The organism is Prochlorococcus sp. MIT2302, assembly GCF_059772385.1.
This window is the reverse complement of the sequence record NZ_CM186285.1, coordinates 1,693,467-1,803,766: the sequence shown is the minus strand read 5'-3', so window position 1 is coordinate 1,803,766 and position 110,300 is coordinate 1,693,467. Positions and strand designations below refer to the sequence as shown.

General features: G+C 36.6%; 132 protein-coding genes, 10 tRNA genes, 3 rRNA genes and 1 pseudogene (2 of these 146 cut by a window edge). 77 read left to right on the top strand and 69 right to left on the bottom strand.

Features of this window, described 5'->3' with window-relative positions; translation table 11 throughout:
- The 3 genes in view from AC6EI2_RS10415 to der are tightly spaced (at most 17 nt apart) and all read right to left on the bottom strand, a layout consistent with a single transcriptional unit that may run on beyond the window.
- Positions 1-244, bottom strand: the 5' portion of a protein-coding gene (locus AC6EI2_RS10415) for a PipX family protein (protein ID WP_498462245.1). Its footprint begins 23 nt before the window's first position; only the first 244 of its 267 coding nucleotides appear in the window; the start codon lies at positions 242-244; the stop codon falls past the left edge of the window.
- 17 nt (positions 245-261) lie between these two features.
- Positions 262-1,176 (bottom strand): CbiQ family ECF transporter T component, encoded by a 915-nt coding sequence (locus AC6EI2_RS10410; RefSeq protein ID WP_498462244.1) that lies wholly within the window; start codon positions 1,174-1,176, stop codon positions 262-264.
- Positions 1,177-1,190: 14 nt separating this feature from the next.
- Complete coding sequence (gene der / locus AC6EI2_RS10405) at positions 1,191-2,555, bottom strand: ribosome biogenesis GTPase Der (RefSeq protein ID WP_498462243.1); 1,365 nt, start codon at positions 2,553-2,555, stop codon at positions 1,191-1,193.
- Between the two features lie 315 nt (positions 2,556-2,870).
- On the opposite strand from der, the gene dusB reads away from it, so the two are divergent.
- The gene (gene dusB, locus AC6EI2_RS10400; protein ID WP_498463489.1) at positions 2,871-3,863 is read left to right on the top strand and encodes a tRNA dihydrouridine synthase DusB; all 993 of its coding nucleotides are present in this window, start codon (positions 2,871-2,873) and stop codon (positions 3,861-3,863) included.
- A gap of 6 nt (positions 3,864-3,869) precedes the next feature.
- Here dusB and cobI read toward each other — a convergent pair whose 3' ends face one another.
- Genes cobI through aroQ form a run of 3 tightly spaced genes read right to left on the bottom strand, consistent with a single transcriptional unit; the run spans position 3,870 to position 5,692 of the window.
- Positions 3,870-4,598: a precorrin-2 C(20)-methyltransferase gene (gene cobI, locus AC6EI2_RS10395; protein WP_498462242.1), complete on the bottom strand. Its 729-nt coding sequence runs from the start codon at positions 4,596-4,598 to the stop codon at positions 3,870-3,872.
- Between the two features lie 34 nt (positions 4,599-4,632).
- Complete coding sequence (locus AC6EI2_RS10390) at positions 4,633-5,247, bottom strand: MiaE family protein (RefSeq protein ID WP_498462241.1); 615 nt, start codon at positions 5,245-5,247, stop codon at positions 4,633-4,635.
- Between the two features lie 7 nt (positions 5,248-5,254).
- The gene (gene aroQ / locus AC6EI2_RS10385) at positions 5,255-5,692 is read right to left on the bottom strand and encodes a type II 3-dehydroquinate dehydratase (RefSeq protein WP_498462240.1); all 438 of its coding nucleotides are present in this window, start codon (positions 5,690-5,692) and stop codon (positions 5,255-5,257) included.
- Between the two features lie 108 nt (positions 5,693-5,800).
- Here aroQ and AC6EI2_RS10380 point away from each other — a divergent pair.
- The 10 genes and pseudogenes from AC6EI2_RS10380 (at position 5,801) to arfB (ending at position 9,338) form a co-directional block, all read left to right on the top strand.
- Positions 5,801-5,882 (top strand) — tRNA-Tyr (locus AC6EI2_RS10380).
- An 11-nt stretch (positions 5,883-5,893) separates the two neighbouring features.
- Positions 5,894-5,965 (top strand) — tRNA-Thr (locus AC6EI2_RS10375).
- 140 nt (positions 5,966-6,105) lie between these two features.
- Positions 6,106-7,086 (top strand): tyrosine-type recombinase/integrase, encoded by a 981-nt coding sequence (locus tag AC6EI2_RS10370; RefSeq protein ID WP_498462239.1) that lies wholly within the window; start codon positions 6,106-6,108, stop codon positions 7,084-7,086.
- A 114-nt stretch (positions 7,087-7,200) separates the two neighbouring features.
- A pseudogene (locus AC6EI2_RS10365) lies at positions 7,201-7,476 on the top strand (cupin domain-containing protein).
- A gap of 131 nt (positions 7,477-7,607) precedes the next feature.
- On the top strand, positions 7,608-7,781 hold the full coding sequence (locus AC6EI2_RS10360; RefSeq protein ID WP_413390928.1) for a hypothetical protein: 174 nt from the start codon (positions 7,608-7,610) through the stop codon (positions 7,779-7,781).
- Positions 7,778-7,918, top strand: a complete 141-nt coding sequence (locus AC6EI2_RS10355) for a hypothetical protein (RefSeq protein WP_498462238.1) — start codon at positions 7,778-7,780, stop codon at positions 7,916-7,918. The genes AC6EI2_RS10360 and AC6EI2_RS10355 overlap by 4 nt, the downstream gene beginning before the upstream one ends.
- Complete coding sequence (locus tag AC6EI2_RS10350; RefSeq protein WP_498462237.1) at positions 7,919-8,128, top strand: hypothetical protein; 210 nt, start codon at positions 7,919-7,921, stop codon at positions 8,126-8,128.
- A gap of 5 nt (positions 8,129-8,133) precedes the next feature.
- Positions 8,134-8,319, top strand: a complete 186-nt coding sequence (locus AC6EI2_RS10345; protein WP_498462236.1) for a hypothetical protein — start codon at positions 8,134-8,136, stop codon at positions 8,317-8,319.
- 382 nt (positions 8,320-8,701) lie between these two features.
- Positions 8,702-8,866, top strand: coding sequence for a hypothetical protein (locus AC6EI2_RS10340; RefSeq protein WP_498462235.1), 165 nt, complete (start codon positions 8,702-8,704; stop codon positions 8,864-8,866).
- 49 nt (positions 8,867-8,915) lie between these two features.
- Positions 8,916-9,338, top strand: coding sequence for an alternative ribosome rescue aminoacyl-tRNA hydrolase ArfB (arfB, locus tag AC6EI2_RS10335; RefSeq protein ID WP_498462234.1), 423 nt, complete (start codon positions 8,916-8,918; stop codon positions 9,336-9,338).
- Between the two features lie 63 nt (positions 9,339-9,401).
- Here the strand turns inward: arfB and AC6EI2_RS10330 are convergent, their stop codons facing one another.
- From AC6EI2_RS10330 to AC6EI2_RS10310, 5 genes are all read right to left on the bottom strand, one after another.
- Positions 9,402-9,569, bottom strand: a complete 168-nt coding sequence (locus tag AC6EI2_RS10330) for a galactose oxidase (RefSeq protein WP_498462233.1) — start codon at positions 9,567-9,569, stop codon at positions 9,402-9,404.
- A 282-nt stretch (positions 9,570-9,851) separates the two neighbouring features.
- Positions 9,852-10,355, bottom strand: a complete 504-nt coding sequence (locus AC6EI2_RS10325) for a hypothetical protein (RefSeq protein WP_498462232.1) — start codon at positions 10,353-10,355, stop codon at positions 9,852-9,854.
- Positions 10,356-10,477: 122 nt separating this feature from the next.
- The gene (locus AC6EI2_RS10320) at positions 10,478-10,645 is read right to left on the bottom strand and encodes a hypothetical protein (RefSeq protein ID WP_498462231.1); all 168 of its coding nucleotides are present in this window, start codon (positions 10,643-10,645) and stop codon (positions 10,478-10,480) included.
- A 241-nt stretch (positions 10,646-10,886) separates the two neighbouring features.
- Positions 10,887-11,171 carry a hypothetical protein gene (locus tag AC6EI2_RS10315; RefSeq protein ID WP_498462230.1) on the bottom strand — a complete coding sequence of 95 codons (285 nt, stop codon included), beginning with the start codon at positions 11,169-11,171 and terminating at the stop codon, positions 10,887-10,889.
- A complete protein-coding gene (locus tag AC6EI2_RS10310) occupies positions 11,168-11,302 on the bottom strand; it encodes a hypothetical protein (protein WP_498462229.1) in 135 nt (44 codons plus the stop codon). The genes AC6EI2_RS10315 and AC6EI2_RS10310 overlap by 4 nt, the downstream gene beginning before the upstream one ends.
- Positions 11,303-11,375: 73 nt before the next feature.
- Between AC6EI2_RS10310 and AC6EI2_RS10305 the strand changes: the two genes are divergently transcribed.
- The 4 genes from AC6EI2_RS10305 to AC6EI2_RS10290 are packed head-to-tail and all read left to right on the top strand — an operon-like array spanning position 11,376 to position 12,154.
- Entirely contained in the window at positions 11,376-11,609 is a 234-nt protein-coding gene (locus AC6EI2_RS10305; RefSeq protein WP_498463507.1) for a hypothetical protein, read from the top strand.
- Positions 11,610-11,624: 15 nt separating this feature from the next.
- A complete protein-coding gene (locus tag AC6EI2_RS10300) occupies positions 11,625-11,807 on the top strand; it encodes a hypothetical protein (protein WP_498462228.1) in 183 nt (60 codons plus the stop codon).
- A 60-nt stretch (positions 11,808-11,867) separates the two neighbouring features.
- The gene (locus AC6EI2_RS10295) at positions 11,868-12,014 is read left to right on the top strand and encodes a hypothetical protein (protein ID WP_498462227.1); all 147 of its coding nucleotides are present in this window, start codon (positions 11,868-11,870) and stop codon (positions 12,012-12,014) included.
- 2 nt (positions 12,015-12,016) lie between these two features.
- Positions 12,017-12,154 carry a hypothetical protein gene (locus AC6EI2_RS10290; protein WP_498462226.1) on the top strand — a complete coding sequence of 46 codons (138 nt, stop codon included), beginning with the start codon at positions 12,017-12,019 and terminating at the stop codon, positions 12,152-12,154.
- 211 nt (positions 12,155-12,365) lie between these two features.
- On the opposite strand, the gene AC6EI2_RS10285 is transcribed toward AC6EI2_RS10290, so the two are convergent.
- From AC6EI2_RS10285 to AC6EI2_RS10270, 4 genes are read right to left on the bottom strand one after another with little or no spacing between them, the layout of a single operon-like run.
- Positions 12,366-12,491: a high light inducible protein gene (locus AC6EI2_RS10285; protein ID WP_498462225.1), complete on the bottom strand. Its 126-nt coding sequence runs from the start codon at positions 12,489-12,491 to the stop codon at positions 12,366-12,368.
- Positions 12,491-12,640, bottom strand: a complete 150-nt coding sequence (locus tag AC6EI2_RS10280) for a high light inducible protein (protein WP_011823187.1) — start codon at positions 12,638-12,640, stop codon at positions 12,491-12,493. The genes AC6EI2_RS10285 and AC6EI2_RS10280 overlap by 1 nt, the downstream gene beginning before the upstream one ends.
- Positions 12,640-12,759, bottom strand: a complete 120-nt coding sequence (locus tag AC6EI2_RS10275; RefSeq protein WP_011294968.1) for a high light inducible protein — start codon at positions 12,757-12,759, stop codon at positions 12,640-12,642. The genes AC6EI2_RS10280 and AC6EI2_RS10275 overlap by 1 nt, the downstream gene beginning before the upstream one ends.
- Positions 12,760-12,779: 20 nt before the next feature.
- Entirely contained in the window at positions 12,780-12,986 is a 207-nt protein-coding gene (locus tag AC6EI2_RS10270) for a CAB/ELIP/HLIP family chlorophyll-binding protein (protein ID WP_498462224.1), read from the bottom strand.
- A gap of 193 nt (positions 12,987-13,179) precedes the next feature.
- On the opposite strand from AC6EI2_RS10270, the gene AC6EI2_RS10265 reads away from it, so the two are divergent.
- Positions 13,180-13,539 carry a hypothetical protein gene (locus AC6EI2_RS10265; RefSeq protein ID WP_498462223.1) on the top strand — a complete coding sequence of 120 codons (360 nt, stop codon included), beginning with the start codon at positions 13,180-13,182 and terminating at the stop codon, positions 13,537-13,539.
- A 34-nt stretch (positions 13,540-13,573) separates the two neighbouring features.
- Here the strand turns inward: AC6EI2_RS10265 and AC6EI2_RS10260 are convergent, their stop codons facing one another.
- Positions 13,574-13,963, bottom strand: coding sequence for a DUF3804 family protein (locus AC6EI2_RS10260; protein WP_498462222.1), 390 nt, complete (start codon positions 13,961-13,963; stop codon positions 13,574-13,576).
- 226 nt (positions 13,964-14,189) lie between these two features.
- Here AC6EI2_RS10260 and AC6EI2_RS10255 point away from each other — a divergent pair.
- From AC6EI2_RS10255 to AC6EI2_RS10240, 4 genes are all read left to right on the top strand, one after another.
- Positions 14,190-14,271 (top strand) — tRNA-Tyr (locus AC6EI2_RS10255).
- A gap of 11 nt (positions 14,272-14,282) precedes the next feature.
- Positions 14,283-14,354: transfer RNA gene (locus tag AC6EI2_RS10250), tRNA-Thr, on the top strand.
- Between the two features lie 507 nt (positions 14,355-14,861).
- A complete protein-coding gene (locus tag AC6EI2_RS10245) occupies positions 14,862-15,002 on the top strand; it encodes a hypothetical protein (protein ID WP_498462221.1) in 141 nt (46 codons plus the stop codon).
- Positions 14,999-15,259 carry a hypothetical protein gene (locus AC6EI2_RS10240; protein ID WP_498462220.1) on the top strand — a complete coding sequence of 87 codons (261 nt, stop codon included), beginning with the start codon at positions 14,999-15,001 and terminating at the stop codon, positions 15,257-15,259. Before AC6EI2_RS10245 ends, AC6EI2_RS10240 begins: the two co-directional genes overlap by 4 nt.
- Positions 15,260-15,282: 23 nt before the next feature.
- On the opposite strand, the gene AC6EI2_RS10235 is transcribed toward AC6EI2_RS10240, so the two are convergent.
- The 3 genes from AC6EI2_RS10235 to AC6EI2_RS10225 all read right to left on the bottom strand — a co-directional run bounded on the left by AC6EI2_RS10235 (position 15,283) and on the right by AC6EI2_RS10225 (position 16,990).
- Entirely contained in the window at positions 15,283-15,459 is a 177-nt protein-coding gene (locus tag AC6EI2_RS10235) for a hypothetical protein (protein ID WP_498462219.1), read from the bottom strand.
- Between the two features lie 821 nt (positions 15,460-16,280).
- The gene (locus AC6EI2_RS10230) at positions 16,281-16,562 is read right to left on the bottom strand and encodes a DUF1651 domain-containing protein (protein ID WP_498462218.1); all 282 of its coding nucleotides are present in this window, start codon (positions 16,560-16,562) and stop codon (positions 16,281-16,283) included.
- Between the two features lie 167 nt (positions 16,563-16,729).
- Positions 16,730-16,990, bottom strand: a complete 261-nt coding sequence (locus AC6EI2_RS10225) for a hypothetical protein (protein ID WP_498462217.1) — start codon at positions 16,988-16,990, stop codon at positions 16,730-16,732.
- 389 nt (positions 16,991-17,379) lie between these two features.
- Between AC6EI2_RS10225 and AC6EI2_RS10220 the strand changes: the two genes are divergently transcribed.
- Positions 17,380-17,487 (top strand): high light inducible protein, encoded by a 108-nt coding sequence (locus AC6EI2_RS10220; protein ID WP_011125327.1) that lies wholly within the window; start codon positions 17,380-17,382, stop codon positions 17,485-17,487.
- Positions 17,488-17,771: 284 nt separating this feature from the next.
- On the opposite strand, the gene AC6EI2_RS10215 is transcribed toward AC6EI2_RS10220, so the two are convergent.
- From AC6EI2_RS10215 to AC6EI2_RS10190, 6 genes are all read right to left on the bottom strand, one after another.
- A complete protein-coding gene (locus tag AC6EI2_RS10215; protein WP_498462216.1) occupies positions 17,772-17,876 on the bottom strand; it encodes a high light inducible protein in 105 nt (34 codons plus the stop codon).
- 20 nt (positions 17,877-17,896) lie between these two features.
- A complete protein-coding gene (locus AC6EI2_RS10210) occupies positions 17,897-18,043 on the bottom strand; it encodes a high light inducible protein (protein WP_498462215.1) in 147 nt (48 codons plus the stop codon).
- The gene (locus tag AC6EI2_RS10205) at positions 18,043-18,192 is read right to left on the bottom strand and encodes a high light inducible protein (RefSeq protein WP_011823187.1); all 150 of its coding nucleotides are present in this window, start codon (positions 18,190-18,192) and stop codon (positions 18,043-18,045) included. The genes AC6EI2_RS10210 and AC6EI2_RS10205 overlap by 1 nt, the downstream gene beginning before the upstream one ends.
- A complete protein-coding gene (locus AC6EI2_RS10200) occupies positions 18,192-18,311 on the bottom strand; it encodes a high light inducible protein (RefSeq protein WP_011294968.1) in 120 nt (39 codons plus the stop codon). Before AC6EI2_RS10200 ends, AC6EI2_RS10205 begins: the two co-directional genes overlap by 1 nt.
- A gap of 20 nt (positions 18,312-18,331) precedes the next feature.
- Positions 18,332-18,538, bottom strand: a complete 207-nt coding sequence (locus AC6EI2_RS10195) for a CAB/ELIP/HLIP family chlorophyll-binding protein (RefSeq protein WP_498462214.1) — start codon at positions 18,536-18,538, stop codon at positions 18,332-18,334.
- Between the two features lie 1,015 nt (positions 18,539-19,553).
- Positions 19,554-19,679: a hypothetical protein gene (locus tag AC6EI2_RS10190; protein ID WP_498462213.1), complete on the bottom strand. Its 126-nt coding sequence runs from the start codon at positions 19,677-19,679 to the stop codon at positions 19,554-19,556.
- Positions 19,680-19,873: 194 nt separating this feature from the next.
- Between AC6EI2_RS10190 and AC6EI2_RS10185 the strand changes: the two genes are divergently transcribed.
- The gene (locus tag AC6EI2_RS10185) at positions 19,874-20,035 is read left to right on the top strand and encodes a DUF4278 domain-containing protein (protein ID WP_498462212.1); all 162 of its coding nucleotides are present in this window, start codon (positions 19,874-19,876) and stop codon (positions 20,033-20,035) included.
- Between the two features lie 59 nt (positions 20,036-20,094).
- Here AC6EI2_RS10185 and AC6EI2_RS10180 read toward each other — a convergent pair whose 3' ends face one another.
- Together AC6EI2_RS10180 and AC6EI2_RS10175 are read right to left on the bottom strand one after the other, a co-directional pair.
- Positions 20,095-20,844, bottom strand: coding sequence for a TVP38/TMEM64 family protein (locus tag AC6EI2_RS10180; protein ID WP_498462211.1), 750 nt, complete (start codon positions 20,842-20,844; stop codon positions 20,095-20,097).
- A 78-nt stretch (positions 20,845-20,922) separates the two neighbouring features.
- Positions 20,923-21,246 carry a hypothetical protein gene (locus AC6EI2_RS10175; RefSeq protein WP_498462210.1) on the bottom strand — a complete coding sequence of 108 codons (324 nt, stop codon included), beginning with the start codon at positions 21,244-21,246 and terminating at the stop codon, positions 20,923-20,925.
- Between the two features lie 209 nt (positions 21,247-21,455).
- Here AC6EI2_RS10175 and AC6EI2_RS10170 point away from each other — a divergent pair, with 209 nt between their 5' ends.
- Both AC6EI2_RS10170 and AC6EI2_RS10165 read left to right on the top strand, forming a co-directional pair.
- Entirely contained in the window at positions 21,456-22,835 is a 1,380-nt protein-coding gene (locus AC6EI2_RS10170; protein WP_498462209.1) for an aldehyde dehydrogenase family protein, read from the top strand.
- Between the two features lie 43 nt (positions 22,836-22,878).
- Complete coding sequence (locus AC6EI2_RS10165) at positions 22,879-23,739, top strand: LysM peptidoglycan-binding domain-containing protein (protein WP_498462208.1); 861 nt, start codon at positions 22,879-22,881, stop codon at positions 23,737-23,739.
- A 1-nt stretch (position 23,740) separates the two neighbouring features.
- On the opposite strand, the gene AC6EI2_RS10160 is transcribed toward AC6EI2_RS10165, so the two are convergent.
- A complete protein-coding gene (locus AC6EI2_RS10160; RefSeq protein WP_498462207.1) occupies positions 23,741-24,790 on the bottom strand; it encodes a hypothetical protein in 1,050 nt (349 codons plus the stop codon).
- 203 nt (positions 24,791-24,993) lie between these two features.
- On the opposite strand from AC6EI2_RS10160, the gene AC6EI2_RS10155 reads away from it, so the two are divergent.
- Positions 24,994-25,212 carry a photosystem I reaction center subunit IV gene (locus AC6EI2_RS10155; RefSeq protein WP_498462206.1) on the top strand — a complete coding sequence of 73 codons (219 nt, stop codon included), beginning with the start codon at positions 24,994-24,996 and terminating at the stop codon, positions 25,210-25,212.
- A gap of 14 nt (positions 25,213-25,226) precedes the next feature.
- Positions 25,227-26,075 carry a DNA-formamidopyrimidine glycosylase gene (locus tag AC6EI2_RS10150; protein WP_498462205.1) on the top strand — a complete coding sequence of 283 codons (849 nt, stop codon included), beginning with the start codon at positions 25,227-25,229 and terminating at the stop codon, positions 26,073-26,075.
- A 48-nt stretch (positions 26,076-26,123) separates the two neighbouring features.
- Here AC6EI2_RS10150 and rrf read toward each other — a convergent pair.
- From rrf to AC6EI2_RS10125, 5 genes are all read right to left on the bottom strand, one after another.
- Positions 26,124-26,240, bottom strand: a 5S ribosomal RNA gene (gene rrf / locus AC6EI2_RS10145).
- A gap of 89 nt (positions 26,241-26,329) precedes the next feature.
- A 23S ribosomal RNA gene (locus AC6EI2_RS10140) occupies positions 26,330-29,205 on the bottom strand.
- 305 nt (positions 29,206-29,510) lie between these two features.
- Positions 29,511-29,583, bottom strand: a tRNA-Ala gene (locus tag AC6EI2_RS10135).
- Positions 29,584-29,592: 9 nt separating this feature from the next.
- Positions 29,593-29,666, bottom strand: a tRNA-Ile gene (locus tag AC6EI2_RS10130).
- 167 nt (positions 29,667-29,833) lie between these two features.
- Positions 29,834-31,318 (bottom strand): 16S ribosomal RNA (locus AC6EI2_RS10125).
- Together the 16S, 23S and 5S rRNA genes with 2 tRNA genes alongside form the textbook arrangement of a ribosomal RNA operon.
- Before the next feature lie 637 nt (positions 31,319-31,955).
- Here AC6EI2_RS10125 and AC6EI2_RS10120 point away from each other — a divergent pair.
- Entirely contained in the window at positions 31,956-33,398 is a 1,443-nt protein-coding gene (locus AC6EI2_RS10120) for a glycoside hydrolase 100 family protein (RefSeq protein ID WP_498462204.1), read from the top strand.
- Between the two features lie 5 nt (positions 33,399-33,403).
- On the opposite strand, the gene petD is transcribed toward AC6EI2_RS10120, so the two are convergent.
- The gene (gene petD, locus AC6EI2_RS10115) at positions 33,404-33,886 is read right to left on the bottom strand and encodes a cytochrome b6-f complex subunit IV (RefSeq protein WP_498462203.1); all 483 of its coding nucleotides are present in this window, start codon (positions 33,884-33,886) and stop codon (positions 33,404-33,406) included.
- Positions 33,887-33,934: 48 nt separating this feature from the next.
- Entirely contained in the window at positions 33,935-34,591 is a 657-nt protein-coding gene (gene petB / locus AC6EI2_RS10110) for a cytochrome b6 (RefSeq protein WP_413389834.1), read from the bottom strand.
- A 69-nt stretch (positions 34,592-34,660) separates the two neighbouring features.
- Between petB and ctpZ the strand changes: the two genes are divergently transcribed.
- From ctpZ to AC6EI2_RS10080, 6 genes are all read left to right on the top strand, one after another.
- Positions 34,661-35,962, top strand: a complete 1,302-nt coding sequence (gene ctpZ / locus AC6EI2_RS10105; protein ID WP_498463488.1) for a carboxyl-terminal processing protease CtpZ — start codon at positions 34,661-34,663, stop codon at positions 35,960-35,962.
- Positions 35,963-35,972: 10 nt separating this feature from the next.
- Positions 35,973-37,232 (top strand): HD domain-containing protein, encoded by a 1,260-nt coding sequence (locus AC6EI2_RS10100; protein ID WP_498462202.1) that lies wholly within the window; start codon positions 35,973-35,975, stop codon positions 37,230-37,232.
- Positions 37,233-37,234: 2 nt separating this feature from the next.
- A complete protein-coding gene (locus tag AC6EI2_RS10095; RefSeq protein WP_498462201.1) occupies positions 37,235-37,882 on the top strand; it encodes a septum site-determining protein MinC in 648 nt (215 codons plus the stop codon).
- A gap of 164 nt (positions 37,883-38,046) precedes the next feature.
- Positions 38,047-38,862: a septum site-determining protein MinD gene (minD, locus tag AC6EI2_RS10090; RefSeq protein WP_498462200.1), complete on the top strand. Its 816-nt coding sequence runs from the start codon at positions 38,047-38,049 to the stop codon at positions 38,860-38,862.
- 4 nt (positions 38,863-38,866) lie between these two features.
- On the top strand, positions 38,867-39,205 hold the full coding sequence (gene minE / locus AC6EI2_RS10085; protein WP_498462199.1) for a cell division topological specificity factor MinE: 339 nt from the start codon (positions 38,867-38,869) through the stop codon (positions 39,203-39,205).
- A 130-nt stretch (positions 39,206-39,335) separates the two neighbouring features.
- Positions 39,336-39,407 (top strand) — tRNA-Thr (locus AC6EI2_RS10080).
- Between the two features lie 185 nt (positions 39,408-39,592).
- On the opposite strand, the gene AC6EI2_RS10075 is transcribed toward AC6EI2_RS10080, so the two are convergent.
- The 4 genes from AC6EI2_RS10075 to psbM all read right to left on the bottom strand — a co-directional run bounded on the left by AC6EI2_RS10075 (position 39,593) and on the right by psbM (position 41,788).
- Positions 39,593-40,174, bottom strand: coding sequence for an L-threonylcarbamoyladenylate synthase (locus AC6EI2_RS10075; RefSeq protein ID WP_498462198.1), 582 nt, complete (start codon positions 40,172-40,174; stop codon positions 39,593-39,595).
- Between the two features lie 2 nt (positions 40,175-40,176).
- Positions 40,177-40,998 carry a peptide chain release factor N(5)-glutamine methyltransferase gene (gene prmC / locus AC6EI2_RS10070; RefSeq protein WP_498463487.1) on the bottom strand — a complete coding sequence of 274 codons (822 nt, stop codon included), beginning with the start codon at positions 40,996-40,998 and terminating at the stop codon, positions 40,177-40,179.
- A gap of 51 nt (positions 40,999-41,049) precedes the next feature.
- Complete coding sequence (locus AC6EI2_RS10065; protein ID WP_498462197.1) at positions 41,050-41,493, bottom strand: acyl-CoA thioesterase; 444 nt, start codon at positions 41,491-41,493, stop codon at positions 41,050-41,052.
- A 136-nt stretch (positions 41,494-41,629) separates the two neighbouring features.
- Positions 41,630-41,788 (bottom strand): photosystem II reaction center protein PsbM, encoded by a 159-nt coding sequence (psbM, locus tag AC6EI2_RS10060; protein WP_269609630.1) that lies wholly within the window; start codon positions 41,786-41,788, stop codon positions 41,630-41,632.
- 437 nt (positions 41,789-42,225) lie between these two features.
- Here psbM and psbB point away from each other — a divergent pair, with 437 nt between their 5' ends.
- The 11 genes from psbB (at position 42,226) to AC6EI2_RS10005 (ending at position 51,235) form a co-directional block, all read left to right on the top strand.
- Positions 42,226-43,749, top strand: coding sequence for a photosystem II chlorophyll-binding protein CP47 (gene psbB, locus AC6EI2_RS10055; protein WP_498462196.1), 1,524 nt, complete (start codon positions 42,226-42,228; stop codon positions 43,747-43,749).
- A gap of 36 nt (positions 43,750-43,785) precedes the next feature.
- The gene (locus tag AC6EI2_RS10050) at positions 43,786-43,881 is read left to right on the top strand and encodes a photosystem II reaction center protein T (protein ID WP_011294325.1); all 96 of its coding nucleotides are present in this window, start codon (positions 43,786-43,788) and stop codon (positions 43,879-43,881) included.
- 186 nt (positions 43,882-44,067) lie between these two features.
- Entirely contained in the window at positions 44,068-44,547 is a 480-nt protein-coding gene (nrdR, locus tag AC6EI2_RS10045; RefSeq protein WP_498462195.1) for a transcriptional regulator NrdR, read from the top strand.
- Positions 44,548-44,650: 103 nt separating this feature from the next.
- Positions 44,651-45,763: a 30S ribosomal protein S1 gene (locus tag AC6EI2_RS10040; protein WP_498462194.1), complete on the top strand. Its 1,113-nt coding sequence runs from the start codon at positions 44,651-44,653 to the stop codon at positions 45,761-45,763.
- Positions 45,764-45,781: 18 nt separating this feature from the next.
- The gene (locus tag AC6EI2_RS10035; RefSeq protein WP_498462193.1) at positions 45,782-46,570 is read left to right on the top strand and encodes an HAD family hydrolase; all 789 of its coding nucleotides are present in this window, start codon (positions 45,782-45,784) and stop codon (positions 46,568-46,570) included.
- Between the two features lie 23 nt (positions 46,571-46,593).
- Positions 46,594-47,823 (top strand): methionine adenosyltransferase, encoded by a 1,230-nt coding sequence (gene metK / locus AC6EI2_RS10030; protein ID WP_498462192.1) that lies wholly within the window; start codon positions 46,594-46,596, stop codon positions 47,821-47,823.
- 22 nt (positions 47,824-47,845) lie between these two features.
- Positions 47,846-49,102 (top strand): FGGY-family carbohydrate kinase, encoded by a 1,257-nt coding sequence (locus AC6EI2_RS10025; RefSeq protein WP_498462191.1) that lies wholly within the window; start codon positions 47,846-47,848, stop codon positions 49,100-49,102.
- A gap of 72 nt (positions 49,103-49,174) precedes the next feature.
- The gene (locus AC6EI2_RS10020) at positions 49,175-49,447 is read left to right on the top strand and encodes a DUF2470 domain-containing protein (protein ID WP_498462190.1); all 273 of its coding nucleotides are present in this window, start codon (positions 49,175-49,177) and stop codon (positions 49,445-49,447) included.
- A 134-nt stretch (positions 49,448-49,581) separates the two neighbouring features.
- Positions 49,582-49,657, top strand: a tRNA-Phe gene (locus tag AC6EI2_RS10015).
- Positions 49,658-50,423: 766 nt separating this feature from the next.
- A complete protein-coding gene (locus AC6EI2_RS10010) occupies positions 50,424-50,612 on the top strand; it encodes a photosystem I reaction center subunit XII (RefSeq protein WP_498462189.1) in 189 nt (62 codons plus the stop codon).
- Between the two features lie 392 nt (positions 50,613-51,004).
- Positions 51,005-51,235, top strand: a complete 231-nt coding sequence (locus tag AC6EI2_RS10005; RefSeq protein ID WP_498462188.1) for a hypothetical protein — start codon at positions 51,005-51,007, stop codon at positions 51,233-51,235.
- Between the two features lie 64 nt (positions 51,236-51,299).
- Here the strand turns inward: AC6EI2_RS10005 and AC6EI2_RS10000 are convergent, their stop codons facing one another.
- Complete coding sequence (locus AC6EI2_RS10000) at positions 51,300-52,244, bottom strand: UDP-glucuronic acid decarboxylase family protein (RefSeq protein WP_498462187.1); 945 nt, start codon at positions 52,242-52,244, stop codon at positions 51,300-51,302.
- Positions 52,245-52,442: 198 nt separating this feature from the next.
- On the opposite strand from AC6EI2_RS10000, the gene AC6EI2_RS09995 reads away from it, so the two are divergent.
- The 4 genes from AC6EI2_RS09995 to AC6EI2_RS09980 all read left to right on the top strand — a co-directional run bounded on the left by AC6EI2_RS09995 (position 52,443) and on the right by AC6EI2_RS09980 (position 55,150).
- Positions 52,443-53,087, top strand: a complete 645-nt coding sequence (locus tag AC6EI2_RS09995) for a TVP38/TMEM64 family protein (RefSeq protein ID WP_498463486.1) — start codon at positions 52,443-52,445, stop codon at positions 53,085-53,087.
- A 78-nt stretch (positions 53,088-53,165) separates the two neighbouring features.
- The gene (locus AC6EI2_RS09990; protein WP_498462186.1) at positions 53,166-53,975 is read left to right on the top strand and encodes a phycobilisome rod-core linker polypeptide; all 810 of its coding nucleotides are present in this window, start codon (positions 53,166-53,168) and stop codon (positions 53,973-53,975) included.
- Between the two features lie 20 nt (positions 53,976-53,995).
- Positions 53,996-54,529, top strand: a complete 534-nt coding sequence (locus tag AC6EI2_RS09985; RefSeq protein WP_498462185.1) for a phycobiliprotein lyase — start codon at positions 53,996-53,998, stop codon at positions 54,527-54,529.
- Between the two features lie 15 nt (positions 54,530-54,544).
- Positions 54,545-55,150 (top strand): chromophore lyase CpcT/CpeT, encoded by a 606-nt coding sequence (locus AC6EI2_RS09980; protein WP_498462184.1) that lies wholly within the window; start codon positions 54,545-54,547, stop codon positions 55,148-55,150.
- Between the two features lie 25 nt (positions 55,151-55,175).
- On the opposite strand, the gene AC6EI2_RS09975 is transcribed toward AC6EI2_RS09980, so the two are convergent.
- Complete coding sequence (locus tag AC6EI2_RS09975) at positions 55,176-56,480, bottom strand: HEAT repeat domain-containing protein (RefSeq protein ID WP_498462183.1); 1,305 nt, start codon at positions 56,478-56,480, stop codon at positions 55,176-55,178.
- Between the two features lie 168 nt (positions 56,481-56,648).
- Between AC6EI2_RS09975 and AC6EI2_RS09970 the strand changes: the two genes are divergently transcribed.
- On the top strand, positions 56,649-57,512 hold the full coding sequence (locus tag AC6EI2_RS09970; protein ID WP_498462182.1) for a HEAT repeat domain-containing protein: 864 nt from the start codon (positions 56,649-56,651) through the stop codon (positions 57,510-57,512).
- A 25-nt stretch (positions 57,513-57,537) separates the two neighbouring features.
- Here AC6EI2_RS09970 and AC6EI2_RS09965 read toward each other — a convergent pair whose 3' ends face one another.
- From AC6EI2_RS09965 to cpeB, 3 genes are all read right to left on the bottom strand, one after another.
- Positions 57,538-58,134, bottom strand: coding sequence for a glycosyltransferase (locus tag AC6EI2_RS09965; protein WP_498462181.1), 597 nt, complete (start codon positions 58,132-58,134; stop codon positions 57,538-57,540).
- Between the two features lie 59 nt (positions 58,135-58,193).
- On the bottom strand, positions 58,194-58,661 hold the full coding sequence (gene cpeA / locus AC6EI2_RS09960; RefSeq protein ID WP_498462180.1) for a C-phycoerythrin subunit alpha: 468 nt from the start codon (positions 58,659-58,661) through the stop codon (positions 58,194-58,196).
- A gap of 61 nt (positions 58,662-58,722) precedes the next feature.
- On the bottom strand, positions 58,723-59,271 hold the full coding sequence (cpeB, locus tag AC6EI2_RS09955; RefSeq protein ID WP_498462179.1) for a phycoerythrin subunit beta: 549 nt from the start codon (positions 59,269-59,271) through the stop codon (positions 58,723-58,725).
- A gap of 229 nt (positions 59,272-59,500) precedes the next feature.
- Between cpeB and AC6EI2_RS09950 the strand changes: the two genes are divergently transcribed.
- The 3 genes from AC6EI2_RS09950 to AC6EI2_RS09940 all read left to right on the top strand — a co-directional run bounded on the left by AC6EI2_RS09950 (position 59,501) and on the right by AC6EI2_RS09940 (position 63,527).
- Positions 59,501-59,725 carry a DUF8630 family protein gene (locus AC6EI2_RS09950; protein WP_498462178.1) on the top strand — a complete coding sequence of 75 codons (225 nt, stop codon included), beginning with the start codon at positions 59,501-59,503 and terminating at the stop codon, positions 59,723-59,725.
- Between the two features lie 87 nt (positions 59,726-59,812).
- Positions 59,813-62,230 carry a UvrD-helicase domain-containing protein gene (locus AC6EI2_RS09945; RefSeq protein WP_498462177.1) on the top strand — a complete coding sequence of 806 codons (2,418 nt, stop codon included), beginning with the start codon at positions 59,813-59,815 and terminating at the stop codon, positions 62,228-62,230.
- Positions 62,231-62,273: 43 nt separating this feature from the next.
- A complete protein-coding gene (locus AC6EI2_RS09940; RefSeq protein ID WP_498462176.1) occupies positions 62,274-63,527 on the top strand; it encodes a tRNA nucleotidyltransferase/poly(A) polymerase family protein in 1,254 nt (417 codons plus the stop codon).
- A 15-nt stretch (positions 63,528-63,542) separates the two neighbouring features.
- Here AC6EI2_RS09940 and selD read toward each other — a convergent pair whose 3' ends face one another.
- Positions 63,543-65,723 (bottom strand): selenide, water dikinase SelD, encoded by a 2,181-nt coding sequence (selD, locus tag AC6EI2_RS09935; RefSeq protein WP_498462175.1) that lies wholly within the window; start codon positions 65,721-65,723, stop codon positions 63,543-63,545.
- Here selD and mtnP point away from each other — a divergent pair.
- A complete protein-coding gene (mtnP, locus tag AC6EI2_RS09930; protein ID WP_498462174.1) occupies positions 65,709-66,641 on the top strand; it encodes an S-methyl-5'-thioadenosine phosphorylase in 933 nt (310 codons plus the stop codon). The genes selD and mtnP overlap by 15 nt on opposite strands.
- Positions 66,642-66,712: 71 nt before the next feature.
- Here the strand turns inward: mtnP and AC6EI2_RS09925 are convergent, their stop codons facing one another.
- The 5 genes from AC6EI2_RS09925 to AC6EI2_RS09905 form a co-directional block, all read right to left on the bottom strand.
- A complete protein-coding gene (locus AC6EI2_RS09925; protein ID WP_498462173.1) occupies positions 66,713-66,910 on the bottom strand; it encodes a photosystem II reaction center protein J in 198 nt (65 codons plus the stop codon).
- A gap of 11 nt (positions 66,911-66,921) precedes the next feature.
- On the bottom strand, positions 66,922-67,041 hold the full coding sequence (gene psbL, locus AC6EI2_RS09920) for a photosystem II reaction center protein PsbL (protein ID WP_011294297.1): 120 nt from the start codon (positions 67,039-67,041) through the stop codon (positions 66,922-66,924).
- Positions 67,042-67,070: 29 nt separating this feature from the next.
- Positions 67,071-67,319 carry a cytochrome b559 subunit alpha gene (gene psbE, locus AC6EI2_RS09915; protein WP_011294296.1) on the bottom strand — a complete coding sequence of 83 codons (249 nt, stop codon included), beginning with the start codon at positions 67,317-67,319 and terminating at the stop codon, positions 67,071-67,073.
- A gap of 107 nt (positions 67,320-67,426) precedes the next feature.
- Complete coding sequence (locus AC6EI2_RS09910) at positions 67,427-68,443, bottom strand: photosynthesis system II assembly factor Ycf48 (RefSeq protein WP_498462172.1); 1,017 nt, start codon at positions 68,441-68,443, stop codon at positions 67,427-67,429.
- The gene (locus AC6EI2_RS09905) at positions 68,440-68,796 is read right to left on the bottom strand and encodes a rubredoxin (protein ID WP_498463485.1); all 357 of its coding nucleotides are present in this window, start codon (positions 68,794-68,796) and stop codon (positions 68,440-68,442) included. Before AC6EI2_RS09905 ends, AC6EI2_RS09910 begins: the two co-directional genes overlap by 4 nt.
- A 153-nt stretch (positions 68,797-68,949) precedes the next feature.
- On the opposite strand from AC6EI2_RS09905, the gene AC6EI2_RS09900 reads away from it, so the two are divergent.
- Genes AC6EI2_RS09900 through AC6EI2_RS09890 form a run of 3 tightly spaced genes read left to right on the top strand, consistent with a single transcriptional unit; the run spans position 68,950 to position 70,591 of the window.
- A complete protein-coding gene (locus AC6EI2_RS09900) occupies positions 68,950-69,312 on the top strand; it encodes an NAD(P)H-quinone oxidoreductase subunit 3 (protein WP_011294293.1) in 363 nt (120 codons plus the stop codon).
- Positions 69,303-70,052 carry an NADH-quinone oxidoreductase subunit NuoB gene (nuoB, locus tag AC6EI2_RS09895; protein WP_498462171.1) on the top strand — a complete coding sequence of 250 codons (750 nt, stop codon included), beginning with the start codon at positions 69,303-69,305 and terminating at the stop codon, positions 70,050-70,052. The genes AC6EI2_RS09900 and nuoB overlap by 10 nt, the downstream gene beginning before the upstream one ends.
- Before the next feature lie 17 nt (positions 70,053-70,069).
- Complete coding sequence (locus AC6EI2_RS09890) at positions 70,070-70,591, top strand: NAD(P)H-quinone oxidoreductase subunit J (RefSeq protein ID WP_498462170.1); 522 nt, start codon at positions 70,070-70,072, stop codon at positions 70,589-70,591.
- Position 70,592: 1 nt separating this feature from the next.
- Here the strand turns inward: AC6EI2_RS09890 and AC6EI2_RS09885 are convergent, their stop codons facing one another.
- The gene (locus AC6EI2_RS09885) at positions 70,593-71,990 is read right to left on the bottom strand and encodes a gluconeogenesis factor YvcK family protein (protein WP_498462169.1); all 1,398 of its coding nucleotides are present in this window, start codon (positions 71,988-71,990) and stop codon (positions 70,593-70,595) included.
- A 127-nt stretch (positions 71,991-72,117) separates the two neighbouring features.
- Between AC6EI2_RS09885 and AC6EI2_RS09880 the strand changes: the two genes are divergently transcribed.
- Together AC6EI2_RS09880 and AC6EI2_RS09875 are read left to right on the top strand one after the other, a co-directional pair.
- Positions 72,118-72,903 (top strand): ABC transporter ATP-binding protein, encoded by a 786-nt coding sequence (locus tag AC6EI2_RS09880; RefSeq protein WP_498462168.1) that lies wholly within the window; start codon positions 72,118-72,120, stop codon positions 72,901-72,903.
- 4 nt (positions 72,904-72,907) lie between these two features.
- Positions 72,908-73,753 carry an MlaD family protein gene (locus AC6EI2_RS09875; RefSeq protein WP_498462167.1) on the top strand — a complete coding sequence of 282 codons (846 nt, stop codon included), beginning with the start codon at positions 72,908-72,910 and terminating at the stop codon, positions 73,751-73,753.
- A gap of 11 nt (positions 73,754-73,764) precedes the next feature.
- Here the strand turns inward: AC6EI2_RS09875 and bchD are convergent, their stop codons facing one another.
- A complete protein-coding gene (gene bchD / locus AC6EI2_RS09870) occupies positions 73,765-75,918 on the bottom strand; it encodes a magnesium chelatase ATPase subunit D (protein ID WP_498462166.1) in 2,154 nt (717 codons plus the stop codon).
- A 47-nt stretch (positions 75,919-75,965) separates the two neighbouring features.
- Between bchD and folK the strand changes: the two genes are divergently transcribed.
- The 3 genes from folK (at position 75,966) to AC6EI2_RS09855 (ending at position 78,654) form a co-directional block, all read left to right on the top strand.
- Positions 75,966-76,547 (top strand): 2-amino-4-hydroxy-6-hydroxymethyldihydropteridine diphosphokinase, encoded by a 582-nt coding sequence (gene folK / locus AC6EI2_RS09865; RefSeq protein ID WP_498462165.1) that lies wholly within the window; start codon positions 75,966-75,968, stop codon positions 76,545-76,547.
- A gap of 68 nt (positions 76,548-76,615) precedes the next feature.
- Positions 76,616-77,176, top strand: coding sequence for an NUDIX hydrolase (locus AC6EI2_RS09860; protein ID WP_498462164.1), 561 nt, complete (start codon positions 76,616-76,618; stop codon positions 77,174-77,176).
- A complete protein-coding gene (locus AC6EI2_RS09855; protein ID WP_498462163.1) occupies positions 77,173-78,654 on the top strand; it encodes a cryptochrome/photolyase family protein in 1,482 nt (493 codons plus the stop codon). The genes AC6EI2_RS09860 and AC6EI2_RS09855 overlap by 4 nt, the downstream gene beginning before the upstream one ends.
- Before the next feature lies 1 nt (position 78,655).
- Here the strand turns inward: AC6EI2_RS09855 and AC6EI2_RS09850 are convergent, their stop codons facing one another.
- Together AC6EI2_RS09850 and AC6EI2_RS09845 are read right to left on the bottom strand one after the other, a co-directional pair.
- Positions 78,656-79,825, bottom strand: a complete 1,170-nt coding sequence (locus AC6EI2_RS09850) for a DegT/DnrJ/EryC1/StrS family aminotransferase (RefSeq protein ID WP_498462162.1) — start codon at positions 79,823-79,825, stop codon at positions 78,656-78,658.
- A 52-nt stretch (positions 79,826-79,877) separates the two neighbouring features.
- On the bottom strand, positions 79,878-80,498 hold the full coding sequence (locus AC6EI2_RS09845; protein WP_498462161.1) for a thioredoxin family protein: 621 nt from the start codon (positions 80,496-80,498) through the stop codon (positions 79,878-79,880).
- 119 nt (positions 80,499-80,617) lie between these two features.
- Here AC6EI2_RS09845 and fabI point away from each other — a divergent pair, with 119 nt between their 5' ends.
- The 3 genes from fabI to AC6EI2_RS09830 all read left to right on the top strand — a co-directional run bounded on the left by fabI (position 80,618) and on the right by AC6EI2_RS09830 (position 83,621).
- The gene (gene fabI, locus AC6EI2_RS09840) at positions 80,618-81,400 is read left to right on the top strand and encodes an enoyl-ACP reductase FabI (RefSeq protein WP_498462160.1); all 783 of its coding nucleotides are present in this window, start codon (positions 80,618-80,620) and stop codon (positions 81,398-81,400) included.
- 30 nt (positions 81,401-81,430) lie between these two features.
- Positions 81,431-82,042 carry an imidazoleglycerol-phosphate dehydratase HisB gene (hisB, locus tag AC6EI2_RS09835; RefSeq protein ID WP_498462159.1) on the top strand — a complete coding sequence of 204 codons (612 nt, stop codon included), beginning with the start codon at positions 81,431-81,433 and terminating at the stop codon, positions 82,040-82,042.
- Between the two features lie 85 nt (positions 82,043-82,127).
- Positions 82,128-83,621, top strand: coding sequence for a carotenoid oxygenase family protein (locus AC6EI2_RS09830; protein ID WP_498462158.1), 1,494 nt, complete (start codon positions 82,128-82,130; stop codon positions 83,619-83,621).
- A 41-nt stretch (positions 83,622-83,662) separates the two neighbouring features.
- Here the strand turns inward: AC6EI2_RS09830 and rdgB are convergent, their stop codons facing one another.
- Positions 83,663-84,241: an RdgB/HAM1 family non-canonical purine NTP pyrophosphatase gene (rdgB, locus tag AC6EI2_RS09825; protein WP_498462157.1), complete on the bottom strand. Its 579-nt coding sequence runs from the start codon at positions 84,239-84,241 to the stop codon at positions 83,663-83,665.
- Entirely contained in the window at positions 84,234-85,694 is a 1,461-nt protein-coding gene (locus AC6EI2_RS09820) for a phosphoglucomutase/phosphomannomutase family protein (RefSeq protein ID WP_498462156.1), read from the bottom strand. Before AC6EI2_RS09820 ends, rdgB begins: the two co-directional genes overlap by 8 nt.
- Before the next feature lie 51 nt (positions 85,695-85,745).
- Here AC6EI2_RS09820 and AC6EI2_RS09815 point away from each other — a divergent pair, with 51 nt between their 5' ends.
- Positions 85,746-87,200 carry a TM0106 family RecB-like putative nuclease gene (locus AC6EI2_RS09815; protein WP_498462155.1) on the top strand — a complete coding sequence of 485 codons (1,455 nt, stop codon included), beginning with the start codon at positions 85,746-85,748 and terminating at the stop codon, positions 87,198-87,200.
- Between the two features lie 15 nt (positions 87,201-87,215).
- Here AC6EI2_RS09815 and ygfZ read toward each other — a convergent pair whose 3' ends face one another.
- Together ygfZ and pyrE are read right to left on the bottom strand one after the other, a co-directional pair.
- A complete protein-coding gene (ygfZ, locus tag AC6EI2_RS09810; RefSeq protein ID WP_498462154.1) occupies positions 87,216-88,064 on the bottom strand; it encodes a CAF17-like 4Fe-4S cluster assembly/insertion protein YgfZ in 849 nt (282 codons plus the stop codon).
- Positions 88,064-88,642, bottom strand: a complete 579-nt coding sequence (gene pyrE, locus AC6EI2_RS09805) for an orotate phosphoribosyltransferase (protein WP_498463484.1) — start codon at positions 88,640-88,642, stop codon at positions 88,064-88,066. The genes ygfZ and pyrE overlap by 1 nt, the downstream gene beginning before the upstream one ends.
- Positions 88,643-88,751: 109 nt before the next feature.
- Here pyrE and AC6EI2_RS09800 point away from each other — a divergent pair.
- The 3 genes from AC6EI2_RS09800 (at position 88,752) to AC6EI2_RS09790 (ending at position 91,149) form a co-directional block, all read left to right on the top strand.
- Positions 88,752-88,824, top strand: a tRNA-Ile gene (locus AC6EI2_RS09800).
- Between the two features lie 13 nt (positions 88,825-88,837).
- Positions 88,838-90,106, top strand: coding sequence for a hemolysin family protein (locus AC6EI2_RS09795; protein WP_498462153.1), 1,269 nt, complete (start codon positions 88,838-88,840; stop codon positions 90,104-90,106).
- A gap of 20 nt (positions 90,107-90,126) precedes the next feature.
- On the top strand, positions 90,127-91,149 hold the full coding sequence (locus tag AC6EI2_RS09790; RefSeq protein WP_498462152.1) for a Gfo/Idh/MocA family oxidoreductase: 1,023 nt from the start codon (positions 90,127-90,129) through the stop codon (positions 91,147-91,149).
- Positions 91,150-91,277: 128 nt separating this feature from the next.
- Here AC6EI2_RS09790 and AC6EI2_RS09785 read toward each other — a convergent pair whose 3' ends face one another.
- Together AC6EI2_RS09785 and tgt are read right to left on the bottom strand one after the other, a co-directional pair.
- On the bottom strand, positions 91,278-91,421 hold the full coding sequence (locus AC6EI2_RS09785) for a photosystem II reaction center protein K (protein ID WP_269604438.1): 144 nt from the start codon (positions 91,419-91,421) through the stop codon (positions 91,278-91,280).
- 33 nt (positions 91,422-91,454) lie between these two features.
- On the bottom strand, positions 91,455-92,585 hold the full coding sequence (gene tgt, locus AC6EI2_RS09780; protein ID WP_498462151.1) for a tRNA guanosine(34) transglycosylase Tgt: 1,131 nt from the start codon (positions 92,583-92,585) through the stop codon (positions 91,455-91,457).
- Between the two features lie 133 nt (positions 92,586-92,718).
- Between tgt and AC6EI2_RS09775 the strand changes: the two genes are divergently transcribed.
- Entirely contained in the window at positions 92,719-93,441 is a 723-nt protein-coding gene (locus AC6EI2_RS09775; protein ID WP_498462150.1) for an adenosylcobinamide-GDP ribazoletransferase, read from the top strand.
- On the opposite strand, the gene AC6EI2_RS09770 is transcribed toward AC6EI2_RS09775, so the two are convergent.
- Complete coding sequence (locus AC6EI2_RS09770; RefSeq protein ID WP_498462149.1) at positions 93,422-94,543, bottom strand: sensor histidine kinase; 1,122 nt, start codon at positions 94,541-94,543, stop codon at positions 93,422-93,424. The two genes, AC6EI2_RS09775 and AC6EI2_RS09770, sit on opposite strands and share 20 nt — an antisense overlap.
- 304 nt (positions 94,544-94,847) lie before the next feature.
- Here AC6EI2_RS09770 and AC6EI2_RS09765 point away from each other — a divergent pair, with 304 nt between their 5' ends.
- Positions 94,848-95,216: a DUF3155 domain-containing protein gene (locus AC6EI2_RS09765; protein ID WP_498462148.1), complete on the top strand. Its 369-nt coding sequence runs from the start codon at positions 94,848-94,850 to the stop codon at positions 95,214-95,216.
- On the opposite strand, the gene AC6EI2_RS09760 is transcribed toward AC6EI2_RS09765, so the two are convergent.
- Positions 95,213-95,818, bottom strand: coding sequence for an alpha/beta hydrolase (locus tag AC6EI2_RS09760; RefSeq protein WP_498462147.1), 606 nt, complete (start codon positions 95,816-95,818; stop codon positions 95,213-95,215). The genes AC6EI2_RS09765 and AC6EI2_RS09760 overlap by 4 nt on opposite strands.
- A gap of 64 nt (positions 95,819-95,882) precedes the next feature.
- Between AC6EI2_RS09760 and purH the strand changes: the two genes are divergently transcribed.
- Positions 95,883-97,439 carry a bifunctional phosphoribosylaminoimidazolecarboxamide formyltransferase/IMP cyclohydrolase gene (gene purH, locus AC6EI2_RS09755; RefSeq protein WP_498462146.1) on the top strand — a complete coding sequence of 519 codons (1,557 nt, stop codon included), beginning with the start codon at positions 95,883-95,885 and terminating at the stop codon, positions 97,437-97,439.
- A 61-nt stretch (positions 97,440-97,500) separates the two neighbouring features.
- Here the strand turns inward: purH and AC6EI2_RS09750 are convergent, their stop codons facing one another.
- The 4 genes from AC6EI2_RS09750 to sfsA form a co-directional block, all read right to left on the bottom strand.
- Positions 97,501-98,034: a DoxX family protein gene (locus tag AC6EI2_RS09750; RefSeq protein ID WP_498462145.1), complete on the bottom strand. Its 534-nt coding sequence runs from the start codon at positions 98,032-98,034 to the stop codon at positions 97,501-97,503.
- A gap of 61 nt (positions 98,035-98,095) precedes the next feature.
- Positions 98,096-99,301 carry a 4-hydroxy-3-methylbut-2-enyl diphosphate reductase gene (locus AC6EI2_RS09745; protein ID WP_498462144.1) on the bottom strand — a complete coding sequence of 402 codons (1,206 nt, stop codon included), beginning with the start codon at positions 99,299-99,301 and terminating at the stop codon, positions 98,096-98,098.
- Positions 99,302-99,420: 119 nt separating this feature from the next.
- Positions 99,421-100,917: an ammonium transporter gene (locus tag AC6EI2_RS09740; RefSeq protein WP_498462143.1), complete on the bottom strand. Its 1,497-nt coding sequence runs from the start codon at positions 100,915-100,917 to the stop codon at positions 99,421-99,423.
- A gap of 237 nt (positions 100,918-101,154) precedes the next feature.
- The gene (gene sfsA, locus AC6EI2_RS09735; RefSeq protein WP_498462142.1) at positions 101,155-101,916 is read right to left on the bottom strand and encodes a DNA/RNA nuclease SfsA; all 762 of its coding nucleotides are present in this window, start codon (positions 101,914-101,916) and stop codon (positions 101,155-101,157) included.
- 73 nt (positions 101,917-101,989) lie between these two features.
- Between sfsA and murJ the strand changes: the two genes are divergently transcribed.
- Positions 101,990-103,597, top strand: coding sequence for a murein biosynthesis integral membrane protein MurJ (murJ, locus tag AC6EI2_RS09730; RefSeq protein WP_498462141.1), 1,608 nt, complete (start codon positions 101,990-101,992; stop codon positions 103,595-103,597).
- On the opposite strand, the gene AC6EI2_RS09725 is transcribed toward murJ, so the two are convergent.
- Positions 103,584-103,832 (bottom strand): cytochrome-c oxidase, encoded by a 249-nt coding sequence (locus AC6EI2_RS09725; RefSeq protein ID WP_498462140.1) that lies wholly within the window; start codon positions 103,830-103,832, stop codon positions 103,584-103,586. The two genes, murJ and AC6EI2_RS09725, sit on opposite strands and share 14 nt — an antisense overlap.
- Before the next feature lie 40 nt (positions 103,833-103,872).
- Positions 103,873-104,169 carry a DUF3181 family protein gene (locus tag AC6EI2_RS09720; protein ID WP_498462139.1) on the bottom strand — a complete coding sequence of 99 codons (297 nt, stop codon included), beginning with the start codon at positions 104,167-104,169 and terminating at the stop codon, positions 103,873-103,875.
- Between the two features lie 185 nt (positions 104,170-104,354).
- Between AC6EI2_RS09720 and AC6EI2_RS09715 the strand changes: the two genes are divergently transcribed.
- From AC6EI2_RS09715 to AC6EI2_RS09695, 5 genes are all read left to right on the top strand, one after another.
- A tRNA-Arg gene (locus tag AC6EI2_RS09715) sits at positions 104,355-104,428 on the top strand.
- Between the two features lie 123 nt (positions 104,429-104,551).
- Positions 104,552-105,787 (top strand): serine hydroxymethyltransferase, encoded by a 1,236-nt coding sequence (gene glyA, locus AC6EI2_RS09710; protein ID WP_498463483.1) that lies wholly within the window; start codon positions 104,552-104,554, stop codon positions 105,785-105,787.
- Positions 105,774-107,066 (top strand): competence/damage-inducible protein A, encoded by a 1,293-nt coding sequence (locus AC6EI2_RS09705; protein WP_498462138.1) that lies wholly within the window; start codon positions 105,774-105,776, stop codon positions 107,064-107,066. Before glyA ends, AC6EI2_RS09705 begins: the two co-directional genes overlap by 14 nt.
- Positions 107,067-107,089: 23 nt before the next feature.
- Positions 107,090-108,493: a 3-isopropylmalate dehydratase large subunit gene (gene leuC, locus AC6EI2_RS09700; protein ID WP_498462137.1), complete on the top strand. Its 1,404-nt coding sequence runs from the start codon at positions 107,090-107,092 to the stop codon at positions 108,491-108,493.
- Positions 108,494-108,523: 30 nt separating this feature from the next.
- Positions 108,524-109,144 carry a 3-isopropylmalate dehydratase small subunit gene (locus AC6EI2_RS09695; protein WP_498462136.1) on the top strand — a complete coding sequence of 207 codons (621 nt, stop codon included), beginning with the start codon at positions 108,524-108,526 and terminating at the stop codon, positions 109,142-109,144.
- Here the strand turns inward: AC6EI2_RS09695 and AC6EI2_RS09690 are convergent.
- A protein-coding gene (locus tag AC6EI2_RS09690; RefSeq protein WP_498462135.1) for a DUF3769 domain-containing protein crosses the window boundary here: on the bottom strand, positions 109,141-110,300 show its 3' portion. 814 nt of this gene lie beyond the right edge of the window; the window shows 1,160 of its 1,974 coding nt (coding positions 815-1,974); the start codon falls outside the window, past its right edge; the stop codon is at positions 109,141-109,143. The two genes, AC6EI2_RS09695 and AC6EI2_RS09690, sit on opposite strands and share 4 nt — an antisense overlap.

Sequence of the window (110,300 nt, the reverse complement as noted above, 5' to 3'; positions counted from 1 at the left end):
ATTCCTTCCAAACGTCAATGTCTGATGATTTTTCTCTCTTACATTTAGACAAATGCATTTCTGAATAATGCCGAGCATCCATATATGGAATAACCTCAAAAGTTGCTCCTCTAGGTTGCAAAGTAACTAAAAAAAATATTTTTTGCGCATATAAAGTTGCATAAACATCTCTACCATTAGTTGCTGGTGAAACCAAATATAACATTCCAAAAGTTGGGTTATTCAGATAGCGTTCAGCGTTCAAATTTTAATTCTTTTTAATTAAGATGTACCATACATACAACGTAAGACAATAGCTATCAAAAGCACAAAAATCGAATTTAAATTAACCCACAAATATCTAGGATTAACAACAATACTAGGTCGTAGTTGCTGGGATGACAGCCAAAGCCCCTCTCTTGACATTAGAGAATCAGCTCCCTGTTCTGCTCTGAGCAAAATATTTGACAAAAGTCGTTCGCCTAAAGTTACAAGCAAATCTAATGAACTTTTTAATCCCAATTTTCTAAATTCAATTGCTCTCACACCGACGGAACGAAAGAGGTTTTGGAGCTCCTCTTGAACCAAGGGTAAAAATCGCAAAGCCAAAAGAAGTTGAAATGACAATTTTTCCATAGGGACTCCCAATGAAGCCAAAGGAGAAAAAAACCACTTGATTGCCCATACAAGATCTTCAGGAGGTGTTGTGATTAACATCAAATTCACACTATGAATTACAGTAAAAATTAAAGTCGAAGTTTTAATGCCTAATTCTGCAGAGCGACGATCAACAATTAATGGCCCTAATGAAATACCCCCAAAGTTAAATGGCCCCAGCTTAAAAATCTCCCATGATTGAGTCATAACAATTGCTCCTGGTATTTCATCAGGTGATCTTATGGTCAATTCACTTGATGCTTCACTCGCAGGTAAAACAATCGATAAGAATCCGATTATTAAAGAGAAAAACAATAGAAATATCAGAGACCTCCACCAAATGCGAGGAGGTAGGAAACTAAGAAACGTAATAAATAAAAGAAACAAAGCTATTGAAATTCTCCAGATGGAATTAGCTAAAATAGGAGATAACAAAAACACCAAGATCCAGGAAAGTTTGATTCGAGGATCAATACCACGAAGCCAGCTAGATTTGCCAGAGACATATTGACCAATTGGAATCTTTTTTAGCCAATCCATAAAAATTACTAATTTCAGCCCCCTTTCTGTTCGCGTGCCAAGTCTTTTTCGACATCACGTTTCTGCTTCCCTCTCCAAAACAATTTTATAGGAGTCCCTTCAAACCCAAGTCCCTCTCTAACTTGTCTCTCAATATATCTTCGATAGGTTTCCCCAAACAATCTAGCTTCATTCACAAAAAGAGTAAAGCTTGGAGGATTAATAGCTACTTGAGTACCGTAATAAAGACGCCCTTGTTTTCCTCCTCTTGTGGTAGGGGGACTTCTCCATTTCAAAGCTTCAGTTAGGACCTCATTAACAACTGATGTACTAACTCTTCTTCTACTCTGATCAACTGCCAAAGTAGCTAATGCAAAAATGCTTTCAACTCTTTGTCCCGTCAGCGCAGATGTAAAAATCATCTCGGCCCAATCGAGGAAATATAATTTCGAACGAATTTCTTTTTCCATTGCAGACATTGTGTGACTATCTTTTTCAATGGCATCCCATTTGTTTACGACAATTACACATGCTCTTCCTTTCTGCTCAATTTTACCTGCAAGTCTTTGATCTTGTTCTGTCACGCCATCCAAAGCATCAATAACCAATACACAAACGTCACTTCTTTCTATCGCCTTAAAACTCCGATTAATGCCGAAGAACTCTGGACCATAGTTAACACTTCTACGTCTACGGATTCCCGCCGTATCAACTAATTTCCATTGTTTACCCTGATGAGTTATTCGAGTATCAATCGTATCTCGAGTCGTGCCCCTAATCGAACTAACAATTGCTCTTGTTTCTCCACAAATAGAATTAAGAAGACTTGACTTTCCTACATTTGGTCGGCCAATGATTGCCAATTGAACAAGAGAATCATCGACTTCATCTAAATCTTTTGAGGGGAACAACGTAACCACATGATCAAGCAAATCTCCGGTCCCTACTCCATGTATAGCAGAAATTGGATATGGCTCACCGAGACCAAGCTTCCAAAATTCTGCTGCCATTGCTAACCCTTGCTCGGGTGATTCACATTTGTTAACCACAACGAGTGTTTTACAAGAATGAGACCTCAAAAATTCAGCAATCGATTCATCAGCTGTAGTAACCCCCTCTTGGCCATCAACAATTACTAATGCAACGACGGCTTCTTCAAGCGCAAGATTAGCTTGCTCTCTTATTTCAGGAAGAAACTCAGTATCGTCATCAAAAACTAAACCCCCAGTATCTACAACTTTAAAATCTCTATCCCTCCAAAATCCATCTTGATAAGTTCGATCTCTAGTTACCCCTGGTTCATCATGAACAATGGCTTCCCTGCTCTGACATAAGCGATTCACCAATGTAGATTTCCCAACATTTGGGCGTCCAATTATTGCGACTATTGGCAGCGGCAAAATTCTCTACCTTTCATAAGATTATTTAACCTTTATAGGCCAAAATCAAGATTAATTCTTCATACTACAAGTCTGAACAAAGAGTTATATTAGAAAATGAGGTTTAGAAATAAAACTGACCCAAAAAGATTAACAAAAAAAAGGATTCACGACCAAACTATCCTTAATATCAACACTTCTGGTTTTGATAGCATTTCTGAAAGTGCCGTTTCCTTAAGAGCATCATTTAGCATTTTTTGCTTATTTTTTGAAACCAAAAACAAATCAAACTTTTCTTTTTCTAATGACAAAGGAAAATTCAAACCTACTTTAGAGATGAAAGTGTTATCTCCGATTTTATTATCAGGGAATGGAACTTCTAGATCATTAAACTGTCCAGTTATTCAATCCCCACTGGCAGGTGTTAGCGATCAAATCTTCAGAAAGTTTGTTCGTAGATGGTCTCCAAAAGCTTTGCTTTTTACAGAAATGGTGAATGCTAAAAGTCTTGAGCTAGGTCATGGGGAAGAAAAAGTAATTGAGCTTTCAGAGGAGAGTGGTCCAATTGGTGTTCAACTGTTTGATCATCGGCCAGATTCAATGATAGACGCAGCTATCAAAGCCGAATCATCGGGTGCATTTCTCATAGATATAAATATGGGTTGCCCAGTAAAAAAAATTGCGCGGAAAGGGGGCGGAAGTGCTCTATTAAAAGAACCAGAACTTGCTCAATTGATCGTCAAAAAGGTTTCCAAGGCAATATCAATTCCATTAACAGTAAAGATTAGGTTGGGTTGGGATGAAACCACCAATGATCCTGTATCTTTTGCTTTAGGGCTACAGGACGCTGGGGCACAACTAATAACTGTTCATGGCCGAACGAGGAAGCAAGGATTTTCTGGGAATGCAAATTGGGAAGCTATTTCAAAAATAAAAAAATCATTAGATATCCCTGTCATTGCCAATGGTGACATTAAAAATTCTCGTGATGCCATCGAATGTTTAAAGATTACGAATGCCGATGGGGTAATGATAGGGAGGGCAAGCATGGGAGCTCCATGGCTGGTTGGACAAATTGATGCGGAAATCAAAAATCAAAAAACTTTCATACCACCTGACGCAAAGATGAAAATCAGCTTATCCCTCGAACATCTCAAATTACTTATTTTTAAAAAAGGTAATCATGGACTTTATATTGCCAGAAAACATATGAATTGGACTTGTAGAGGCTTTCAAGGCGCCTCTACGCTACGCCAAAAATTAGTTAGAGCAACTTCTCCAAATGAAGCTATAAAGCTACTCGAAGACGAGCTAGTTAAATTCAACTAAAACATTTCAGGGCATAATCAAAGGCCACCTTTGTCTAATCAATAGCATTGAAAAATATGGCCTAGCTGCTATGGAAAGATCAGATGCTCTAATAATTTGTTGATCTGAGTATCCTATTCGTTCTGCGAATACAGATCTTTCTATTAGATCAAGTTCTTCAAGCAAAGGTTTGACCCATTCCCATTTTTTACCAAGCTTGAGCAACACAACCACCCTTTTCATCAGAGCTGCATCAGAAAGAATAACCTTTAGCTCGTTATGCGAGTCCGGGACAGGTGCTACAAGTAACTGTTCCTCTTGAAAAGCAAGTGGTAATTTACTTTTCGCAGCAGCAGCCGAAAAAGATGTAACACCTGGAATTAATTTAACGAGACAATCTGGATGATATTTTTCTATCGCCTTTGCAAGATAAGAGCCTGTTGAAAAAAGCGAAATATCTCCTTGAGAAAGGAAAACGACTCTTTCACCCTTGTCAACCATCCTCATTAATTTATTCCCGGCAACTCTCCATGCATTTTTTAATATGCTCTGATCATTAACCATAGGAAAATGTAAAGGAATTTTTTTATGATCTTTGCTTATCCATTTTGAAGCAATTTTTTCCGCAAGACTTTCTCCTCCTTTACGAGAGACGGGATAAGAAACAACTGTTGAATGTCGAATAGCATCAACTGCTGCCAGAGTCAATAAAGAGGGATCTCCTGGGCCTACACCCGCAATAGTTAAAACTTTCATTTAATTGGGGGGACTTCTATCTACTTAAAAATAATTAACTATGCATTCTTGGCTCATGATACGTTTTAACTAAAGCATCAGATTCGACCTTAGCTAATTCTTTCAACCTCAAGTTAATAGTATTCCTCTCAAAACGTTCATCTGCCAACTTCCAATAAATCCCAAAATGCCTGGCTTCGCTCTTTAGTAAGTCGGCGTACAGATTGCTAAGTTCAATGTCAGGAGAATGTATAGACAACAATTTCATTCTTTCATGACTCCTTGCCTCGATAAGACCCGCCACCAGAAAGCTATCCAACATTCGCAAAGGTTCATCTTTGCGAATGTTTTTTGCCAAAATCGCAGCATATGGAGGAGATTTTAATTTTTGAAGTTTTTTCCCTCGCGCATTCAAAATTGACAAAACCCTCTCAAAATGTTCAAGTTCCTCTCGTGCTAATGGGCTTAGAACCTCTGAAAGACCAGGTTCACTTAAATAACGAAACATGAGTTGAAGAGCCACGCCAGCCGCCTTTCGCTCACAATGTGCATGATCCAAAAGTATTTCCAATGGGTTAGAAATTGCAAGATTTATCCAATCTTCATTAGTTTTATTTATTAGACAGCGAATGTTTGATTGCCCAACGACTTGGGATTTTGAATTATCCATAGGCCCCTCAGACTCTCTTTAAGTAAGAAACTATTCCTTTCAACGCAAGTTGATAACTATTTACTCCAAAGCCACATACTAAACCCAATGCTTTATCTGAAAGAAATGATTTGTGGCGAAATTCTTCCCTAGCATAAATGTTGCTTAGATGTATCTCCACATAGGGAATAGCAACTCCCAATAAAGCATCCCTTAAAGCTATGGAAGTATGAGTATAAGCACCTGCGTTAATCAATATTCCGTCAACAAAGCCAGCGCTGTTTTGAATGCAATCAATCATCTCGCCTTCTGAATTACTCTGAAAAAATTTAAGCTCTGCGCCAAGCTCGCTTGCTAAAGTTAATAATTCATCTTGAATATCTAAGAGCGTTTGCGTGCCATATATAGTTGGCTCCCTTTTCCCAACAAGATTCAAATTCGGTCCATTAATTAGTAAAAGCTTCATATTCCTGCCAAATTAAACATCTTTTATGATCGTATCGATTCCAACCTAATTGGACCAACAAATCCAAGAAAAGTGGAACCGTTTACTGTTAATCTTATTAAGTGGATCGGGTCGGTGCCCGAGTGGTTAATGGGGGCGGACTGTAAATCCGCTGGCTACGCCTACGTTGGTTCAAATCCAACCCGGCCCATCTTTCCACAAGCCCTTGTAGCTCAGCGGTAGAGCACTCCCTTGGTAAGGGAGAGGTCTCGGGTTCAAGTCCCGACGAGGGCATCGTCGGAAGCTTAACCAGGGCAAGTGATCTGAGGCACTAGGATCACAAATCTTTGAAAGTGGACGTCCAATTTGGGGTCCACTTTTGTTGTTTTAGACCATTTTTGCTTGATGCATCTGACCTGATGCAACCTTAAAAAATGGCAACGATTAGAAGAAGCGGGAGTGGCTGGCAAGCACTGATTCGGAAGAAGCAATATCAAGGCCAAACATCCAAAACTTTTAGCTCTAAGGCAGCTGCAAAACTGTGGGCAAATGCTGTTGAAAGTTCTCTTAAAACGCCTGCAAAACTTGATCTAAAACCACCTCAAATCTTCCAAGAAGCAATTGATTTGTATATCCAGGGACCAATGCAAGATCACCGCAGCGGTTCTAACGAGCAATATCCCTTAAAGGTGTTGGCCAAAAGCTGGATGGGTGGAGTTCTTTTAGAGGATCTGTCCATCAGGCATTTTGCACTCTGGCGAGACGAACGATTGATCAAGGTCAGGGCAAACACAGTGATGAGGGAGTTAAGGATCCTACGAGTGCTCTTGGATTGGGCCAAAAATGAACTGGGATGCCAACTGAACTCCAATCCAGCAAGGGAATTGAAAGTTAGAGGAGCAAGTGATGCCAGAGTTCCTTACATCACACCATTGCAAAAAAAGAAATTACTTACGGCTTTAGGGCAATCCAGAAACCCCAATCACAAAAGGCTGACGCAATTGGCTTTAACCACAGGCATCCGTCGCTCCGAGCTACTTAATCTGAAGTGGAGTGACTTGAATTTAGACAACAAATTGGTGCACCTGAGCCGCAAAGATTTTGCAGTAACAGGATTAGCAAAATCAAAACGGTTAGTCCCCTTACCTTCTAAATCAATTGAACTTCTCAAGAATTACCCTAAGACCACTAACACAGTGATTGACCTCAGTACTGGAGCTGCTCGTCATGGATTTAACAGGGCAAGGACAATTGCTGGTCTGCCTAATCTGAGGTTCCATGATTTACGCCACATTGCGATTAGCTCGATGTGGGCAGATGGAATGAATGCATTGGAAATTTCAGCAGCCAGCGGTCATAAAGATCTAAGGATGTTGATGCGATATAGCCACTATCAACCGGGGCACCGGGGGTAATCTTGTCCCCTCTCTATACGTAATTGGACTTCAGACATTTTTGTTAAAAATTTAATTAGCCATAGACAACTGTTTCCACAAGAAGCTAAAACAAGTTCACTAGATTTTCACCTCTTGCCTATATCAGTAACTTCTCCTTGTCCTGAGACCACTATTGAGGAACTAGGAATTAAAAACTGGCCAATCTGGACGTGTGAAGCAAGTTCTTTTGATTGGACATATGACGATCAAGAGACTTGCTTATTGCTTTAGGGTGAAGTCACAGTTACTCCTGAAGGAGGAGAACCTGTGAAATTTGGTGCAGGGGACTTAGTCGTTTTTCCAGCTGGTATGGACTGTAGATGGGATGTCCATAAGGCAGTCCGAAAGCATTATCAATTTGGTGGTTAAACTAGATAAGCACTATCAAATAAGATGAAAAACATATCTAAAGTTATTGCAATCGGTATCGTTGCAATTTTTGTCCTTTCTGCCTTTGCGGGATTGTTCGGAACTCTTTTATCAAGCTAACCAATCTCGTCATGATTTATAAAATCGTTCGGCATGATAAAGAATCTGATGATATTACCGACCAATCATTTAGCAGCTATGACGAGGCATACGATCTACTAGAAGAAATTTATTCTGATGTTTGTTGTTCTGATGCTGATTATGGAGACCGTCCCTATTATGAAATCATCGAGGTAGAAGAATGAAACTTATAGACAAGCATAAGCAACTAATTGCTTGGTATAAAAGAAAGCTTGGTCTGACTGATTATGGATTACTTTGGCTTGTCTTTTTTAAAGGAGTATTTGTAGCTCTATTACTAGAAAGATTGATTGTTCACTAAATGTTTAATCAAGAAGTCCTATTGGAATATCTAAGTTCACCTGAGGGGATTAATAAAATTATTGTAGGGATTATTATCGTTGGAGCCATCAATGCAATCTTTATAACTTTTAGCGTTAGGAGTACTTATGGAGCTGCAAAAATAGAAAGAGAAAAACTAAAAAATCAACAAGCTAAAATCGATAGATTATCCCCTACTAAACAGGAATAGAATATATGCCTTTTATAAAACTGTGGAGAAGAACATCAAGAGGTAGACGTCTAAATATTAAACGTGTAATGTTTTTTCCTTTAATTGTTTATTCAGTCTATTTACTACTCGATAGTTTTATGCCGTTGTTTATGGTTGGATTTGTGATTTGGTTGTTGTATAACTGGACTGGTAAAAGAAAATTTTGGTGATGAACCAATTAGATTCATAGAAATGAACAAGTGAAAATAATCTTTTTGATTGCTATTCTTTTTGGTCTTACTTTCCCTAGCGTGCGAATAACCATTGCAGCTTTATTGGAAGGGACATCTGACTATCTATATGATTCCGCGAAGAAGGAAAAGACTTTTATTCCCTATTGGCTGAAGAGGGTAAGAGATAACTAATCTTCCTTCTTCTTGTCGTAAACTTTTTGGTAATCCTTCTTACAGTAATCGAGCACATGCTCAAGGTACTTGTCAGTGCATTCTTCGCACTTGGCTCGTTCAAGGATATAGAACATGATCTGATCTAATATTTCTGATCTACTTTTCATTTAGTTTTAGGAGTTCAATTTCTTTTATTATCTCTTGTATGGAATCATCTGAGTGGAAACCTACAGAAGAAGAACGGGAAGTGATGGAAGCAGTTTGGATGCAAGTTAAAGGTGCATGTGAGAAATTAAAAGAAGAAACTAATGCCAAAGATAAGCACATCAGAAAAATGCTCAAAGAGATGGCTGATCGTTATTACTCATAAATAATGTTGAAGTCTCTAAAAGTTATGACGAGAAAAATCAAAAAGACATATGAATCTAACGGTTAATTCTAAACTTGAAATACCAGCCAACGAAATACAGTGGAGATTCTCTAGATCATCAGGAGCCGGTGGACAGAACGTAAACAAGACAGACAGTCGAGTTGAAATTGTATATGACGTATTTAAATCAAAAACATTAACTCCATATCAGAAGCATAGGATCTCAATTCAGGATGAGGTTAAGTTAACCAATGGATGTATTTGTATAGCTGTTCAGGATAAGAGAACTCAATATCAGAACAGACAACTTGCTTTAACCAGGCTTGCTTCAATCTTACGAGAGATATTAAAGCCGCCTCCAAAGAAGAGAAGGGAGACCAAACCAACACGCTCCTCTAAAAGGAAGAGAGTTGAGTCAAAGAAGAAAAGAGGTGAACTAAAGAAGAGCAGACAATCAAAAATAGATTACTGAAAAAAATAATAAGATCGAGGAAGAAACTTCTTCTATATTCTTTACTCCTTACATCTCAGAAGTCTAAGCAGCCTCTGGACACCATCCAATCTTTCTCTCGAGTCGCTGCATCCAACACTGACACTTTGAAGTTAGATGATCTCCATGAGGAATTAGACGTTGATGGAGATGACAAGTAAGAATTGTTCTGCAATGCCTGTCGGAGCAATAATTGAAATGTTGACATGTCATGCAAACGCTAGCTGAACGTATGTGCTTAAGAGTGTCTTCTTCGAGATAGTCCCAATCCTCTGCTGGGTTTTAACGCTTCTGGGGTAAAACTTTTTGGGTGCGATACGAGGACATTGCCTTAATCCAATAGGTTCTGCTACCACTGAATTCCAATCTGATGCACGAAAAACGGCATAGGGTGAGGACGATGGAGTCATGTGTTTGTAGCAGTACATCTGTACTAGCAATGGTAAGGAGGTGTTGTCAAGTAACTGCTGAATCCACCAATTAAATTGATCAAAATTATTTATCTAGAAAGGCGCGCAAATCTTTCTTAATCTCTTCCAACTTAAGCTTGAGGCTATTGTGATCATTAATCTTTTGTGGATTAATCCGTTGAATCATTAAGACCAATTCCTTAATCAAATTATTTTCTACGGAAGGATTAACCTCTAATACCTTTTCATATCTTTTCTTTGTTTGAGGACCAGATGATTTTGTATCTTTTGGAAATTGTTTTTGAATCTCTTCTAATTCTTTTTTGGTTAATTGTTTATTTGCACGATCAGGGTTGTACGACTCCCAATCTGCAAATCGCATCGCCTCATAAAACCCAGTCTCACTAATACAACTTAAGACATATTGAGATGAGACGAGGAAAGACTCCACGAAGTCAACAGCCTTTCTGACATTCTTATGTTCACCTCCTCTACCATTGGAAAGCTTGCTTTTGAGATTATGAATCAGCTCAGTAGCACCAATTATTTTACTGGCATTGACAGGTTTAAATCCCAAGTCCTGAAGCATTGGTTGCAAATGTGCTCTGAGTTTCTTAGATCGCCATCTCCATTTATTAGTTAGCTCATCTTCATTCTCATTATGTATGAAATGCGTTCAAAGAAAACATGACAGAGCCTAAGAGCAACACATCAATATTGATTTTCTAAATCAGTTGTCTTCTGCTTAAAGTCCCTCAAAGTATCAATAGCCTCAGGAGCAATCTGTTCAATGATCCATTGTTGATCTTCTTGAAAACGATCATCCATCTGACCATCTTCTTTTGCTGGTGCAAGTACTTTTGTTATTTCTAAGTTCATTTTGTATGTTCGATTTCCCTAAGGAAATTATGAATAACTACAGCAAGTTGGTATCTTGTCCTGACTAACGGTAGGGATCCATCTCTATTTAAAAAATATTTATCTTCTCCCTCTATACGTGACGACTCGCTCTCTTTCCTGTATACATGACGACCCGCTCTATCTCCCTGTATAGGTGACGAACCGTTCTAAACTTATTATGATTGCTGGTGTCTAATCTTTAGTTGGTAGCGACATAACCTTATCGAACTAATTCATCAAATACGATTGCGCCTTTTGCTTTTTGACCAATCGACGGTGGCGAGCAGTTATCTAAGACAGCAGCTAAACAAGTGATCCAAGCACTACCCTCGCAAACATGTGCAGCTTGGCAAATGTGAGTTGGTGCAATTTTTAGACAACCTTGCGAACGAGAAACTTTAATACTTTCAATTTGAGTATCTAGCTCTATCTCCAGCATCTGTAGTTCATCCTTTGTCATCTCTGAGCCTGAGGAATAGCATTCAAGTAATAATTGATAATTCATTTATTTTTCTTCTCTGTTTTCTGCTCAAAGCCATCCTTAAAATCAGAGCCTGATTTGTTAAACCAAGCAAGTAAGGCTGCTATGGGTAGCCCTATTAAAAGAGCTAATAGCCATTGAGAAGTATCTTCCATTATGTAATTTTAAACTCTAGCGACTGAAGTAAATCCTTTTTCTCATTACTATTAATTCACTAGGAAGTAGTACTTGAGTAAAAGCCGAGGTGTTGAAATCACAAGAAATCAAGTAGAACATATTCATCCGATCAGGAGGTTTATGAAGCTCAGAACCCCATTTTCAGTCATCAAAAACGCGTTTAGTGATATTCGAGGCATGCATGATTTTAATTACGAAGTCCCTGCTGAAACAAGAGAAGAGTTTTGGAAAGAAGAATGTGAAATCCACCCAACTTCGTCAACATGCAAAGTCTATGAAGACTAATAAAACAAACATTTAATGGATCCTCTAGATCCTGCTCTTCAAAGTACAGCCGTATCAGGAGTTAAGCCTTTACTGACTCTGGCAATTTTTGCTGGATTAGGCTCTTTTTTCCTTGGGGCACTTGTTACTGCTATCAGAAGAGGAATAAAAGACGACGGTTGGTTCAAGTTCAACAAAAAACAAAATGAGCAAGACTGACCAATTTCTTTTTTAAGTCTCTAATCTGAACAAGACAAATTGGAGTCAATACAGATATATATGGAATTCTTTGATGAGTTCGAAATTTTTGGTGGGATCATTCCTAACTTGATTGGCTTAGCAGTTTTTTGTGGGGTGATTATTTATTTCGATCAAACTAGAAAAGCAAAAGTCAGACGAGGAGAGCAAGTCCCTCCTCATCAATAAAAATGATTCTCTTTGCTAAAGCTCAAATCATCGGTGGAATTGTTCCGAATCTGATTGCTTTTGGTTTGTTCCTTGGAGCAATTGGATACTTTGCTTTAACAGGAAAAATGGCTGAGATGTTCGGCGGGAAAAGGAAGTAGAACCCACAATCACCAAGAGGCAAAAGCTCAAGGGGGACCAGTGAGGGACCTTTTGTGTCTTCTCATTAAAAAAGACAGACTGGGAAACCTGTCTCTGACTGATAGGGGACGACAGGATTCGAAACTGTGAGTTCGCGCAACTAAGCACTAAAAAAGGCCTCTTCCGTAATGACAGAGAAGAGGCCTTTTTATTAGATTTTAAGAATCAGAATTACACAATTCCTGGGATGATCCAGCCTGTTATTCCGTAGTTAATGACTGCTGCAAAGAAGCCCATCATTGCTAGACGACCATTCATTTGCTCTGCTGTTTTCCAATAATTAGTTGCTTTGTTCATTACACGAATCCTGGAATAATTTGACCGGTTGTTGCATATGCACCGACTAGAGCAATGCATCCAAACAATGCTGCATAGCCGTTAAGTCTTTCAGCAGTTACCTTTTCAGGATCAATGTTTCTGCTGTTGTTGTTGTTTTGAGTAGTCATTAAACGACACCTGGAATAAGTTGACCGGTTGTTAGGTAGATACCTGTTAGAAGAACGAATGCCATCATGGCTGGTCTTCCGATGCTTCTTTCTAGGATTGTTTTGTTAGATGGTTGCATTGTTATTGGTAGTTATTGATTTAGAAAATTCCAGGAATGATTTGGCCTGTTGTGAAATAAGCACCTAAAAGACTAACCATGCCGATCATTGCCCAACGGCCATTTGTCTTTTCTGCTTCTTCTGGATAGCTGGTGTAATCCTCGACAAGCTGAGGCTGTGTTTCACGAGCAAAGATGTTTTGCTTGCCGTACTCAGTGATTACCTGAGATGAAGATGACGTTGTCATTACTGGAATTGAATTGATGTGAAGTAATGTAAAGTATGAATTTTCAAAGTGATAGATACGGTCAGGTACGGCTTCTTCTAATACTTAATAGCCTTAGACCTCAAACAGTAAATACAACAACTAATTAGAGAGATATTAATCCAATGATTAGATCTATTGATAACCCTCATAAGTATAAATAGCCCGAACATGAGTGAGTTTACCCACCCTTAATATTTTGATTGCAGGCTATATTTTAGTCATTAGAACCACACCAAATTATTCATTTTTCATGAGTTCCGATCCTGATAATTTACAAATACTTATCAGCAAGTACAGAACTATGGATATCAATGAATTAGAAGCAAATATCGATAATTGGAATAAAGAAAATGATTGCCCAACTCAAACTCAAAACCTTGTTATTGCAAAAAACGAACTGGAAATTAAATATAAAGAGAGACAAGAACAAATAGATCTGTTGACTAAATCCCTCACATCTTCTTCACGAGCTGGGAGATGGATTTCTAGCATTAAAGCCGTCATTAAACAGCTTTTAAAATTCAAGAAGTAAAAGCAATATCACCTTTCATGAGTTGCTGTATTAGTTAGTCCCACGTTGAAAGATCAGTAGTTCCTTGAGATCTTTGCATCCATGAAATTTTCCAGATGCCATCAATTTTTTTGAAAATCAATGAATAAGTAGATAAATCATTGTTCCGCTCTCCTTTATAGCTAAATGCTTCTTTCAAGGTGAATGCAGCAAAGCCCCAATCAGAATTAGCCTCTAGCCGATGAATCTTGACTAATTCAGAGAGTTCGATCACCAAATCTGCACTGTCATACATTCCTGCAAGAGCCTGCGCGGTTATGGGGTTTCCACTTGGTCTAATAGCCAAGAAATCATTTGTAGTGTTAGCTGGCAAAAATGTCTTGTTTTGAGCCCTATCCGTAAAGCCATGAATAAGTGCTTCTAGTTGCTGTGAATCAGAAGACAATGTTTTTTAATGTATTTCGCTAGAGCATCTCACAATTCGAATAATCTGTATCTGCCATTTATGTATTTGAACAAATAGGAAATGAATTGAGAAGTGGATAAAACGCACTAAAAAATGGACTTACAACAGATCACAGCACTCCCTAAAAAAGATTTGGCAAGTTTTCTTATCGGATATATATTCGATTGGCGTCAAGCAAAGATGCCACGCTGCGTGGAAAGAAATCGGGTCGGTGCCCGAGTGGTTAATGGGGGCGGACTGTAAATCCGCTGGCTACGCCTACGTTGGTTCAAATCCAACCCGGCCCATCTTTCCACAAGCCCTTGTAGCTCAGCGGTAGAGCACTCCCTTGGTAAGGGAGAGGTCTCGGGTTCAAGTCCCGACGAGGGCATCGTCGGAGGGACGAAAGAGACACTCAACTGCATTCAAGAGACCCCAATAGGGGTCTTTTTTAATGCCAAGTCGTTGCTATTAGAGGGGATTTGCGACCAGATAACCATCAGGGACTATCAGCATACTTCAATAATTCAAAATCAAAAGTCCCCAAAAGATCCCCAAGAAAGTTCTAAAAGTCCCCAAGATTTTCAACTTGTTGTCCATAGGTGTACGGATCAGGAATGAAGTAATACCAGATTTACGAGTTCAGATTTCCTCATACTTGAAATTGATTTCACACCAACCAACATTGCCTTTAATTCTTTATTGGTCTTTTGCATCAGGAGCGACTTCTGATCTACAAATATTCCTTTCTTGAAGATTGAAAAAAGCGTCAAAGATTATGAGGGTTGCAGCGATGCAAAAGATCACCACCCCATCTGTAATGGATGTCATTAGATTTAGAAATTCTTGTTAGCGTCGATGGAGGACTCATGCCCTTCGCTTTCGACAAACTAATTCTATGAACAGACTTCTCTCCAGTAAAAGATCTAAATGGATATTTGTAATTGGACTTGTTGCTATAGGTGCAGGTTTTTCAGCAAAGAATGTGATCTCATATCCATCTGAATGCACCACTCCAGATATGGTCACGATGAGATGATTTACGGAGGAATTTGTAGAGTGGCGAACCCATCTTTATCTGGAGTAACGAGCGTTCTGATCAGTCGGATCCTTTTCGACAGACTTCCAATGGAACAGAAAGCAACATTTGAAAAATACAAGGATGTCTATAAAAAAGATTATTTGGGATTTGACGATGAAGACGGGAGATACTTTGAGGATTTAGCAAAAGATTTAGAAGGAAAGCATGTCAGTTTTGAGTTATTAGATCTTGAAGAATATGGAGTTCTCTATTAGTTGAAAAGGGATTGAAGATTTAATTATTTGATTGGACGATCGATAACCCAAATGTCTTCCTCTTTTGTATCACCATGAATCCACTCTTTAAACTCTTGATAAATTGCAACTTGATCTTTCCTATCAAGAGTCATTGATCTCTCTAAAATCTTTGTCAGAGAGGAACTAATTAAGTCTTCAATATGCTCTTTTTTTCTCATTGATTAGAGTTGAACCAAGTGGTTAACAAACCAAACGGCAAATATAATTTTTCCCCCAATAAGAAAAGGGAGAACCTTAAACGACTTCTTTTCAAATGATGCTTTGCTAGTTGAATTCATTAAAGAAACCCTCCTAGAGGAGGGTTAACTAAAATTGTGAGGATGTTTTGAAGGGAAAAGGTTGAACATTCCACCACTTCAGATTCTCAAAAAGTGCAGACCTAATGAACTTTTTTGAGTAGCGAAGAGAGGACAGGATTTCACCGACTGTCCCCCGATCTAATTTGATGGCGCTTCCGTATTACGCCATCAATCTTCAAGTAATTTAGAGAGAACTTCTTCAGTCTTGCTGTTCGGTTGAGGTAGTGCTTTCCTACAAATTCCATTAAATAAGGGAGCGAGATTTTGGTCGCTCCCTTTGAGTCCATCACTCCAGACCTATTGAAGTGCGTTGACTCCTGAATCTTTTGTAACCCATTAAAATAATTAAAACTAGGGGTAAAAGCACCAGAGTATTTTTACTAAATTATGGATATTAATTATCACTTACTCATAGATATTATTCTTGTTTCAGGAGCATTATCTTTTGTCTTAATCGCAAGAAAAATGAAAAAGAAAAACCCCTGAAATGAATCAGGGGTTGGGGTTGTTCCGACCATTGCAGAGACCGCACGAAAGGTGTTCTCTGTCCACTACAGGAGGTGTGAGATTCCTCCCTAGAGTCAATGCACATATCCCCTTTTTAATATCTTCGAGAGTGCTATGACTCTTGATTTATTTCTACTCCTAATACATGAAAATATCTATGGTATTTACCACACTTAAGCAGCATCAACACAAGCATTGAATTGATGTTGCACTAACTTCCAACCATTACCTATGAGTTCATTCCAAGTCTCATGAGACGATAGGTAATCAAGTCTTCTGGTGTTCTTCAATTTGGTTGGAATACCTTGCTCTGTGCAGTACCAAAGTTGAGTAAAGACAGTCGGAAATGCCATTGCAGATTTCGGGTCACGCATAAAGAGCAAACAAAAATCTTTGGCAGGTGCAAGTAACCATCCTGATGGAGTGGGTTTCATTTCTCTTGCTGGTTCGTTCATGTAACTGATGTCAGATGGTGGGGTCATCAATAAGAAGAGACAAAAAGCACCTGCTCACTGGTGCTTCCTTTGTTGTTTGTGATGGGGATTAAACTAGTACAAATATACTGCTTTTGTCTAGGTGGTCAAGCATATGAATCTTTCGTTGAGGTAGAAGCAGGAGAGATTTAACGTATTAGTTTCCAATGATTCATGTCTCCTTCTGACATGCTTCCAAAAAATCTTTCCAAATAGGCAGAAGAAATGATTTCTTTCCAGGTCTGCACAAACAAATCTTTTGTACAGGTCATTGAACCGTGCTTTTCCTCAACCAACTCTGCTATGTGAGAAGTCCAAGCAACTCTTTGCCAACCTGTGAAAGTAACACCTCCCCAATTAGACCCCTTTCTCAACCGATCCAACATTCCAGGATTACGTGATTCCAACATTTCATCAGTAAAACCATACTCTTTCCAGTATTTCAGGACAATCCACTCTCTTACACGGATGGCTACCTAGGAAAGCATCGCAATGTTTTTGTGCCTCAATAAAGTCAATATTACTTCCGTAAAAGAGGAGACATTTGCAATGAATTCATCAGAGCAAACGATGCTCTAAAGCAAAAAAGAGGTAGAGAATCCACAGTTTTTCAGTACACAGCCAGAACCCTTTTTAAACAATCTTTTGAATCTGTTTTTATTCAGCACGATTTGAGCACTTTGATAAAAAATAAGTTTTTATTATAGCCTTCATCAATATTCATAATTGATTCACCTAAGCAAAAACCCACAGTATCGACATTTTTTCTTTATATTTTTTTTATATTTCTATTTTTGTTATGACTCCTGAAGCAGAAAAGTTTAACGGTTGGGCAGCAATGCTTGGTTTCGTTGCAGCGTTTGGCGCTTACGCAACAACTGGTCAAATCATTCCTGGCATTTTTTGAATGGAACTCAACCCATTTAAGCCTTATCAACAATTCTTTCAAAATTTATTGAAAAGATCTAATAAAAGTTTTTAACGGTCTGGTTAAAAACTTTTTTTTTTGGTGCAACTATAGTTAATTGATCACGCCTACTATCACAAAGCCATATGCTTAATATGGTGTACAAAAATTTTTTTATTGTCTGTACACATAAATTTAATTTTTAGTTTTTAAAGAATAGGAAACCAAAAAAGCCCCTATTGCAATAGCAGATAAGAGGTTTTCTGATCAGTTTTAAAATAGTATCAAACTATTTCTGAAACGATCCAGCCTTTTATTCCGTAGTTAATGACTGCTGCTAATAAACCCATCATCGCTAGACGGCCATTCATTTGCTTTGCTGTTTTCAAGTAGCTAATTTCCTTGCTCGTTAAACAACACCTGGGATGATTTGGCCGGTTGTCAGATATGCGCCGACAAGGGCTAGGCAACCAACAGATGCAGCTAGACCATTGAGTCGTTCAGCAAACACTTTGCCTTCTTCTAGTCTTGGCGTTTCAGTGGTTTGGTTTTTCATTAAACGAAACCTGGAATGATTTGACCGGTTGTTGCATATGCACCGACTAGAGCAATGCATCCAAACAATGCTGCATAGCCGTTAAGTCTTTCAGCAGTTACCTTTTCAGGATCAATGTTTCTGCTGTTGTTGTTGTTTTGAGTAGTCATTAAACGACACCTGGAATAAGTTGACCGGTTGTTAGGTAGATACCTGTTAGAAGAACGAATGCCATCATGGCTGGTCTTCCGATGCTTCTTTCTAGGATTGTTTTGTTAGATGGTTGCATTGTTATTGGTAGTTATTGATTTAGAAAATTCCAGGAATGATTTGGCCTGTTGTGAAATAAGCACCTAAAAGACTAACCATACCGATCATTGCCCAACGGCCATTTGTCTTTTCTGCTTCTTCTGGATAGCTGGTGTAATCCTCGACAAGCTGAGGCTGTGTTTCACGAGCAAAGATGTTTTGCTTGCCGTACTCAGTGATTACCTGAGATGAAGAAGACGATGTCATTACTGGAATTGAATTGATGTGAAGTAATGTAAAGTATGAATTTTCTAAGGGGTAGATACGGTCAGGTACGGCTTCTTCTAATACTTAATAGCTTTAAACCTCAAACAGTAAATACAACAACTAATTAGAGAGATATTGATCCAATGATTAGATCTGTTGATGACTCTAGTAAGTAAAAATAGCCCGAACTGGTTAGCCCTACTTCAGCCGTCCTACCATCACTTGAAACCTTCTTTTAATGTCACGCAAATCTTTGATGCGACCCAAAACCTTTAGTCATGTTTGCGATCGATAAAACTACTGCTGTAAAACTAATTGTTTTTTGGAATCTTCCTGCACTTCTTTTGTCAGATAGTGCTTATGAAGTTGATAATTTCGTATTTACTTAATTAAAAATGACATCATTAAAAAGGACTTAAAAGGAGGAGTCAAAGAAAACACAAAAAAACCGCCAGTTTTAACATGGCGGTTTTTTTGAAGATCAGTCGCAAGTGTTTCCTTGTTTCCACTGCGGAGGATCTCAACTCCTCACTGAATTAATTTAATGGAAATAAAACCAAGGAAAACCCTTTGCAGGCGAGTTTAAAAATTGGCACATGCATTCAGTCACTAAAAAAGCATCCTGCTCAAAGAGTGGATGCTTTTTTGGCACAGAACTATGTGTGAGGAGTTGTTCTGTTAAACCTTTCTAAACCATAATGCACTAAATTGCTGAGAACAGAAATATTCTCTTAAACATATTTGAATTCCAAGTGAGGACTTATTTACACCACTTCACTTCTCTATTGACAAAATTTCAACCTATCCCCTCAAACCTAATATAAATCGAAGTTATACGAGAAAAAACATAAAACAAACTCAAACAAAGAGGTAAAAAAAAAATTAATCAGCAGATAGCCTGATCGAGTCTTTAAGAAATTTATGTTGTTGAATTGCTTCTGATGGTTCTATTCAAACAAAAAGGCAACAGAATTTTCATATGACAATAACTTAGTTCTGATAAAAAGGAATCTATTTAATCAATGTTGGCAAGACAACTCGTCAGACTTAATCGATCTGATACTCTTTCATCTTTATTCCCATGGTTTTCTTTCCTTGTGATTTCCTTAGGGAAACCTGCTCCTCTTGTGCATAATCGCATTCAAGTAAAATATTTTGTAAAGCAAAAATGATTTTTTATGTCTATGGATAAGTTATAAAGAATAAAAGATAAAAAAATTACTTACCACGCAAAGACAGTAAGCTTTATGTAACAAGCTGAACACCCATAAGAGAATCTTTCGTTTAAGATTATTTTTGTAGCAATTACTACTAAAACGTTCACCTCATCGATTGATGAGCCGCAGTTTGACTCAAGCCAAGGAACGGGGACTTGAGCATATTTCGGAGCAAAAAATGTCTTTAACCTACAGAGGTCTTAAGTACAACCAGCAAAAGTCAGTCGCTGAAAAGCAGCATGTACAACTTACTTATCGTGGTAAATCTTACCAAAGCTAGCCACGATTAGTTCATTTACAAAAGCCTTTAAATTTAAGGGCTTTTGTAAAACAATAAAGTCACTTGATAATCTTGGATCTTTTGTTCAAATATATATTCATCATAGCCAAGGCAAAAATTATAAAAAAGGATATTATAAATAGCAAAAGATAGTTTCCTGAAATCATATTTATTTCACCATTTAATATTTTTTGTAGGAAATTTTTTAAACCTATATCCTTAATTTTTCTTGCAGCAAAACCACTAGCAACAAAAGGAGAATCTGAAATTATTATACTAAAAACAAGAGCAGGCATAAACCTCTTCCAAGTTATTTTTGTTAGTCCTATTGCATAACAAACGAAGTCAAAGAACCCAGACATTAAAAGCGCAGTCATCAGAAAATAATTATTTTCAAGATAATATTGGCTAATACTTTCCACTCGTTTCATTTGCTTTGAGCCAAGCAACTTACCAACAAAGTTTCTCCCTAATTTTCTAGATAATAAAAATGATATCGAACATGATACAAAATCAGCAAAAAATATAATAACTAACCCTTGGGTAAAGCCAAACTGAAAACCTGCAGCAACTGAAAATATTGTTCCAGGCAAAACTGGTATAACAATACTTATTGATCTTAATGAAAACAACAAGAATATTAATATTAAACTGGAAAAACTATTTGTATTTAAACTACTAACAATATCATAAAATAAATCACTAATAATATTAACATCAAAACGAACAAGAGAGATGCTTAAAGTAATAACAAAAAAAATTAGTATTCCATACCTAAAATATTTACTACTTATTGACTTATTATCCATAAAATATTTTCTCAAACAAAATCGAAATTTATGTTCAAATTATAGTATGTAATTTTTAAAAAATTTCTATAAAAATTACTAATTCTGCTCAAACTTAAGGCTGCAAAGCGTATTAGCCTCTCTTAGAGGCATTTCTCCAGAGTTCCATTTCTCATATACACATGTATAAAAAGGTTCATTTATGCTAGTTAAATCATTTTTTTGATCTATTAATTCTCGGAGATATTTAGCTTTCGCCCGAAGATAATCTTTCTTATATGACCAGTACATTACTTCGGCAACACCTATAAAAGCCAAAGAGAATGCAAAAATAACTAACAAATGATAAATCAATCTTTCATTACTAAGAAATAATATTTTATTGTCAACATCATACAAAAGTAACTCGTAGATAATACTCAAAGTTCTTTCCCTTCTCTTTTAATAAAAATACTGATTAGCACCTTTCATAGATTTCATTACTAATCCAATTAATCATCACAAAACCGTATCTAACATTGTAGAAACAAAAATGTCAAACACCTCAAAAAGTACTTAGGGACTATCTTCACATGACATAACCCTCAATTAATGATTTATTTTGTTAGAAGAAATAAAATCTTCAAAGTTCAATGTCATCAAAAAATTTCCTACTTAATCAGTTACAAGAAATAGTTTTGTCCGGCATGACAAGAAGTGAGAAATGGCGGAGGAAACAGCTTCACGTCTTATCAAATTTATTAGAAAATCATCAACAGCAAATATTAAATGCTTTACATCAGGATTTAGGGAAACCTCCTACAGAGGGTTTCTTTGAAATTATTGCTGTCAAACAAGAAATAAAATTGGCACAGAAAAATTTATCCAGCTGGATGAAGGCGAAAAAAATAAATGTCCCTATATCTTTACGGCCTGCTCAAGCACTTGTTCAGCCAGATCCGTTAGGCTGCATTCTGATAATTGGTCCATGGAATTATCCTTTTTCTCTTACCCTTCAGCCGCTAGTAGGAGCATTGGCAGCTGGAAACACTGCAGTTTTAAAGCCTTCAGAACATGCACCCAATGTCTCAAATCTAATAAAAAATCTCATAGAAAAGTATTTTCCGCCTGAGATCGCTCAAGTTGTTGAAGGTGATGGAAGTACTGCTGCTGATTTAATAACTCAAAAATTTGATCATATCTTTTTTACCGGTGGAGAAAATATAGGGAAAAAAGTAATGGAAGCGGCTTCAAAAAATCTTACTCCAGTAACTTTAGAGCTTGGAGGGAAAAGCCCAGCCTTTGTTATTAATGGTGCAAATCTTGAAGTAACTGCAAAAAGGATCATATGGGGAAAAAGTCTAAATGCCGGTCAAACATGTATTGCACCGGATCATTTATTAGTTGAGCATAAGCTTGTTGATTCTTTAGTCTCTAATTTAAAAAATTCGATCAATAATTTTTATGGAACTACTCCTCTAGATTCACAACATCTAGGGAGAATAATCAATAAAAACCAATTTGATAGGCTTAATAAACTACTAAAAGAAGCTAAAAAGAATGGCCAGATAATATATGGAGGAGATAGTAATGAAATAGATAGAAGGATTAGCCCTACTCTTATCAAAATCGAGAATCGAAATGATCCACTAATGAAGGAAGAACTTTTTGGACCATTGCTACCTATTTTGCCTATTAAAAATCTCGACGAGGCCATTAAAGAGTTCAAGTCTTTGCCTAAACCCCTTGCCCTTTATCTTTTTGGTGGGGGTGGCAACGAGCAGGGGAAAATACTTGCAATGACTTCTTCTGGAGGTGTTTGCTTTAATGATGTAGTTTTACAAGCAGGAATACCAGAACTGCCATTCGGAGGTGTCGGTTCAAGTGGAATAGGGAAATACCACGGCAAAGCAGGTTTTGATAACTTTACTCATTACAAATCAGTCCTAAAAAGACCTTTTTGGCTAGATCTTAATTTCAGGTATCCTCCCTATAAGCTGGATTTATCTTTACTGAATAAGTTAATAGGTTAAAATTAGCGTAAATTTATGAGATGGATTATTAATTGCGATAGAAATGATCACAAAGATAAAAACAACTGTTAATCTGTTTTATCTTAATAGTATTGTTTTATTCTTATCAACATTTGCCATACATGTTAACGCAGAAACAAAAATTATTGCTAGAAGTGACGACACACTCTTAAAGATATCTAGTCGATATGGAGTGTCTTTGAAAGAGCTAATGTATAAAAATAATTTCAATGATGCAACCCAAATAATTGCAGGTAAAGCGATAGTAATACCTATAAATAATAATGATAAAGATACAAAAGTTGACAACCTTGTTCATGAAGTTGTTGAAGGAGATACTCTTTATAAAATCGCAAGAGAATATAATGCAAATTTAAAAGATCTTATTTCTATTAATAATTTAGGAAATAATTCTTTCCTCGAACTAGGTCAAATTATCATACTGCCGAGAGGATCAAACTATAGAGAAGTAGTTAATGATAAAAGTACCAACTTAGCAAGTAATAAGGTTTTTTACCATCAAACCTCGAAATCAGAGGATATTTCGTCAATTGCGAAGATACACCAAGTCCCAATAGAAGAAATTAATATTTTGAATAACTTGAAAAACACTTCAAAAGTCAATCCTAATACAAAATTAAAACTAAGAAAAAATAAATCTTCTAAATGGCTAAAATATGGCTCATTAATCATCAATTGGTCAGACTGGACATATCTTGATGGTAATTATATTGCTCTAGCAAAAACAAAAAATAATAAATCTTTTTACTTAGCTCTTAACTGCAAAAAAAGAACATTAAATAATACATTAAATAATTCTTACTGGACAAGTTGGTATTTTCCTGAGACCGATTTTGAATTTAAATTACTCAATGATTTTTGTACTCAGGATTTTAGAATGTGAATTATTTATTCATATCAAGGGAAGGAGGATCCAATCTTTCAGTGTCTTCCTCAACAAGTTGCAATCTCAACCTTTTCCCCCCAGAAAGTTCTCCAAGAGAAACTCTTATAGTTGAACCAGTCAGAGTTTGAAGCGTATCTAAAAGCTCTCTTAAATAAGGAGTGCTACTGCCAGACTCGACCCATAATCTCTCTTGCAAACCCTCTAATCTTTTCCAAGCAGAGTGAAACTTCAAGATAGAGCTCTCTATAGTTTTTGCCTGTCCAAAAGCATCTGCAAGCAATCCTAAAGAATCCAACCTGAGCGCTTCTTGAGTGGCTTTATCTAAATCTAAATCCTTATTTTGAAAAGCTCTTAAAGCTAGAGAAGCATCTAAAGACTTGCCGATCCATTTAGCAGTATTCGTCATGTCTTTGACCGAATCAATTTCAGGATTTTCTCGTAAAGTTTCACATATTTCTTCTTGCTGAATAGGCGATAACTTAGATAATTCTCTTACCAATGGAGCAACGAACTTGGCTGGTAATAGATTTGATTGTGTTTTTTCTCTAATTTCAACAGGCAAAAGAGAACTGGTTGCGGCCATAAATTCGTCAGTAAGACTCTTTACTTGTCTTCTGGTTATATCCTTCCCTTCATTGGCAGCTTCAGAAACCATATATTGAATCTCAGGCGCAGCTTGCGCAGTTTCAATAAAAGCTCTTTTAGAAAAATTATTTACACTTGATTCTTCAAGAATTCCATCACCCACAAGATTATCTGAGGAATCAGCTAACTGGATAAGGGAATATGCTTTGCTTTTACTAATTTCCATCTCTCTTAACCACTGCAAAAAACCTGTACCTCTTCCATCGCCGCCTCTCTTTTCTCTATCTCTAACAACACGTAAAATCCTTCCTCGCCAAATTTCAGTTTGCAAATCGAACTGTTCGCATAGAGACCATGCATTTTCTAATTTCTCAATGAAGTCAATATTGCTTAAATCATCTTGATCAGGATCAGGCAAATCAAACGATATAGAAGATGGGTCTAAAGATGGTTGTGATATCACAAAAAATAAAATCGTTATAAGGTTAATATTTCAAAGCTAATTGAAAATTCGTCCGAAAATCAATATGAACTATTTTTATCTGAAAGTAAAAATCTTTAATAGCGATCTACTTTTCAGGATAGCAGCGACAGTCTGTGACACATCTACAAATATTTCCAATTTTGATAGATAATAATAATATAAAATCAATACAGAGAAGTCAGATGAGCTTTGCAAGAAAAGATAAGGTGCGCATTTTGCGTCAAGAATCCTACTGGTTCAATCAAATTGGAGAAATTGTCTCTATCGACAAATCTCCAGCGATGAGATACCCAGTGACTGTCAAATTCGAAAAATGTGATTTCAAAGCTTTTAGCGGTGTTGATGGCGGGGCCAACACCAGCCAATTTTCAGTAAACGAGTTAGAAGCTGCTGCAAGTTAGCAGTATTATTACTTTTGCCAGAATTACCTGAAGTTGAGACAGTTAGAAAGGGACTTGAGAAACATCTAAAAAATTTTTATATTCAAAGAATAGAAGTATTAAAAGAACGTTCAATTGCAAGTATTGGAGGATCTAAAAATTTTATTAATAATATTAAAAGTAGCTATTTAGGTAATTGGGAAAGAAGAGGAAAATATTTAATAGGATCTTTACAATCACAAAACAAAATAAGCAAAGGTTATTTAGTCGTTCACCTTAGAATGACAGGCCAATTTATATTACTTGAAAAACATATAAACCCTTGTGCTCATACTAGAGTTAGGTTTTTAGAAAAGAATGGCAAAGAACTTCGGTTTATAGATATCAGAAATTTCGGACAGATGTGGTACGTGCCGTCGTCAAAATCGGTGTCAGAAATTGTTTCTGGAATTAAAAAATTAGGCCCAGAACCATTTAGTGAAGCTTTTAATAGCAGTTATTTAGAAAAATATTTGAAGAAAAGAACTCGTTCAATTAAATCATCATTGTTAGATCAAGAGACTGTCGCTGGTGTTGGGAATATATATGCAGATGAGGCATTATTTGATGCATGTATTAATCCAAAAACTGAAAGTAGAAATTTAAAAAGCTCTGAATTAAAAAGGCTTTGTAAAAGTCTTGTCAAAATTTTAACTATAAGTATTGGAGAAGGCGGAACAACTTTTAGTGATTTTAGAGATTTAGAAGGAGCAAATGGAAAATATGGTGGACAAGCCTTCGTATACAGAAGAGGTGGTAAAAGTTGTAAAAAATGTGGAGAAAAAATAGTGCGAGAGAAACTCTGTGGCAGGAGCACACACTGGTGTCCTAATTGCCAAAAATAATTAAGCATCAAAAAAGGGTTCTTGTATGAACCCTTTTTAAATAATTTTACCTGGCATTGAGCTATTTTCTCAGGGGGCTACCCCCCAAATATCTTCGCCGCTGATGCGTTTCACAACCGAGTTCGAGATGGATCGGAGTGGTTCCACATCGCCATGAACACCAGGAAAGTGTTGTTTATGAACCCTGAAAACTGCATAGATATTATTAAAAATAAATTGAAAGAATAAAACAATAATTTGAATAAAAGCAAAAGAAGGTCAAGCCCTCGATCTATTAGTACTCCTCCGCTGCATCTGTTACCAGACTTCCACGTAGAGCCTATCAACGGGTGTTCTTCCCGTGATCTTACTGGTTTAAACCATGGGAATACTCATCTTGAGGTGGGCTTCCCACTTAGATGCTTTCAGCGGTTATCCACTCCGCACATGGCTACCCAGCGTTTACCGTTGGCACGATAACTGGTACACCAGAGGTGCGTTCCTCCCGGTCCTCTCGTACTAGGGAGAAATCCTCTCAATATTCCTGCGCATACACCGGATATGGACCGAACTGTCTCACGACGTTCTGAACCCAGCTCGCGTACCGCTTTAATGGGCGAACAGCCCAACCCTTGGGACCGACTTCAGCCCCAGGTTGCGATGAGCCGACATCGAGGTGCCAAACCTCCCCGTCGATGTGAACTCTTGGGGGAGATCAGCCTGTTATCCCTAGAGTAACTTTTATCCGTTGAGCGACGGCCCTTCCACTCAGAACCGTCGGATCACTAAAACCGACTTTCGTCCCTGTTCGACTTGTAGGTCTCACAGTCAAGCTTCCTTCTGCTTTTGCACTCGACGACTGATTTCCAACCAGCCTGAGGAAACCTTTGTGCGCCTCCGTTACCTTTTAGGAGGCGACCGCCCCAGTCAAACTGCCCAGCAGATACTGTCCGTTTCCCGGATAACGGGTAAACGTTAGATCTCTAGCTCTGAAAGAGTGGTATCTCACCGTTGACTCAGTAGCACCCAAAAGCACTACATCAATGTCTCCCACCTATCCTGCGCATTCAGAGCCCGAGAACAATACCAACCTGCAGTAAAGCTTCATAGGGTCTTTCTGTCCGGGTGTATGTAGTCCGCATCTTCACAGACAATTCTATTTCGCCGAGCCTCTCTCCGAGACAGCGCCCAGATCGTTACACCTTTCGTGCGGGTCGGAACTTACCCGACAAGGAATTTCGCTACCTTAGGACCGTTATAGTTACGGCCGCCGTTCACCGGGGCTTCAGTCACTAGCTTCGCTTACGCTAACCGGCTTCCTTAACCTTCCGGCACTGGGCAGGTGTCAGCCCCCATACATCGTCTTGCGACTTAGCGGAGACCTGTGTTTTTGGTAAACAGTCGCCTGGGCCTCTTCACTGCGACCAGCTTGCGCTGGCATCCCTTCTCCCGAAGTTACGGGACCATTTTGCCGAGTTCCTTAGAGAGAGTTATCTCGCGCCCCTCGGTATTCTCTACCACCCCACCTGTGTCGGTTTCGGGTACTGGCAGTTATGCCTTAACGGGTATAGGGATTTTCTTGGAAGCATGACATCACCAACTTCGCTGCCGTGGCAGCTCGTACTCACGCCTTAGCTCAGAACGTTTTCTCCGTTCCTCAAAGCCTCGAACGCTTGAACCAGTAACCAACATCTGGATTGGCTAGCCTTCTCCGTCCCCCTTCCCAAAACATAACTGGTACAGGAATGTTGACCTGTTATCCATCGACTACGCCTTTCGGCCTGACCTTAGGACCAGACTAACCCTCCGCGGACGAGCCTGCCGGAGGAACCCTTAGGGTTTCGGGGCATGGGATTCTCACCCATGTTTTCGCTACTCAAGCCGACATTCTCACTTCTATGCAGTCCACGCCCGCTTACGCTAACGCTTCACCCCACATAGAACGCTCCCCTACCATTTATAAATAAATCCGCAGCTTCGGTACAACACTTAGCCCCGTTCATTTTCGGCGCAGGATCGCTCGACCAGTGGGCTATTACGCACTCCTTTGAGGATGGCTGCTTCTAAGCAAACCTCCTGGTTGTCTGGGCAATCCCACCTCCTTTATCACTTAGTGTTGATTTTGGGACCTTAGCTGGCGGTCTGGGCTGTTTCCCTTTCGACTATGGAGCTTATCCCCCACAGTCTGACTGCCTAGTTACACACAGGGTATTCAGAGTTCATCACGATTTGGTACCGCTCTCGCAGCCCGCACCGAAATGGTCGCTTTACCCCCCTGCTGGAGCACTAGACGCTACGCCTCAACGTATTTCGGGGAGAACCAGCTAGCTCCTGGTTCGATTGGCATTTCACCCCTAACCACAGCTCATCCGGTGACTTTTCAACGTCAGTCGGTTGGGACCTCCACTTGGTATCACCCAAGCTTCATCCTGGCCATGGTTAGATCACCAGGGTTCGGGTCTATAAACACTGACAAAACGCCCTATTCAGACTCGCTTTCGCTATGGCTCCACCATTCTCGGTTTAACCCGCCAGTGCCTATAAGTCGCCGGCTCATTCTTCAACAGGCACACGGTCACCCGATAAGTCGGGCTCCCATTGCTTGTAGGCTCATGGTTTCATGTTCTATTTCACTCCCCTCCCGGGGTTCTTTTCACCTTTCCCTCACGGTACTGTTTCACTATCGGTCACACAGGAGTACTTAGCCTTACGAGGTGGTCCTCGTAGATTCACACGGAATTCCACGTGCTCCGTGCTACTCGGGATACAGATAGGCCAACTCTCCTTTCGATTACGGGGCTTTCACCCTCTGTGGCACGCCATTCAAGCGTTTCTTCTAGGTTTGTTGGTCCACATTTCTGTCCCACAACCCCGATAGTCGAAACTATCGGTTTGGGCTATTCCCCGTTCGCTCGCCGCTACTTAGGGAGTCGTTATTTACTTTCCTTTCCTCCAGCTACTAAGATGTTTCAGTTCGCTGGGTTGGCTCGTGCCAGCCTATATATTCAGCTGGCCGTTCTAAGGGTTGCCCCATTCGGAAATTCCCGGATCAAAGCGTGTATCCAGCTCCCCGAGACATATCGCAGGTAACCACGTCCTTCATCGCCTCTGTGTGCCAAGGTATCCGCCATGAGCCCTTTGTAGCTTGACCTTAATACAATCACAAAATCAATTGTGCTCGGCTATTACTCAAGAATTAAACATGTATTTTGAGAAAAATAATTTAGTTATTACACTAAAAAATCAAACCAAAACAATGCATCCATGAGATGCTTTATTCTTTCTAATCTATGCAGTTTTCAAGGTTCTACTGAATTCTCACAGAATAAATCCATGGGAGCCCAGCATATTATCAACTTTAAATAGATGATAAGAAGCTAGGTTCTTTCAGGTAGACAATTCTAAGTCACATCTAAGAGTTTTCTCCGGAAATTTTGTTATCAGGATAGGTTTCAGTGGAGGTAAGCGGACTCGAACCGCTGACATCCTGCTTGCAAAGCAGGCGCTCTACCAACTGAGCTATACCCCCAACAACGAATGGGCCATCCTGGACTTGAACCAGGGACCTCACCCTTATCAGGGGTGCGCTCTAACCACCTGAGCTAATGGCCCAGGAGAAACCTTTTGTTGGGTGTGACCTAGACAAGTTTAGGAACTGAAATCAAAGAATTAAATATAAATTAATCCAATAATCTGAGGTACCGATCGACCTTGAGGTGACAGGATTGCGGCCTAAGAATAAATCACTTAGACATCACAATCTATTAATTGTCTCCCTGTTAGGAGGTGATCCAGCCGCACCTTCCGGTACGGCTACCTTGTTACGACTTCACCCCAGTCATCAGCCCCACCTTCGGCGTCCTTCTCCACAAGGGTTAAAGTAACGACTTCGGGCGTGGCCAACTTCCATGGTGTGACGGGCGGTGTGTACAAGGCCCGGGAACGTATTCACCGCAGTATGCTGACCTGCGATTACTAGCGATTCCTACTTCACGTAGGCGAGTTGCAGCCTACGATCTGAACTGAGCCACGGTTTATGGGATTTGCTAGCTCTCGCGAGTTTGCTGCCCTTTGTCCGTAGCATTGTAGTACGTGTGTAGCCCAGGACGTAAGGGGCATGATGACTTGACGTCATCCACACCTTCCTCCGGTTTATCACCGGCGGTCTTTCTAGAGTGCCCAACTAAATGCTGGCAACTAAAAACGTGGGTTGCGCTCGTTGCGGGACTTAACCCAACATCTCACGACACGAGCTGACGACAGCCATGCACCACCTGTCACTGCGTTCCCGAAGGCACCCTCTAATTTCTTAAAGGTTCGCAGGATGTCAAGCCCTGGTAAGGTTCTTCGCGTTGCATCGAATTAAACCACATACTCCACCGCTTGTGCGGGCCCCCGTCAATTCCTTTGAGTTTCACACTTGCGTGCGTACTCCCCAGGCGGAACACTTAACGCGTTAGCTACGACACCGAAGGGGTCGATTCCCCCGACACCTAGTGTTCATCGTTTACGGCCAGGACTACAGGGGTATCTAATCCCTTTCGCTCCCCTGGCTTTCGTCCATGAGCGTCAGTAATGGCCCAGCAGAGCGCCTTCGCCACTGGTGTTCTTCCCGATATCTACGCATTTCACCGCTACACCGGGAATTCCCTCTGCCCCTACCATACTCAAGCCAATCAGTTTCCACTGCCATGATGGAGTTAAGCTCCACGCTTTAACAGCAGACTTGAAAGGCCGCCTGCGGACGCTTTACGCCCAATAATTCCGGATAACGCTTGCCACTCCCGTATTACCGCGGCTGCTGGCACGGAATTAGCCGTGGCTTATTCCTCAAGTACCGTCATATCTTCTTCCTTGAGAAAAGAGGTTTACAGCCCAGAGGCCTTCGTCCCTCACGCGGCGTTGCTCCGTCAGGCTTTCGCCCATTGCGGAAAATTCCCCACTGCTGCCTCCCGTAGGAGTCTGGGCCGTGTCTCAGTCCCAGTGTGGCTGATCATCCTCTCAGACCAGCTACTGATCGAAGCCTTGGTGAGCCATTACCTCACCAACAAGCTAATCAGACGCGGGCTCATCCTCAGGCGAAATTCATTTCACCTCTCGGCATATGGGGTATTAGCGGTCGTTTCCAACCGTTATCCCCCTCCTGAGGGCAGATTCCCACGCGTTACTCACCCGTCCGCCACTAACCCGAAGGTTCGTTCGACTTGCATGTGTTAAGCACGCCGCCAGCGTTCATCCTGAGCCAGGATCAAACTCTCCGTTGTAGTCAGGCCCTATTGTAAAAAATTGATTTTACTCAGTCTGATTTGCTTCTCCCACAAATGACAGCACTGGCGTACTGTTTGTGATTGTTGCCACCTTATTTTCATAAGGGTTCTAAAGAGTGCACTTAGTTTTATCTTCGTGACTTTCCCGGATCTCAGATCCGTCGTTGCCTTCTCTTGTAGCTAATTAAATCGATTTGAGCCGTGAAACTCAAATTGAAAATCGCCGCAAGATTATGCAACTAATTTCTTTTGACGGGACCTCACACCTTTATCGCAATACATCCGATTCATTACGAACCAGACGCGATAAAAGCGTCAGTTCCTAAACTTTTAAGTTGTCTAGGTTCTGTCTTGACCAAAATAGCCAAAACATTTTCGATCTTTCGACCGTTTTTCAGCTTACAGCACAGAAGGGTTTAGTCTTCAAATGTTGTAAAACTCCCATCTAACAAAAAAACTTTCGTAATTTTTGCCAAATGAGTACGCTCAAGATTAACTTTCGCGCAGAAAAATATTGTAGACCCTAGGAGTACTTACTTGCAACAAAGTTGCAATTGAAATGTTTTACCTCTTACTATGAAAAGCAAATGAGTAAGCCATAACTAGCTTTTAGCGATGGCAAGAGATTATCTTAATGCCCGCACGTTTTAGCCAACAGCATAAAAGGGTACGTCCCAATTCAAATGAAGATAAAGTTGTTGCAAGAGCTAAGGAGCATTTTGAAAAAACTCTAATTGAAATTTCTGGAGATATCGCAGGAAGTGTTGCGGCCTTGGAGCACCCAACAAAAAATGATGCCCTCAATTACGGAGAGATTTTTTTAAGGGATAACGTTCCAGTCATGATCTATCTGTTAACGCAAAAACGATTCGACATAGTCAAGAAGTTCTTGACAGTAAGTCTAGATCTGCAAAGTACTACATATCAAACTCGAGGCGTTTTCCCAACAAGCTTTGTTGAAGAAAAAGGAAAATTAATAGCAGATTATGGGCAGAGATCAATAGGAAGAATCACCTCTGCAGATGCCAGCTTATGGTGGCCAGTACTTTGTTGGCTATATGTAAGAAAAAGTGGCGATCAAAGTTTCGGAACAAGTCAACAGGTTCAAAGAGGTATCCAACTTCTTCTTGATTTAGTTCTTCATCCAACTTTTGAAGGCAATCCAGTTTTATTCGTCCCAGATTGCTCATTCATGATCGATCGACCTATGGATGTTTGGGGAGCTCCTCTTGAAGTGGAGGTTTTGTTGCATGCATGTCTAAAAAGTTGCATTCAACTAATGGAGTTAAGTAGGAAACATCAAAAAAGTCGATTACTTGATCAAAGACTTGTTTTAACAAATCAATGGGTACATGATCTTCGCCAATTTCTTTTGAAGCATTATTGGGTTACAAGCAAAACAATGCAAGTCCTTAGAAGAAGACCAACCGAGCAATATGGTGAAGATCAACATCAAAATGAATTTAATGTCCAGCCACAAGTAGTCCCTTCATGGCTTCAAGATTGGCTTGAGAATAGGGGTGGATACCTTATTGGAAATATAAGAACTGGTAGACCAGATTTTCGTTTTTATAGCTTGGGAAATTCCTTAGCATGTATGTTCGGAGTACTAACTGCCCCACAGCAGAGAGCATTATTTCGCCTTGTATTACACAACCGTGAACACCTTATGGCACAAATGCCAATGAGGATTTGTCATCCACCAATGGACATAGAGGAATGGCAAAATAAAACCGGTTCAGACCCCAAAAACTGGCCATGGAGTTATCACAATGGAGGGCATTGGCCTAGCCTTTTATGGTTTTTTGGCGCTTCCATTTTGCTTCATGAAAAACGTTACCCAAAAGCCGATGTTTTACTCATGGGGCAAATGAGAGCTCTTGTTGAAGAATGTTATTGGAGTCAATTAAATCAACTACCAAGACAAAAATGGGCAGAGTATTTTGATGGGCCAACAGGTACATGGGTTGGTCAACAATCAAGGACTTATCAAACTTGGACTATTGTTGGATTTTTGTTAATGCATCATTTATTGAGAGCTGAACCCGATGATGTATTGATGCTTGATTTAGATTAAAAATTCTAAAACAAACCTAGAGTCAAAGATTTATCAATAGGTAAACAAGCTCCTATGCCTAGATACATAGTTAAAACTGTCCCAAAGAGAAAGAATGACATTGCAACTGGTCTTCTAAAAGGATTGGCAAATTTATTGATATTCTCAATAAAAGGAAGAATCATCAAGCCCAAAGGTATTAATGTTTGAAGGGCGATGCCAAGTAACTTATTAGGAACTACTCGTAGAATTTGAAAGACTGGATACAAGTACCATTCAGGGAGAATCTCTAATGGAGTTGCAAAAGGGTTAGCTTTGTCTCCTAAAAATGCAGGATCAAGAACTGCCAAGCCAACTACACAAGCTATGGTTCCAAGAATAACTACTGGGAAAATGTACAAAAGATCATTGGGCCAAGCTGGTTCTCCGTAATAGTTATGACCCATCCCTTTAGCAAGCTTTGCTCTTAACTTGGTATCTGATAAGTCAGGCTTTTTAAGAGTTGACATGATTTAGGAAAATTTTGATTTAGAGATTAAAAATTATTATTTCTTTTACTATAAAGGACCAGAAATACCCTGTTTCCTAATCATAAGAAAATGCATGAGCATAAAAACTGCTAGAAGCCAGGGCATGACAAAGGTATGGAGGCTATAAAACCTTGTCAAAGTAGTCTGACCAACACTTTCACCACCTCTAAGAAGTTCAACCATGAAGTCCCCAATAACAGGTATCGCAGCTGGGACACCAGAAACAATTTTCACAGCCCAATAACCAACTTGATCCCAAGGCAATGAATATCCAGTAACACCAAAAGCAACTGTTATAACTGCCATTACCACACCAGTAATCCATGTCAGTTCTCTTGGCCTTTTGAAACCTCCAGTCAAATAAACACGAAAAACATGCAGAATAAGCATCAGTACCATCATTGAGGCACTCCAGCGATGAACTGATCTAATCAACCAACCAAAACTTACGTCTGTCATCAAATAGCTCACTGAGCTATAAGCTTCAGTTACTGTGGGTTTGTAGTAAAAGGTCATCGCGAATCCAGTCGCGAACTGAATCAAAAAACAAACCAGTGTTATCCCACCAAGGCAATAAAAAATGTTGACATGTGGAGGTACGTATTTTGAGGTGACATCATCAGCTATGTCCTGAATCTCAAGACGTTCCTGAAACCAGTCATAAACCGGTGAAGAATTCGCCATCCAATTATGATTAGTGTTTCCAAATATCTTACTCGATGTGCTCCATGGTCGCTGCAAAAGATCAATCCAATGTTTTCATCTGTTAAATCTTTGACTAAATCACTGCAAAGAATTTTTGCATTTTTAATTAGTTTCGGAATTTTCTTTCAAGTTTTAATAAAACCAGCTTTTGCTCTGAATGATGGACAAATGCTTGTTATTGAAGCCTGGAATTTAGTAAACGAGGGTTACCTGGCACCTAATAAATTTGATGAAATTCAATGGAAGAAACTTCGTCAAAAAGCCCTTGAAAAACCAATAAACAATTCTCAGCAAGCCTATTCAGCAATAGAAGCAATGCTTCTTCCTCTCGGTGACCCTTACACGCGCCTATTGAGACCTAACGATTACGAAGCAATGAAAAAAAGCAACATAGGTAGTGAAATCAATGGTGTTGGGCTTCAATTGGGAGCGAGAAAAGAGGATGGTGAAATAGTTGTCATTTCTCCCCTTGAAGGCTCTCCCTCCGCAGATGCAGGCATAACAAGTGGAACAATCTTAAAAAAAGTTAATGGGCAATCTCCAAAGCAACTGGGACTTGAAGCAACGGCAGCAAAATTGAGAGGGCAAACCGGAACTCAAGTAATTGTTGAATTAGAGCAACCTGACAATGAAATCAAAGAAATTTCTTTAGAAAGAAGAAGTGTTGATTTAAGACCAGTTAGAACCAAAAGGATAAGAAATGAATCTCATACATTTGGTTACTTGAGAATTACACAATTTAGCGAGGGAGTGCCTGAGCAAGTCAAAGAAGCACTGGAGGAACTGACTGTTAAAGAAATAGATGGACTGATTTTGGATTTACGAAATAACTCCGGAGGTCTTGTAAGTTCAGGACTTGCCGTTGCAGATGATTTCCTCAGCGACATGCCGATTGTTGAAACTAAGAAGAGAGATGCAATAAATGATCCTATCGGCTCTGGGATAGAAACCCTTTATGACGGACCTATGGTTACGCTTGTAAATGAGGGTACAGCTAGTGCTAGTGAAATTCTTGCTGGGGCCTTACAAGATAATAAAAGATCTGAACTTATAGGCAGTAAAACTTTTGGCAAAGGCCTAATACAATCTTTGAGCAATCTCAGTGACGGTAGTGGTTTAGCGGTAACAGTTGCCAGCTATTTAACTCCAAGCGGAAGGGACATACAGAATCTTGGAATAGATCCTGACCGACTCTTAGAGATGCCTGAGCCCCTTAACCCAGGCTCTGATGAAGACAGGTGGCTTTCAGATGCTGAGCTGATCATGCAAGCCACATTGGACAAAGAGGAAGTCTCAGAGAAATTATTAAAAGAAAGTCTAGAAAAAGAAGAACAAATAACTAGCGAATAAACGAGCAAGCATGCCAATAAGAACTTATTACGATCCTCTACATCAATCAATTTCATTAAACAGCTCAATCCCTGAAGAAAAAATGGTGATGGAATTAATAGATTCCTCCCCCTTTCAAAGATTGAGAAGAATTAAACAACTAGGTCCTGCATATTTAACATTTCATGGTGCAGAATCAAGCAGATTCACTCATTCTCTTGGCGTATTTCATATTGCAAGAAGAGCAATAGATCATTTGTCTGTATTTAATTCTAAATTAAAAGAGCACAAATTCATTCTCTACGGTGCAGCTCTTTTACATGATCTAGGTCACGGACCACTAAGTCATACAAGTGAGGAAATATTCAAAATTAAGCATGAAACATGGACGGCAAAATTAATAAATTCAAATCAAGAGATTGCTACGATACTTAATAAATATGGTAAAGGAAATGCAAAAGCAATTTCAGATTTAATCCAATCAAGGAAAGCATCAGAAAAATCAATAATTGCCTTAATAAGTAGTCAGCTTGATTGTGATAGGCTCGACTACCTAATGAGAGACAGTTATACAACAGGAGCAAGGTATGGACAGCTAGATATCGATCGAATAATCTCAGCAATGATAATTGCACCAGATGGAGATTTAGCAATTCAGCCTAAAGGTTTAATGGCAGTTGAACATTATTTAGTAATAAGAAATCTAATGTACAGGAGCGTATATAATCATAGACTAAACGAGGTTTGCAATTGGTTATTAGAGCAAATCATACAAACAGCAAGAAAGATTGGCCCTAAAAAACTATGGGCTGATGAAAACATGTCTGAATGGTTATGGAATCATGAAAAAATGAGTCTAGAATGTTTTTTATCTAATGATGACATAGTGACTGGTTACCATATCAATAAATGGCAAGAATCTGATTCGGATAATCTATCTAATCTCTGCAAACGTTTTATAAATAGAAATTTATTAAAAGCATTAAATATATCCTCCTTCTCATTAGAGACAAGGCTAGAAGCTCTAGCAAAAGCTAGAATATTATCAGAAAAATATTATATTGAACCAGATATTTCATGTGGATTACGAGAGCAAATAGTTAAAAGCTATCATCCTTATAAACATGGTCTTCGTATATGGGATGGAAAAAATCTACAGGCTCTAGAGAAAGCATCACCATTAGTTGAAAGATTAATTGAGCCTAACCAATCTTCATGGTTAATCTATCCAAAGGAAATAGAAAGTGACTTAAAAATAGAAATAGAGAAGATCAAAATCAAACATAATTAAAAATGAACTCAAAACCTCAAAAAATCATTATCAATATCAAAGATCATAAATATTCAGATTGGATAATTTGTTTAAAAAATAAATTGAAAATTTTGAACTCAAGAACAATAGAGATCGATTGTAAAAGTTTAGATCTTTCATGTAAAAATATAATGGAAGTAAACGCAATTGCTAATCACTACAATTGTAAAATAATTGGTTTTTGTTCAACATCATCAAAAACAATAGTAAGCTCTCAATCACTAGGTTACAATTCTCAATTCATTCTTGAAAATAATTCAAATCTACCCTTGGAGATAAATGAAAAAATTTTAACTTTTTCAAAAACAAACTTTCATCAAGGAACTGTCAGATCAGGGGAATATATTGAAAGCCCTGGGGATTTGTTAATACTTGGAGATGTTAATCCAGGGGCAAAAGTTAGTGCAGAGGGAAATATTATTATTTGGGGAAGACTTCTAGGAATTGCCCATGCAGGCAGCGAAGGTAACTCTAAAGCAACTATTTCCGCACTTCAACTCAGACCTGTTCAACTCAGAATAGCTAAAAAAGTAGCTAGAGGACCCAAGGAGAAGCCTCAACTTGGTGTCGCAGAACAAGCAAGAATATATGCCGAAGAAATTATAATTTCCCCTCTCGAGACAACATAGTTCAATAAATCAAAGTAACTAAAACTTACAAACAGAAACAAGAGGAAATTCCTCCTTAAAACCTGAGAGATGTCTTCAAAAGCAAACCCAATGCAACCGATCTCACAATAAAGCTTTTTTCTTCATCAAAATCGAACTAAAGTTTGACGAATCCAAGGAGGTCCGTGGCGACAGATACGCGCGTCATTCTTATTTGCTCAGGGAAGGGTGGGGTCGGCAAGACAACCCTTACAGCGAATCTAGGAATTTCACTAGCAAGGCAGGGTCTAACCACTGCTGTTTTAGATGCAGACTTTGGTCTGAGAAATTTGGATTTACTATTAGGTCTTGAGAATCGAATTGTTTATACCGCACAAGAAGTTTTAGAGGAGGAATGCAGACTTGATCAGGCCTTAGTGAAGCACAAGCAAGAGTCGAACCTCTCTTTACTTCCTGCAGGAAATCCAAGAATGCTTGATTGGTTAAAACCCGAAGATATGAAGCGTATAGTCGAGATGCTAAAAGAACAGTTCAACTACGTTTTAATAGACTGCCCGGCAGGAGTTGAAGATGGATTTAAAAATGCTATGGCTGCTTCTCAAGAAGCAATTGTAGTTACCAATCCTGAGGTATCAGCGGTAAGAGATGCAGACAGAGTAATCGGCTTACTTAATACAAATGCCATTAAACCAGTCCAGTTAGTTCTTAATAGAGTTAGGCCAAAGATGATGGCCAACCAAGAAATGCTTTCTATCGATGATGTTACTGATATTTTAGCCTTACCTTTGCTTGGCCTTGTACTTGAAGATGAACAGGTAATTGTCAGCACCAATAGAGGGGAGCCTCTAACTTTAAATAGCGTTAATTCACCAGCAGCAAAATGTTATTTAAATATTGCCAAGAGATTACAAGGAGAGGATATTCCACTTATTGATCCCGCAGAGGAGAATTCGGGAATTGGGGCGAAATTTAGAAGACTAATGCAAACAAAAATTTTCTAAAGAAATGGCAATGACACTAAGAGACATTATCAACAAGCTACTACGTAGACAGCCTGCGAGCGCAAGCACAGCTAGAGAAAGGTTACAACTTGTTTTAGCTCATGATCGATCCGATCTCAGCGCAGAGCTTTTAGATCAAATGAGAAAAGAAATACTAGAGGTAGTAGCCAAATATGTAGAGATAGACGTAAATGAAGGCGCAGTCAGTCTTGAGACAGAAGATCGCATGACCGCACTAGTTGCAAATCTCCCAATAAAAAGAACTATGACTGGTCAAATTAAACTTAAAGAGACCCTGAATCAGTCAGAAGAAAATTCTAAAGAAACTGAAGATACAGAGTAAAGTTCCTAACCAATTAAAAGATTTTACTAATTTGTTTGATTAGATAAAAAGATCTTTTAAAAAGTATTTTCAACAAATTTCCTACCTGGATCAACTTTTAGATTCCTTTCTTAGGTAAGATACAAAAATTGCCGGCTTAGCTCAGCGGTAGAGCAGCGCTTTTGTAAAGCGAAGGTCATCAGTTCAAATCTGTTAGCCGGCATTCCAAAATTCTAGAGAGAACATCTATTTGGCTTTACCACTGATCATCCAGATCAAAAGAGTAGCAATAAAAAGATTTAAAAATTTCAATTGAGAAATCCACTCAAGACTCATTATGGGGTACATCAAGAGCCACCAGAAAAAAGACTGCAAAAATAAAACTGTTGCCAGCAAATAAAGCATTGGTTACTTTTTATTCAGAATGACCGAGCCAGACCTCAACAAATTCCATTTCCCTTCCTTCCATTCAACAACTGTGCTGGCTATTCCAGAAGACTTTGGCCAAGGAACAGGAGCAAGTCTGGGAATTCCAGGGAATTGAATCGAAGCTTCCAGTGCATCTCTAACAGGAGGTTGTCCAGAAATATTTGCACTTGTAGTAGCTAGAGGACCAGTTTGCATTAGCAAATCTCTTGCAAGTTTTAGAGCTGGGATTCTTAGACCTAAAGAATTTGAATTACAATTCAGATTCTTAGAGAAATTGCCTATTGTTGGAAGAACAATTGTTAACGCTCCGGGCCAATAATTTTTTGCCAATTTCAAGCCGTCTTCAATAGCTGAAGGTTTAACAAACTCAAACAAATCATCCAAGCAACCTCCCATCAATATAAGCGGCTTATTTGAGGGCCTTTTCTTGATAGTCCATATTTTCTCGGAGAATTGAGGGTAAGCACAAAGTGCTGGTAAAGTATCTGTAGGGAATAGAGCTAAAGATCCCTTTTTTAACTTCGAGGCCAAGTCAGGAATTTCAAATTGATCAGTACTCATTTTTATTTTTTGCGACAAATAGCATATCTCTTAATACCGCCTAAATCTTTTTCAAAAGAGACTTCTTCCATTCCAACATTCTTCATAAAATCAATCATCTTTTCACTTTGATCATAATGATGTTCAATAATTAACCAACCTCCTTTAGCGAGGCCAGTTAATGCTCCAAGAATTATTTTTTTTGACGCATTCATTCCATCCTCTCCACCATCTAAAGCGATAAGTGGCTCATGATTTTTTACAACTGGTTCTAACTCTTTTATTAATTTTGATGGTATGTAAGGAGGATTACTTAAAACCAAATCAAAACATCCCCACCATTTTTCTAAAGGTTCCCACCAATCCCCCAAAGAAAAACTCACATTCGAATTAGGAGATATAGTTTTTAAATTTCTTTCTGCTAGCTGTAAGGCATCTTTACTAATATCAGAGGCATGTCCATTCCAATTGGGAAGAGCTTTCGCTAAAGATACAGCAAGAGGTCCAGAACCTGTTCCTAGATCAGCCCACCGACCATAATTAATATCAGAAACTTTTTTCAAAGCAAAATCAATCAAAAATTCTGTTTCTTGCCTAGGGATAAGAGCACAGGTTGAAACCTCTAACTCAAAATCTCTCCAAGGACACTTTGAAATCAAATATTGAAGTGGAGTTTGATCTCTTAAATGAGATTTCCAAAGAACTTCTAATTCTTCAATTGAGATTTCTAAAGAAATGTAATTCTCTGGATTCAAAATTATGTTTTGTAATTGACTCCAAGAAACTCCTGCTGCGATATCTAAAAGCCAATCAAAATCTACTTTTCTACCTCCTTTGAGCATCATGTTTCTTCTCCAATGAAGAAAAGTATTACCAGAAATAGAATTAACAACCATTTAAATAGGACCTTCTTCTAGAAGTAAAAAAATTTTCTTAATTTCAGGAGGAACTTGTCTTACTAATTTTATTGAATCTTTTTCTTTTCTGACCAGAACTAATTCCATCAATGCTTCTGCCCCAATATCCCCATTTACTTTTAAAAACAAAGTTTTACACTTAAGTTTTATTTTATTTACAAGATTAAATTGACTTTTTAACAATAATTTTTCACCATGTGTAAAAGATATTTTATATTTAATCTGAGCTGAAATCACAGGTATTTCAAATCCTTTTTTAGATAATGTTGAATATGTTATTCCAACTTTATTCAAAGCATCAATTCTCCCCTCTTCTAGGAAATTAAAGTAAGACCCATGCCACATAACTCCTGCATGATCAGTGTGCTGAGGAAGAATTATTTTAGTTAAATTCCACTCTTTTTTTTTAGTAAATTTTTTCAAAAGCAACCATTATCTACTAAGCGCATAATTAGATAAAAAAATTTTTACAGCAATAACTCATAAGCAAAGCTCAACAATTATTAGGATCTCAGGCACTTACCCGAAATCATCATTCTTTATCAAAAAAATTTCTCTATTACTTTTTAGGTTCAGGGCTCAATCTACCTTTACTTGAATCTGAATAAAAGCTTGATTTCTCACCTTCGCTGGTGGAGACAAATAAACCAATGAGAAAGATGGTTGGTACGCCAACAAACAAAAGACTTGCGGCAAATCCAAAACTAGTGGTTTCCATAACCGAGGTTTTTACTCAGAACAATTTTACTGAAACAAACTATATATCCCTTCAGCAATAAAACTGAGATTTGGATCAAAGAGATGGAGATTTTGTAATTTGCCGAAAAATTTTGTTCTAAAAACTTCGAGATAAATTTTTTTCACGCGTATTTGATCGAAAAATTTCAGTTTTTGAAATTGGGTTGATACAAAAACGGCTTAAAATTACAAAATCACTTTAAATTTGAAAATTTCTTTTTTTTCTTTTCTTTTTACTTTTTTCTAGTCTATCACTTGATATTCAGCAATATGAGCGACTAAAAACGTGCAAGATTTCATCCAAGAGTGTCAAAAGTCATTTCAGGTCTCTACATCCTGTGCATTAACTCAAGCAATACCATTTACGATCATGCGAGTCTTGCTGCATTAAGCAGCTTCGTTATACGAACCTGACCCATGGGATTGCCCTGGTATCGGGTGCACACAGTCGTTATCAACGACCCTGGCCGCCTCTTGGCCGTGCACCTCATGCATACTGCTTTGTTAGCCGGCTGGGCCGGCTCAATGGCCTTATATGAATTGGCCATTTTTGATCCTTCTGATCCAGTACTTAATCCAATGTGGCGCCAAGGCATGTATGTCATGCCCTTTATGGCCCGCCTTGGAATTACAGGAAGCTGGAACGGATGGGATATAACCGGTGCAACCGGAGTAGACCCCGGCTTTTGGAGCTTCGAAGGGGTTGCTGCAGCTCATATAGTTTTCAGTGGTCTTTTGATGCTTGCTGCCGTATGGCACTGGACATACTGGGACCTTGAATTATGGGAAGATTCACGCACTGGTGAACCCGCTTTAGATCTTCCAAGAATATTTGGAATTCATCTTTTCCTAGCTGGCTTAACATGCTTTGGTTTTGGGGCATTTCATTGCTCAACCGTTGGCATATGGGTTTCTGATCCATATGGATTAACTGGGCATGTAGAAAAAGTCGCTCCAGTCTGGGGTGCAGAAGGATTTAATCCATTCAATGCCGGAGGAATTGTCGCTAATCACATTGGGGCAGGACTTTTAGGAATAATTGGTGGAATATTCCATATCACCAACAGACCTGGTGAAAGGCTTTATAGAGCTTTAAAGCTTGGAAGCTTAGAAGGAGTTCTTGCAAGTGCTCTTGCAGCTGTTCTTTTTGTATCCTTCGTAGTTGCTGGAACAATGTGGTATGGATCAGCTACAACTCCTGTCGAATTATTTGGTCCTACTAGATATCAATGGGACTCGGGGTATTTCAAAACTGAAATCAACCGTAGAGTTCAAGATTCTATGAATGATGGGGCTTCAAAAGCGGAAGCTTACGAATCTATTCCTGAGCAACTTGCTTTCTATGACTATGTCGGAAATAGTCCTGCTAAAGGCGGTCTATTTAGAGTGGGAGCAATGGTTAATGGCGATGGAGTGCCAAGTGGATGGCAAGGTCACATCTCATTTACAGATAGCGAAGGTAATGACTTAGAAGTTAGAAGAATTCCAAATTTCTTTGAAAACTTCCCTGTCATTCTTGAAGACAAGGATGGAAACGTTAAAGCTGACATTCCTTTCCGTAGGGCTGAAGCTAAGTATTCCATTGAGCAAACAGGAGTAAAAGCTACTGTTTATGGTGGTGAATTAAATGGACAAACATTTACTGATCCAGTAATTGTTAAGCGTCTCGCCAGAAAGGCTCAACTTGGAGAAGCCTTTAAGTTTGACAGAGATCGTTACAAGTCTGATGGTGTTTTCAGAAGCTCTCCCAGAGCATGGTTCACCTATGCACACTTGTGCTTTGGCTTGTTATTCCTATTTGGTCACTGGTGGCACGCCGCAAGGACTCTCTTCGGCGACAGATTCTCAGGTATCGATCCAGAGCTAGGCGATCAAGTTGAATTTGGTCTCTTCAAAAAACTTGGAGACGATTCAACACGCCGAATTCCTGGTCGGGCCTAAGTCAGGATTCTTTACCCCTTTTTACCGAGAACTTAGATGGAAGCTTTCTCCTACGTGCTAATACTCACTTTGGCACTTGTAACCTTGTTCTTTGCTGTCGCATTTCGCGATCCTCCAAAGTACGACAAGTAAAACATAATAAAAAAGCCCTGACGTTAAGTCAGGGCTTTTTTATTATGTAATTTTAAATCAAAAGTTATTTTGATTTAATCTTTAAAACATACATTTTTTCTAAATAAAAAATATGTTTATTTATTTTGCCCCTTCTCAGAAGCCAAATAAATGTTTAAAGTTGGTTAAATTATTAAAAAGGGCTGCATGCAGTGCCCATCTTGTCAAAACACAGACAGCCGAGTTCTTGAATCTCGTTCAGCTGATTCTGGAAGAAGTGTAAGAAGAAGAAGGGAGTGCTTAAATTGCGACTTCCGATTTACTACTTACGAGAGAGTAGAAACAATACCAATCACTGTTTTAAAGAAAAGCGGGGCAAAAGAATTATTTAATCGAAGTAAAATAATCAATGGTTTAAACAGAGCATGTGAAAAAACACTTATAAATACATCTAAAGTTGAATTTATTGTTGACGAAATAGAATTAGAACTCCATAGAGGTGTTCGCAAAGAGGTTAAAACAATTGAGATTGGAGAAATGGTTCTTACACATTTAAAAGATATTAATGAAGTTGCCTACATCAGATTTGCCTCAGTTTACAGACAATTTGATGGAATAAATGATTTCATGAAAACCCTTGAATCACTAAAACCAATAAAAAAAGAACAATTGGCATCAGTTCTTTAACTAGAAAGACCTATCAATAAAGTAGAATTTAATTTCAATTTGGTCGGCGGGCCATTTTGTATTTCTATCGCACTGTCTTAAAAAGGCAGACCGCCATTCAAGCATGTCAGAAAATCCAGCAGGTAAAGCTCAAGAAACAAATCCTGAAAAAGAAACATCAATACATGAAGAAAGCTCTACAAATTCCTTAAGTTCAGAATTTGAAGAAAATTCCACTAATCAGTTAAAAGAAGAAGAAGAAATCCCTAAAGACATTCCAACTGCTGACAATTCTTCAAGCAGAGTTACTAAGACTGATCTTGAAAGTGCAGGTTTCACCCTTGATGAATTTGCATCTTTACTAAGCAAATATGACTACAACTTTAAACCTGGCGACATAGTTAATGGAACTGTGTTTGCTCTTGAATCCAAAGGAGCAATGATTGACATTGGCGCCAAAACAGCTGCTTTTATGCCAATGCAAGAAGTATCCATTAATAGAGTAGAAGGGCTGAGTGATGTTTTGCAGCCTACAGAAATTAGAGAATTTTTTATAATGACTGAAGAGAATGAAGATGGACAATTATCTTTATCGATTAGAAGAATTGAATATCAACGAGCTTGGGAAAGAGTTAGACAATTACAAAAGGAAGATGCCACAATTTACTCAGAGGTTTTTGCTACTAATAGAGGTGGAGCTCTCGTTCGAGTTGAAGGTCTTAGGGGATTTATTCCTGGATCACACATTAGTACTAGGAAAGCCAAAGAAGAGCTAGTAGCAGACTTCCTACCATTGAAATTTTTAGAAGTTGATGAAGAGAGAAATAGACTTGTTTTAAGTCATCGAAGGGCCTTGGTTGAGAGAAAAATGAATCGCCTTGAAGTAGGAGAAGTTGTTGTAGGAGCAGTAAGAGGTATCAAACCCTATGGTGCATTTATTGATATCGGAGGTGTAAGTGGACTTCTACATATCTCTGAAATAAGTCATGAGCATATTGAAACACCTCACTCAGTATTGAATGTTAATGATCAAATGAAAGTAATGATAATAGATCTGGACGCTGAAAGAGGCCGAATTTCTCTTTCCACAAAAGCCCTTGAGCCAGAACCTGGAGATATGCTGACAGATCCTCAGAAAGTCTTTGATAAAGCGGAAGAAATGGCAGCAAGATACAAACAAATGCTTCTTGAGCAAGCGGAAGAAGGAGAAGATCCTATTGCAGTAATGACTATTTGATTATTTACATTTACTGAGATGGCAGAATTATTTATAAGAAATAACTCTGTTGGTTTAATTAAAGGAATAATATTTGACAAGGATGGAACTTTATCAAATAGTGAACAATGCTTACTAGAGCTAGCCAATACCAGAATAGAATTTGCTGGTAAAAAATTTAGAGAATTAAAAATAAACAATCTTAGAATTACTTTATTAAAAAGGTTACTTAAATCTGTTTATGGATTAAAAAAACAATCTCTTTCTGCTAATGCAAGTCTTGCAATTGCATCTAAAGAGAATAATATTTTATCTACTGCAACAATTTTTACATTGTTTGGTTTTGATTGGTTTAAATCACTTTCAATAAGTGAGGAAATCTTCGATGAAGTAGATATTTTCCTTTCTACTAATAGACCTAGAATGAAAAAGCATAGAACTTTAATTTCTGGGGCATTTGAACTATTAATTTCTCTAAAAAACAAAAAAGTAAGCATTGCATTAATGACAAATGATACTCAAGAAGGAATTGAAGAATTTATCATCAGGAACAAATTAGAGGGTATCTTTGATTATTTCTGGAGTGCAGAGAATAAACCTTCCAAACCCAAACCAGAAGCAGTTATAGAACTTTGCAAAAAAATGAACTTACAACCATCGGAATTTGCCCTTATTTCAGATGCAGATACTGATTTAAAAATGGCCAAACAAGCTGGTATTCCAATAGTAATAGGCTTCACTGGTGGCTGGGAAACCCCCCCGATTCTTACTGAAACAAGATTTCTTATAAACAACTTGAATGAATTAACAATTCATTCAAGCTACTAAAATAATTAAGATTAATATTTCAAATGAGTAGATACGTTTTCACATCTGAATCTGTTACTGAAGGGCATCCAGACAAAATCTGTGATCAAGTAAGTGACGCAGTTTTAGATGCATGCTTAACTGCAGATCCAACCAGCAGAGTCGCTTGTGAAGCAGTTGTCAATACTGGTTTATGTTTAATAACTGGAGAAATAACCTCTAAAGCAGAAGTAGATTTCAATAAGCTTGTAAGAGAAGTAATCAAAAAAATAGGATATGAGGGTTCTAGTGCAGGGGGATTTGATGCAAATAGTTGCGCAGTCCTTGTAGCACTTGATCAGCAATCATCTGATATTGCTCAAGGAGTCGATGAAGCAGAAGATCATTCAACTGATCCGCTAGATCAAGTTGGTGCTGGAGATCAAGGAATTATGTTTGGATTTGCGTGCGACGAGACTCCTGAGTTAATGCCATTACCAATCAGTCTTGCTCATCGGTTAGCTAGGCGACTTGCATTTGTAAGGCATCAAAAAATAATTGATTATTTATTACCTGATGGGAAAACCCAAGTAAGTGTCTCTTATGAAAATGGAGTACCTTCCTCTATAGACACAATATTGATTTCTACCCAGCATCAATCTGAAGTCGATGGATTAACTCTTGAGAAAGAAATTCAGCAGAGAATTTCAAAAGACCTATGGAAATTTGTTGTTGAGCCTGCTACTGAAGACCTACCTCTAAAGCCCTCTCAAGATTCAACTCGTTTTCTTGTTAATCCCACTGGGAAGTTTGTGATTGGAGGTCCACAAGGCGATGCAGGCCTAACTGGAAGAAAAATAATTGTTGATACCTATGGTGGGTATGCTCGACATGGAGGAGGTGCTTTCTCAGGGAAAGATCCTACAAAGGTTGATAGATCTGCAGCTTATGCAGCAAGATTTGTTGCGAAAGCATTAGTTGCAGCAAATCTTGCAAAAAAAGTTGAAGTTCAATTAAGTTATGCAATTGGAGTTGCCAAACCGATCTCAATACTTGTGGATTCATTTGGGACAGGGAAGATTTCAGACAATGAGCTAACGAAACTTGTACAAGATCAATTTGATCTGAGGCCAGGCGCAATTATTAAAACTTTCAATCTTCAAAACCTACCAAGTATTAGAGGTGGAAGTTTTTATCGAGATACTGCTGCCTATGGTCATTTTGGCAGAACTGATATTCTTCTCCCATGGGAGGACGTATCTCACAAAGCCAAAGAATTGAGAAGTCAGATATGAAACAAATAAAAATTAAATTTCAATGCTGATCAAATCTCTTGTACTTGGCATAGACCTTGGTACAACAGGTTTAAGAATAGCAATAATTAACACTAAGAAACAAATATTGCACACATCCTCAATGCCATACTCTACAGGTCTAGAGATATGTGAAGACTGGATATATTGCCTTAAGAAACTAATTCAAGAAGTCCCAAAAGATCTAAAAGAAAAATTAGTTTCATGCTCTGTAGCAGGAACATCTGGAACACTCTTAGCATGTAGAAATAATGGGATTCCAATGGGGAAGGCTCTACCTTATTTCTTATCCTGTTCAGAATATAAAAATGAAATTCACAATCTTTTTTCAAAAGAATGTGCCGGCTCCAGCTTAAGTGGAAGTGTTGGGAGAGCATTAAGGCTCTTAGCCATATATGGTGACGAAATCATCTTGAGACACCAAGCAGATTGGCTTAGTGGATGGCTTTTAAATAATTGGGAGTATGGAGAAGAAGGTAACAACATTAGGATGGGTTGGGAAGTAGTGAATAATTCATGGCCAAAAAAATTCAAAAATTTAAGCTGGCTAAAATGTCTCCCTAAAATAATTCCTTCAGGTCAATTAATGGGAACTATATGCAATAAAAAAGCAGATGAATTAAATTTACCTAAAAATCTAAAAGTAATAGCAGGAACAACAGATTCAAATGCAGGCGTTTTAGCAACATGCCCTAATAAAAATGATGGGATTACAATACTTGGAAGTACAATAGTTATTAAGAAGTTTGTCAAAAAGCCCCTTGCAGGGAAAGGCATATCAAATCATAAAATATTAGGCACTTGGCTTTCTGGAGGAGCATCTAATGCAGGCGGTGCAATTCTACTCGATTTTTTTAATCGGGAATATATCAAAGAATTAAGCAAGCAAATTAATCCCTATAAATCAACAGGAATAGATCTTCTTCCATTATCAAAAAAAGGAGAGAGGTTCCCCATCGATGATCCAAATTTACAACCTAAACTTGAACCAAGGCCAATTAGTGATTCTCTTTACCTTCATGCATTATTAGAGGGATTAGCAAAAATTGAAGCTAGAGGGTGGCAAAAACTTCATGAAATAGGCGCTGATCTACCAAGGCAAATAATTACTATTGGAGGAGGTGCAAAAAATATTACTTGGAAAAAAATAAGAGAAAAAGAAATAGGTATCCCAATAAAGATTTGCAATAGGCCCCCTGCTGCTGGAGTGGCTAGTATTGCATTACAAGCCATCTCATCATCAAATAATAAAACTCTATAAATTTTCTAATATGTTTTTATTGCAACCTCACTATCCTATTCATTAATTCTTAAATCAATTATCAAAAAACCTATGAATTCTGAACCTATTACGAAATTATCGAGTACAAGAATATGCAATCATATGAACAAAGATCACCAAGATGCAGTCAATGCCTATGCAAAATATTACGGGAAAATAGAAACTTTTAGATCAGCAAAAATGATAAGCCTAAGCGCTGAATCAATTGAGCTAAGAATTGATGATCTAACCATAGACATCCAATTTGATCATGTTCTTCAAGACTGCTCAGATGCTCATAAAACATTAGTAAGGATGATTAAAGACATTCCTTCTAAGACATGAAAGTCTCTTTCCCATACCATTTAAATTCATCATCATTTCAAAGTTACTTTTAAAAGGAGGGAAAGAAAATTAAGGAAATTTCGATTTGTTTTTCAATAAGGTACTAACGAATTGGTAGATTATTAGAGTAATAGGCCGGGATAGCTCAGTTGGTAGAGCAGGCGACTGAAAATCGCCGTGTCCCCAGTTCAAATCTGGGTCCTGGCACCATCTAAAATTGGAATTTTTGGATACTGAAAGCACCTCAATAGGTGCTTTTTTAGTCTCTATATCAACACTTTTATAGTTTTCCTATAAACACAAAGACATATCTTTTTGTTATTGGAAAACTTCTAGTCAACGGCGCAGCCAAATAGTATATTTGTACTATGTCGACTTGCCTTGCTTGGGGCAAAGAAGTGAGGGGGTGAGAAGAATGTTTTTCGTCTATTCTTTTTGGAATAATCCTCTGCCGGGATCAATCACATGAACCAACAAATTAGAGAAGCATTGCCAACTTCAAGAAGATGATTATTTGCGCCAACAAAGATTTTGTCTGTTCTTTATTAGTGATCAGAAGTCTGTAATGGTTTCTCCGACAATTGTCAATCAGCTTTGATATTGCACTAAAAAAAGAATTCCAACAAAATAAAAAAAAGAGGCAATTGGATTTCGAAAATGACCATGAGGCTTGAAACGAACAGCAAACTAATGATTGGAGATTAATTGAATATCAGATCAATAATGCTATTTCTTGAATGAAGTTAAACCATGGATATTTTCAACAAATCTTACTAAAGGGTTTATAAGACAAGCGCCTTTTTCTCTTTTCAACGAGTAACAATGAGTCTTGGATTTAAGCCTTGATCAAACCAAATTAAAATTCTTTGAGTGAGCTAAAAAAAATTCAAGAACAGCTTAAATATTACAAAATCGCATGAGGTTTGAACCTGAAAGCTAGAAAAAGAAAAGATCATTTCTATATTGCGTTAGCATTATGGAAATTAGAAGTAAAGAAATGATGAACCTTTTACTTGGAGTTCAAAGCACTTTTGATTTATCAAAAGTTGATTTCTCGTCAGGTCTCGGCATCAATTCACCTGATCTTGCCGGAATATCCTTTTTAATGGTCATTTTTGCTGGAGTTCTAGCTTTGAGGCTTGGAACAACTCTCAGAGATAATTAATTTCCAACACTGGCAAGAATCAAAAGACAACCCTTATACCTAAACAGATCACTTGATTTAATAAAAAATTTTTTCAAGTGAAAACACGGATTATTTATTTCGATTTTCTTCGAAGGCAGTTAACGATCACGATAAAAATCACAATCAATAAAACTAAAATATCGTTTAAATCTGGCAAAATCAACATCTCGCGCTGAACCACATCCTAAACAAAAAATATTAATTATGTTAGGTTTTAAAGCATTTATCCTCAAATTCTTTAATATGCTTATTTATCTAAGAACTAATTTAAACTAGGGGTTATCAAAAAAATTAAACAATGATTACATAAATCCATAATCTTACCTATTTTTTATATTCTTATTAAATATTTTAAATCATATCCTGCCCTGATGAATTTAGAAGCTTCTAATGGAAATTCATATAATAATGCTGACAGCTTTGCAATGGCATTTGATGCAGCATGGAAAGATTGTGACTTAGAAAAAAATAATAATATAAGTATTGAAGATAAACTAAAAATAACTTTTGAAAAAATTAAAACACACCCTTTCCTAATTGAAAATCCAATACAATCAAAAAATTTAGCACTATTCAGAATAAGGTTGTTGGGCCTTTCATAACTTTCAATTCATTAAAATAGTTTAATTGATATAAAAAGTAAATAGTTGCTTAACTACTTTCTTTTTATAAATTTAATTTTTCCCGAAAATATTCTCTAGTAATTTTCAATCCTTCCTTAAATATTATTTTAGGTTGCCAATTTAATTCTTTTCGTGCAAAATCAATTGAAGGTTTTCTTCTACAAGGATCATCTTCAAGTTCATTTAAGAATTTTAAGTTTACTTTTTTTATAGAATCACTTCTTATCAGATTAGCTATTTCTAATACCGATAGTTCTTCTGGATTCCCAAAATTCATAGGACCTAAACTTGAAGAATTCATGAATAGAATCAAACCATCAATCAAATCATCAATAAAACAAAAGCTTCTTGTTTGATTACCATTGCCATAAATAGTCAAGTCCTCTCCATGTATAGATTGAACTAATAAATTACTAATAAGTCTTCCATCACTTAATAACATTCTAGGTCCATAAGTATTAAATATTCTTGCAATTCTTATATCTATATGATGCATTCTCACATAGTCGTAACATAACGATTCTGCGACCCGCTTACCCTCATTGTAACAACTTCGAATTCCTATGGGATTTACATTACCGTTATAGTTTTCTGGTTGAGGATGTATTTCGGGATTTCCATAAACCTCACTAGTACTAGCAAATAATATTCTAGCTCCAACACTCCTCGCCAATTCAAGCATATTGTATGTTCCAATAAAATTAGTTTTAGCTGTTTTAATGGGGTTAAATTGATAATGAATTGGAGAAGCTGGACAAGCTAAATGCCAAATCCTATCAACATCAAGTGTGATTGGCTCAGTAACATCATGATGTATAAACTCAAAAGATCGATGTCCAATCCAATATCTAATATTTTCTTTACTCCCAGTAAAAAAATCATCTAAACATATAACTTTTTCTCCAGATCTCATTAAACGATCAACCAAATGAGACCCCACAAAGCCAGCTCCCCCAGTAACCAAGTTTCTTAAAGGAGTTGTGGCCATCAGATTTCAAATTTTAATTTGTTTAGTGTCTTGCAAAAATTCATTAAATTGATATTTTATAAGTCACGTAAATCTTTGTGGATTAACTTAAATAAATACATTTGAAATAGGATAATTAAATCAGAAATCTTTTAAGAGCTTATCCTCTATAGCCAGGAGTTCAATTTGAAAAAAGAAAAATTAAAGAAAACCCTTCTCATTGCATTATTAATAAGTGCTTTCATTTTACTAGTCTTTTTAATTCAGACCTATGGAATTGAACCATTAAGAAGTGTCGTTAAAGAAATGGGCATTTGGGCACCTCTTGGAATTCTTATCCTTCGAGGAATAAGTGTGATCCTTCCAGCATTGCCTAGTTCTGTTTATTCACTTTTGGCTGGATCATTGCTTGGTTTTAAAACAGGCTACCTAACTATATTCGTATCTGACCTAATTTTTTGTCAGTTAGCATTTTTTATAGCTCGAAATTTCGGGCGTGCCCCTGTTCGGAAATTAGTTGGGGTAAAAGCCATGAAAAGAATTGAGGGTTTCAATCAAAATCAACTAGAAGGAAATTTTTTTCTAATGACTGGACTCCTAATGACTGGACTTTTTGATTTTTTAAGCTACGCACTAGGCATAGGGGGAACACGTTGGAGAATTTTCACCCCTGCCTTAATAATTAGTTTATTGATAAGTGATTCAATTATTGTTGCTGTTGGAGCAGGTGTAAGCCAAGGCGCAGGTTTAATGCTTGGGGGAGCTTTACTTGGAATGTTTGCACTAGCAACAATAGCTGGTTTCAATAAAAATAGACTCTCGGGAACTCAACAGAAAAGTCAACGAATTCGAAACAAGTATTAAATATTTAGACAACTAAAAAGAAAAAATTTATATTTATTCTATTTATATTGTTAAACTTGCTCAGTACTCCATATGGATATGTCAAGCATTCCATTTAAAGCGCACAAAATAGGAGGGGAAGCTATAAATGAAAATCCAGTTAAGTATAATAAAAGTAGACTATCAGGAAGTAAAAAAATATTATATGGATTACATATGAGGGGTGTATCTATGCCAGGTCAAAAAGAAAAATTCACAGTCACATCTAAAACCAAGCCTGAACAATTTGAAAACTTAATATATAACAAAGTTATGAGCAGTTATAGAAGAGAAAAGATTGAAAGTTATAACTACAAAATAATAAATAATGAAAATGCAGAAATAAATAAGCTTCAAATCAATGAATTTGTTCCTAATGATGATGATGCATTACTTGTAGCAACAAATGCATTATATAAAAACATCTTTGGGAACTTATCTTTAATGCAATCAGAGCGACCAATTGATATTGAAAGGAAACTAAGGAATGGTGACATCACAGTAAGAGAATTTACAAGAAGAGTTTGTAAATCAACTATTTATAGAAATTTCTACTTTGATAATATTAGCCAATATAAATCTATCCAGCTAAGATACAAGCATATCCTTGGTAGGCCCATCAAAAGTCAAATCGAATTGACTGAAAGTTATAATATTATAAATAAACTAGGTTTTGGAGCTCATATCGATTTTCTAATAGATTCTGATGAATACAATCATGTTTTCGGTGAAGATATAGTTCCATACATTAGGTCATGGAATTCTCCAATTGGTTTTAAAACAAAAATTTTTCTCGAAACCTCATCCCTAACAAAAGCTTTTGCAACAAGTGATATTTTGAAATCATTTAATTATATAAAACTAAATTAATCACTATTCAAATGAAGTAGATGAATATTGAAGAATTTTTCTTAAAGAGTGTTGGAGAATGGAACTCTATGAGAAGCGGACATTCATTAGCATTTCAAGAGTTTGAAGAAATAAGAAGCAGAGTAAGAATAATTCCTGTTAAAAGTAACGATTCTAGAGTTAGAGAGTTATTAAAAGATAATCTAGCAACTACATATCAAGGAAATCAAGCATTTCTAATTAATTGGGAAGCAAAAAGTGAATGGGGAGAAGAGAATCAAAAAGAAAAGATGTCTGGCGAAAGTATACTCATTCCAATAGAGGTCTCTAGAACAGAAGGAAGAATAATCAGAAGCGTTGGCTATACTGAAGAAATACAATTAATATCATTATATAAATTTCTTGATGATGGAACTTTAATTATTCATTCAAACTATAATCATATATGTACAGAAGAAAGAATATGGTTTGTCTCCAATAATTTAAGAAGCAGATCTTCTGTTACAAGAGCAATAAATTCATCAGCCATATTACAAACATCTTATGCATCAGAAATTCGTTTTACAAAAAAATAAACTATATACTGAAAGATGAAAAACGAACATATACTAGAATTTGCAAAGATAATTTCAGGTATATTTAGTAATAAGGAACAAGCTTTAGAGAATCCAAGAAATTTTGCACATATTGAAATACATTTTCGACCTTTATTTTTTAAAACTTATAAATGTTTTTCTTTTTATTCAGAACAAAGATATCAACATGACATATGGAATCCATATAGACAGTGTATAAATAAATTATCGCAAGAAAAAGAAGTTTTTATTTTAAGCAATCATAAAATTCAGGACAAAGAAAGATTAGCTGGAGGTGCACTAGATATGTCTATTTTAGAAAAAATATCGAAGTATAAATTATATAAGCAGCCTGGATGCTCTATGCATTTTAGAGAAACTCAACCCGGTAATTATGAAGGGAGTATAGAACCTGGTAGGAATTGCCATCTACAGCATCATAAAGGAATAACTTATGTAAAAAGTAATGTTATATTAAATAAAAGCTCTCTTATTTCTGAAGATTCTGGATACGAAATAGAGACTAATAAGAAAATTTGGGGATCAAATTTTGGACCATTAATATTTAAAAAAATTTCTAATTTTGATCATTTTATAGATAGGAATTGGGCTAAAGCTTAATCATTATATTTCCATAAAAAATTAACTAAGAATTAATTTCTTTCGCCTTTAACCTGACGAATCGATGATTATCATTCAAAAATAATTTAACCAATCTCTTTTTTATATTAATTTCCTTTTTTTGTAATACAAGCAATGCTGCATATCGATTTTTCCAATATGGAGTATGCCTATCATCTGCATATTCATCTATATTATTATAGAATTTATTCTCATTTAAGCATCCCAAAACTTCAATAGCTGAAGATTTAAATTTCATATGATTAGGCCAACTATCTGATAATAAAAATTCAACTTTTTCTAAAATTTTCTTATCATACAATTGCTTATCTAATAGTAGTTTATATGCATTTATAAAGAAATATATTGCTCCATAATCTGACTTGGCTCTATCCCAATTATTATTTAGATAATACAAAACTTCTTCTAAAGGAAATTCCCCTAATTCTTTCATTGATTGATAACATCTATTAAAGTCTGTATGAAAAAGTTGCTCTATCAAAAAAATTAGATCTTTTTCAAAACCATCAATCTCTAAAGTATTTATATCTTTCGGATTATCAATAATGACTGAGTCAAGAGATTCAATCAGCTTTATATCTTTCCAATACACTGTTTCATCAATCCAAAGAGAATCTATTGCCTTTAATTTAAATGATGGAGAAATTGGAGCATTAACTAAATAAGGTAAAACAGATAAATGACCAGCATTTATAATATCCTGAACTGCACAATGTCTATCATTTTGATTAGATAGTCTCAAGAAATCCTTTAGGGCATTAAGTTTATCATCCTCACCAGCAAGTTTTATCAATGCCGCCAGAGAAGCTCCTTTAATTCCATTCGAGGACTGCTTTTCTATTGATAATGATCTAATCTTACCAATTTCTTTTCTAACTCCTAAACTAGTTAATGCTTGGATTACTACTCTTTTATTATTAAATTTTTTATGTAATATTGAACAAATGTTGTTAATGACATCAATATCATTACATTTAAGTTTACCTAATGACCAAACAGCACTCTCAACCAGGTAATCATCATTGTTGTTTAAAAAACTTGCAATGATTGGTATCGCTTTTTTACTGCCAAATATAGCAAGTACCTCTATTGCTTTTCTTTTTGCTATCTTATATTCAAGTTTCTCATAGTCATATTTAATAAAATCAAGAAGTACTATTTCTGATTCTTCACATGGAAAATTGGCTAAGTGGAAAACGGCCTTATAATAATCTGCTAAAATCTTTACTTCAGAAATTGGTCTGCGAAGAATATTAATAGCATCTCTTTTATTGATTTTAGGTAGATTATTAAATGGGTTGGATTGCACTTTGAATATTAAAAAATCTGTATTTAGTAAATCGATTGAAATTACTACATTCACTATAAAATTTATGATGAATATAGTAGGATATTATTTATGAAAATACAATTAATAAGATTAAATGATACTCATTAATCTTATTATACAATGTGGTTTGAAGTTGATAATAAAAAAATGGATACTCACATCAAAAGTAATGCGAAAACTGAAGAAGAAAAAGTAGAGAACAAAGAAGGCAAACACAACATAAGTATCAAGAAAAAATCAGATCAACACGAGATCAAGCTGTTAATAAAAGGACTTGGTGATGAAAATGGTTTAGTTAGAAGAAGTCATGCACAAGCATTAGCTCAATTTGGTTCAGCAGCTTTACCTGAATTGATTAATGTTCTTCTGAATAGTGAAAATGTACTTCAGAGAAGAGCAGCAGCAAAGACTTTAAAGCTAGTTGAAGATCCAACAGCTTTACCTCATTTAATAAAAGCACTTACCAATGATTCAGATTCTGTAGTGCAATTTTCAGCAGCTGGTGCCATTGCAATTTTTGGTGAGGCTGCTGTAAATCATCTAATTATTGTCTTAGAGAGTAAAGAACATACAGAAATTCAATATGGTCTTGCAGCATGGTGTTTAGAATTTATTGGAGCAAAAGCACCAAATGCAATAAAAAAAGCAGCCAAATCAAAAAATACTAACGTTAAATCAGCCGCAATTTCAGCACTTGAAGAACATATTAGACAGTCGCAAGATCAAGAAGCAGTAAAGTTGGTAGAAACTGCTATCAGTGATAATGCTGAAAATGTTCAGATTGAAGCTATTAAATTAGTTGGCAAACTATATAGAATAGAAACCTTAATTCCTACATTAATATCAAAATTAAAAAATAAAAGCCCAGATATTCGGAAAGCTTCCATATTGACGATGATGCAACTTAATATTAATGAAGCTATAAACCCACTCAAAGAACTCCTTAAGCTTGAGCAAGATAAAAATGTTAGATCAATAATTAAATTAGCTATAAAGAAAATCGATCACTAAAAAACCTAAGAAATAATCTATGATATTAAAATATTTTATCTGTTAGTATTTCTTCTTTTATCATTGGATCAATAGTTTTATCATTTAATAATTCATCAAATAAATCATCAACAGTCTGATCTTTCATTTCTAAAAGGGCACTAATAGAGGCTTTGGCTCTTAATAAGTCTTTATCTCTACAAGTTTTCATCAATATATTTCTACCAGTTTTCCCTAATTGCCTTAAAAGAGAAATAACAGTCAATATTATTTCAGGTTTGTCATCTTTAAGTGCTAAATCAACTACTAACATTTCTTCGGGGGATAATTCTTGTAAGTTAAAATTAACTACAACCTTTATCATCGTTTTAAGGCAACTAACTTTAACCGTTGGATTTTTAGTATCTATATATAATGAAATGATCGACTTTAATATTTTTTCTCCAAAGCACCCCAAAGCTAATATTGATTTTCTTCTTATAAATACATCTTCTTCCTTGAGATTAGCTAGAAGATTATTCATAAATTTAACTTCAAATTCTTTTTTTAAGCTCAGAAATGCTTGGGAATTAATATTTGGATTTGGATGCAAGAAATCTTGATAAAGTTCAATATATTTATTTAAATCTAAATAATTAACCATAACCAATTTTAAACTATTAATTAAAATCTATAAAAAATATTTTGATTAACCTAATTTTTTTAAGCAAGTGCGTTTATCAAATAATCTAATAATCCTTTAAATTCTGTTTCGGCCTGCTGACTCATAACATCATTGATCTTAATTTCATCTCGGATAAAAATAAATGCTTCTACGTATGCTGCAGTTGGTAATAGCTGGATACGAATAATTTCTCTCATGCCTGATATTCCCCATTCATCTAAAGGACCAGTACCACCAGTTACCAAGCAATAATTAATAAGACGCAAATAATGATGAATATCTCTTACACATTTATCTTTGTTAGCTTGCTCATATGAACCATTTTGATATACAGCATCAACCGCCAGATTCGTAAACTTATCAAGACAAGAAGCAAGTTTTTCTGCAGCCTCTAAACGAGCTTGGGCCCTATCAAACGAACCTTTCACAGACTCAAAATCACTCATACTAGGAAATCTTCCTGCTGCATCGGCTGCGCTAACAACGGTTGTAACTGCAGATTTCATAATGACTTAATAAGAATTAGTTTGAAGTGCTTTGAGAGGAATTTAAATCCAAGTTGTCTTGTCAACTTAAAGCCTCTATTACAAGATCAAAATAGGATGCTGCCTCAGCCGCAATATCTTGACATTGTGCTCCTGAGCCAGAATTAATTCCTTTAAACATTTTTCGTCCTGTATTTGTCTCAGTCATAATTGCAACTGTCGCAATCTTCATTATTTCAACTGCTCTGATAGCATTAGACGTTGGGACTCCAAGAGCCAAATAAGTTTCTTTTAAACCATTTAGACATCTATCTTCAAGAACAGAAGAATCGCCTGCGAGAAGTGCATAACTAACATATCTAAGTATAATTTCCCCATCCCTTAAACAAGCTGCCATTCGACGAGTTGGATAACAATGTCCCCCTGGCTGAGTAAGTCCAGTATTTTCACAAACCATTCCTGCTACTGCATCTGAAGCTATGCAAGAAACGTTTTGAGTTATCGCAAGGGTTGCATCAATTCTTTTATTTGCATCTGCAACGTACTTTCTTAAATCTGCAAGATCTTCACTTCCAATTGCTGCACCCTTGGCGTCAGCACTTACAACTTTTCTAGAGAAAGCATCAAGCATCTTTTGACTAACTAGCCTCTTTAAGTAAAAAATCGATCAAGTAAGGACTTAATTAAGTCATCACTTAATTCAACTTAAGACTTACCGTCAAATTTCACTCAAAGAGACCTAAGAACGAAATGCTTCTTAACTGTATCAAAGATTTTTTGCTAAAAGCATCAGGAAGATATCTCAAAAAGCTTATAAGTAAAGAGGATATTACTAATTTGAGCTATTGTTGAGATAAAAAATGCGAAGTCCTACAGAAGAAGAGTTAGAAGAATCGATTAAAAAACTAACCGAGTACAAAAATCGTTTAGAGAAAGAAGTGGTAACTATTTCAAATAAGCTAAAAATGCCTCAGAAAAAAATCAATACAATCATCGACTCGCATTCAGAGCTTAATCAAATAAAAATAATACTTTCCAAGCTAAATAAACAAAAAGATAATTTAGCCTCTAGCTTGATCTCATAAATTTATTTAATTACATAATTAATATAAAATGGTCTCTATTAATATCTCAAAAACTAAATTCAAAACAATGTATTTTCAGTCTATAAAATGAAAAAATCAAATAATATTTTTTTAAATGGATTAAATCAGGCTCAGTCTCAAGCAGTTGATCATGTTCATGGACCATTATTAGTTATAGCAGGAGCAGGGAGCGGAAAAACCAGAGCTCTTACTCATCGTATTGCACACTTAATTATTGAATATAATGTTGATCCAAGCTCTATTCTTGCAGTAACTTTTACCAATAAAGCTGCAAGAGAAATGAAAGATAGGCTTGAATTACTTTTAGCAAAAAGATTAGCAAATATTATTCATGGAAAGCCATGGACTGCTTTACAAGTAGCAGAACAAAGACAAATTCGTAATCGTATATATCGTGAAATCAGCCGTGAATTATGGATAGGAACTTTTCATGCTTTATTTGCAAGATTATTACGCTTTGACATTGACAAATTCAAAGATCCTGAAGGATTGACATGGACTAGACAATTTTCAATATACGATGAAACAGACGCACAAAGTCTAATTAAAGAAATAGTTACACAAGACCTACAATTAGACCCTAAAAGATTTGAGCCCAAGAGAGTTCGTTGGGCAATTAGTACCGCCAAAAATCAATGCTTGCTGCCTGATGATTTGTTAAAGAGTCAAGAGGGTCAAAGAGGTAAATTAGTTGCTGAAACTTATAGACTTTACAGGAAAGCTTTAGCAGCTAATAATGCATTAGATTTTGATGATCTCTTATTAATACCTGTTCAATTACTACAGCAAAATGAGAAGATAAGAACTTATTGGCATAATCGTTTCAAACATGTTTTAGTTGATGAATATCAAGATACGAATTGGACACAATACGAATTAATTAAACAATTGGTTACCAATGGCAAAGATCCATCTTCTTTTAAAGATTGGAATAATCGATCAGTTTTTGTTGTTGGCGATGCAGATCAAAGTATTTATAGCTTTAGAGCTGCCGACTTTCGAATACTTATGGGATTTCAAGAGGACTTTGGAAAGAAAAACCTAGAAAATACAAACAATTCCACTCTCGTAAAACTGGAAGAAAATTATCGGTCAACTTCTACCATCCTCGAAGCTGCCAATTCATTAATTTCTAACAATAAAGAAAGAATAGATAAAGTTCTTAGAGCAACCAGGGGAGAAGGCGAGCCTATTAAATTAACAAGGTGTGACGACGAGATAGCAGAGGCAGAGGCAGTTATTCATAGGCTAAGAATTTTAGATGCCTCTAATCCAGAATTGAATTGGGGAGATATGGCTATTCTTTATAGAACTAATGCTCAATCAAGAGCAATTGAGGACTCATTAGTCCGCTGGAGTATTCCATATATTGTGGTTGGAGGATTACGTTTTTATGATCGAAGAGAAATTAAAGATCTATTAGCATATTTAAGGCTTTTAATTAATCCATCTGACAGTGTCAGTCTTCTTAGAGTTTTAAACGTTCCTAAAAGAGGGATTGGTAAAACAACAGTTCAAAGATTAAGTGATGCTGCTAGTCAATTGAAGATTCCTCTTTGGGAAGTTGTAAATGACCCCGAAGCTGTCAGATCTCTTGCTGGAAGATCAGCCAAAGGTCTTTTGAATTTTAGTGAGCTTATCAATGAATTACAAAGTCATCTTCTTTCATCTAGCCCTGCCGAGTTAGTTCAATTGGTTTTAGAAAAAAGTGGCTACTTGAGTGAATTAATTGCGACAGGAACAGATGAAGCAGAAGAAAGAAGACGCAATCTTCAAGAATTAGTTAATGCCGCTCTGCAGTATCAGGAAGAAAGTGAAGATGCAAATTTAGAGGGTTTTTTATCAACTGCCGCTTTATCCAGCGATGCAGATAATAAAGACACTGCTCAAAATCGAGTCACATTAATGACTCTTCACAGCAGTAAAGGCTTGGAATTTCCTGTTGTTTGTCTTGTGGGAATGGAGCAAGGCTTATTCCCAAGCTATAGATCACTTGATGATTCATCTTCACTAGAGGAAGAAAGACGACTTTGTTACGTAGGACTTACAAGAGCGAAAGAGAAACTATTTCTTTTTCATGCATCTGAGAGAAGAATGTGGGGTGGAATGAGAGAACCTGCTATCGCATCTATTTTCCTTTCCGAGATACCAGAAGAGCTTGTAAAAGGGGATATTCCATTGTCTGGTGGGGCTACCTTGAGAAGAGAAAAAAATCTAGATAGGCTGACAAGAATTGATCGACAAAGTAATAAAAAAAGTTTTCCTAGTAAAGCTGAAAATGCAGTAAGGAAAACATACTCAGGTCCCTCGCCTGGGAAGAGCTGGTCAGTTAACGATAGAGTTGAACATTCCTCATTTGGAGAAGGGAAAATAACCCATATTTTTGGTACAGGAGAAAAAATTTCACTCGCTATAAAATTCTCAGGAATGGGACCAAAAATATTAGACCCAAGACTAGCTCCGTTAAAATTAATAGATGAGTAATGTTCAATCTTAAAAATCCTGATTAAATAAAATCATATATCTCATGGAATTATTTGATAAATCTACAATTGAAAAAGAGATAAAAGAATTACCCAGTGGAATTTTAGCTGTTCTTCTAGATGTAGCTAACTCAGTTGACATAAAATATATTGCAATAGTTGGTGGAGTTGTAAGAGACTTAATAACAAAAGCAAATAATAAAGATTATAAAATCATCTTCAATGATCTAGATTTAATAATTGAAGGGGAAACAACAAGCTATGTAAAAGAATTGCAAAAAGTTCTTGGAGTAGAAAGAGTAAAAATTATTCGCCATAACACAACTTATAAAACCTCAGAAGTAATAATTGATAGCTTAAAAGTTGATATAGCATCAGCTCGTGAAGAAACTTATCCTATACCTGGAGAAAATCCAACAGTCGAATTATCAACAATCAAAAAAGATCTAATAAGGAGAGATTTTAATATTAATGCAATGGCAATTGAACTCAAAGATAATAAATTAATAGATTTATTTTCAGGATCAGATGCAATTGTAAATAAGAAAATAGACTTTTTGCATGAAGCTAGTGTTTTAGAAGACCCAACTAGAATTATTAGAGCTTCTCGCTATTCTGCTAAATTAAATTTTAATCTATCGAATCAAGCCTTAAAGCAAATAAAAGATACAATAAATCTTTGGTCATGGAATTGGCATATTGGAGATAATATTGATCTAGCCCCTTCAGCATTATCAATAAGGTTAAAAATGGAGCTAGAGTTGCTACTAGAAAGCAAAGATTGGAAGAATGCATTAAAAAAACTACAAGCTTTTGAAGGGCTAAAAATAGTAGACTCAAAATTACAGAACGATCAGCGAATCATTGAAAAAATTTTCATTGCGAGGAAGTCACAGATAGAACCCTTAACAGCATTAGTTTATGAATCTAAAGATCCTATCTATCTAGCAAGAAGATTACACTTAAATCAACAGCAAAAAGAAATAATAGAAGGTGCATATCGATTAAATAAATATCTAAAAAACATAACAGTTAATCATTTATATAAAAATTGGTCTCCATCAAAGTGGACAACAACCCTAGAGGAAATAAATGCTAATGAATCATCTTTCATACTTGAAATATGCAGAGGGAACCCACTGAAAGAATATTTAAAATCTTGGCTATTTAAATGGAAAAATATAGATTCTCCAATAAAAGGAGATGAATTACTAGCTAAGGGTTGGAAGCCCGGCCCAGAAATAGGAATAGAAATAAAACGACAAAGAATGAAATTAATTGATGAAACAATTACTTAAATATTTCATAAGTATTTATTCAGAAATAAATCCTATCCTAGTCCAAGGTCCTTGCTTTATAAGTTTTTCTGAATAAATAGATGGGCAACTAACAACTAAAGGTCCACAAGTTTGTGGGTCTATTAAAATTTTTAACATGGCAATATAAAACGATCTATCAGATTTAAATTCTTGAGATATAAGCTCAAATCTTAAATTTTTATCTCCATCAATATTTTTTAAAAAAATTTCATTTGCTGGGGATAAAGTACTTTCAAATCCTTTATCTAAAAGTTCTTTTACACCATCATAGACTGGTATATGATCGAGCTCAAGAATAATTTTCAAGGGTGCTAAATTCATTTTTAATTGATCTTTATTTGTAGATTCCAACATCTCAGACAAATGACCTAGCAAACCAAAACCAGTTATATCAGTACATGCATTAATTGTTCTTGAGTGTGGATTTATATTTGTTAATTGATTAATATGATTTATAATATCATGCTGACTTTTATTCATCTCTTGTAAAACAGAATCAATTACATAAGGCTTTACTTGACCATTCATAAATGCAGAAAATACTATTCCAGTGCCTAAAGATCGGCTAATTAGAATGTGATCTCCTTTTTTCATTCCACCCTTAGGCCAAAAATATTTTTTATCCTCGATAATTCCATTTACAGTTAATGAGCTTTCAATTCCTAGAGCGAAAGGCTCTTCCAACATTTTTCTTGATTCCAATGTATGCCCTCCTATCAGTTTTGCGCCCTGAATATTTAAAGCAGAATTAATACCTTCCAATACTTGATATAACAATTCTTTTTGCAAATTATTAGGTAAGGATGGCAAGTTCACAACTGATTGTGCAGAAATAACAGTTCCTCCGCATGCCCAAATATCAGAACAAGAATGAAAAGCTAAAAGCCTACCATTTAGCCATGGATCACTTATTAAAGAAGGGAAACCATCTACACTTTGTATCAAGGTCTGACTAGAAGAGAGTTTTGCTATATCAATAGAGTCATCTTTTGAAGGTTCTATTAAATCTAATTTTTTCAACGCTGAAATTAATGGAGTAAAAGCTATTTTTGCTGCACATCCTCTACATTTAATCATCTCTTCATCAGCAAACATTGACGAATCTTTATCTTTAATAAGATAAAACTTAGAGACAAATTCTTTATCAATTGATTCTTTCAATCTTGATAGGAAACCAAAAGGGCCAATGATCAAGTCACCCCAGGATATAAAAGCTTTGGATTCCTTATTTATAAAATTGCTATCTAAAAGTTGTATCGCTTTTCTTTGAGGGTTCCATTCCTTAAGCTTTAGACCTTTACTCATAGACTCTAAATTCTTTGCCAGTGGTTTTGATGAACGTACTGCCCATACTCCAGAGGCAGGGCGGGGATGATCCTTGATCACTCCACAATCACCTACTGCAAATAACTCTGGATAATTAAAAACTTGAAGAGTTTTTTTTGTTAATATCCTCCCATCTTTATCTATAGGTAAACCACTATCTTTAATCCAGTCAAATGATTTATTACCTGTACATATTAATTTGGGATAATAAATAGATGGATTCTTTTGTGTGATCTCAATCTTTAAATCTTTTAATTTTTTAAATAGATTTTTACTAAGTGTTCTTCCTGATCTAACTTTTAAGATAATAGACCTATTTGGCCATCTTTTTCTTAGAGAAAAAGCTAATTCAACCCCAGCAAATCCGCTTCCAACAATTACAAAGGGTTTTGCAGAAGAATTATCCTTATGGATATCTTGATCTAAAATAAATTTATAAGATTCAGAAAAAGGTTTAATTGGAACAGCTAAATCTTCATCTCCTTCTGTTAGAAATTCAGATTTTAAGTTAGTTTTTGATCCTACATTCAACGACAATAAAGAATATTCAATTTCTGGGCGTCCTGCTAAAAGTAATTTTTTTTTCTTAGATTCAATACCTTCAATTTCAGCCATCACAAATGAAACTCCTGCTTTTGCAGCAAGGTTCCTTAAATCAATTAGTATTTCATCAATCTTATATTTACCTGCTAAGACACCTGGAAACATCCCAGAGTAAATCGTAGTGCTTGCTTTATTGACTAAAGTAATCATTCCAGCAGGCTTCAATTTTGGATTCATTGCCCATCTGCGCAAAACAAGGGCATGACTATGACCACCACCAGCTAGAACTAGATGATCACTGAACATGATTTTTTGAATATTTCTGGGACACAATCAGATGCCTATGATTTCAAAACAGCAAGATTAGGAATTATTGGCGGAAGCGGACTATACAGGATAGAAAATCTAAAAAATATAGTCGAGTTAAGCTTAGACACTCCCTATGGAAAACCCTCTAATAAGTTACTAATGGGCAATCTTTTTGGCTTAGAGATTGTTTTTCTAGCTCGCCATGGAGAAAAACATACTTTAAATCCAAGTGAAATCCCATATAAAGCAAACATCTGGGCTATGCGCTCATTGAATGTTAGATGGTTAATATCTGCATCAGCTGTGGGATCATTAAAAGAAGATATCAAACCTTGCGACATAGTTATTCCTGATCAATTTATTGATCGAACTCATCAAAGACCATTGACTTTTTTCAAAAATGGAGTTGTAGCTCACATAAGCATGGCAAATCCTTTTTGCGAAATTCTTTCTCAAATACTTTCGCAAGAAATAGAAAAACTTTTAACTAAAGAAAAAAAAATGCACATTGGAGGAACATATCTTGCTATGGAAGGACCAGCATTTTCAACAAGAGCAGAATCAAATTTATATCGAGATTGGGGATGCTCAATAATAGGTATGACAAACCACACAGAAGCTAGGTTGGCAAAAGAAGCTGAAATTGCTTACTCAAGCCTGTCCATGGTTACTGATTATGATTGTTGGAATCAAAATTCCGAAAATGTATCCGTTGAAATGGTCATTGAAAATCTTATGGAAAATGCAAATTTTGCAAAATCAATAATCTCTGCTGCCGCTAAAAGAATCTCATCATTAAGACCTTCAAGCTCTTCTCATAATGCATTGAAAAATGCTTTAGTTACACCAAAAGAGCACGTACCAAATAAAACTAAAGGCAAGATCAAATTATTTACAGATAAATATTGGAATTAAAAAACCAACCGACAATAATTGTCAGTTGGTTATTAGGTTATTTGAGATAAATAGTATTTTTCTAGTTAAAACTAACCAGCGTTACCGATACCAGTGTATGAACCGTAAAAGAAAATACCAAGAACAAAAATAACAGCTGTTCCACCTGCAGTCGCTACTAACCATAGAGGAAGTGCTCCCTCTGTCCACCGTCTTTCCCAGGAGACTGCAGGCGTACCATTTGGTAGACGATCTCCTGCTCGTCCATCAGGTCCTTTTAATTTGCTCATGATAAAGAGTTTTAGTTAAAGAAGTAACTGGAAAAAAGAATTCCCATTACAAAAACAAGTAAGAGTCCAAGATAAAGACTTGTTCGGTTTAATTCAACCGGAACTTTATTTGGATTTGGATTGACTTGCATGGATAATAAAGCAATCAGATGAAATTTGGTTATTTCAGACGCGTGTCAAGTTCAGCCTTGGAATCAAAGCGCTGAACAACAACAGGAGCTTTGCTTTCTCCAGCCTGAAAATACGTATCTGGTCTAGGAGTTCCAAAAGCGTCGTAGGCAAGCCCAGAAGACACAAATAGGAATCCTGCCACGAAGATCGCAGGAAGTGCCACTGCATGGATGATCCAATAGCGGACACTTGTAATGATCTCAAAAAACGGGCGTTCCCCGGTAGAGCCGGCAGCCATAGCCTCACTTAATCAGCTCAGTGATCTTATCAAGCGAAATCAAAAGAAACGAACAGTGTTGCAAGGTGGTTACACAGAGTCACGGAAATCATCAAAAATTAATGATTTCAACCCTGCCATCGCAATAAATTGCCCCTTTCCCCGAAGACAAAACCCTTCAGACTGTCACTATTAGAATCGTCCACAAACAAGATTCTAATGAAATTTGTTGGAACAAATTCACCAACAGGATCTTTTTCCCAAGTTTGTCCATCATCATTGCTGACTAATAAAGTTCCACTTCCTCCAGCCGCCCAAATGGAATTAGATGGATCCCAAGCAAGATCTTGATAGTTGTAACCGTTCACGATTGGGATGATGGGCTTTGACCAGGAGTCGACATCATCAGAGTTTGCATTAAATCTGATTTCAGCACCTCTAGAAAGCATCCATAAATCACCATTTGGCTGCTCACCAACACTTTGCACTCTCTTGCTACTTGCTCTTTGATGGGGACTCCATGTTGTCTCGCCTGGATTTAGAACTGAAAAAAAGTTGCCAAGACTACTAACGCTTAAATAACCACCGCTGTTTGTACGTCTTAATTCTCTTACTCCTCCAGAGCCGGAGGTATCAACAACTATTGCTTCCCAGTTGGTACCTGCATCAGTTGTTTTATAGATTGCTCCAGCAGTAGTTGCCAACTCAGCAGAATCAGTATCAATTGTTGTTATCAAATATGGATCTCCTGGCAACTTATTTCCCAAATTGAGTCGAGTCCAATTTTTCCCTCCATCAGTTGTATGAAGAATCAAACCTGGTTGGCCTGCAATCCATCCTTCTTGGCCCTTAAAATCAACGCTTATCAGACGAAAATTACCTTCGCTTGGAATATCCAAATTTCGTTCTTTCCAAGTAATTCCTCCATCATTTGTCTCAAGAATCAACCTATTTGTACCAACCAGAAACCCATTCTTATCATCTACAAAGTCAACGTCTAATGGGTTTGCTTCAGTATTGAGGTCAACAAGTGACCAAGGACTTGACGAGCCCATTGAAGCGTTACTAACAGTACAACTACTAAGAGCTATTCCAAGTGTGAAGACAAGAGTCAAATTGATGACATTTGAAAACAGACGTTTCATTTCAAAGAATAAAGAGAGAGAAAACAGGCAGCGGCTAAAGCCAGGCTTCCAAAGATAAGAACGTTTTTCTGGCCTGAAGGAAGTTTATTAAATCCAAAGCCATAAGTAAGGTTTTCTTCAAATCCACTAGGCTTTGATTTAGGTCCAATATCCTTATATCCACCAAATCCTACTCGACAGACTGGACATCTAAAATTGTCTCTATCTATGTCTGGGAATGCCGTTCCAGGTTCAATATTTAGCTTTTTGATACCTTCATCGGGGTCATAAATAAAACCGCAGCTCATGCACTCGAAGCGATTTAATTTTGGATCAAATTCCTCGGTTGAGCTTTTTGGTTCAAATGAAATTATTTGATTTTGTTTTTCATTAGAATTGAGATCTTCAAAAGGATTTGATTTTGTTTTTGTGTCTTGACTCACAGTTTTCACTTTCACATATAACAACTCTATGGCACAAATCCATAAAATGACTGTCAGAATGATATTGAAATCAGTAATTAATTCATGTTTTCCCTTCAGGGTTATGAGTATTTCTTAGGATTTCTTCTGATTTCCGGAGCCGTTCCCATTCTTGCTCTTACAACAAACAAGCTAATAGCGCCAAAAAGCAAAGCTGGAGAGAGACAACTTACATACGAATCAGGGATGGAGCCCATTGGAGGTGCATGGATTCAATTTAATATTCGTTACTACATGTTTGCACTTGTTTTCGTTATATTTGATGTTGAGACAGTGTTCCTTTACCCATGGGCAGTTGCATTTCACAAACTGGGGTTATTAGCATTTATAGAAGCACTTGTTTTTATCACAATATTGGTTGTGGCATTAGCATATGCGTGGAGAAAAGGTGCCCTTGAATGGAGTTAAATCCCTTGAATAAATCTCCCTCTTCCGAAGCAGTAAGAAATCTTAGAGAAGCTTCCTGTGGACCTGTAGGAACACCTGCAGTAACTAACGATCTAAGCGAAAACATAATCCTTACTAGCCTCGAAGATCTTCACAATTGGGCAAGACTAAGTAGTTTGTGGCCGTTACTTTATGGAACTGCTTGTTGTTTTATCGAATTCGCAGCTCTAATTGGATCTAGATTTGATTTTGACAGATTTGGATTGGTACCAAGAAGTTCTCCAAGGCAAGCTGATCTCCTAATAGTTGCAGGCACTGTCACAATGAAAATGGCACCTGCTCTTGTAAGGCTTTATGAGCAAATGCCAGATCCAAAATACGTAATTGCCATGGGAGCTTGCACTATTACAGGTGGGATGTTCAGCGCAGATTCAACTACAGCAGTAAGAGGTGTTGATAAACTAATCCCAGTTGACCTTTATCTTCCTGGGTGTCCTCCAAGACCAGAAGCAATATTCGATGCCGTTATCAAATTAAGAAAAAAAGTTGCCAACGAATCAATCTCTGAGAGATCGATGATTACTCAAACTCATAGGTATTTAACCATTCCTCATAAGATGAGGAGATCCGAGTCCAAAGTCAACGGGAAATATCTTAAAGCAAAAACACAATTGATTGCGTTAAACCCCTCTCTATCAGAGGAATTTGATCAATCTTTAAAAGAGGTTCAAAAAATATCTAAAGAACTTTCAAGTAATTAAACTCATCCTTAATAAACATGACAAATGACTCAAAAATAATAGTTGAAGAAAAAAACTCTGGCCCCATAAGTGAATGGCTTTCCAAAAATGGACTTGAGAACATTCCTCTCGAAAATGATCATCTGGGAGTTGAAGTTATAAAAATCATTCCAACCAATCTCCTAGCAACAGTTGAAGCATTAAAAATTGAAGGATTTAATTACCTCCAATGTCAAGGTGGATACGACGAGGGACCTGGTTTAAATATAGTCTGTTTCTATAATTTAATAGAAATGAGTGAATTTAAAAAAGATATTTCTCCTCGCGAAGTAAGACTAAAAGTTTTTCTTAATCGTGATGGGGATATGACTGTTCCAAGTTTGTATAGTCTTTTCAGAGGGGCCGATTGGCAAGAAAGAGAAACATTCGATATGTATGGTGTTAATTTCAAAGGGCACCCTCATCCAAAAAGACTTTTAATGCCAGAAGACTGGAAAGGTTGGCCACTAAGAAAAGACTATGTTCAGCCAGATTTTTATGAAATGCAAGATGCGTACTGATTTATTTCTTTTTTTTGTATCTTCTATAAAATCTCATTATTGCTAAAGCTAGACTTCTTGGATCATGCCTCAAAGTTGGATTAATCTTTGAAGATTGAAGAGCGGCAAAATAAACCTTATAGCCTCTAGATGCAAGATCGATCTTATTGCATTTTACTGGTTCAGACCCTTTTGATTTGTAGTAATCAATCAGTGGAGAAGGTTCTAATTCATCTTGAGCAAGGATTGAACTAAATATTTTACTTGTAATTCCAATGGATGCCAATTGAGCTTCAATCGCCCTTACATGCCCTGAAACATCAAGTCCATCAGTTTCACCTGGTTGAGTCATTAAATTGCATATGTAAAGTTTTGGGGCTTTGCTTTTCTCTATCGCTTCGACTATTTCAGGAACAAGCAGGTTAGGGAGGATAGATGTGAACAAACTTCCTGGGCCTATCAAAATGATTTCCGCATTTCTTATCGCTTCCAAAGCTCTAGGCAAGGCTGGGGGGCGCTGAGGAAAACAACCAATTCTCATTATTGGTGCGCATGCTTTCCCAATAGCCGATTCACCATCTATTCGGTCACCATTTTCAAGTTCAGCCCACAATTGAACATCTACATTAGTTGCTGGTACAACTTGACCCTGAACAGCAAGAACTTTACTTGAGGCAGTAATTGCTGTCTCTAAACTTCCAGTTATTGCAGTTAAAGCAGAAAGGAAAAGATTTCCAAAACTATGTCCCTTAAGTCCACTTCCAGCAGGAAATCGATACTGAAAAAGACCTGTTATTAGTGGCTCTTCCGTTGCCAAAGCTGCTAAACAATTTCTAATGTCGCCAGGAGGCTGAACTCCAAGCTCTCTCCTAAGAACTCCACTACTTCCTCCATCATCTGCAACAGTAACTATTGCTGTGATTCGACTGCTATATCTTTTTAATCCTTTTAATAATGAAGATAAACCTGTTCCTCCCCCAATAGCAACGATATTCGGACCTCTATTTAATTTTTGTTTAGCTCTTAATGCATCAACTAAAAAAGTATCTTTCTTGGAACCTAACGCCTGCTTAATAGATTCAAAACTTCTTCCTTGTCCCCAAATCAACAGAGATATGCCTATCAAAAAGACTATTGGTCCTGAAATATTTCTAGGGATGAAAGTGGTTATGAATCCTAAAAACAAAAAAAGCATTTCCACAACCCAATAAATTGGACGCAGATCAGCCCATATTGCAGCTCCAATCAAAGCAATTAACAAGCCCAAACCAGATGTAATCATCCACCTCTTCACTACTAGACCTGGCAATAGCCATCCAATTGCTCTTTTAAAGCGCGTATAAAGTTGAAAAGACAAACTAGCGAAAAAGGTTTTACGCAAAGTAGAGCTTTTAAAATTTCTTTTTCTTCTTTTTTTCAATGGATTTAAGTTAGAGAAGATTTCAACAAAGAGACCTAAATAATTAATTCATATAAACTCTAATTAAGCTTCACAATTTACGTATCTCATACAAAATGAGATATGTAAACAAACATTAGGAGAGAGTGTGCCAAAAAACACTCAAGTAATGTTGATGAAAAATCTCAGTGTGGAGCTGGGATCAAAGAAAGTTCTCAATGAGGTTAATCTTGCCATGAGTGCTGGTGAGAGACTGGCAATTGTTGGTCCATCCGGCTCAGGCAAATCAACAATACTTCGTTTACTAGCGGGATTACTCTTACCTTCCCGCGGAAGCCTTCAAATATCCGGCATTGAGCAACAATATTTAAGGCTAGATCAAAATACACCACCCGATGTGAGATTAGTTTTCCAAAACCCAGCGTTATTAGCATCTTTAACTGTTCGGGAGAATGTAGGGTTTTTGCTTGAAAAACAACAAATTTTTTCTAAAGAGATTATTAACCAAAAAGTCATAGATTGTTTACAAAAAGTAGGCTTATATGATGTCGCAGAAAAATTTCCCAATCAACTTAGTGGGGGAATGCAAAAAAGAGTAAGTTTTGCCCGTGCTTTAATTAGTGACTCCAAAAAAGTGAAAGGCTCAATTCCACTTCTACTATATGACGAACCAACGGCTGGTTTAGATCCAATAGCTTGTACTCGAATTGAAGATCTAATTATGAAAACAACTGATGCTGCTGATGGCTGTTCAATCGTAGTTAGTCACGTTTCAAGTACAATTGAAAGAACGGCTAATAGAGTTATTTTGCTTTACGATGGGAAGTTTAAATGGGATGGATCTATAGATCAATTTAAACAAAGTGAAAACTCCTATGTAAAACAATTTCGCACAGGTAATCTTCAAGGACCAATGCAACCTGAGGACTTTTAAATTTATGCGTAGAAGTTTACGAGATGCATTTGTTGGATTTTCACTATTAGGTGGATTGGTTATCTTTTCAGGAGCAATGCTTTGGTTAAGAGATTTTCGTTTAGGCTCAAAAACATGGGAAATATCTGCGAGCTTTAAAGATGCAAGTGGTCTTGCCAAGATGTCTCCAGTTACTTATCGGGGAATCATTGTTGGTTCTGTTCAAAAGATAAATTTCACCCCAAATAACGTTGATACTAAAATTAAATTAAACAATGATAATCTGATTTTGCCAAAACCTGTAATAGCTAAAATAGTTACAAGCTCTATGCTTGGAGGAGATGCGCAATTATCATTAGTTTCAATGGGCAAGTCATTAAATAGAAAAGAAATCATTACAGTCAAAAAAGATTGTCCTAACAAAAGAATTTTATGTTCTGGAGACAAGATTAAAGGTGTAGAGATGACAAGCATATCTAATTTGACGGAGGGTATAAATGGAATAATTGATGAAGCAGATAGACAATCAATCGTCAATAAAATATCAGAATCTATTCAACAATTTGATAGAACTCAAGCCAACCTTGATGAACTTGTTTTATTATCTAAATCAGAACTTCTAAGAGCAAAACCTATCATTTCTGAATTAACAAAAGCTTCTATTCATTTAAATAATATTCTTGAAAGTCTCGATAATCCGAAGACCCTTAAAGATATTCAGGAGCTTGCCGCAACATCTACTTCACTAACAAAGAAAATTGATCAAATGAGTTCAGACATGGGAAATATTATGGAAGACGAAGAACTCTTAGATGCTTTAAAAAGGGTAACTATAGGTTTGGGTAAATTATTTGATGATATATACCCTTAAAAAAACGAGTTTCAGGTGACGCTATTAATTGCATCCATTGCAATTGAAGCAATAGCTTTATCACTTGCCTTGGGTAATTGAACATATTTGCCACCAGATGCCTCAGCCAAATCTTTTCCCATCCCACTTGCAATAAACTTTCTTTCTGTATCAATCACTAGCAACTTAATGCCAAGTGCTCGATAGCGAGAAGCAACATCAAGAACTTCTTGCTTCAAGTCAGGAGGTTCTTCTCCCTCAAGAATAGGTTGTCCTAGTGAAGTACTTAATGGAACATTTCCTCTTCCATCAGTTATTGCTACGACGACAACCTGGCCGAGATCTCCTGTTGCTAAAGCATTTGCTCCTACTCGTGCAGCTTGAGTCAAACCATGCGCAAGTGGAGACCCTCCCCCACATGGCATTGCCTCAAGTCTTCTTTTTGCAGCAGTGATTGATCTTGTAGGAGGCAGCAAAACTTCTGCTTGATCTCCTCTGAAAGGGATAAGAGAAACCTCATCTCTATTTTCATAAGCTTCAGTTAGCAGACGAATAACAGCTCCCTTGGCACTCTGCATTCTATTTAGAGCCATTGAACCACTTGCATCAACCAAGAAAATAACTAATGCACCTGCCTTGCGCTGAAGTAATTTTGCACGCAAATCACCCTCCTCAACAATAACTTTTCTATTAGGTTCTCTTTCTCTTCTAGCTTTTTGATAAGGAGCTGCAGCTCTTAAAGTTGCGTCTACTGCAATCCTTCTAACAGGACCTCTTGGAAGAATTGGTTTTACATATCTTCCTCGGTTATCACTTAAAACAGCTGACCGACTTCCGCTATTTCCACTCTTTGATTTAGCAGAAGAAAAAAGCAACAAATCAGGATCAACAGCACATGCTTCTGGGTCAAGCATAAATTCTTCAGGAATGGGAGGGGACGACTCTTCATCTTGCTGCTCCTCCTGATCTTCTTCTTGGTCTTCTTCTTGCTCGTTATTGTCTTCCGAATCTTCTGGAGGCGGCGGCGGCGGAGTCTGATCTTCTGGCGCTGGGGGCTCCATTTCCTCTTCTGAGGGCATTTGCATTGCCCTCGGAGCAATTACAAGTCTTACTGCCGCCTTTAAATCTTCTGCGTCAACTGAATCTCTCCCGCACAAAGCAGCATGAGCCTTTGCAACTCTAACTGCATACAGCTCTGACCTATGACCTTCTACGCCTCCACGAATAGCCTCAACAACTAAGTATTCAATTTGATCCTCACTGATTTGAACATCTGGAAGCCATTGCCTTGCCAAAAGTAATTGCGTTGATAGAGATTCTGTATCTTCAGCCCATTTCTTAGAAAAAGCTTCGCTCGACTGCCCATGAGAAATAGCAGACTGGGTTATTTCGACTCTTTGTTCATTTGTAATTAATTGATCTGCAGACAGCACAATTGCAAATCTGTCCAAAAGATGGTCCCGCAATGCCCCTTCTTCAGGATTGTAAGTGGCAATCAATAGAGGACGACATGGGTGACTTAGACTCAATCCTTCTCGTTCAACTTTATTTTCTCCTGCCCCAACCGAAGCTAGAAGAAGATTAACAATGCCATCATCCAATAAATTCAATTCATCTATGTACAAAACTCCTCTGTGAGCTTCAGCTAGCAGTCCAGGCTGAAATACTGGTGTTCCACTTGATAACGAAGCAGCAACATCCACAGCACCAACAAGCCTATCTTCGGTTACTCCCAAGGGAACCTGAATAAAAGGAGCAGGCACAACTTTTTTAGGGAGATTTTCTAAGTCATTGGTATTTTCAAGATTGCCAATATTTTTTGTAAATAGCTTTTTAGTCAAATCATCCCACTCTCCTGAAAAAGAAGGATCTAAATTTCTACCCGCTGGATAAATAAATGAATCATCAACACCTTTAATATTAGTTAATTTTTCTAAATCAATTATTTCAATAGGTGGGAGAAGTGCGTGCAACCCTCTTGCTAAAACCGATTTACCAGTGCCACGACCACCCGCAATGATCACACCTCCCAACCCGGGATCCACAGCCGCAAGCATCAAAGCAAGCTTTAAAGTTCCATGGCCTGTAATTGCAGCCAAAGGGAAGGATCGATTGGCTCTATCCATAACAGCTATGTCTTTTTTAGCCGAAGACATATTATTGTTTTTCAATCCGCTGGAAACCATAGGGTTGGATAAATCAAGCAAATTTTTAAAAGTCTTTTAATATTCGCATGACTTATGCAAAACAAAAACTAGAATTGAAACTCGTCATCTCAATAGGCGCGAATATCCCTGGCATTCTTGGAGATCCCATAAATACAATCGTTGCCATAAGGCCGCAAATAGAAAAAAGCATACTTGAGTGGAATGTTGATTTTAATTATCCAGAAAATCACTCTCAAAATATTGATAAGTCTTTATCTTTTCAATGGGCTCCGCTGTTTGAGACTGAACCTCTCGGGGTTAAAATTAACCAACCTAAATTTATTAATACTGTACTAGTTGTAGAAGGGAAAGGATTCGCCACCGTTAAGCCAAACGAAGAAGCAGCTATCTATTTAATGAAGAAATTTTTAGAATTAGAAAAAGTCGCAGGAAGAAAAAGAGAGAACACAGCATCTTTATGGGGGCCAAGATCTTTAGATATTGACTTCATTTCTTGGGGAGAACTGCAGGTAGATAGCAGAACTCTGATTTTGCCTCATCCAAGATTAAGTGAAAGAAACTTTGTTTTAATTCCCCTTACAGAAGTTTTATCAAAAGCTCAAGGGAAACCGACAAGAATACATTCTAAAAACATTTGGCCTGAATAAAACTCGTAACAAAAATCACCAACCTTTTTTCAAAAAATCAGTCATCCTATTACTAATAAAAAAAATGCATGTCTATTCCAGGACCTGAACCATCAGAAATTATTGAGACAAAAGCTTGTCTTGATGCAAAAAAAATTCGTTTTGAAATTAATAAATTTCTTTTACCTAATTCAATGGAGGGCGAATTTGGAGTCATTCGTCATCCAGGAGCTGCATTGGCAGTACCCATAACAGATTCTGGAGAAGTTGTTATTCTTCGTCAATACAGATTTGCTTGCTCGAGAAGAATTCTTGAATTTCCAGCTGGAACATTAGAAGCTGGTGAAAGTCCACTTGAATCAATTAAAAGAGAAGTTCAAGAAGAAAGTGGTTACTCTGCTAAAAGATGGGACAACCTTGGAGAAATGCTTCCATGTCCAGGATATTCAGATGAAACAATTCATCTCTTTCTTGCAAGAGATTTAACTAAACTTAACCAGAAGCCTGAGGGCGATGCTGATGAAGATATTGAAGTATTAAAAATTGCACCCGAAAAGTTAAATGAAATTATTGCAAGTGGAGAAGAATCACTGGATGGTAAAACTATTACTGCATGGTTCAGAGCATGCCAAATCTTGAATAAAAAATGACACAGTTTCGATCAATATTTTGGCATAGAAGAGATTTAAGAATTGAAGACAATATAGGTCTATTTGAAGCAACTATAAATTCAAAAAATCTCGTAGGACTATATATTTTAGATCCCAATCTTTTAAATCTAAATAGAACTACATCTGAGGCTAAAAATTGGTTTTTGGGCGAAAGTCTTTTAGAGCTTCAAAAAAATTGGCTAAAGAGAGGAAGCCGTTTATTAATATTGAATGGAGATCCTATTAAATTAGTTTCTAAATTAGCTGATTTAATAAAAGCTGAATGTATTTACTGGAACGAAAATATTGAACCCTATGAAATCAATAGAGACAAAATAATCACAGAGCAGCTTAAAAAAGATAAAATAAAAGTATATACATTTTTAGATCAATTAATTGTTAATCCAATTAATATAAAAACAAATAATCAAGAACCTTATAAAGTTTATGGACCTTTTTATCGTAAATGGATTGATATAATCAATCAGACAAATATAACCAATAAAAATTCAATAGATATATCAAGAACATCTGAGAAAATTCGAGGTCTAGATGATAAAGAATTGTCACTAATTAAAAGCTCGGATTTAAACTATTGCATAACAAAAGAAAGTAAGCCTATTCATGATTTACTCTCTTTAAATAGATTCAAGGATACTAATCTTTGTCCTTGTAAACCAGGAGAGTCTGAATCAATAAAGCAATTAAACTTTTTCATAAATTCAGGAACTATAAATTCATATAATGAAGCAAGAGATATTCCATCATTAGAATCAACTTCTAATCTAAGTGCTGCTTTAAGTCTAGGGACAATAAGTTGCAGGGCAGTATGGAATGGAGCTCAACAATCAAAAAATCTAGCGACAAACCAATATCAAATAAACTCTATTGATACATGGATAAAGGAACTTGCTTGGAGAGAGTTTTATCAAAATGCTCTTATTAATTTCCCAGAGCTTGAGAAAGGTCCATATAGAGAAAAATGGTTAAATTTTCCATGGCAAAATAACTCTGATTGGTTTGAAAGATGGGTAAATGGATTAACTGGTATCCCAATCATTGATGCTGCGATGAGACAACTTAAGCATTCTGGATGGATGCATAATCGTTGCAGGATGATTGTTGCTTCTTTTCTAGTAAAAGATCTTTTAATTGATTGGAGATGGGGAGAACTTTTCTTCATGAAAAGCTTAGTTGATGGCGACTTGGCATCAAATAATGGAGGTTGGCAATGGAGTGCAAGCAGTGGTATGGATCCAAAACCTATGAGAATATTTAATCCATTTAGACAAGCTTCTAAATTCGATGAAAATGGTAATTATATCCGAAAATGGATTCCTGAGTTATCACATATTTCAACGCCTAATTTACTTTCAGGCGAAATAATTTCTGCGGAGAGAAATGGCTATCCAAAACCTATAATAAACCATAAAAATCAAACATCAATCTTCAAAGAATTATATTCGAGTATTAAGTAAATTATTTCTTAAAAATTTCCTTTATTTTATCAATTACATATGATTGCTCAATATATTTCAACTCGGGGAAAATAGGTAAACTAATCACCTCACTACATACTTTTTCAGTGATAGGAAGAGACCCTTTCTTATAGCCTAACTCTTTATATGCAGGCTGGAGATGTATGGGTATTGGGTAATAAATTATTGTATTTACTCCAAGCCTTTGAAGTTCAGATTTAAATAGATCTCTACTAAGAATAGAGAGAACATCCTTAGAAGAAAATTGAGTGTTTTTAACAAAAGAATTGTCCATTATTCTTATTGCAAATTGATTCCAAGAATGACTAGAATTATTGTGAAAAGTATAAGATGGTAATTTAATTGAATCTATAGTTAATAATGTATTTATATAATTCATTGCTATTACTTTTCTTTGCTCAATCCATTTATTTAATCGAGCTAACTTAACATTTAAGATTGCAGCTTGTAATGAGTCGAGTCTACTATTGTATCCAATTCTTGTATGAAAATATCTCTTTGGCATCCCATGAATAGCTAATTCCCTAATTATTTTTGCCAAATCATAGTCATCAGTAGTTATGGCTCCTCCATCTCCTGCTGCACCTAAGTTTTTAGTGGGAAAAAAACTAAAACAACCCACATCCCCATAACTTCCTACGGGTTTACCTCTCCAACGAGCACCAGCTGCTTGCGCACAATCTTCTATAACCTTTAGATTATTTAGTTCAGCAATTGCAATTATTTTATCCATATCTAGTGGATGACCAAACAAATGAACAGGCAAAATAGCTTTTGTTTTTGGAGTTATTGCTTCTTCTATTAAATCCAGATCCATAAGATAATTTTCAGGATTAATATCTACAAAAACCGGCCTAGCTCCAACACTCGTAATTGCTTCTGCAGTAGCAAAAAAACTAAATGATGAGGTAATAACCTCGTCACCTTGTCCGATATTTAATGCCCTTAAAGCAAGAATTAATGCATCAGTTCCACTATTACAACTAACTGAGTAAGAAGTTTCTGTAGATAAGGCAAAAGCTTTTTCGAAGGAAGTTACCTCTTCTCCTCCGATATATGTTCCACTTCTAAAAACTTTTATTAAAGCTTCTTCAATCTCTTCTCCAATTTCAGAAATTTGAGCGTCAAGGCTAAAAGGAGGTATTTGCATAACTATTTAAATTAAGTTGCAAGAATGAACAATCAAAAAGAAGCTCATTAATTCATCCAAACCACTCAGGCTCCATACCAGGATGCCATTTGATGTTGCAACCAATAGAAGGTTTTTGATGAGATGAAATATCTTCTCCCTTTAGTAATGATCTGAGTGCTAAACGAATATCATCACCAGAAACAGGTATTTCATTGCCTGGACGACTTTCATCCATTTGTCCCCTGTATCTCAATGTTGAGCCTCCATCTAAAGAAGGCCAAAAAATATAAAAATCAGGCGTACATGCGGCTTTAAGCGCCTTTGCTAATTTTTGATCAGAATCGAATAAATATGGAAACTTCCATCCCAGTTGATTAGCTTGAGAAGCAAGGAATTCTGGCGCGTCTTGCGGGTGTGTTTTCACGCTATTGCTTGAAACAGCCAAAAATTGAACGTCTTCACCAAAAGAATTGAATAACTTTGTGATTCCGCTTTCTACATGTTTAACAAATGGACAATGAGCGCATATGACCATCAAAAACAATGGTCTTTTTGTTAATTCAAAACTACTGATATGAGTAAGACCTTTTAAAGAATCATCCGGAGCAAGGTTCACGCCTGAAACCACATCTAACTTAAAAGCGGGCAACTGCGTTCCTAATGGAAGCATTGTTGAAGCTGTTCGAACCATGATTCTTATACTTATAGGGGTGAAAGGATTACAGAACTTTTAACTATATATTCATTTAACTATGAGTCTTAGCCCTAAATAGGGGACAATTAGTAATACTAACCAAATGAGTCCGAAAGATGCTTCTCGATCTTAGTGGCAAAAAAATCCTTGTTACCGGAATAGCAAACAACAGATCAATTGCCTGGGGCATTGCACAACAGTTAAAAGCAGCTGGAGCTGAACTAGGAATTACATACTTGCCCGATGAAAAAGGTAGATTTGAAGCAAAAGTAAAAGAACTTACGTCTCCTCTAAATCCAAGCCTGTTTTTGCCACTTAATGTGCAAAACTCTTCTCAAATTGAGGAAGTTTTTGAAGCCATTAAAAATCAATGGGGACAGATTGATGGACTAGTTCATTGTCTAGCGTTTGCGGGGAAAGAAGAATTAGTAGGTAATTACAGTGCGACTTCTTCAGAGGGATTCTCCAGAGCCCTAGAAATTAGCGCTTACTCACTCGCCCCACTATGTAAATATGCAAAACCTCTCTTCAGTAAAGGTGCAGGCGTAGTCACCTTGACGTATTTAGGAGCAGAAAGAGCGATTCCCAATTACAACGTAATGGGAGTTGCCAAAGCAGCTTTGGAGGCATCCGTTAGATATCTTTCTGAGGAGCTTGGTCCTGAAAAACAGGTTCGAGTAAATGCTATCAGTGCTGGGCCAATAAGAACTTTAGCGAGTTCAGCCATAGGAGGAATTCTGGACATGATTCATAACGTCGAAGAAAAAGCTCCCCTCAGAAGAACCGTAACTCAAATCGAGGTAGGTAACACCGCTGCTTTCTTGCTTAGCGATCTTTCGAGTGGTATATCAGGACAAACTGTTTATGTTGACGCAGGTTATTGCATAAATGGAATGTAATTCCAAACCAACACAAATTGCTAATCAAATATGAAAAAAACTAGAGCAGGAGAGATTAGTCGGAAGACTAAGGAAACTGACGTCTTTGTGAAGATTGATCTTGATGGTTCTGGAAAATGCATTGCAAATACTGGGATTGGTTTTCTAGACCATATGATCCAACAATTATCTAGTCATGGATTATTTGATATTGAAGTAAGAGCTAATGGAGATACTCACATAGACGATCATCACAGCAATGAAGATGTGGGGATTGCTATTGGACAAGCTTTGTCAAAAGCATTAGGTGATCGAGTTGGAATAAAGCGCTTTGGTCATTTTTTAGCTCCACTTGATGAAGCTCTTATTCAGGTTGTGGTTGATTGTTCCGGTCGGCCACATTTAAGTTTTAATTTAGATATTCCTTCTCAAAAAGTCGGCACTTACGATACTGAGTTGGTTAAAGAATTTTTCGGTGCTGTTGTTAGTAATGGTGGCTTAACTCTCCACATCAAACAACTCTCGGGAAACAATACTCACCACATAATTGAGGCTACTTTTAAATCTTTTGCAAGAGCTCTTCGGATGGCTACTGAAATTGACCAGAGAAGATCAGGTCAAATCCCAAGCAGTAAAGGAGTTCTTGAACAGGCTGGTCAATAGAAAGTGCCTATTTTAATAAATCATTTTGACCTTCAGCTCGCAAAAGTAAAAAGTTTAAGCGAAAATTAGGTTTTCAAGCAAAATAGTGGCAGTTAGTTATTTAAAAAGAGAATCATCACCACAGCAAACAAGCTTCAACAAAAAAGATTGGTCAAGTGCATATTGCAATGTTGACAAAGAATTAGATCAGGCTGAACTCAAACTGGTAAAAGGATCTATTCCTGAGCAAATTTCTGGTACCTTTTATCGAAATGGGCCAGGCAGATTAGAGAGAGGCGGGAGATGGGTCCATCATCCATTTGATGGAGATGGCATGATTGCTGCCTTCAAATTTGAAAATGGGAAAATACGCCTGACAAATCGTTTTATTCGTACAAAGGAATGGACAGAAGAAGAAAAATCTCAGAAATTTCTATATAGAGGTGTATTTGGAACTCAAAAAGAAGGCGGGGTATTAGCTAATGCTTTTGATGTAAGGCTAAAAAATATTGCTAATACTCACGTAGTAAAACTTGGAGCTGAATTACTAGCTTTATGGGAAGCCTCCAGTCCATATTCACTTAATCCAAATACACTGGAGACCAATGGCATATCTGATTTAAATGGAGTTTTAAAAAAAGGTGAGGCGTTTAGTGCTCATCCTCGATTTGACCCTGGCCATCATAAAAGTCAAAGAATGGTCACTTTTGGGGTATCTACAGGTCCTAAAAGCACAATTAGATTGATGGAATTTTCCACGGAGGGAGAAAATATTGGCTCTCTTTTAAGTGATAGAAAAGATTCATTTAATGGATTTGCGTTCTTGCATGATTTCGCCATAACTCCAAACTGGGCAATATTCCTGCAAAATGCTATTAGTTTTAATCCTCTCCCGTTCCTACTTGGACAAAAAGGGGCCGCACAATGTCTAGCTTCCAAACCCGATGGAACCCCAAAATTTTTACTAATTCCAAGGGACTCTGGGAAATTTGCTGGCCAAACTCCAAAATCTGTTAATGCCCCTAAGGGTTTTGTTTTTCATCATCTAAATGCTTGGGAGGACAATGAAAAAATCAATGTTGAAAGTATTTTTTATGATGATTTTCCTAGCATTGGACCCGAGGATAATTTTAGAGAAATTGATTTTGATCTTTTACCAGAGGGAATTTTGAAAAGAAGTGAAATCAATCCAATAGAAAATACATTTACATGTTCAACCATAAGCAATCAATGTTGTGAATTTGCAATGGTCAATCCTAATTTTGAAGGACGAAAGGCACGCTTTAGTTGGATGGCAACTGCCGAGCAAAAGGAAGGTAATGGGCCACTCCAAGCTATAAAAAAAATTGATTTAATAGACAATAAAGAAATTAGTTGGAGTGCTGCTCCAAGGGGTTTTGTAAGTGAGCCAATATTTATTCCTTCCAAAGAATCAAAATCAGAAGAAGACAATGGATGGGTAATTGTATTGGTTTGGAATAGCATCAGATCTGGAACTGATTTAATAATTCTTGATTCTAAAGATCTTACTGAAAAAGCTATCCTTGAGGTTCCTATTTCAATCCCCCATGGATTACACGGAAGCTGGGTTGAAAACTAGTAAGAAAAAAATTTTTTACAGCACTAAATCTACTTATTTATTCAATTTAATAGCTTTTTCAATTCTGGTATGAGCAATTTGAATGCATTCCCTCTGTGACCAATCTGCTTCTTTTTTTCGTGATCCATTTCCGCATAAGTCTCACCTAATCGGGAAACTTCAAAAATCGGATCATATCCAAAACCATTTTTCCCTTTCGGGGACAAAGTTATTAAACCTTCGCAAAAGCCTGTGACTTCTATCAACGCTTTAACCCCACTAGCAATACATAATGCACATTCAAATTTAGCTTTTCTATTTTTAAAAGGTTTTAGCTCTGCTAATAGTTTTTCAATTCTTTCCTCATCTGAATTTGCGTACCTAGAAGAATAAATACCTGGAGCCCCTCCAAGAGACTCCACACTTAACCCAGAGTCGTCAGCAAGAGACAAATTACCTGTTGCCTGACTAACAGCAATCGCCTTAATTCTTGCATTTTCCATAAATGTATTTCCTGTTTCCTCAATTTCAAATCCAACAGGTTGAGTCATTAAACTAAATGGAAAATCGTTCAAAAGTTTTTTAAATTCTGCGATTTTACCTTGATTGCCACTCGCAATTACTAGAGGGAGCTTATCCAAAACTATTGTCTAAAAGTTGCTTTGCATAATACAAAGTTGACGTCACTTCTTTGCTGGATGGAGCCTCACAATAAATTCTTAAAAGAGGCTCTGTTCCAGAGAAGCGGAACATAAGCCAATGACTTTTATCAAGTACAAGTTTTATTCCATCCGTTGAAATAACCTCTAAAACTGATTTATGACCTATTGAAGATGGAGTTTTCTGTTTCAAAAAATTTTCCAAGTTTCTTCTCATTTCCATATCTTTGAGAGTTAAATCAATACGTTCAAAATGACTCTCGCCAAAACGAGCATGAAGAGAATCTATTTTCTCACCCAAGCATTTACTATCAGCAACCATTGACTCCATCAAAAGCAAAGCAGTAAACAAAGCATCACGTTCTGGCAAATGATGTCCAAATCCAACCCCCCCTGACTCCTCTCCACCAATAAGAACTTCTCTCGAAAGCATTTCTTCAGCAATATATTTAAATCCAACTGGCTTCTCGAGCACTTCTCTCCCCAAATCCTCCGCAACAAATCGCATCAAGTCAGAGCCACTTACAGTTTTAACTACACAACCTGGCATATTTTTGAATCTTGCTAGATGATCTATCAGCACAGGCATTAACAACTGTGTATTGCAATATCTACCTTTTTCATCTATCACCGCGATTCGATCTCCGTCTCCATCAAAAACTATACCCATGGACAACTTACCCTCTTTAAACGAGTCCTTAACTTTTTGTATTAATTCAGATAAATAAGCTTTCATAGGTTCTGGTGGATTCCCGCCAAAACAAGGATCTCTGTTTGTTCTCAATTCATAAATAAGCTCATTACCATCAGAGCCGAATAATTCAGACATGCAGCCCGCAGCAGATCCGTGCATTGGATCAACAAATATTTTCACATCCAATTTTCTTAAGCCATCAGCAATCAAAGGGATATCAAATTTCTGACTAATCCCCAATAAATGTTGTTTTCGAAAATCAACTCTCTCTGTTGCGTCTTCAATTGGAATTGATATCCCTCCAGCGTTTAATCTTTTTTGAACGGAGTCGGTGAAAGAGCTATCAACTGAGCCTCCAAAAGGACCTTTGATTTTCAAACCCAACCATTCGCATGGGTTATGACTTGCTGTAATCACAAGTGCACCAAGTGCATTTTCTTCAACTATTCCCCAACTACAAGAGGGTGTTGGCAGCGCAGAACAAGACAACAAAGGTAATAAATCTACTCCTCTAACTGCAGATGCAACCGCCTCAGCTAGCTCCTCTGCGAGGAAACGTCGGTCATAACCAATTATTATTTTATTATTTTTTTTCTCTTTCACATAAGCAAGCTCTTGAGCTGCTGCTGCTGAAACTTTAAGTAATCTTTCCAAAGTAAAATCAACGCCTAATATTCCCCTCCATCCGTCTGTTCCGAAAGAAATATCCTTTTGAGCGAGATTCAACTTTTTCTTTTTCATCTTTATGTTGGCAAACTTTGTTCTTAAAGAAATTCAGATTAATCTCTAAGTATGAAATGTAATAAATCCAAACCAATTAATGATCACCTTTTAAGGAATTGGATTCGATGCAGAAGAAAGGCGTGGCTCGAAATTTATGGTGATAGACAAAAAAAGTTGTGGACCGCTCACAGCACACTTCAATTAAATCATCAAATCGACTGCTTTCATAATCTCTCACAAAAAAGTCATGGGATAGGAATTCAAGCTTGCAAAGAGGGGAAAAATATCGCCTATGGAGTCAGACTTAAATATCCGTTTATTAACAATAGAATTATCAAAGGAAACTTACCGATTCTAAAGAAAACATCAGGAGAAAGTATTTGGGGTAATTTTTCTTACCAACCTATTTTAGCTAGGCAAGGTAAAAAAATCACGCGAGAGCATAGATTAATATTTGCAATGCAAGGCTTATTAATAAATAATTTACAAAAATTTCAAGTCAAAAAAGGATTAATCTTACACAAAGAACATAACATTGTTAAAGTCGAGAAGATAAGATTAAGTGAAAATATGAATAAAGAATTAATCGATTCATTATTTAATCTAGAGAAAGATATCGAATCAAAAACTCCTCCACCAATAACCTCTAATAGAAAAAAATGTACAATATGCTCTTGGAGAAAAGATTGTGATGCAATATCAAGCAAAGAAAGAAGTCTGAGTGAAGTTAGCGGAGTTGGAGTAAAAAGAGAACTTTTATTAAAAAAAATTGGTATAAAAAATATAGATGATTTAGCAAGAATTAAGCATTATAAACTAAAGGAAAAGCTTGACAGATTTGGCACACAGCATGGTGATATTTCGAAACAAATTATTTTACAATCGCAATCTAAAATAAGAGACAAGGCAATCAAACTAAATCCTAATATAACACTCAGTAATTTAAAGGAAGCAAAAGGTTTATATATTTATGATATAGAGTCTGACCCAGATATTAAACATGACTTTTTGCATGGATTTATTCGATTTCCTAAAAAAATTAACAGCGAAATCAGCTTAGAAAAAACTAAATATTCACCATTACTTAATCTTGAAAAAACCAATGAAAGTTTTCTCTGGAAAAGAATAAATAAAAAGTTAAGTCTTAATAAAGACTATCCCATTATTCATTATGGTGAAACAGAGCAAATAGCTTTGCTAAAGCTTGCATTAAGGCAAGGCGCAAGTCCTCAAGAAATTGAAGTATTAAAAAAAAGATTTATTGATATACATTTATTAGTTAGAAAATTCTGGTGCCTTCCAGTAAGAAACTATGGGCTTAAATCAATCGCAGAACTAATAGGATTCAAATGGGAGCAATCCAATACTGATGGTGCAAGAGCTCTTTTATGGTGGAGACAATGGAAAAAATCTCGTAAACACCATAATAATTACTCTAAAAATCTAAGTTCGATATTTAAATATAATCGTGATGATTGCATCGCTACTTTAATGATTGCAAAGTGGTTAATAGATCATGATTGAGAATATCTAAATAGATCAAAAAGGATTAGTAAAAGAGATTGTTTTTTTTATAGTTATGGAGTCACCATTTTCAGAAAAACAAACATCCTTATCAATAAAATTATTTTTGATTAAAGCAAGTCCATTAAAGAAGTTATCTTCAACCTTAACTGAAGAAGTAACAACTCCTATATTTTTCTTTAATCCTTCATCTTTATTAGTGCTAAAAAACTTTTTACCAATATCAAACTCATTAGATTCTCCATAAGCTTCCCAATAACGTAGTTGATATTTTAGAAATTTAGACCTAAAAACTCTTGACATTGCCTCTTGACCAAGATAGCAGCCTTTATCAAGATTTATAGTATCTGCTAATCCTAATTCATAAGGATTTGTTTCTCCATTGATCTCTCTATCAATGCTAGGTATTCCTTGTCTTATTTTCCAATTCTCCAATTCTTCTTTAGTAGCTTTTGTAAAGTTAGTTATTTCTCCTAGAATTAAATCATTATCATCAATCCATCTAAAATTTGATTCCTTCCATGATTTATTATTATTTATTTCTTGTCTTCTTCTGATTGGATCTATAACTTCTAACCTCACTTTATCAGCTGGAAATATCACTGACTCAAATCCATCTCTTATAGAATTAACTTCACCACTGATAATAAGTATCTCAGCCATATTATTTGAAAGTCGAATTTCCAATACAGCTTTTAAAGATCCTTTAGTCGATAGCCAACAACTCATGAATATTTGGTCTAATTCTTTCTTTGCAAAAACATCTGCAGTCGTTTGACCATGCAGAAAAGCAAAAGCACCCTCCCCTTTTAGAAGTAATGCAGGGAATTTCTCGTCCCAAATCAATGATTTAGTTTCTGCCATTACAAGCTTTTAGCTCTTCCAACAATCTCTTTTAAAAAGAAAAGACTATTTAAATTTAAATCAGCTTTGGCCATGGCATCTGCACCACCTTCTTCTCTATCGACTATTGCTAATACTTGCTTAACAAAATAACCTTGACTTCTAAGTTTTTCAACAGCTTTTAAAGAGGAACCACCAGTAGTCACAACATCCTCCAGGACAGTAATCAGAGAACCCTTTGGAGGCAAAGGGCCCTCAAGCCATGCTCCGGTACCATGTCCTTTGGCTTCTTTCCTTACTATTAAACCGCTTAACTCAATACCTGATTGGGCTGCCAACATCACAACGCCACTAACAAGAGGGTCCGCGCCCAAAGTCAATCCAGCTACGCCACTATCACCTTGATTTATTTGTTTGAGGAATAGTGAACTTATCGACAAGAGACCTAGACCAGAGAGAGAGACCGGCTTGCAATTGACATAATGAGAACTTTTTTTCCCGGAAGCCAAAGAAAAATCTCCAAACCTATAAGCTTTTTGAGCCAATAATGTTAAGAGATTTTCTCTTTCGCCATCTAATGAAGGATTCAATGGGGTCATATCTTTGTATGCAAGTTTAATTATTAAACATCTTGGTGGGATTGGATATATATTTACTTTAGGCAAACAAATTAACTATTATCAAAAAAAGTTTTTGTTCTGCTTTTTTGGGGGTGTAGCAATCTGGTGAATGCAGCGAACTCATAATTCGCCTTAGGCGAGTTCGATCCTCGCCACCCCCATAGAAATTTATTGATGAGTTTATTACTTCTTTTTATATTGCTTGTAATACCTGCATTTTTTAATGCAGGTCAATTTGCTATTTTGCGACTTCGTTCAACCAAGGTTCAAAGACTGATAGATGATGGACTACCAGGATCCAATTCCATAATTCGTCTGCAGAAAAGGCTTAGAAGAACCCTATTAATAGCAGAGTTAGGAATAACTATTTCATTAATTTCAATTGGTTGGATCTGTAAAAATTTAGCATCTCAATGGTGGGGAAATAATGCTTCAATTAACTATTTTTTAGATCTAGGACTTTTTATTACTGTTGTACTTTTGGCAACTCTTATATCAGGTCTTCTGCCAAAAGCACTTGTTCTTAATCAACCAGAGAATTCTGCTCTAAAATTATCACCTTTAATTGAAGCAGCAATAAAATGGATGTCTCCATTCCTTTCTTTGCTAGAAGGACTTGCTTTACTAATTCTTAGATTGTTTGGACTCAATACTGAATCAGAAAGTCTTACAACAGCTGCATTCTCTGCAGGAGAATTAGAAAAATTAATTGAAACTGGTGGCGTAACAGGATTAAAACCTGACGAAAGAAACATACTTGAAGGTGTATTTGCTTTAAGAGACACCCAAGTCAGAGAGGTAATGGTTCCCAGGTCAGGAATGGTTACTCTTCCGAAGGAGGTTTCCTTCTCACAAATGATGGAAGAAGTTCATAAAACTCGTCATGCAAGATACTTAGTAATTGATGATTCACTCGATAATGTGCTTGGAGTTTTAGACTTAAGGCAACTTGCTGATCCAATAGCTAAAGGGGAAATGCAAGCGAACTCTTCTTTAAAGCCTTATATAAAACCAGTTATTCGTGTTTTAGAAACTTCTACTTTGGCCGAATTACTACCCCTAATAAAACATGGGAACCCACTCCTATTGGTAGTTGATGAATATGGAGGAACTGAAGGATTAATAACATCAGCAGACTTAACAGGTGAAATCGTTGGTGATGAAATTCAATTTGATAATAAAGAATCTGAGCTAAAACCTATTGATGACTTGAAAAAAATCTGGATTACTTCTGGTGAAATAGAAGTAATAGAACTAAATAGAGAGCTTAAATTAGAATTACCAGAAGCAGATGATCATTACACTCTTGCAGGATTTGTTTTAGAAAAGCTGCAAGAAATTCCCAACTCAGGTGAAACTTTCGTTCATAATGAAATTGTATTTGAAATTATCTCCATGAAAGGTCCAAGAATAAACAAAGTCAAAATTATCCTTCCTAAATAATAATTAACTAGAAAGTAAGCATGAAAAAACTAACCAATATGAACGAAAATATTATTCCTGTAAAAGTTGGGGTAATTGGCATTGGAAATATGGGTTGGCACCATGCGAGAGTACTTAGTCTTTTAAAAGATGCTGAGTTAGTAGGAGTTGCAGATTTAGACAAAGAAAGAGGGAAGCTAGCTATGGAACAATTTAATTGTAATTGGTATAAAAATTACAAGGACTTATTACATAAAGTAGAGGCTGTATGTGTTGCTGTACCTACGTTGTTTCACCATGAAGTAGGCCTAGAATGCTTAAACTCTGGCAAACACGTGCTAATTGAAAAACCGATAGCAGCCAATCAAGAAGAAGCGTCATCATTGATTAATGCATCAAACAATGCAAAAAAGTTATTACAAGTTGGCCACATAGAGAGATTTAATCCAGCTTTTAGAGAATTAACAAAAGTAGTTGCCAATGAAGAGGTTGTAGTCCTTGAAGCCAGAAGGCATAGCCCTCACCCAGAAAGAGCAAATGATGTTTCAGTCGTATTGGACTTAATGATTCACGATATTGATTTAGTTATTGAACTTGCAAATTCAAAAGTGATTAGGCTGGCTGCAGTTGGAGGATGTAGTGAAGATGGACCGATGGATTACGTTAACGCGACACTCGGATTTCAAAATGGGGTGATTGCAAGTCTGACTGCAAGCAAAATGAGTCACAAGAAAATCAGAAGCTTGAGCGCTCATTGCAAACAAAGTCTTATTGAAACAGATTTCCTAAACCACAATATTCACATACACAGAAAGGCCCATGAATGGTACTCAGCTGATCATGGAGAATTACTTTATAGAAACGATGGTTTTATTGAAGAAGTTAGTACAACATCAATTGAGCCATTGTATGCAGAATTGGAGCATTTCTTACAATGTGTTAGAGGTAAAGAGAAACCTGCCGTCGGGGGGCTTCAAGCCTCTAGAGCACTGCATCTGGCTGATTTAATCGAAAAAGCAGTTTCAATGCCAAGTGAAGACATTCAGCTGGGAGAAGGAATTTAAATTAGCTAGATGAAATATTCAAAAAAAAAACTCTTCCCCGATGTTTTACTTCGAGCAAAAGTTTTATTTTGTTAAGAACCTTGAATTGATTACTTAAATTTTAAGAAATCAGAAGAAAAACTTCTTTGTTAACGAAAGCCAACTGCCGCTTGCCAAACAAAAACAAGCAGAAAGAAGAAAAGAGGTATCAGCGGAAGTACATCCACTGTTGGTGCAAAAGCCTGGTAAGCAACCGGAAGTTCAGCTAGTAAGTCGAGATTAATCAGTGCCATCCCTAAAAATAATGGACGTATTAAGCACGCACGCTACCACGTATGACGCGCTTTAGAGTCACTCTGCCACGGAGCGAAATCCTCTGAAAAACAACCATCAATAATTGCTTGCCTCATAGCACCTGTAAAACGGATCAAATGCGTGAGATTGTGCACACTCAAAAGTGTAAGACCAAGTAATTCTTTGTTGCGAATTAAATGATGAATATATGCCCTTGTATACCCACTGCAAGCCTCACAATTGCATGATGAATCTAATGGTCTGAAATCATCTTTAAAACGAGAATTTCTTAAATTCAATGTATCCCCACCAACCAATGCGCTCCCATGCCTCCCCAAACGAGTGGGAATCACACAATCAAACAGATCCACACCATTAGCTACTGCTATGGCCATTTCCCTTAAGGTTCCAATTCCCATTAAGTATCTAGGTCGATCAAGAGGTAACAAAGGACAGGTTTCTCGAACAATTTTGTGTATTTGATTAATTGGTTCACCTACACTTACTCCTCCAATAGCAATTCCCGGCAAATCGAACTCTGAAACAATTTTCGCACTCAATTCCCTCAAATGAGTGAAACATCCACCTTGAACAATACCAAATACTGCTTGATCATCTTTGGTATGAGCATCGAGACATCTCTCCAACCAGTGATGAGTCCTGTTACAAGCCTCCTCAACGTCTGATTCACTAGAAGGGTATGGAGGGCATTGATCAAAAGCCATTGCCACATCAGAGCCTAAAGCCATTTGTATTTGAATAGCTTTTTCAGGTGTCAAAAAAATATGTTTACCATCTCTGGGACTTTGAAACGAAACCCCTTGATCATCAATTTTATTCAACTTTGCCAAACTAAATACTTGAAAACCTCCTGAGTCAGTAAGTATTGGCTTGCTCCACCTCATAAATTTATGTAGTCCACCTGCATCTTGAACAATCTTTTCTCCAGGCTGCAGATGGAGATGAAAAGTATTTGCAAGAATCATCTCTGCTCCTGTCATCTTTAGCTGCTCAGATGAAACGCCCTTTACTGTCCCTAAAGTCCCTACTGGCATAAATCTAGGAGTATTTACAATTCCGTTTGGAGTTTTAAAAGAACAAACACGGGCCAATGTCTTTTTACATCTGCTTTTTATTTCAAAATCAAAGAAGGGCTTTTTCAATTATTCCTAAATAAGCAATTACTTAAATTAGTTATATAACTAATTTAGAACGTAAGAAACAGTTGAGGTTGTAATTCTGATTTTTAAGAACTGGCTAGGGGACCTTGCAGGTGCATGGGTTTTTTACACAATTTTGCCTCAATGCCCAATAGTTAAGCCAAGCTTCAAAAGAATTACTCGTTTTGCCCCTTTAGTAGGAGTTTTCATTGGCTTTTTACAATCGCTTTCTTGGCTTTTATTGAATTACCTTAATTGGCCGATTACTTCTATCGCATTGGTATCTATTGCAATCAGCATCGTCATCACTGGTGGCCTTCATATGGACGGTCTAATGGATACAGCTGATGGGATTGGAGCAGGTCCATCAAAGAGAATTGAGGCAATGAAAGATAGCAGAGTAGGTGCAATAGGTGTACAAAGTTTAGTTATCATTTTGATCCTTCAAATAGCAGCAATAATCAAACTTGGATTTTATGCTCCCTTTGCCTTCCCTATGGCTGCCTTTTGGGGAAGACTCTCACAACTTTTTGCAATTGAAAACTATGAATACATTTCTAATAAAGAATCAAAATCCATTCATCATGAACACTGGAAAGGCCTCTCTAAAGAAATAACACCATCAGTAATTGTAGTTTTTGCTGGAATAATGCTTTTCTTAACTTTAACTAACTTAAACATATCTAATACTTATTTATTGATATATTGTATATTTTCGGGTTTAATTTCTTCCGTATCAATACCAAGTTTAATAAATAGATATTTAGGAGGTCATTGTGGAGACAGCTTTGGAGCAAGTTTAGTGATAACAGAGACAACTAATTTACTGTTATTAAGTATCATTTTGGTTCCAAATTAAATACAAAAGCATTCCCTGATTCAGGTAAAGAGTTTTTAAATTTCTTCGGATTAACAACTAATTTCAAATCTCCACCTAATTGGAGAGCCAAATCTCTAGCAAGAGCAAGACCTATTCCACTACCTGACATTTTCGAACCACTTGCACCCCTAAAACCTTTCTCAAAAATCTTCTCTCTTTCTTCTTCAATTATAGGGATGCCCTCATCCCAAATGCATATTCCCCCGTCAGCCACTTCAATACCTATGGATGATTTAGGAGGACTATAACGAAATGCATTTTCCAGAAGGTTCGCGACTATTTCGGCAATGACCCCTTCTGAAATTGATCTTGATTCCATCCACTCTGGCCACTCTGAAGGACTAAACCATTCTCTTCCTTGTAGATTTGCTCTTGCCTTTGCTCTCTCTATCAATGGCTCTATCAAGCTTTTTACACTTATCAAAGTCTCAGTTGGCAAGAGCGGAGGCAAAAGCAATCTGTTTGATCCATCATCAGCTTGAGGTAATTTGACTTGACTTAGCTGATCAAGCGCAGAGAGGTATTTATTAACCTGCGCTTGCTCAGTCATAAGACCTTTTACAAGATTCTCATGCTCACTTTCAGGTCCAATTTTTCTCAAAAGCAGTTTTGCATAAGTCCCTAGGGCAGCCAATGGATTCCTGAGTTGATGAACCATTAAAGATATCTGTTCCTTTTGATCATCTAATTGATCTAATAATCTTTTTCTCTCAAGCTCCGATGAAAGAGCGTTAGCCAATAAAATTGACATAGATTGCAATCGCTGATCTAGAGACTCGGGCCATTCTTCAACAGAATCAATTCTCTCAGCACGAATAACGCCTAACAATATCGAACCTTCTTGTAACGGGTACCATCTTCTATTAGATGAAGGCGTTCTAAGGGCAGTGTCAGTTTCTACTGGCTGTAAAACTTTTTCAGACTTCGGCCACTGACCAACAACCTCCAATGTTGGGGATCCAGTGTCTCCAGATCTTGCTACATAAACAACAACATGCTCAAGCTCCGGATCAGCTTGATAGTTCATCAACTGCTGCTGAACAAAATTTAAAAACCTTTCTGAATACTGCATTGAGCTCATTGTGCAATCTTAGACAAAGGAAACGAAGTACTCAAAAACTTGAAAAATTTGAAAAAAGTATTAAGATGTTAATAAAGATTTTAGATCAATTGTAAGGAGGCTATCTCAAATCTAATTCAAAAGTGAGCACTTTGAGTGACTTTGAGGCTATTGCAGAGATTGATGGGTAACCTCTGTAGTCAACTTTTGTGAATTTGAGAAAAACTCCATATCAGTTTCAACTTTTTTCAAATGACTCTTGTTTTAGCAAGAGTGAATAAAAAAGTCTCTAACATTCTCCCCCACGTACAAAGCTTGGTTTTTCATGTCAAAGAAGCGTAAAAGAATTAGCAGACGCAGACTCGCAGGTCAGCGAGTCATGTCCCATGTTCCTATTTATCATTTAGGAACTGGTCAACATAAGCCTGTAACCGCGGCGAGACGCTTCATAGCTGAAGAAGGCTTATTTGCACCCGCCATATTAAATGTGCGTCGCAATGAACACACTACTGATCGCTTCTTCTGGGGAGAGAAAGGTTTGTTTAGTGCTCAATATGCTGAAGAGAATCACTTTCTTTTTCCTTCGCTAAGAGTTATTGTTGAATTTCTTGGTGAGGACAAAATTTTTGCTGGTTTAGAACTTACAGCAGATGATTGGGAAGAGATTGAAGAGTACGAATACGCTTTTGTTTAGATTAAAAATTTTTCTTTAATTGTTCTTCGGCAATGATCAATTGGATCATTGCTTATTTCATGACCTCCATCAAAAAAATACAACTCTGATTTAGCTCCATTTTTTAACAAAATATCAAAGCTTTTTTGAGAAGCTGCTTTAGGCACTACTTGATCAATATTTCCATGGTAAAGAAAAATTGGTGGCATATCTTTTAAAGGTTTCCACTCCGGATGTGGATATGAGGAAAATGCAAAAACAGCCTGAAATTTAATTCTCGTAGCAACCTCTAACGCCATTGCTCCCCCCTGAGAAAACCCCAATAACAATGTTTTGTTTAAAGGTATGTGTTTAAAGCAAAGATTATTTAGTCTCTTTTCAAGATCCAATACTGCATTTGGAACCTCCTCCCATTTATGAGGATATAAGGGATACCATTGCATCCCTGCTCCACTTGGATGAGGTTGAGGGGCAGAGAAAGAAACAATTTCAAAACGATCTGTTAACCCTTCGGTTAGCAATTTACCGACTGACAACAAATCATGTGCATCTGCTCCCCAACCATGCAGTAAAACGATTCTATTTGTTGCGGATTCAGAATTTAATGAGAGAACTTCAGTCATCTTGAATGCAATATCACTCTTTGATGCGTAGGTTATCGATGAGAATCGATCCTAAACGATAAAGATGTCACCCATAGCTCTGCTAAGTGTCTCAGACAAAACTGGTTTAATTCCTCTAGCTAAAGCATTAGTTAATGAATTGGGATTCAAAATTATTTCAAGTGGCGGGACTGCAAAATTACTTGAGAGTGAGAATCTTCCCGTAACAAGGGTGGCAGATTACACAGGATTTCCAGAAATTCTGGGAGGGAGAGTGAAAACACTAAACCCAAAGATTCATGGTGGAATATTGGCTAGAAGAGATAAAAAATCTCATTTGGATGATTTACATAAACAAAACATAAATCCAATAGATTTGGTGGTTGTCAACTTGTATCCTTTCGAGAAAACTATTTCAAAAGAAAATGTTTTATGGGATGAAGCTATTGAGAATATTGATATTGGAGGCCCAACACTGATCAGAGCAGCAGCAAAAAACCACCAAGATGTTCTTGTAGTAACGAATCCACATCAATACCAGGGATTAATAGATGCATATAAATCAAAAGCCATAACTGATGAATTACGAAAAAAATATTCACAACAAGCTTTTGAGCATACAGCCATTTATGACCTAACTATAAGTAAATGGATTGCTAAAAATATCTCTTACAAAAAAGCCTCTTGGTTACAAGGCTTACCATTAAAACAAGAACTTAGATATGGAGAAAATCCACATCAAAAAGCCTCATGGTATGGAGAACCTAAGAAAGGATGGAGTGGCGCCAATCAATTACAAGGCAAAGAATTAAGTACAAATAATCTTCTAGACTTAGAGGCTGCATTAGCTACTCTTCGTGAATTTGGATATGAAAACACTTTTAAAAGTGATTCATATCAAAAGGCAGCAGTGGTAATAAAGCACACAAATCCTTGTGGAGTCGCTATTGGAGATACTCCATATTTAGCTCTCAAAAAAGCATTAGATGGCGATAGAGTTAGTGCGTTTGGTGGAATTATTGCTATCAATTGTCCTTTCGATAAAGCTGCAGCCAAAGAGCTCGAAAATATATTTATTGAATGTGTTGTGGCTCCATACTTTGATGACAATGCAAAGGAAATACTATCAAAAAAGAAAAATCTAAGGCTCTTAGAGTTAAAACCTGAGTCTATTCAAAAAGCATCTAAACACCATATCAGAAGCATACTCGGTGGTTTATTAATACAGGATTTAGATGAACCAAATACTGATCAAAAAGAATGGAAAAATGTTACAAAGCTAGTACCAAACCAAGAAGAAATAAATGACTTATCCTTCGCATGGAAAATTGTAAAACATGTACGATCTAATGCTATAGCTGTCGCACACAATAAACAAAGCTTAGGAATTGGAGCAGGCCAAATGAATAGAATAGGTTCGGCAAAACTTGCTTTAGAAGCTGCTGGAAGTAAATCAAAAGGTGCGGTCTTAGCTAGCGATGGTTTTTTCCCATTCGACGATACTGTAAAAATGGCAGCTGATTACGGTATTAGCTCAATTATTCAACCCGGAGGAAGTATTAGAGACGAAGATTCAATAAAAGCTTGCAATGAATTAGGTATAAAAATGGTAATAACTGGCAAAAGACATTTTCTACATTAATATTATTTCAAGTTTACTTTTTAAATTATATATTTATTTTGAGCTTTTAATTTAATCTCAATTATGTACCTTTTGGATAATAAGTTATTTTATTTGATTTCCTAAAAAGTGATAGCCTGCCTGGACCAGCACATAAAAAATAAAATGATATTGCTGCGTAAATAGCTGACAATTCAAATATATAATTGTGATTCTCTACAACCGCAAAAGGAAATCCTTCTAAACCAGTGTCTATAAAGTGGAAATACAAAGCAAATACCATTGTTGACAGAAGACCCAAGGAGGATAATCTTGCCAATACTCCAGTTGCCAAACCTATAGGGCAAACTATTTGAGTTACAGCAGCCATATAAGTCCAAATCACAGGGTCGCCAGGAAGAAAACTGAAATATTTGCCTACTACAAATTCAGCGAATCCACCTGGATCATTTAATTTTTCCAAACCGTGATGAACCATCATCAAACTAAAAATAACTCTAAGAACTAATATGGATAGTTCTCCAAAAATATTTACTTCCCCTTCGGGGCTCTGAACAACGACTTCTACTTTTTGTGAATCAGGATCTTTAAGATTAGATTTGTTAGCTTGAGTCATCTTCCACTAAAAACTAAATCTATCCTACGAGAGATTGGGACAAAATTGTGTTTTTTTCTTATCAAAAATTTTCGCTTAATTTCATTAGCTTGTGAATAACATCTTCAACCACTCTGTCAGGAGTTGAAGCCCCAGAGGTAATGCCTACACTAATATTTCCCTGTTGAAGAAAAGTTGCCTCAGTTAACAATTCACCTCCTTCTAGTGGCATATGGGTAATGGTATTAGTTTCTTCACCAATTCGCTCTGGAGTATCAATATGAAAAGAACGTATTCCACGACTTATTGCGATTTCTTGAAGATGAGTTGTATTAGAAGAATTAAATCCTCCAATTACAACCATAAGGTCTAAAGGTTCATCAACAAGAGAAAACATTGCTCCTTGCCTTTCTTCAGTAGCATCACAGATGGTATTAATAGCTAAAAAATGTTCATTCAATTGGGCTGGGCCAAATCTTTTCAACATTGTTTTCTCAAACAATCTTCCAATTTCCTCAGTTTCGCTTTTTAACATTGTGGTCTGATTAGCAACTCCAACTTTTTGCAAATCCTTATCCGGGTCAAAGCCTGCTGAAGATGCTTTTGAAAATCGATTTAAAAAATCTTCTCTATTACCCTTGCCTAAAATATAGTCTGCAACGTATTTCGCCTCTTCAAGGTCGAATAGCACTAGATAAGTCCCTGCAAAAGAGCTGGTAGCTAAAGTTTCTTCATGTTTATATTTGCCATGAATAATTGATGTAAAAGTATGTTTTTTATGCTTTTCAACTGTGTGCCAAACTTTTGAGACCCATGGGCAAGTCGTATCAATGATATGACAACCTCGATCATGTAATAGTTGCATATCTTGCACAGTTGCCCCAAATGCAGGAAGAATGACAACATCTCCATCTTTAACTCCGGAAAAATCTTTAATCCCTTTCTCTTCCGCTATGAAAAGAACATTCATTTTCCTTAAATGATCATTCACAGAGGGGTTATGAATGATTTCGTTAGTTATCCATATTCGTTCATTGGGGTAATGTTTCCTTGTCTCATAAGCCATTGCAACTGATCTTTCTACTCCCCAACAAAATCCAAACGCTTCCGCAAGTTTTACTTTTAATCTTCCATGCTCCAAAAGATTTCCATTTTCTCTAATCGATCCAATCAATCCACTTTGATAGGCTTCAGCAAGGGCTTGTGCTCGCTTATTTGCTGAACCAAATCCTCTTCGGTTATATCTATCTGATTTATGAAGAGTTTGCTTAAAGGCTTGAGTATCCATTTCAATTAAATAATAAAAAACAAATGGATAGAAATCTCATAACTATTAAACCACACTAAAAAAGCCCGGATATATTCCGGGCTTTTTTAGATTTAATGTAAGACAATTAAACAAGGAAACTAGCTAGAGGCAAAGTCAGGATAAGCCTCCATTCCATGCTCTCCAATATCTAGGCCCTGTATCTCTTCTGCTTCGCTAACCCTGATACCTCCAAAGAAGCCACCAATAATTTGCCAAGCAAGCCAACATGTAACAACAGTCCAGATACCATAAGCAGCTGCACCTAGTGCTTGAATTAAGAATTGGTTAATTCCTCCTCCATTGAGAAGACCAATTCCTGCAGCACCTGGGTCCATTCCATCAACGCCCCAAAGGCCGATAACAACAGTTCCCCAAACGCCGCAAACACCATGAACGGAGAAAGCACCAACTGGATCATCAATACCTGCCGAATCTAAAGCAGCTACTGAAATAACGACGATAATTCCACCAACTGCACCAGCAAGCCAAGATCCAGCAAAAGTCATGTTGCCACATCCAGCAGTGATACTAACTAACCCAGCAAGAATGCCGTTTATGATCATAGTTAGGTCTGGCTTACCAGAGGTAATCGTAGAGAATACAGTCGCTGCAATTGCGCCACCAGCTGCTGCTAAAGTTGTTGTTACTGCAACATAAGCAACATATTGATCCATAGCCAATTCAGAGCCTGGATTAAATCCATACCAACCTATCCAAAGGATTAGCGCTCCCAAAGTAGCTATAGCCATGTTGTGACCAGGCATGGCTTGAGCTTTGCCATCAACGAATTTACCAATACGAGGTCCGAGAAGCATTGCCCCAACAAGTCCTGCCCAACCTCCAACAGAGTGAACAATAGAAGAACCTGCGAAATCAATAAAACCAAGTTGAGATAGCCAACCACCATTCCACTGCCAGCTCCCAGCAATTGGATAAATAAAAGCAGTCAAAACTAGGGAGAAAACAACAAACTCACCAAACTTGACTCTTTCAGCTACCAGTCCAGAAACGATCGTTGCAGCGGTACCTGCAAAAGCAGCTTGAAAAAGGAAATCAACTGCTGGAACAAGTTGAGAACAATCTTCCTCAAGGCCAGCGGCGCAAGCTAATGCCCCAGAAGGATCAGGGTCAACAAAAAGGCCATTAAAATAAAGCCAACCGTCAACTACTGAGCCGCCATACATTAGAGAATATCCAACAACCCAATATGCTGTTACGGCTAAAGCAAAGACAAATAAGTTTTTAGCAAGAATGTTCACCGCATTTTTTTGACGGCACATACCTGCTTCAACCATGGCAAATCCTGCGTTCATAAAAATAACGAGGATAGTTGCCACAAACAGCCAAAGGTTATCTGCCAAGAAAGAAGCGGCCTGAGCCCCAGATAAATCCCCTAGGCTAACTTCTGCACGGGCAGAGAAAGTGAACACTCCTAAACCAAAGAGTGCCAAAGGAACTGTGGCTAGCCAGGTCAATGATTGACTTCGTCTTAAGCCTCGAATACTTCTTAAAAGAAGCATTGGACCATTCAAAAGATTTACGTCTTGAAGACGAGAATTAGTTCGCCTTGGTGGCGATTGCAAAGCAGTGGTCATAAATGATGGTTACTGCGAAGAAAGAAATGGATAGTTAATCCAAAAGTTATACATTTATGAATATGCACGCAAAACCGGAACTAAAGATGTAGGTGTTGATACAGAAAAAGACTTTGATATTTAGAAAGAGTATTAACTATTACATTTTCCTATGTTCATTAAATAACTTTCGCTTCTCAAATAAAAAAAATAAAACAGGCTAAGGGCTCTCAATAATATGAATGCATTTAAAAGGTTCTATTGAAAACTCCTAAAAGGCTTCACCCCCTCCCATGTGATGTGATCATTGAAGAAACCAAACGAGCATGGAATCACCTCTATCCCATTAGACAAGGCCTCTCTAAAAAGATCACCATATTGTGGATCAGCGGAATCGGCAGGTGCAAAAATATCCATATCTGACCTGCTAATACAAGGAATTAATACTGCTCTCGATTCAGGGCAAACACCAATCAACTCCCTCAGATGTTTTTGGCCTCTTGAAGTTACAGTATCAGGAAATAAAGCTAATGAATCATCACACCATGTTGTGTTTTTAACCTCTACGTAAATTTTCCTATTATCTAAATTGCTGGATTTTGGCTCAAGCAATAAATCGATTCGACTTTTACCTTCTAAACCATATTTAACTTCAGGCTTGATATTGGCTATCAAACCCAATTCCTTCTCTAAGTAATCGGCCTCAATCAAAGTCCTAATTAATTTATTAGGCAAAGATGTATTGATACCAACCCAGCATTTCCTCTCCTTATTACGGCTTGGTACCTCAGCTTGCTCCCAAGACCAATCTAATTTACGTTTAGGTGAAGGAGAATACCTAAGCCTGACTCGACCACCCGGCCACAAAACCCCCTTCATTGGTCCTGTGTTTGCACAATGGGCAGTTACAACTTCTCCATCATCCAACTCAATATCCGCCATAAATCTCTTATATCTCTTAATTAAAACTCCCTCTACAAGAGGTAGAAACTCAATAATTGGTTTTCCAGTTTGTATCACTTAATGAACATCCTAATAAAACAAGAACTACAAAATATTTTAAACAAAACAGTTTCTTATCCTCAAATATAACATGTCTAAATCAATAAAAGAAATTGCCTTCGTCGTCAGCCTAGGGACTTTATTGAGCAAATTTGGAGGCATGGTAAGGCAATTAGTTATTGCTGGTGCTTTTGGGATCAATGCAGCATATGATGCCTATAGTTATGCTTACATTATACCTGGTTTTTTCTTAGTTCTTTTAGGAGGTGTTAACGGACCATTGCATAACTCAATGGTTAGCCTATTAGCAGAGAAAAACAAAGTTGATAGTAAATTATTTATCAATTCAATTAATAATATTTTGTCGCTAATATTATTAGTAATTAGTTTATTTATTTTCATTTCTTCTGATCTATTAATTAATCTAGTTGGACCAAATTTAACCCCAGAAATAAAAGAAATAGCATCCTCACAATTAAAAATAATGTCTCCGATAATCTTCATATCTGGATTAATAGGCATAGGATTTGGATCATTAAATGCCAAAAAAGAATTTTTCATTCCCTCTATAGCCCCACTAATTTCAAGTCTAATGATCATAATTTCGATATCAATCTTTTGGATAAGCAAAGAAAACATCACGGATATATCTCAATCAGATCTAACAGGAGGAATGATTCTCGCCAAGGCAACATTAATAGGAGCTCTAACACAATATTTAATTCAAATACCCTTCTTAATTAAAAAAGGTATATTTGCAATAAGTTTTTCAATCAAATCAAAATATTCCGAAATAAAAAGAGCATGGAGAATGATTGCTCCTGCTTCACTATCTTCAGGAATGATTCAAATTAATGTATTTACAGATTTGTTCTTCGCATCAAAAATAGTAGGCGCAGCGGCCGCACTAAGTTATGCAAACTTTTTAATACAAGCTCCTCTTGGAATATTATCAAGTACTATTTTAATACCATTATTGCCTGTTTTTGTAAGTTTAAAGGCAAGAGAAAATCATATAAAATTAATAGAAAAGATTCATCAAGGATTGACGCTTTCCATGGGCTCTATGATATTTTTAGGATCTATATTTATTTCACTTTCTACTCCAATTGTTTTATTAATATATGGAAGAGGGGCATTTAATCAAAATGCAATAGATATAGTAAGTCAACTATTAATTGCATATGGAATTGGAATGCCTTTTTATCTATCTAGAGATCTATTAGTTAGAGTTTTTTATGGCATTGAAGATGCCAAAACACCATTTAGAATTTCAACCATAGCAATATTTCTAAATTTATTTTTCGACTGGTTTTTAATAGGAGGATCAAGTCCTTGGGGTGAACTTTCACCTTTTAATCTAGGTGTAAATGGATTAGTATTCTCCACTACATTTGTCAATTTTTTTGCGTGTATCCTTTTACTGTTAAAATTAAATGAAAAATTAGACAATTTCAATTTATCTAGAATTCTCTCGGACAATCTTAAAATTATTTTAATAGGTTTTATTTGTGGACTTAGCTCATTTTTTATTTTTAAAATAATTGATTTGCCTTATGGCTTTTTATCTTTATTATTCAAAGTTTTAGTCTCTTCTGGAATAACTCTGACTATATTTAATTATCTAGCAACTATTTTTAAGATTGACCACATAAATTATTTCAATAAATTTTTAAAAGAAAAATTTATTCGTCTTTAAGAAAAACATCTTTTTCTGATCTAACTTTTAGAGGAATTTCCAAACAATTCATTTCATCAGTCTTCAGTCCACTCACTGAGAGAATTCTTGCTTCGATACCAAACTCTTGAAAAGCTATTTCCATCTCTTTAATTAATTCCTTCTCAACCTGGGCATCAGCATCAGTAACTTTACCTATAAGTCTCTCACCTAAACGACCAATTCGCTGCCTTACAACATCCCTGGCATTAGTCACTTGAATTATCAACAAGATCAATAAAGCAATTGATCAAATCTTATCTGCAATAGGGTTCTAAAATCTCTTCAAGGTCAAAAAATTGATTTGGTGGAATTAATCTTGATAATGGCAATATGGTTTTGCCTCCGCCAAGTTTCACCTGAATCCCCTCAAGACCTTTTCTAGCTGCAATATTTGCCCCTTGGTCAAAGTAAGCCTTACATTCTATAGCCAAGTCCTTTGCAAGGCCAGCATCTCCTAGATAAAGGTTCCACCCTCCAACTTGAATAAACAATCTGTCAGCTAATGAGACGGCAAGCTCATTGATTTGCGATGAATCGATAGAAGTGGTCATAAAAAGATACGGGTTTTTTACTATTATCAATAAGCTTAGATAGAAATTTGTTGCTATCTCTAATTGAAAAAATTAATGAGAAAATAACTTTTTAGCTTTCTCAATCAAATTTAAATGAATTTTCAGACAAAAATACAAACATATTTTTCTATTCTTTGGGAGTTGATCTGATATTGTTTTTTTGTGCGCCTGTAGCTCAGCGGATTAGAGCATCTGACTACGGATCAGAGGGTCGGGAGTTCGAATCTCTCCAGGCGCGTTTAAAAATATCTAAATCCTTATATAAACAGAAAATAAGAGAAAGTTTTCCCTCATTGGACTAAACATATGCTTACTATCACAACATAAATAAAAGAATAAAGTGACCATTAAATCCTCATTATTGGAATGTGATCCAAGTATTGCAAAACTAATAAACAATGAATTATCAAGACAAGAAACTCATTTAGAACTTATTGCAAGCGAGAATTTCGCCTCAAAGGCTGTAATGGAAGCCCAGGGATCAGTCCTGACAAATAAATACGCTGAAGGTCTCCCCAGCAAACGTTATTACGGAGGATGTGAACATATCGATGAGATTGAAAAGTTAGCAATAGAAAGAGCAAAAAATCTTTTCGGTGCCAAATGGGCAAATGTCCAACCGCACAGCGGAGCACAAGCAAACTTTGCAGTTTTCTTAAGCCTCCTAAAGCCTGGTGACACAATCATGGGAATGGACCTATCTCATGGAGGACACCTCACACATGGTTCACCTGTCAATGTCAGTGGTAAGTGGTTTAAGACATGCCACTACGAAGTTGATCAAAGAACCGAAATGCTTGACATGGATGCAATCAGAAAAAAAGCAATTGAAAATCAACCTAAACTAATCATTTGTGGATTCTCTGCGTATCCTCGGAAAATTGACTTCCAGGCTTTTAGATCAATAGCTGATGAGGTAAACGCTTACTTATTAGCTGATATTGCTCATATTGCAGGTTTAGTTGCAAGTGGTCTGCACCCAAACCCAATCCCATATTGTGATGTAGTTACAACAACCACTCACAAAACTCTTAGAGGCCCAAGGGGGGGACTAATTCTCTCAAAAGATGAAGAGCTTGGCAAAAAGCTTGATAAGGCAGTATTTCCAGGTACTCAAGGAGGTCCATTGGAACACGTAATAGCAGCTAAGGCTGTGGCATTCAAAGAAGCTTCTGAATCGGAATTTAAGATCTACAGCCAAAGAGTAATCTCAAATGCACAAGTTCTTTCTAATCAACTACAAAAAAGAGGTATTTCAATTGTAAGCAAAGGTACTGATAATCATATAGTTCTTCTTGACCTTAGAAGCATTGGAATGACGGGTAAAATTGCTGATCAGTTGGTTAGTGATATCAAAATAACTGCGAACAAAAATACCGTGCCTTTTGATCCCGAGTCCCCGTTTGTTACGAGTGGTCTAAGGCTAGGTTCAGCAGCCCTTACAACTAGAGGTTTTGATGAACAAGCCTTTGAAGATGTAGGCAATATCATTGCCGATAGACTGCTTAACCCGCATGATGAAGACATAAAGGAAAATTCAATCAAAAAAGTATCTGAGCTTTGTAACAAATTTCCTTTATATAGTGAAAACATCTAAAGAAATTAAGATAGACAAAAATAATTCATTTGGAGCAGAGATTTTATGCATTGGAAGTGAACTTCTTCTAGGAAACATTGTTAACACTAATTCTCAATGGATCGCAGAGCAATTAGCAATTTTAGGTATTCCACATTTTAGACAAACCGTTATTGGAGATAATCCTGCAAGATTAAAAGAAGCAATACTAGAGTCATCTAATCGATCTCAACTTTTAATCACAACTGGTGGTCTTGGACCAACACCAGATGATATTACGACAAAAATAATTGCTGATACTTTTAATACGCCCCTGGAACAAAGAAATGATATTTTAATTGAATTAAAAAACAAAATGAAGAATAAGGTTAGAAAATTATCTGAAAGTCAGAAGAAACAATCTTTTGTCCCCAAAGGAGCTAAAATTATAAATAATTATTCAGGCACAGCACCAGGTATAATATGGAGTCCTAAAAAAAATTTTACAATAGTAACTTTTCCTGGGGTACCAAGTGAATTAAAAGAAATGTGGGTAAAAGAGGCCTCAAAGTTGTTAATTAGTAATAATTTCTCAAAGGAAATTATTACTAGCAAAGTATTACATTTTGCAGGTATAAGTGAATCCCTTCTAGCAGATGAAATCCCACATTTACTTAAAGCAAGCAACCCTACTGTCGCAACTTATGCAAGCACAGGGGAAGTAAAGGTAAGAATCACAGCGAAAGGAGATAATGTTAAAGAAAATAATAAATCTATAAAACCAATTGAAGAAGAATTAACTCAAATGACTGGATTAAAATGCTTTGGTACAGACAATACGACTCTTGAAGAAGTAGTAATTAAATTATTACTTAGCAGAAAAGAAACAATTGCTGTTGCAGAATCATGTACCGGAGGTGGTATTGGCTCTAAACTCACAAAAATTCCTGGATCTTCAAAAATTTTTTATGGAGGTGTCATCGCATATAATAATTCAATCAAACAGAACATATTAGAAGTCCCTGAAGAGATAATTAATAGCTATGGAGCTGTCTCAAAGCCAGTTGTTGAAGCAATGGCGAAAGGAGTTCAAAAAAAATTCAAAGTTAACTGGGCTATATCTGTCAGTGGTATTGCAGGTCCTGCTGGTGGCAGCGAATTAAAACCAGTTGGTTTAGTCAATTTTTGTATTAAGGGTCCGAAAACCCTTATTTCATGGGAAGAAAGATTCGGATCTAATAAGACAAGAGAAGATATTCAAAAATTAAGCGTTTTAAATGCTCTTGATAGATTACGTTTATCTATAATCATGGAAAGTTAATTCCTAATTATTGTATTTGAAATTTGAGTTCTGGAACCCTCTACGACAAAGTTTGGAACTTCCATCAGGTAAAAGAACTACCTGGGGGATCAACTCAACTTTTTATTGGCCTTCATTTAATTCACGAAGTTACGAGTCCTCAAGCTTTTTCCGCTCTTGACGAAAAGAATCTTGAAGTCAAGTTTCCCAATCTCACAGTCGCAACCGTTGACCATATAGTCCCCACCTCAAATCAACAACGTCCTTTTAATGATCCTCTTGCAGAGGAAATGTTGGCAACTTTAGAAAATAACTGCAAAACTCATGGGATAAAATTTCATGGAATTGGAAGTGATTCGCAAGGTGTAGTTCATGTCATGGCTCCAGAATTAGGTTTAACGCAGCCTGGTATGACAGTAGCTTGCGGAGATTCACATACCTCAACTCATGGAGCATTTGGAGCAATCGCATTTGGCATTGGAACTAGTCAAGTTCGAGATGTTTTAGCCAGTCAAAGTTTGGCAATGAACAAACTAAAAGTAAGGAGAATATGGGTAGATGGTGCATTACAAAAGGGAGTCTATGCAAAAGACCTAATTCTTCATATTATTCGTCATCTTGGAGTTAAGGGAGGAGTTGGATTTGCATATGAATTTGCTGGACCTGCAATAGAAAAACTATCAATGGAGGGGCGAATGACTATATGCAATATGGCTATTGAAGGTGGTGCAAGATGCGGTTATATCAATCCAGATGAAACTACTTTTAGATATATCAGAGGGAAAAAACACGCACCCAAAGGTCCAGAATGGGATAAAGCTGTTTCTTGGTGGAAAAGTTTAGCTAGTGATTCAAAAGCCACATTCGACGATGAGATTCAATTAGATGGATCATCAATAGAACCCACTGTTACTTGGGGTATAACTCCTGGGCAAGGAATTTCAATCAAAGAAACAATTCCAAATCCTGAGTTGTTACCTCAAAATGAGCAACAAATCGCTAAAGACGCATGCAAATACATGAATCTAAAACCAGATGAACCCATTGAGGGGAAATCAATTGATGTTTGCTTTATAGGTAGCTGTACCAATGGAAGATTAAGTGATCTCCAAGAGGCCTCTAAAATTGTTAAGGGTCATTCAGTCGCTACAGGCATTCGAGCATTTGTCGTTCCTGGTTCTCAAAAAGTCGCTAAGGAGGCGAAAGAAAAAGGAATAGATAAAATATTTCTCAAAGCAGGTTTTGAATGGCGAGAACCAGGTTGCTCAATGTGTTTGGCGATGAACCCTGACAAACTTGAGGGAAGACAAATCAGCGCTAGTTCAAGTAATAGAAATTTCAAAGGGAGGCAAGGATCTGCAAATGGGAGAACCTTGTTAATGAGCCCTGCTATGGTTGCTGCTGCTGCAATAAATGGGAAGATTACAGATGTAAGAAATTTCCTGTAAGAGTAAAACTAAAAATAAACTTATTGAAATATGAAACAAGAGTTCCCAAAAGGTGAAATCAAATCAATACAAGGCCGTAGCTTTACAATTAGAGGCGACGATATTGATACTGACAGAATCATTCCTGCAAGATTTCTCAAATGTGTAAGTTTTTCCGCATTAGGAGAACAAGTCTTTGCGGATGATCGGAGAGAGCTAAAGGGTAATCACCCATTTGATCTTGATCATAATAAAGGAGCCAATATCCTTATTGTGAATGACAATTTTGGCTGTGGTTCCAGTCGAGAGCATGCACCTCAGGCTCTTATGAGATGGGGGATAAGATTACTTATTGGGGAAAGTTTTGCTGAAATTTTCTTTGGGAATTGTCTTGCTCTAGGTATACCTTGTCTTACAGCCACAAAAGAACAAATAGTAAAATTGCAAAACCTAGTTGAAAAAACTAGCAATCAAACTTGGAATTTTAATCTTAAGAATCTATCCATTTCTAATCAAAAAGAAACATTCAAACTTAATCTTGATGAAGGCCCCTACAATATGCTTTTTTCTGGCAAATGGGATGCGACCTCTCAACTATTAGATGAAGAAGAAAAAATAAATAAAACATTTAATAATCTGCCGTATCTAAATAATTTCAAGTTAGACGTCTAGAATATTGGTTCTACATAATTACTAAATTTGAATCCATTTAAACGAAAATATATTCCTCCTGCATCATTATTTGGATGATAGTAAATTCCAAATTCATAAGCCCTTCTATGACATAAAAGGCCTATCTTCGTATCATAATATTCCCCATAATTCTCTGAACCATTATCAATATTTAAATTAGAACTAATATCAAAAATTATAGGTCCATATATTTGTTGCATAAAACCTATATTTAATGTTTTCAAGTCAACGGCATTATCAAACTTAAATGGACTATTTCCAGATTTAAATTTCACGCCTGGCATAACAAATATTTTTGTATAATCAAGAATATTTCTCTCTAACTTCCCTAATCTAATTTCAGGACCAGCACTGAGCTTAAGAAAACTCTGTACGCTAATATCTTCATATTTAAAATAAGCTGTTTTAAGATTAGTTCTAAAAACTAATTCAGGATTAACTAAAATAGGAGATAAAAGCATCTTTCTATTCTGATCAATTTTTTTTCTATTACTCTTCCATATTTGATATTCACTGTCTAAAGAAGCAAAAAAGCTAGTTCTCCAGAGACTCTTAAGTTTAGTATTTTTAAGTTCTTCTGCTTCGTATTTAGCAGATCCAAATCGAATATTTAAATTTTGTTTCCCTTTAGCAGCTTCAAAAGAATATGTCTTATCAAAAAAACCTCCAAATGCTGATTTAATTTCAGTTTCTCCTATTGTTCCATTCCACGCTCTAGACCTATAAGTAGTAAAAACATTAAAACTCGATTCATCTAGAATTGGCAATTCAAAATATTTTCTTAAAGAGGATGAATGTCTAAGGCCACTAAAAATCCTTTTTGTATTTAGTGTACTCAGATCATTTACACTATCAAAATCCCAATCCTTATAACTTGCATTTAGTTTTATATTCAAACCAAACATATCCGAATATTTTACGTCTTTACCTTCTTGACTTTTATCACTATTGTAACTATGTGTTTTATCTAAAAGAGATCTACTAATTAGAAACTGAGGCTGAAACTCAAGTTCTAAGTTATTAGTCAAATTTATTTTATCAATTCTTCTTATTAAGACCAATCCATCACGATCTTTGCCATCAAGTATTAAACTATATTTTCTCTTTTTTTTCGTCCCTCTAAATATTCTTTTAC

Excerpts from the sequence above, each read along its gene's own strand:
- AC6EI2_RS10410 (WP_498462244.1), bottom strand. The coding sequence starts at position 1,176 with ATGGATTGGCTAAAAAAGATTCCAATTGGTCAATATGTCTCTGGCAAA.
- dusB (WP_498463489.1), top strand. The coding sequence starts at position 2,871 with ATGAAAGTGTTATCTCCGATTTTATTATCAGGGAATGGAACTTCTAGA.
- cobI (WP_498462242.1), bottom strand. The coding sequence starts at position 4,598 with ATGAAAGTTTTAACTATTGCGGGTGTAGGCCCAGGAGATCCCTCTTTA.
- AC6EI2_RS10390 (WP_498462241.1), bottom strand. The coding sequence starts at position 5,247 with ATGGATAATTCAAAATCCCAAGTCGTTGGGCAATCAAACATTCGCTGT.
- aroQ (WP_498462240.1), bottom strand. The coding sequence starts at position 5,692 with ATGAAGCTTTTACTAATTAATGGACCGAATTTGAATCTTGTTGGGAAA.
- AC6EI2_RS10370 (WP_498462239.1), top strand. The coding sequence starts at position 6,106 with ATGGCAACGATTAGAAGAAGCGGGAGTGGCTGGCAAGCACTGATTCGG.
- AC6EI2_RS10360 (WP_413390928.1), top strand. The coding sequence starts at position 7,608 with ATGATTTATAAAATCGTTCGGCATGATAAAGAATCTGATGATATTACC.
- AC6EI2_RS10355 (WP_498462238.1), top strand. The coding sequence starts at position 7,778 with ATGAAACTTATAGACAAGCATAAGCAACTAATTGCTTGGTATAAAAGA.
- AC6EI2_RS10350 (WP_498462237.1), top strand. The coding sequence starts at position 7,919 with ATGTTTAATCAAGAAGTCCTATTGGAATATCTAAGTTCACCTGAGGGG.
- AC6EI2_RS10345 (WP_498462236.1), top strand. The coding sequence starts at position 8,134 with ATGCCTTTTATAAAACTGTGGAGAAGAACATCAAGAGGTAGACGTCTA.
- AC6EI2_RS10340 (WP_498462235.1), top strand. The coding sequence starts at position 8,702 with ATGGAATCATCTGAGTGGAAACCTACAGAAGAAGAACGGGAAGTGATG.
- arfB (WP_498462234.1), top strand. The coding sequence starts at position 8,916 with ATGAATCTAACGGTTAATTCTAAACTTGAAATACCAGCCAACGAAATA.
- AC6EI2_RS10330 (WP_498462233.1), bottom strand. The coding sequence starts at position 9,569 with ATGACATGTCAACATTTCAATTATTGCTCCGACAGGCATTGCAGAACA.
- AC6EI2_RS10325 (WP_498462232.1), bottom strand. The coding sequence starts at position 10,355 with ATGCTTCAGGACTTGGGATTTAAACCTGTCAATGCCAGTAAAATAATT.
- AC6EI2_RS10320 (WP_498462231.1), bottom strand. The coding sequence starts at position 10,645 with ATGAACTTAGAAATAACAAAAGTACTTGCACCAGCAAAAGAAGATGGT.
- AC6EI2_RS10315 (WP_498462230.1), bottom strand. The coding sequence starts at position 11,171 with ATGAATTATCAATTATTACTTGAATGCTATTCCTCAGGCTCAGAGATG.
- AC6EI2_RS10310 (WP_498462229.1), bottom strand. The coding sequence starts at position 11,302 with ATGGAAGATACTTCTCAATGGCTATTAGCTCTTTTAATAGGGCTACCC.
- AC6EI2_RS10300 (WP_498462228.1), top strand. The coding sequence starts at position 11,625 with ATGGATCCTCTAGATCCTGCTCTTCAAAGTACAGCCGTATCAGGAGTT.
- AC6EI2_RS10295 (WP_498462227.1), top strand. The coding sequence starts at position 11,868 with ATGGAATTCTTTGATGAGTTCGAAATTTTTGGTGGGATCATTCCTAAC.
- AC6EI2_RS10290 (WP_498462226.1), top strand. The coding sequence starts at position 12,017 with ATGATTCTCTTTGCTAAAGCTCAAATCATCGGTGGAATTGTTCCGAAT.
- AC6EI2_RS10285 (WP_498462225.1), bottom strand. The coding sequence starts at position 12,491 with ATGAACAAAGCAACTAATTATTGGAAAACAGCAGAGCAAATGAATGGT.
- AC6EI2_RS10280 (WP_011823187.1), bottom strand. The coding sequence starts at position 12,640 with ATGACTACTCAAAACAACAACAACAGCAGAAACATTGATCCTGAAAAG.
- AC6EI2_RS10275 (WP_011294968.1), bottom strand. The coding sequence starts at position 12,759 with ATGCAACCATCTAACAAAACAATCCTAGAAAGAAGCATCGGAAGACCA.
- AC6EI2_RS10270 (WP_498462224.1), bottom strand. The coding sequence starts at position 12,986 with ATGACAACGTCATCTTCATCTCAGGTAATCACTGAGTACGGCAAGCAA.
- AC6EI2_RS10245 (WP_498462221.1), top strand. The coding sequence starts at position 14,862 with ATGAACAGACTTCTCTCCAGTAAAAGATCTAAATGGATATTTGTAATT.
- AC6EI2_RS10240 (WP_498462220.1), top strand. The coding sequence starts at position 14,999 with ATGATTTACGGAGGAATTTGTAGAGTGGCGAACCCATCTTTATCTGGA.
- AC6EI2_RS10235 (WP_498462219.1), bottom strand. The coding sequence starts at position 15,459 with ATGAGAAAAAAAGAGCATATTGAAGACTTAATTAGTTCCTCTCTGACA.
- AC6EI2_RS10230 (WP_498462218.1), bottom strand. The coding sequence starts at position 16,562 with ATGAACGAACCAGCAAGAGAAATGAAACCCACTCCATCAGGATGGTTA.
- AC6EI2_RS10225 (WP_498462217.1), bottom strand. The coding sequence starts at position 16,990 with ATGTTGGAATCACGTAATCCTGGAATGTTGGATCGGTTGAGAAAGGGG.
- AC6EI2_RS10220 (WP_011125327.1), top strand. The coding sequence starts at position 17,380 with ATGACTCCTGAAGCAGAAAAGTTTAACGGTTGGGCAGCAATGCTTGGT.
- AC6EI2_RS10210 (WP_498462215.1), bottom strand. The coding sequence starts at position 18,043 with ATGAAAAACCAAACCACTGAAACGCCAAGACTAGAAGAAGGCAAAGTG.
- AC6EI2_RS10205 (WP_011823187.1), bottom strand. The coding sequence starts at position 18,192 with ATGACTACTCAAAACAACAACAACAGCAGAAACATTGATCCTGAAAAG.
- AC6EI2_RS10200 (WP_011294968.1), bottom strand. The coding sequence starts at position 18,311 with ATGCAACCATCTAACAAAACAATCCTAGAAAGAAGCATCGGAAGACCA.
- AC6EI2_RS10195 (WP_498462214.1), bottom strand. The coding sequence starts at position 18,538 with ATGACATCGTCTTCTTCATCTCAGGTAATCACTGAGTACGGCAAGCAA.
- AC6EI2_RS10190 (WP_498462213.1), bottom strand. The coding sequence starts at position 19,679 with ATGCGATTATGCACAAGAGGAGCAGGTTTCCCTAAGGAAATCACAAGG.
- AC6EI2_RS10185 (WP_498462212.1), top strand. The coding sequence starts at position 19,874 with ATGAGCCGCAGTTTGACTCAAGCCAAGGAACGGGGACTTGAGCATATT.
- AC6EI2_RS10180 (WP_498462211.1), bottom strand. The coding sequence starts at position 20,844 with ATGGATAATAAGTCAATAAGTAGTAAATATTTTAGGTATGGAATACTA.
- AC6EI2_RS10170 (WP_498462209.1), top strand. The coding sequence starts at position 21,456 with ATGTCATCAAAAAATTTCCTACTTAATCAGTTACAAGAAATAGTTTTG.
- AC6EI2_RS10165 (WP_498462208.1), top strand. The coding sequence starts at position 22,879 with ATGATCACAAAGATAAAAACAACTGTTAATCTGTTTTATCTTAATAGT.
- AC6EI2_RS10155 (WP_498462206.1), top strand. The coding sequence starts at position 24,994 with ATGAGCTTTGCAAGAAAAGATAAGGTGCGCATTTTGCGTCAAGAATCC.
- AC6EI2_RS10120 (WP_498462204.1), top strand. The coding sequence starts at position 31,956 with ATGCCCGCACGTTTTAGCCAACAGCATAAAAGGGTACGTCCCAATTCA.
- petD (WP_498462203.1), bottom strand. The coding sequence starts at position 33,886 with ATGTCAACTCTTAAAAAGCCTGACTTATCAGATACCAAGTTAAGAGCA.
- petB (WP_413389834.1), bottom strand. The coding sequence starts at position 34,591 with ATGGCGAATTCTTCACCGGTTTATGACTGGTTTCAGGAACGTCTTGAG.
- ctpZ (WP_498463488.1), top strand. The coding sequence starts at position 34,661 with ATGTTTTCATCTGTTAAATCTTTGACTAAATCACTGCAAAGAATTTTT.
- AC6EI2_RS10100 (WP_498462202.1), top strand. The coding sequence starts at position 35,973 with ATGCCAATAAGAACTTATTACGATCCTCTACATCAATCAATTTCATTA.
- AC6EI2_RS10095 (WP_498462201.1), top strand. The coding sequence starts at position 37,235 with ATGAACTCAAAACCTCAAAAAATCATTATCAATATCAAAGATCATAAA.
- minE (WP_498462199.1), top strand. The coding sequence starts at position 38,867 with ATGGCAATGACACTAAGAGACATTATCAACAAGCTACTACGTAGACAG.
- AC6EI2_RS10075 (WP_498462198.1), bottom strand. The coding sequence starts at position 40,174 with ATGAGTACTGATCAATTTGAAATTCCTGACTTGGCCTCGAAGTTAAAA.
- prmC (WP_498463487.1), bottom strand. The coding sequence starts at position 40,998 with ATGATGCTCAAAGGAGGTAGAAAAGTAGATTTTGATTGGCTTTTAGAT.
- psbM (WP_269609630.1), bottom strand. The coding sequence starts at position 41,788 with ATGGAAACCACTAGTTTTGGATTTGCCGCAAGTCTTTTGTTTGTTGGC.
- psbB (WP_498462196.1), top strand. The coding sequence starts at position 42,226 with ATGGGATTGCCCTGGTATCGGGTGCACACAGTCGTTATCAACGACCCT.
- AC6EI2_RS10050 (WP_011294325.1), top strand. The coding sequence starts at position 43,786 with ATGGAAGCTTTCTCCTACGTGCTAATACTCACTTTGGCACTTGTAACC.
- nrdR (WP_498462195.1), top strand. The coding sequence starts at position 44,068 with ATGCAGTGCCCATCTTGTCAAAACACAGACAGCCGAGTTCTTGAATCT.
- AC6EI2_RS10040 (WP_498462194.1), top strand. The coding sequence starts at position 44,651 with ATGTCAGAAAATCCAGCAGGTAAAGCTCAAGAAACAAATCCTGAAAAA.
- AC6EI2_RS10035 (WP_498462193.1), top strand. The coding sequence starts at position 45,782 with ATGGCAGAATTATTTATAAGAAATAACTCTGTTGGTTTAATTAAAGGA.
- metK (WP_498462192.1), top strand. The coding sequence starts at position 46,594 with ATGAGTAGATACGTTTTCACATCTGAATCTGTTACTGAAGGGCATCCA.
- AC6EI2_RS10025 (WP_498462191.1), top strand. The coding sequence starts at position 47,846 with ATGCTGATCAAATCTCTTGTACTTGGCATAGACCTTGGTACAACAGGT.
- AC6EI2_RS10020 (WP_498462190.1), top strand. The coding sequence starts at position 49,175 with ATGAATTCTGAACCTATTACGAAATTATCGAGTACAAGAATATGCAAT.
- AC6EI2_RS10010 (WP_498462189.1), top strand. The coding sequence starts at position 50,424 with ATGGAAATTAGAAGTAAAGAAATGATGAACCTTTTACTTGGAGTTCAA.
- AC6EI2_RS10005 (WP_498462188.1), top strand. The coding sequence starts at position 51,005 with ATGAATTTAGAAGCTTCTAATGGAAATTCATATAATAATGCTGACAGC.
- AC6EI2_RS10000 (WP_498462187.1), bottom strand. The coding sequence starts at position 52,244 with ATGGCCACAACTCCTTTAAGAAACTTGGTTACTGGGGGAGCTGGCTTT.
- AC6EI2_RS09990 (WP_498462186.1), top strand. The coding sequence starts at position 53,166 with ATGTCAAGCATTCCATTTAAAGCGCACAAAATAGGAGGGGAAGCTATA.
- AC6EI2_RS09985 (WP_498462185.1), top strand. The coding sequence starts at position 53,996 with ATGAATATTGAAGAATTTTTCTTAAAGAGTGTTGGAGAATGGAACTCT.
- AC6EI2_RS09980 (WP_498462184.1), top strand. The coding sequence starts at position 54,545 with ATGAAAAACGAACATATACTAGAATTTGCAAAGATAATTTCAGGTATA.
- AC6EI2_RS09970 (WP_498462182.1), top strand. The coding sequence starts at position 56,649 with ATGGATACTCACATCAAAAGTAATGCGAAAACTGAAGAAGAAAAAGTA.
- AC6EI2_RS09965 (WP_498462181.1), bottom strand. The coding sequence starts at position 58,134 with ATGGTTAATTATTTAGATTTAAATAAATATATTGAACTTTATCAAGAT.
- cpeA (WP_498462180.1), bottom strand. The coding sequence starts at position 58,661 with ATGAAATCTGCAGTTACAACCGTTGTTAGCGCAGCCGATGCAGCAGGA.
- cpeB (WP_498462179.1), bottom strand. The coding sequence starts at position 59,271 with ATGCTTGATGCTTTCTCTAGAAAAGTTGTAAGTGCTGACGCCAAGGGT.
- AC6EI2_RS09950 (WP_498462178.1), top strand. The coding sequence starts at position 59,501 with ATGCGAAGTCCTACAGAAGAAGAGTTAGAAGAATCGATTAAAAAACTA.
- AC6EI2_RS09945 (WP_498462177.1), top strand. The coding sequence starts at position 59,813 with ATGAAAAAATCAAATAATATTTTTTTAAATGGATTAAATCAGGCTCAG.
- AC6EI2_RS09940 (WP_498462176.1), top strand. The coding sequence starts at position 62,274 with ATGGAATTATTTGATAAATCTACAATTGAAAAAGAGATAAAAGAATTA.
- mtnP (WP_498462174.1), top strand. The coding sequence starts at position 65,709 with ATGATCACTGAACATGATTTTTTGAATATTTCTGGGACACAATCAGAT.
- selD (WP_498462175.1), bottom strand. The coding sequence starts at position 65,723 with ATGTTCAGTGATCATCTAGTTCTAGCTGGTGGTGGTCATAGTCATGCC.
- AC6EI2_RS09925 (WP_498462173.1), bottom strand. The coding sequence starts at position 66,910 with ATGAGCAAATTAAAAGGACCTGATGGACGAGCAGGAGATCGTCTACCA.
- psbL (WP_011294297.1), bottom strand. The coding sequence starts at position 67,041 with ATGCAAGTCAATCCAAATCCAAATAAAGTTCCGGTTGAATTAAACCGA.
- psbE (WP_011294296.1), bottom strand. The coding sequence starts at position 67,319 with ATGGCTGCCGGCTCTACCGGGGAACGCCCGTTTTTTGAGATCATTACA.
- AC6EI2_RS09910 (WP_498462172.1), bottom strand. The coding sequence starts at position 68,443 with ATGAAACGTCTGTTTTCAAATGTCATCAATTTGACTCTTGTCTTCACA.
- AC6EI2_RS09900 (WP_011294293.1), top strand. The coding sequence starts at position 68,950 with ATGTTTTCCCTTCAGGGTTATGAGTATTTCTTAGGATTTCTTCTGATT.
- nuoB (WP_498462171.1), top strand. The coding sequence starts at position 69,303 with ATGGAGTTAAATCCCTTGAATAAATCTCCCTCTTCCGAAGCAGTAAGA.
- AC6EI2_RS09890 (WP_498462170.1), top strand. The coding sequence starts at position 70,070 with ATGACAAATGACTCAAAAATAATAGTTGAAGAAAAAAACTCTGGCCCC.
- AC6EI2_RS09875 (WP_498462167.1), top strand. The coding sequence starts at position 72,908 with ATGCGTAGAAGTTTACGAGATGCATTTGTTGGATTTTCACTATTAGGT.
- bchD (WP_498462166.1), bottom strand. The coding sequence starts at position 75,918 with ATGGTTTCCAGCGGATTGAAAAACAATAATATGTCTTCGGCTAAAAAA.
- folK (WP_498462165.1), top strand. The coding sequence starts at position 75,966 with ATGACTTATGCAAAACAAAAACTAGAATTGAAACTCGTCATCTCAATA.
- AC6EI2_RS09860 (WP_498462164.1), top strand. The coding sequence starts at position 76,616 with ATGTCTATTCCAGGACCTGAACCATCAGAAATTATTGAGACAAAAGCT.
- AC6EI2_RS09855 (WP_498462163.1), top strand. The coding sequence starts at position 77,173 with ATGACACAGTTTCGATCAATATTTTGGCATAGAAGAGATTTAAGAATT.
- AC6EI2_RS09850 (WP_498462162.1), bottom strand. The coding sequence starts at position 79,825 with ATGCAAATACCTCCTTTTAGCCTTGACGCTCAAATTTCTGAAATTGGA.
- AC6EI2_RS09845 (WP_498462161.1), bottom strand. The coding sequence starts at position 80,498 with ATGGTTCGAACAGCTTCAACAATGCTTCCATTAGGAACGCAGTTGCCC.
- fabI (WP_498462160.1), top strand. The coding sequence starts at position 80,618 with ATGCTTCTCGATCTTAGTGGCAAAAAAATCCTTGTTACCGGAATAGCA.
- hisB (WP_498462159.1), top strand. The coding sequence starts at position 81,431 with ATGAAAAAAACTAGAGCAGGAGAGATTAGTCGGAAGACTAAGGAAACT.
- AC6EI2_RS09820 (WP_498462156.1), bottom strand. The coding sequence starts at position 85,694 with ATGAAAAAGAAAAAGTTGAATCTCGCTCAAAAGGATATTTCTTTCGGA.
- AC6EI2_RS09815 (WP_498462155.1), top strand. The coding sequence starts at position 85,746 with ATGAAATGTAATAAATCCAAACCAATTAATGATCACCTTTTAAGGAAT.
- ygfZ (WP_498462154.1), bottom strand. The coding sequence starts at position 88,064 with ATGGCAGAAACTAAATCATTGATTTGGGACGAGAAATTCCCTGCATTA.
- pyrE (WP_498463484.1), bottom strand. The coding sequence starts at position 88,642 with ATGACCCCATTGAATCCTTCATTAGATGGCGAAAGAGAAAATCTCTTA.
- AC6EI2_RS09795 (WP_498462153.1), top strand. The coding sequence starts at position 88,838 with ATGAGTTTATTACTTCTTTTTATATTGCTTGTAATACCTGCATTTTTT.
- AC6EI2_RS09790 (WP_498462152.1), top strand. The coding sequence starts at position 90,127 with ATGAAAAAACTAACCAATATGAACGAAAATATTATTCCTGTAAAAGTT.
- AC6EI2_RS09785 (WP_269604438.1), bottom strand. The coding sequence starts at position 91,421 with ATGGCACTGATTAATCTCGACTTACTAGCTGAACTTCCGGTTGCTTAC.
- AC6EI2_RS09770 (WP_498462149.1), bottom strand. The coding sequence starts at position 94,543 with ATGAGCTCAATGCAGTATTCAGAAAGGTTTTTAAATTTTGTTCAGCAG.
- AC6EI2_RS09765 (WP_498462148.1), top strand. The coding sequence starts at position 94,848 with ATGTCAAAGAAGCGTAAAAGAATTAGCAGACGCAGACTCGCAGGTCAG.
- AC6EI2_RS09760 (WP_498462147.1), bottom strand. The coding sequence starts at position 95,818 with ATGACTGAAGTTCTCTCATTAAATTCTGAATCCGCAACAAATAGAATC.
- purH (WP_498462146.1), top strand. The coding sequence starts at position 95,883 with ATGTCACCCATAGCTCTGCTAAGTGTCTCAGACAAAACTGGTTTAATT.
- AC6EI2_RS09750 (WP_498462145.1), bottom strand. The coding sequence starts at position 98,034 with ATGACTCAAGCTAACAAATCTAATCTTAAAGATCCTGATTCACAAAAA.
- AC6EI2_RS09745 (WP_498462144.1), bottom strand. The coding sequence starts at position 99,301 with ATGGATACTCAAGCCTTTAAGCAAACTCTTCATAAATCAGATAGATAT.
- AC6EI2_RS09740 (WP_498462143.1), bottom strand. The coding sequence starts at position 100,917 with ATGACCACTGCTTTGCAATCGCCACCAAGGCGAACTAATTCTCGTCTT.
- murJ (WP_498462141.1), top strand. The coding sequence starts at position 101,990 with ATGTCTAAATCAATAAAAGAAATTGCCTTCGTCGTCAGCCTAGGGACT.
- AC6EI2_RS09720 (WP_498462139.1), bottom strand. The coding sequence starts at position 104,169 with ATGACCACTTCTATCGATTCATCGCAAATCAATGAGCTTGCCGTCTCA.
- AC6EI2_RS09695 (WP_498462136.1), top strand. The coding sequence starts at position 108,524 with ATGAAACAAGAGTTCCCAAAAGGTGAAATCAAATCAATACAAGGCCGT.